Here is a 115,343-nt window from a genome sequence, read left to right as displayed (position 1 = left end):
GAGCAGCGGGATGGAGGTGAGTAGGGCCGCGCAGGTGAGCAGCAGCGCCGGCGCCGGCACGGACCGCTTGGACAGGCCCGCGAAGACGGCCGGCGCCTGCCCCGCCTCGGCGAGCCCGAAGAGCATCCGGGAGGTCGAGTACATGCCGGAGTTGGCGCTCGAGGCCGCCGCGGTAGTGACGACGAAGTTGACCACGGACGCGGCCACGCCGAGCCCCGCGAGGGTGAACATGGCGACGAAGGGCGAGGAGTCGGCGGAGACCTCGCGCCACGGGGTGACGCACATGATGGCAGCGAGCGCCCCCAGGTAGAACAGCAGGATCCGCACGGGGATCGCGTTGATGGCGCGAGGGAGCGTGACCTCGGGGTCCTCGGCCTCGGCGGCGGTGGTCCCGATGAGCTCGGTGCCGACGAAGGCGAACACGGCGATCTGGAAGGCACCCGCGAAGCCGTCAAAGCCGTGGGGGAAGAGCCCGCCGTCGTTCCAGAGGTTGGCGAGGCTGGCGTGCGCGCCGCCCGGTGAGGTGAAGCCGGTGGCGACCATCCAGATCCCGACGACGACGAGCGCCAGGATCGCGACGATCTTGATGATGGAGAACCAGAACTCGATCTCGCCGAAGGCCCTCACGGTCGTGAGGTTGAGGGAGAGGAGCAGCGCGACGGTGACGACGGGCGGGATCCACAGCGGGAGGGTCGGCCACCAGAAGCGCAGGTAGCCGGTGATGACGACGACCTCGGCGACGGCGGTGACGAGCCAGCAGAAGTAGTAGGTCCAGCCGGTCATGTAGCCGGCCCACGGCCCGATGAGGTCGTGCGCGACGTCGGCGAAGGACTTGTAGCGCAGGTCTGACAGGAGGACCTCGCCGAGCGCCCGCATGACGAGGAAGAGCGCCCCGCCGATGATGGCGTAGACCAGCAGGACGCCGGGGCCGGCGAGCGAGATCGTCTTGCCGGAGCCCATGAAGAGGCCGGTGCCGATCGCGCCCCCGATCGCGATGAGCTGGATGTGCCGGTTGGTGAGGTTGCGCTGGAGGTGCTCGTCGCCGGTGGCCACGGCCGTCCTTCCGTCGGGGGGGTGGGACCGGGGCAGCCTACGTCCCTCCCGCGACCCCGCACCGGGACGAGCGGGGCGTCGCCGCCGTCTGCCTGGTCACGGTGGCGGACGACGGCGCTGGGTAGGCTCGCGGTCGATGAGCACCAGCACCGCGCCGTCCGAGCACGACGAGTCCCAGGGCACGACGCCGCCCACCACCTCCCGCGCCGACCTCGTGCCGGCGGCCACCGCCGTCGTCGTGAGCGCGCTCCTACTCATCGCCTACTCGCTGGGCCAGTGGCGCTCGATGTACGTGCCGAGCTGGGACCTCGCGATCTTCTCCGAGCTCGCGAAGGACTACGCGCACCTCAGGGCCCCGATCGTCCCGATCAAGGGCGTCGGCTTCAACCTGCTGGGCGACCACTTCCACCCGATCCTCGTCCTGCTCGGCCCGGTCTGGGCGCTCTTCCCGAGCCCGCTGTCCCTGCTCATCACTCAGGACCTGCTGCTCGCCGTGTCCGCCTGGCCGCTGACCCGAGTAGCGACCCGCGTCGTCGGCCGCGTGCCGGCGCTGGCGCTGGGTCTGTGCTACGCGCTGTCGTGGGGCTTCCAAGGGGCGGTCGCCGCCCAGTTCCACGAGATCGCCTTCGCGGTCCCGATGCTGGCGTGGTCCTGCGCGGCCTTCGCGGAGCGCCGATGGTGGGCCTCGGCCCTCTGGGCGGCGCCACTGGTCCTCGTCAAGGAGGACCTGGGCCTCACGGTCCTCATGATCGGTCTGGCGATCGCCTGGCGCGGCCGCCACGAGGAGGCTCCGGTCCACGAGCCGACCGGCCACCGGCTGCGCGACCGCGCCGCCCGCCTCACCCCGCTGCAGCTGGGGCTGGGTCTAGCGGCCTTCGGCCTCATCCTCTTCCTCCTCACGGTGCTCGTCATCCTCCCGCTCCTGTCCTCCACCGGGACCTGGCAGTACGGGCTGGGCGGCAACGCGGGCGACGGGACGGCGACGACGGCGTCCTCGGGCGGCTTCCTCTCACGGCTCTTCTCCCCTGAGGTCAAGACCGCCACGCTCGCCATGATCGTGTGCACGGCGGGGCTCATCGGCCTGGGCTCGCCGCTCATGGCGGCGGTCCTGCCGACGATCGCGTGGCGCTTCCTGTCCAGCAAGGAGTTCTACTGGGACTGGAAGGCGTGGCACTACAACGCGGTTCTCATGCCGATCGCGCTGGGCGCGCTCCTCGACGTCCTCGCCCGGCTCCGCGCCCGCCGCGCCGACCCGGACGACGAGACCGCGCCGCCCGGCTGGCTGGGCGCGCCAGTGTGGGCCCGGTGGCTGAGCGTCGTCGGCGTCACGGTGCCACTGCTCATGACGGCGGTGACGGCGAAGGACCTGCCGCTGGCGTCGATGAAGGACGACGGCTGGGGCGAGACCTCCTCCCGGGCGGCCGCCGCGCAGCAGGTCATGGACACGATCCCGGAGGGCGCGAGCGTCGAGACGGACCTCGGCCTGCTCGCCTACCTGGTGCCGCGCGCCGAGGTGTCCTGGGTGGGGACGGCCGGGGTGAGCCCGGAGTACGTCGTCATCGACGAGCAGTCCTCGGCGTGGGGCGGGAACGCGCCCATGGACGCGGCGCAGTGGATCTCCAGTCAGGTGACCGACGGCTCCACCTACACGAACATCCTCACGGTGGACGGCTACCAGGTGGCGAAGCGCAATGGCTGAGCCGACAGCACCGGCGGCCACGCCCCGCCCGATGCCCCGCTGGGCGGAGCTCGTGACGGTGGGCGTCGGGGGCGCGCTCGGCACGCTGGTCCGAGCGGCCGCCTCGCACGCCTGGCCGGCCCCCTCCGGTGGTCTCCCGACGACGACGCTCGCCGTCAACCTCGTCGGCGCGCTCCTGCTCGGGCTGCTCCTCGGGCACCTGGCGCTCGCGGGCCCGGACGCAGGCGTCCGGAAGGTGGCGCGCCTGGGTGTCGGGACGGGCTTCATGGGAGGTCTCACCACCTACTCGACCTTCATGGTGGAGTCCGAGCGACTCCTCACCGACGGGCACGCTGCCCTGGGCCTGGCCTACCTCCTCGGCTCGCTCCTCGCGGGCCTGCTCGCCGCGACCGCCGGACTGGCCCTCGCCGCTCGCGCTCACGGGGGTGAGCGCGCGTGAGCCCGCTGACCTGGTTCCTGCTGGCGGTGGCCGGAGGCCTCGGGGCCGTCACGCGCTTCACGGTGGACGCCCGGGTGGGTGCGGCGGTCACGCGCCGTCGTGCCGCCCGCTCGCCTCGGCCCGGCGGTCCCGACGGCCCTGAGGCTCGGTTGGCGGGGATCCCGCTGGGGACCGTCGTCGTCAACGTGACAGCCTGTCTTCTCCTGGGACTCGTCGCGGGCTGGACGGCGGCAGCCTCGGCGCCGACGGCGGTGTCCTCGGCCCTGGGGACCGGCTTCCTCGGCGGCTACTCGACCTTCTCGACGGCGTCCGTGGAGTCCGCGCGGCTGCTCCTGGCGCGGCGCGGGCCGGCGACGGCCCTGCACGCGCTGGGGATGGCGTCGGCGAGCCTCGTCGCCGCCGCCCTCGGGCTGGCGATCGGCAGCGCGCTCGGCTGAGGCGCCCCGGATACCGGGAGCCCCGCGGAGCCGAGATACGCTGACCATGCGGTCGGTTTCGTTCCGGCCACGCCCACCCGCCGGAAGCCGCACCGGCCGGCGCACGCGACAGGGCACACTAGGGCCATCACCGCCGCGGTCGGCAGGGAAGCCGACCGCACCGAGGAGCGAGGAAGACCATGGCACTGAGCATCGGCATCGACGTCGGGGGCACGAAGATCGCGGCGGGCGTCGTCGACGACGAGGGCAGGGTCCTCGAGACGATCCGCAAGGACTCTCCCGCCAAGGAGCGCCAGGCGATCATCGACACGATCGTCTCCGTCACCGAGGAGCTCAAGGACGCGTTCCCGGAGACTGCCACGGTCGGCATCGGGGCCGCCGGCTTCATCGACTCGGACCGCAACACCATCGCCCACGGCACGAACCTCGACTGGACGGGCCTCAAGCTCGCGGACGTCGTCTCCGAGAAGGTGGGGCTGCCCGTCGTCGTCGAGAACGACGCCAACGCCTTCGGCTGGGCCGAGGCCCGCTTCGGCGCCGCCCGCGGCAAGCAGAACGCCCTCATCGTGGCCATCGGCACGGGCCTGGGCGGCGCGATCGTCGTCAACGGCCAGCTGCTGCGGGGCGCCGCCGGCTTCGGCGGGGAGATCGGGCACATCAACGTCGTCCCGGATGGCCGCCCCTGCGGCTGCGGCCAGTACGGCTGCCTCGAGCGCTACTCCGCCGGCACGGCGCTCGGCGTCAACGGCTGGGAGCTCGCCCAGTACAGGCCCGCCTACGCGGCCCGCATCATCGAGCTGTCCGGCGGGGACCCGGACCACATCTCCGGCAAGGCCGTCACCGCCGCCGCCCGCGAGGGCGACCCGGCCGCCCTCCAGTGCTACGCGAGCCTCACGCACTGGCTCGGCGTCGGACTGGCGGACATGTGCGCCATCCTCGACCCGGAGGTCATCGTCATCGCCGGCGGGCTGGCCGAGGCGGGCGGCATCCTCCTCGAGCCCACCAAGAAGGCCTTCGCCGAGGCCCTCACCGCTGGCCCGCACCGCCCGGCGATCCCGATCGTCCTCGCCGAGGGCGGCCAGGAGGCGGGCCTCGTCGGCGCCGCCGACCTCGCCCGCCAGGCCTCCTGAGCGCTCTGGCGCTCTGGCGCGCCACAGCGTGCCAGGCCGCCCGAGCACCCACGACGACGCCCGCCGTCGGTCCCCTTCCGGGGCCGATGGCGGGCGTCGTCGTGCGAGCTCCTCGCCGCGCTCAGGCCTCGAAGACCCAGTCGCGGATCTCGGGCATGTCCTCCAGGTGGGCGACCTTGTAGTCCTCGTGCCGGGCGAGCTGCTTCTCGCACCAGCGCTTGAGATCGGCCGCGCCGCGCACCGTCTTGCGCGCGTTGTTGAGCGCGTCGATGACGAGGTGGTAGCGGTCCACACGGTTGCGGACCACCATGTCGAAGGGCGTCGTCGTCGTACCCTCCTCGATGAAGCCGCGGACGTGGAAGCGGTCGGCGTCCGGGCGGCCGTGGACGAGCTGGTGGATCGAGCCCGGGTAGCCGTGGAAGACGAAGACCACGTCCTTGTCGTCCGTGAAGGTCTCCGCGAAGTCCTCGTCGCTCATGCCGGAGGGGTGGTCCTTCAGGCGGGCGAGGGTCTGGAGCCGCACCACGTTGACGACGCGGACCTTGAGGAGCGGCAGCTGCTGGCGCAGGATCTGCGCGGCGGCGATCGCCTCGGTGGTGACGACGTCGCCGGCGCAGGCGATGACGATGTCCGGCTCCTCACCGGACTCGAGGTCCTCGTTGCCGGCCCAGTCCCAGACGCCGTAGCCGCGCTTGCAGTGGACGTAGGCCTCCTCCTTGGTGAGCCACTGGAACTGCGGCTGCTTGTCCTGGACGATGAGGTTGACCTTGTCGGTCGTGTCGAAGCCGTAGGAGGCGATCTCCAGGAGGCAGTTGGCGTCCGGCGGCAGGTAGGCGCGCACGATCTCAGCCCTCATGTTGAGGATCGAGGAGAGCACGCCCGGCCCCTGGTGGGAGAAGCCGTTGTGGTCGTTGCGCCAGCAGGTCGAGCTCAGCAGGATGTTGAGCGAGGGCACGGGCACGCGCCAGTCGAGGTGGACGCCCTCCTCGAGCCACTTGGCGTGCTGGATCGTCTGCGAGACGGAGACCATGCCGAAGGCCTCATAGGAGGCCCACAGGCCGTGACGGCCCGTGAGGTTGTAGGCCTCGAGCCAGCCGTGGGTGTTGTGCTCGGAGAGCACCTCCATGACGCGGCCGGCGGGAGAGATGTTGACGTCGAGGTCCGTGAGCCGCTCCATGAAGGCGCGGTCCGTCTGCTCGAAGACGGCGGAGAGGCGGTTCGAGTCGGCCTCGTCGGGGCAGAAGAGCCGGAAGGTCGTGGGGTTGCGACGGTAGAGCTCTGCCATGAGGGCGCCGAGGTAGCGCGTCGACTCCTTCTTGACGCGGCCGCGGTCCCCCGGGGCGAGGTCGAGGGCGAGGTCGCGCCAGTCGGGCACGTCCAGCGGCGTGTAGGAGCCGCCTCCGTTGGCCACGGGGTTGGCGCTCATGCGCAGGTCCCCGCTGGGGTTGGCGCGCCTGGCGAGCTCGGTCAGGGAGCCGTTCTCGTCGAAGAGCTCCTCGGGGCGGTAGCTGCGCAGCCACCTCTCGAGGATGGCGAGGTGCTCGGGGTTCTCCTTGACGCCGGACAGCGGCACCTGGTGGGCGCGCCACGTGCCCTCGACGACGGTGCCGTCGACCTCATGGGGGCCGGTCCAGCCCTTCGGCGTGCGCAGGATGATCATGGGCCAGTGCGGGCGCTCGCCGGCGACGACGCCCTCACCGCCCGGAGTGCGGGCCGCGAGCTGGATCTTCTTGATGCGTCCCCAGGCGTAGGCGAGGGCGGCGTCGAGCTGGGGGCCGACGACGGCCGGGTCGTCGCCGCCGACCTCGATGACCTCGTAGCCGTGCCCCTGGTAGAGGCTGCGCAGCTCCTCGGGGTCCTTGCGGGCCTGGACGGTGGGGCTGGCGATCTTCGCGCCGTTGAGGTGGAGGACGGGCAGGACGGCGCCGTCGCGGGCGGGGTTGAGGAAGGAGATGCCCTTCCAGGAGCCCTCGAGGGGGCCGGTCTCGGCCTCGCCGTCGCCGACGACGGCGAGCGCGATGAGGTCGGGGTTGTCGAAGACGGCGCCGAAGGCGTGGACGAGGGCGTAGCCGAGCTCGCCGCCCTCGTTGATGGAGCCTGGCGTGGTCACGGAGACGTGCGAGGGGATGCCGCCAGGCGCGGAGAACTGGCGGAAGAGGCGGAGGACGCCGTCGGAGTCCTCGGTGACCCGCGGGTAGACCTCGGTGTAGGAGTCCTCGAGGTAGGAGGCCGCGACGAGCGCCGGGCCGCCGTGGCCGGGGCCGGTGATGTAGATCATCGACTGGTCGGTGAGGCGGATGAGGCGCGAGGCGTGCGTGTAGATGAAGGACAGGCCCGGGCTGGTGCCCCAGTGGCCGAGGAGGCGGGGCTTGATGTCGTCGGCGAGGAGCTCGCGGCGCAGGAGCGCGTTGTCCTTGAGGTAGATCTGGCCGACGGTCAGGTAGTTGTTGGCGCGCCACCAGGCGTCCATGGCGGCGGTGTCGTCCTGGGTGGGGTGGGCCAGCGCGTCGACGAGCTCGTCCACCCGGGCCGCGGTGAGGGGCTCGGCGGTGGGGGTCTGAGTCATTCGTCCTCCTGTGCGGGCGCCGTCAGGCGGGACGGCCCACGCCCGCGGAGGGGTCCGTCCGCCTCGAACCTACCTGGGGCGTCGCCCCTGGGGACAGGGGTGTCAGTGAACGGCCGATGGCGGGCAGCCCCTGTGAGTGGTGAGGCGTGGGCACGACGAAGCCCTCGGTCCGGATCGGTGATCCGGCCGAGGGCCTTCGTCATCGAGGTGCCGCTCCCGGGTTCCCATTCCCGGGGGGCTTCCTCCTTCGCCGGAGCGACCCGTTCAGGCTCCCTAGGACCTTCGCGGCTCTCGGTGCGGGCCGGTCACCGGGCTCCCCAACCCTCGTGACCCGCTCCGTCCGGCGGCAGGAACTAGATAACCCTCCTGACCTGGACGGACGCCCCCCAGCAACCTGGGAAGACCATGGGAACAGGTCTCTGTCCGGTGGCGCGGGCCGCGGTCGGCAGGAGGCTCCTCTCAGTCGTGCCGGTCGTCGGCGACCGCCGCACCGGGCTCGACGGGGTCGACGTCCTCCTCGGGGTCGTCCTCGCCGACGCCGTCGCCGTCGACGTCCGCCTCGTCGAGGGTCTCCTCATCGAGCTCGTCGGGCTTGCGCACGGGCGAGTCGCCGGCGGCGAGGAAGATCGCCACCCATCGCGACCGCGGGTCGGCGTCGATGAGGAGCGACTTGACGAAGAGGGTGAGCGGGACGGCCAGGATCGTGCCGAGACCGCCGACGACCTGCGCCCAGAAGAGCAGGGAGAGGAAGGTCGTCGTCGTGTTGAGCCCGACGGCGTCACCGGTGAACTTCGGCTGGATGAGGCTCTGGATGGCGAAGTTGAGGACGCAGTAGGCCACGACCACCCACAGGGCGGTGAACGGCCCGGAGTCGACGAGGGCGAGGAGGGCGGGCGGGACGAGGCCCACGAAGAAGCCGATGTTGGGGATGTAGTTCGTGATGAAGGAGAGCACGCCCCAGGTGACGGCCATGGGCACGCCGAGGATCCCCAGCGCGACGACGTCGAGGACGGCCACGATGAGGCCGAAGACGGTCGAGACCAGCCAGTAGGAGCGGACCGAGCCGGCGAAGTCCCCCATGGCGGTGGCGATCCCCGGCTTGAGGCGCGTCAGGGCCTCGGCGCGCACCTCGATCTTCGACATGTCGAACATGAGGAAGATGACCGTCAGGGCCAGGATCGACAGGATCGAGCCGAGGTTCGTCACCTGGCTGAGGAGGGTCTGGGCGACGGAGACGATCTTGTCCGTGCTGACCGCGTCCTGGACCTGGCTCTGCAGCGAGCCCGCGTCGACGCCGAAGCGGGCGAGCAGCGTGATGGCCTGGTCCCACAAGGACTCGAACTTCGAGGCGTACTGGGGCAGCGTCTCGATGAGCTGCGCCACCGCGACGCCGAGCGCGACGAACATGCCGACGACGAAGGCGTAGATGATGAGGATCGCGAGCACGGCTCCGACGACCCGGTTGACGTGGTGGCGGGCGAGCCAGGTGACGAGCGGCCTCACGGTGATCACGAGGGTGAGGGCGAAGAAGGCGGGCGCGAACAGGCCCCTCACGAAGTAGAGGCCGACGCACCCCACGACGAGCGCGGCGATGACGAGAGCCGTCGTCTCACCCTGGGTGCGGCCGACCTCGACCGGGAGGCGCTGCTCCTCGCGGATTGGGTCGTGCTCGGGCTCGAGGTCGGCGGCGGTGGTCCTGCCTGGGGGCGCCGAGGCGATGCTGGGAGTGGGGTCCATGTCCGGATCCTCGCACGGCCCCGCTTCAGTCGCCCTCCGACGGCGTGGCGCGGGGCGGCTCCACCGGGAGGAGCGGGAGCGTCGTCGAGGCCGAGGCGGCCCGCACGACGACGAGGGCCGTGATCGTCTGGGTGAGCATGATCCCGAGGAGCACGACGAGCTGGAACTTCGCGGCCTCGACCGGGCTGGCCCCGCCGAACAGGGCGCCAACGAAGGCGCCGGGCAGGGTGACGAGACCCGTCGCGCCCGTCTGGTCGATCCCCGGCAGGAGCGTCTCGCGGACCGCCTCGCGGGCCACCTCGGCGTGGGCGACCACCGGCGTGGCGCCGAGCGCGAGCCAGCCCTCGACCTCGTCAGCGCGGTCGCGCACGGTCCGCAGGAACATGCGGCCCGCGAGCGTCGCCCCGCTCATCGAGTTGCCGATGATGATCCCGGCGACGGACACGAGGTAGCGGGTGTCGAAGGCGATGAGCCTCAGGGAGAAGATGAGGGCGACGGTGACGGCCGAGCCCACGACGATTCCCGTGGCGGCGGCGCGGCGACCGTCGTGGAGCTCGTGGACGCGTCCTCCCGAGGTCACCGACGCCGTCGTCAGCATGAGGATGAAGAACAGGGCGACGGTCCAGGGCAGCGCGAGGACGCCGTGCAGGAGCACGGCGATGACGGAGAGCTGGACGACGGCGCGCAGCGCGGCGACCAGCGGGCCCCAGCCGAGCCTCAGGCCCGCCCACCGCTGCACGCCGAGCGTGATGGTCATGAGGACGGCGAGACCGAGTCCGAACTGCAGGTAGGGCACTCCCCGATCCTGCCACTCGGCGGGCGGGAGGGCGTCGGTCGAGCCGCGGTCCTCCTCCACCGCCGCGAGGCAGCCCGTGAGGCGCTGTCACATCGTGGCGGTCCGCGTCGGGTACTCGGCCAGGAGCCGCGTGGTGACCTCGCTGACGAGCGCCGGCGGGGCGCCGGTGGCGACGACCGAGGGGCTGAAGACTCCCGGGAGGGAGCCCGTCGCCTCGGCCTCCGCCTCGGTGACCTCGCGCTCGACGACCCGGGAGGCAACGGTGCTCAGGCCGCGAGCACCTCGACGACGTCGTCGAGGCCCGGAGCCGGGACGGCTGACGTCCGCGTCACCGGGAGGTCTCCTGCTCGTCGCTCGCCCCCGGGGCGAGGAGGCCGGAGAGGCGCGCCTCGCGCACCGCCTCCTGCCGGGAGTGGACGCCGAGCTTCTTGTAGACGGCCTTCGAGGTGGAGCGAACCGTCTCGACGCCGAGGAAGAGCTCGTCGGCGATGTCCGCCAGGGTGCGGTCGGAGGCGAGACGCTCGAGGACGTCGGTCTGCCGCGGGGTGAGCACGACGTCGGCGGTGGCGGGACCGTCCGACAGGCTCAGCCCCGGCTTCCCGGCGACCGGCGGCTCGAGGACGGGCAGGACGCGGGCGCGTGCGACCTCGGGGAGGATGGCGACGAGGGCGGGGTTGGCGGCCCACGCCGTCGCGTGGGCGGCGACCTCTCCGGCGACGTCCGGGTCGCCGAGGGCCGCCATGGCGCCGACCCGGTAGCCGTACCCGATGAGCATGGCGCGCGGGGAGACGGCGGGCGCGGCGACGAGCGCGCGGACCGTCTTGAGGCAGCTCTCGGCGTCGCCCCGCACGAGCGAGGCGCCGGCGTCGATGAGGAGTCGCGCCTCCTCGGGCAGGTAGGCGCCCTCGACGCGGGCGAGAGCGTCGTCGGCGCGCCCCTCGCGCAGGTCGAGCAGGGCCAGCATGGCGACCTCCGGCCACCACATGCACGTGAGGAGGTCCGTCCACTGGGAGCGCGCGAGGAAGGTGAGGAGCCACTCGGCCGCGGCCTGCGGGCCCCGCTGGGCGAGGATCAGCTCTGCCTCGGCCTGCACCTCGAGCGGGGAGAACTGGGTGTTGGCAGGCAGGTCCACGCTGGCCCGCACCGGGTGGGGCGCCGTGCCCGCGGAGAAGCGGCGGGTGATCTCGACGAGGTGCTCTGGCTCCGGCTCGCGCACGCTCCCGCGGACCGCCGTCTCCTCGTACTCGACGAGGAAGATCTCGGAGCGCTCATACATGCCCGCGTAAGCGGCCAGGAGCGCGTCCCGCGCGGGCAGGCCGACGAGGAGGGCCGGGACCTCGCCGACGTCGGTGGTCAGGGACTCGACGAGCATGCGCGCCCTGTTGAGGCACGCCTGGGCGTCAAACAGCCGGGCGAGGGCGAGGCAGGCGTCGGCGGCCCCCATCATCGCCAGGCACAGCAGATGGGCCTCGTCCTTGAAGGCGCGCGGTAGACGGAAGGACCGGGCGGACTCGGCGTTGAGGTACTGGAAGCACTCGTCGAGCCAGGACAGCGCCTCCTCCAGAGCAGCGCTGACGTCCTCCATGGACGGCGACTGCACGCGCGACGTGGCGAGCATGAGGCGGTTCCGGAGCTCGACCACACGTGGCGGGAAGAGGGCGTCGTTCCCCGTCGTGGTCGTGCGCAGCAGCCGCAGCCAGGGCTCCGGGAGGAGGTGGGGGGCGCTGTCGGGGTCTCCGGCGAAGCCCTGGATCTCGTGGAGGCTCTGCCACGCCAACGGCACCTCCTCCGGCAGGAGCGCGCTGAGCGCCTCGAGCTCGGCGGACGACAGGAGCGCCACGTACGGGGCGCAGAAGTCGAGGGCGCGGTCGAGGGCGGACCACGCCGCGAGGCCGGCGAGCGCCGAGAGCCGGTCGCGCGCCGTGATGTCCAGGGACTGGTCGGTGAGCACCGAGGACAGGTCACGACGCAGGGTCACCGTCCGCGACGGGTCCCGGGTCAGGGAGACCTGGATGATCTGGGCCGCCAAGGCGGGAGGAAAGATCGCCGACCCGGTGGCGGTCCCGCGGATCGCCGGAACCCTGGTGGGGAGCTCGAGGACCTCCTCGAAGGGGACGTCGCGCCCGAGGGCCGCCGTCGCGACGGTGGCGATGTCCGGGCCGTTCATGGGAGGGAGGAACACGGCGAGGAAGGCGAGGTCGTCGGCGGCGACGGCGTCGTGGATTCGCTCCGCCCAGTCGCGGCACACGCGGGTGAGGGAGTCGGTGGCCTCGCGCTCAAACTGGCGGCTCCAGGCGCTGCGCGCGACGCCGACGAGGGGGTTGTCAGCGACGTCGGACATGCCGTCGAGGGCCGCTGCGACGAGCGCAGGAACCCCGCCGGTCGCACGCAGCAGCTGGGCGCGGGCGACGACGTCGTTCCAGCTCTCGTCGAGGGCGAGCACGTCCTCCGCGCTCACGACCAGCGAGGGCTCGTCGAGAACCACCTGGAACAGGTCGAGGACGGCGGCGGGAGCCGGAAGATCGGATTCGCAGACCACGACGACGATGGGGGCGGCGCCGGGGCGACGCGAGGCGGCCAGCACGGCCATGAGGGGGTCGGTCGGGTCGGACTCGTGGTCCCACTCGAGCAGGAGGGAGGTGTCGGCGTCGAGGTCCTCGGCCCAGGAGGTGTCGGAGGCCGCCTCGAGCAGGGGCATGTCGAGGTAGCGAGCGTCGAGGCGCTCCATGAGCGCGCGAGCGAGCTCCTGGGGTCGGTACTCGTGGCAGGCGCGGATGAGCACGGTCGCCGTGCCCGTCATGGATTGGGCGAGCCTGCGAGCCAGGCGGTCGGTGAGCGCGTCAGAGACGATCACTGATCGTCCTCCTTACTTCCTTGGCTCCGTCCGGGAGCGCGGGGTCGGGCGGGAGGAGTTCGGTCAGACGGGCGACGCGCACCGCGGCCTCGCGGCTGTGGACGCCGAGCCGTCGGTAGAGCGCCTTCGAGGTAGAGCGAACCGTCTCGACACCGAGGAACAGGCGGTCAGCGATCTCCTGGAGCGTCAGGTCCGTGGCCAGCCCGGCGAGGACGTCGAGCTGGCGCGGGGTGAGGACCACGGAGCTCGCTGCGGGCGTCTCCTCGTCGACGCGCAGGCCGCGAAGGCGCGCCATCTGCGGGTCCAGGCCCGCGAGCGCGACGCGGCGCCCCTCCTCCGGGAAGAGGGCGACGATGGCGGGCGCCTCCGCCCAGTCGACGAGGTGGGCGTCGGCCTCGGTGGCCAGCTCGGGGGACCTGCGGCGCGCGAGGATCGTGACGCGGAACCCGAAGGCGAGCCGGCGCCAGCGGTCCGGGGCCTCGGGGTCGCGCACGACCTGACGGATGAGGGCCTCCGCACCGTCGAGGTCCTCCTCGGCGAGGGCCGCGCCGGCGCGGATGAGCTGGGCCGCGGTCTCAGGGACGTACACGGTCTCCAGGACCCGGAGAGCGTCCTCGGGACGGTTCTCGCGCAGGGCGAGGAAGGCGGCGACGGTGTGCAGGGGCCACCACTCGGCGGCGCCGAGGTCCGTGAACGGCGCCCGCGAGAGGAAGGTCTGGACCCAGTCCGAGGCGACCTCGGGGCCGCGCTGCAGGAGGATGAGGAAGGCCTCGGCCTGGACCTCGAGCGGGGTGAAGGTCGTGTTGGGGGCGATGTCGCCGGAGACACGGACGTCGCTGGCCGTGGTCTGCGCGAGGAAGCGGCGGGCGACGAGGACGATGTGCTCGGGCTCCGGCTCGCGGACCCCGGCCTCCTCGACGAGGTCCTCGTAGTCCGCCAGAAGCGTCTCGGTGCGACCGCGCACACCGGTGAAGGAGGACAGGAGCGCCTGGCGGGAGGCGAGGCCGAGGCGCAGGGCGGCTGCGCGCTCGACGTCGGCGCCGATGACCTCCAGCAGCTGGGAGGCCTCGTTGAGGCAGCGCTGGGCCAGGATGATCCGGCCCATGGCGAGCGCGCCGTCGGACTCGCCCAGGAGCGCGAGGACGACGAGCGGGGCGTCATCGATGATGCATGGCGGCAGAGAGTAGGAGGCGGCGGCGCGCTCGTGGATGAGGGCGGCGCGCCTGCTGAGGAACTCGATGCCGTCGTCGACCCCCTCCTGGAGGGCGTCGATCGACGGCGAGTGGGCGGTGGAGACCGCCATGACGAGCCGGTCCCGCATCTCCGTGGTGAGGTCGTTCAGCTCACGGCCGTCCGCGACGGACAGGAGCCAGAGCAGGTCCAGCCACGGGGACGGCAGGGCGTGGGGCGTCACCTCGTCCTGCGTGAGGAACTCGCGGCACCAGTGCAGGTAGGGCCAGGCCGAGAGGACCTCGCTCGGCAGGATCTCCGCGAGGGCACCGCGCTGGCCGGTGGTGAGGAGCGCGATCGACGGCAGGGTGCGGGCGAGGAACTTGTCGAGGGAGGCCCAGGAGGCGGTTCCGACCAGCGCGGAGACCCGCTCGAGGGCGTCCAGCGGGAGAGCCCTGTCCAGCGCGGCCTCGGCGACGGCGCGGCGGAGCAGGAGGACGGTGCCGGGGTCGCGCTCGCTGACGAGGCGGACGATCTGGGCCGCGACGGCCGGCGCGAAGGTGTCGCGACGGGACTGCTGGCGGTGGATGGCGGGGAACAGGCGCGCGTCCATGACGTCGTCGACGGTGACCTCGCGGTGGAGCACGCTCGTGGCGACGGCGGCCATCTGCTGGGCGGACATGCCCGGGAGCATGGCGTGGAGGAGGACGAGGTGGTCGTCGGCGGGGAGGAGGTCGACCAGGCGCGTCGCCCAGGCGCGGGCGCCGACGGACAGGGGCGTGTCGAGGCTCCCCCGGGCACGGCCCGCCTGGCGGGCCACCTCGACGGAGAGCGGCAGGGCAGCGTCCCCGCGGGACTCGACCTCCTCGACGGCCGCGAGGACGAGCCCGGTCGAGCCGGCGGTGAGCCGAAGGACCTCGTGGCGCAGAGAGACGTCCTCCCAGGCCTCGCCGAGGCGGGCGAGGTCGGCGGACCGCACCGCCATGGACATGGGGCCCAGGACGACCTGGAAGTGCTGGAAGACCTCGACGGGCGGGACGACGTCCGACTCGGAGACGACGATGACGAGGGGCAGGCGGTCGTGCGCGGCCGCGTCGACGAAGGCGGTCCAGGCCGGGACGAGCTCCTCGCTGGGGCCGTCCCAGTCGAGGAGGAGGACGCTGAGCGGCGTGAGGGCCTCGCGCCAGGAGCCGGAGTCGGTGGCTTCGCGCAGGGACCGGCGCACAGGGGTGAGGCCGAGGCGGGCGACGGTGGCCTCGGCGACGTCACGGACGTGGAACTCGGGCGGACCGTAGAGGACGGCCGAGGCGGCGCTCTCGAGAGTGACCGCGAGGCGGTCAGCGTGCCTGCCCAGCAGGGTCGTCAGGTGGGACGTCACATCGCCTCGCTCTCTCCGGATGACGCGGGGAACGGCCCGCGCCGCACCCGGGCCCGCCGCTCCCGCGGACGGGCGTCGGAGACGCTAGTCCGTAAGGCCCCGCGCCGGATCGCCGCAGGGTCTCGATCCGGTCAGGATTGCGTCACTCTCGCGGTCGGGGTGCCAACCTGATCAGTGCTCCGGGTCACCCGCAATGATCACGATACGGTCACGGCTGCGGTCCAGGATACGCCGCAGCCAGGGGTCAACCGCCGTGTAGAAGCCCACGGGGCGCGTGCGGCGCACGTCGTGCCCGGCGCCCGGGACGAGCACAGCCTCCACGCAGGGGTTCGCGACGCGCTCGAGGACGGAGAGCCCCTCAGGCCCCACCCGGGCCGAGCCGCGGCGGTCGCCGGTGACGAGGAGGGTGGGGACGCGCAGGGCGCCCATGCCCTCCTCCCAAGGGACCTCGGGGGCGACGACACCGGTGACGAGGAGCGTGGGATCGGTGCGCTGGGAGGCCCAGGCGCCCGGGAGCGCCTCGACGTCGGGGACGTCGGGGTCCGCGAGCGCGCGGGCGGCGGCGGCGGGCAGGTCGGCGACCTCGGTGGCGCGGGCACGAGCGCGGGCGGCGCCCCGGGCGCGCAGCTCGTCGGGGGTCCGGCTCCCGAAGCGGGCCGGGTCGCCCAGGACGGCTCCGGAGACCAGCTCAGGGTGCCGGCCGGCGACGACCATGGCGGTCGCGGCGCCCATGGAGTGTCCGACGAGGACGGGCGGCGGCGCGGCGGGCAGGCCGAGTGCGGCGCGCCCTCGGGCCTCGTCCGCAAGGTCGGTGAGCACGGTGACGACGTCGTCGACGAGCTGCTCGCCCGCGCGGTCGAGCTCTGCCGGAGTCCACCGCGGGGACAGGCCGTGGCCTCGGGCGTCGAGGGCGATGACCCGGTAGCCCGCGGCGGCCCAGTGCCCGATGGCGTCGGCCTGGGAGAGGGCGGAGGCGGTGATGCCGTGGAGGAGGACGAGGGTGGGGGCGTCCGGTGCACCGAGGACGATCCGGGCTGGTGGCGCCGCGTGGCGCGGTGCGGGCTGCGGGGGCGCTCCAGCGGCGGGCGAACCGGGCTGGCGAAGGGTGCCGTCGTCGTTCACGGGGTCATTCATGGGGCCATTCTCGTCCGACGGGGCCGCTGGCGGGCGGGCCTATGGTGGAGTCATGAGCGAGCCAACCGGTCACAACGAGTCCTACACCGACACCCCCGAGGGTGCCGCGCGCATGAACGTCGAGTCCTTCAACCTCGACCACACCAAGGTGCGGGCGCCCTTCGTGCGGATCGCCGACCGCAAGACGCTGCCCGGCGGGGACGTGCTCGTCAAGTACGACGTGCGCTTCTGCCAGCCGAACGTCGAGCACCTCGACATGAAGGCCGTGCACTCGATCGAGCACCTCACCGCCGAGCTCATGCGCAACCACACGGACCGCCTCATCGACTGGGGCCCGATGGGCTGCCAGACCGGCTTCTACGCCCTCACGCTGGGGCTCGAGCCCGAGGAGTTCGAGCCGCTGCTGCAGGCCGCCTTCGAGGACATCCTGTCCGCCACGGAGGTGCCGGCCGCGAACGAGGTCCAGTGCGGCTGGGGCGCCAACCACTCGCTGGAGGCGGCGCAGGAGGCCGTGCGCGCCTTCCTCGCCAAGCGCGACGAGTGGGACGTCGTCATCCCCGACTGACCGCCGAGCCTCCGCGGGCACCGCGTGTAGTCCGCGAGAGCGGAAACCTGGTCAGTTCTCGTGACTTCTCCTGAGTGAGCCACCACCGCGTCGATCAGAAGCGCAGAATCCCGCGGTCTCGCCGAACGAGCACCGCAGTCTGACGCCAGAAGTCACGAGAACTGACCAGGCAGTGCCGTCGCGGGCGGGCACAGCGGACGCCCCGGCGGAGATACACCGCAGCCGCACGTTCGCGTGCGTGCACCCCGCACCCGGCCGAAGATCCCCGCCAGCACCGGCACACGTCACTCACCGTCCGCGAGTCCGGAGTCCCGGTCTCCACAGGCGCCGCCGTGCCGCCCGCCCCCGCAGCCGTGCGGCGCCCACGTGCGGGAACCTCTGCGCCTCCAGCACCCTCGGGCCGTGAGAACGACTCGACGAAGCGACGAGATGATGGCTCGGCTCGCCGGTGCCCACGGTGCTGCACGGGCCGCCGCGCTGTGCCGGGACCGCAACGAGCGCCACGCTCTTCGTCGGATGGTCGCCGAGGGCCTCATTCATGCCTACCCACCCAGGGTCGTGGCACTCCCGACCGCGGACCGGCGCGTCATCATCGCGCGGCGTCTCGGCGGTCTCATCGGGTGCGACCACGGACTCGTCGCCGCCGGCCTCCCGGTCCGGGAGCGTCCCGGCCGCAGATTGCACCTGCTGGTCCCGGGCGACCCCGGAACGGCGGTGCACGGACTCGGACGAGTCACCGTCCATCAGGTTCGAGGTCTCACCGTGGATCCCCTCGGATCACCATTCGCCACCATCGAGGACCTCCTCCTGACCCACCTGCGCTGCGCCGAGGAGGTGGACGCCCTCATCGCCCTGGACGCCGCGCTCCGCGGCGGACTCGTCCGTCGGGATGACCTCCTCGCACGCCTGCCGGGGAAGCGCAACGCTCCGGCGAGATCCGTGGTCCGGCGAGCGGATCCTCGCGCCCGCTCCATCCTCGAGACGATCGCGCGACACGACCTCCAGGAGGCCGGCATCGCCCCGGAGGTCGCGGTAGTGACCCAGCCCGGTGAGCTCGACCTCCTCGTCGGCGGTTGGCTCAACGTGGAGACCGACGGTCATGAGTACCACTCGGCCTGGGCCGACTGGACGCACGACCGCTTCCGCGACCAGTGGCTGGTGGCCCACGGGTACACGGTGCTGAGGTTGACCTCGCAGCAGGTGATGGCGCGGCAGACCGCGTGGGTCGTTGAGCAGGTGGCGCGCGGTCTGGGCCGCTGGCCCGCCTGCTGACACGACGAGCCGGCGCCGCCTCGGCCTGGGCCCCGTCACCTCACAGGATGGTCAGTTCTCGTGACTTCCGAGCCATGACGCGCACCCTGTCACCCAGATCGTTGGAATTCTGCGGATGACCCGGAGGAGACTCGGTGCGCGCTCTCAGAACGTACGAGAACTGACCACCTTTCTGTCCGCTCCTCAGCGCGCGAGCTCACCCCCGCCCCAGCGGGGGCGGTCGAGGTGCACGTTGAGAAGATCGAGGCAGCGCCCCACCGTCTGATTGAGGATCTCGTCGACCGTCTCCGGCCGCGTGTAGAGGCTGGGTACAGGCGGCACGACGATCGCGCCCGCCTCGGTCACCGTCGTCATGTTGCGCAGGTGGATGAGCGACAGCGGCGTCTCCCTCGTGACCAGCACGAGCCGCCGCCGCTCCTTGAGATGGACGCCGGCCGCTCTGCTGATGAGGGAGCTCGTCACGCCGGAGGCGATCTCCCCCAGCGTCCTCATGGAGCACGGCGCGATGACCATGCCGTCGGTGAGGAAGGAGCCCGAGGCGATGGCGGCGGCCATGTCGGTCGGCTTCCAGACGCGGTCCGCGAGCGCCTCCACGTCCTCCCGCGAGTAGTCGGTCTCCAGGAATCGGGTCAGCTGGCCGGAGGCGAAGACGACGAGGTGCGTCTCGACGCCCGCCTCCCGCAGGGCGCGCAGGACCCTCACGCCGTACTCCGGGCGGGCGCCCCGGTGATGCCGACGACCACGCGGCGGCGCGCAGCCCCGGCGCCGGCACCACCGTCCACGACCGTGCGCGCCCCGTCGGCGCTCACTCGCCGCTCCCGGTGTAGGGCGTCGCGCCGTCCACCCAGGGGGCGGGGTCGACGTCGAGGAACTGGGCGCGCTCGAAGGCGTCCCGCATGCGCCACGGGTAGGTGGCGTCGTCGATCGTCTTCGTCGTGACGCCCTTGGTGGGGATGCCGGCGAGGCTCGTGTGCTCCTCCCCCGGGCCGACGAGCGCGTGGAGGATCGGGTTCCGCATCGTGGTGACGCGGGCGTCGCGCACCGACGGCGGGGTGCCGAGCGCCCAGTTGTGAGTGATCAGTCACCGGTGCGGTCATGACGCTCTTCCTGGCGGTCGCGGTGATGGGGCCATCCTGAACCGCCTTCCTGGGTGGGTGCCTGTCCCCCATCACCACCGGCGATAACGGGGAGTTTGCGCAGCAAGCACGCCAATAGGTGCTGCAGGCACTCGCCATCGTGCAAGACCACTGACCCACCCTCGGGTGACAAGACATCACCCCACTCACCCGTCGACTTCGTGACCGGCGCCACTTCCAAGCCCCATCTTCCCCGGAATCATGCGGACATCGAGGTCAGATACGGTTCGCGACTGATGGGATGATTCACCCATGCGAGCCGTCCCTGACTCCGTCGCCGCATACAACTCGGCACTGCCCTTCGTCCGTGAGCTCGTCGCCCCCGGCACCACGGTCCTCCTCACCACCGTCGACTCCGACGGCCTTCACACCCGCCCCGTCCTCACCCAGCCGGACCCTGCCGGCCGGGTCGACCACGTCGGCGTCCTCACCACGCGCACCGCCCACAAGATCGAGCAGATCCACGGGGACGCCCGCGTCACCCTCGCCGGCCCGACCCCGGCGCCGCACACGGGCTGGTTCTCCTGCACGGCCTCCGCCGTCGTCGAGGAGGTCCCTGAGGCGATGGGCGGGCCGCAGGTCGTGCGCATCGACCTCACCCTGACCTCCGGGCGCGTGTGGACCGTCTTCTCCTCGGCGCCGCGCGACCACGAGGTCCACGAGATCCCCGTCAGCTGACGCCGCTCACGCCTCCAGGACCCGACCCGTCCACGACGGCGCGGCCCGGCTGCCGTGCTCGCGGCCCGGGCCGGGCTCGCGTCGGCGCTCCCGGTGACCGGCGTCGGACGCGCTTACGCTCGCACCCGTGACCTCCCCCGAGGCTGTTGAGCCGCTCCCCGCACCCGGCGACGCCGTCCCGTCCCTCGCGGACGACGACGCCCGGGAGCATGCCGCCGTCCCCCACGACCGGCCCACCCCGGCCGCCGAGCCGATCGCGCGGCACCTGCACGGCCCCCTCGACGACGCCGACGCGCCCGTCCTCGTGCTCTCGCACGGCATCACGGACTCCGCCGCCTGCTGGGCCGGCGCCGTCGAGCACTGGACCTCCGCGGGCCACCGCGTCGTCGCCCTCGACGCCCGTGGGCACGGGAACTCGCCGCGGTGGGAGGACGCCGACCTCACCGACCAGGCCACCGCCGGCGCCCGCCTCGCCGAGGACCTCGAGTCGACCCTGGAGGACCTGCGCGCCCACGGCCTGCGCCCCTCCCCCGACGCCCCGGACGCCGGGCCGCTCACCGCGCCGCTCGTCGTCGTCGGGCACTCCATGGGCGGGGTGACGAGCCTCGACGTCGCCGCCCGGCGCCCCGACCTCGTCGACGCCGCGATCGGTGAGGACCCCGCCTTCACGACGCCTGCGTGGAACCGGCTGCTGCGCCTCAACGCCTACCGCCAGGTGCGCGAGATGCGCGGGATCGCGGCGGACCCCGCGGCGCGCTACGCCCTGGAGACGCGCGACAACCCGACGTGGTCGCACGAGGAGGTCCGGGCGAGCGTCGAGGCCTCCAGCGGCGTCGACCTGCGCTTCATCGCCCTGGGGTGCGTCGCCCCGCCGACGCCGTGGGAGCGGATCGTCGACGGGCTCGCCGTCCCGACGCTCATCGTCACGGGCACGCGCCGCGTCGTCCTGCGCGGCAGCTACTTCCCGGCCGTGACGGGACGCGGGAACCCGAACGTGGCAGGGGCGGTGGTCGTCGGCGCCCCGCACTGCGTGCGCCGCACCTTCCCGGAGCGCTTCTACTCCCTCACCGACCCGTGGCTTGAGGAGCACCTTCCCCGACCACGCCACTGACCCTTGAGGAACGAGAAGGGGCGCCCCCTGCCGTAGCAGGGGGCGCCCCTTCTCAGGCGACCGCAGGTCAGGCGGACGCGAGCTCGTGGCGCAGGCCGGCCAGGCTCGTCGCCCGCCGACGGCGGACCGCCAGCGTCATGGCGAGGGCGGAGGCCGCACCCCAGATCACCAGGGTGACGACGGCGCTGGCTGGGGTGACGACGCCGGAGGCGCCGAGCATGACGCCGCGCAGGGCCGAGGCCAGGACCGTGACCGGCATGAAGCCGTTCGCCGTCGAGTACAGGCCCGTGAGGGACTGCGGGACCGCCGTCGCGAAGAGGCACACGGCCTGGAGAACGAGGGCGAGCAGCGAGACCGCCGTGCCGCCGCGCGAGCCGAGGGCCGCGACGAGGGCCGCGTGGAGCACCGTCATCGACAGTGCCGCGACGACCGACAGCAGGAGGACCTTCCAGACGCCGTTCACGTGGGCGCCGGCGAAGGCGACGATCCCGACGAGCGCGAGGGCCTGGACGGCGGCGAGGATGAGGGCCGGCTTGAGCGAGGCGGCCGCGAGGCGGGCCGGGCTCATGGGGGCCTCGACGCGGCGGCGGCTCATGAGGCCGAGGCCGGAGACGATGACGAGGGCGCCGATCCACAGCGCGATGGCGATCGCGTTGGGGGCGATCGACGTCGCCGAGGAGGCGTTGCCGGACTCGTCGGTGCTCACGTCGACGGGCTGGGCGAGCGCCGTCGCGAGGGAGGAGGCCTCCTCGTCGGTGTAGGAGGGCACCTTGTCCTTGGCGGAGGAGAGTCCGTCCGCGAGGGTGGAGGTGCCGTCCTTGAGCTGGGAGGAGCCGTCGGCGAGCTTGCCGGTGCCGTCCGCGAGGTCGGAGGCGCCGTCGGAGAGCGTCGTGGCGCCGTCAGCGGCGGTGCCGGTGCTGGTCGCCAGCGTGGAGGCTCCGGTGGCCAGGCGGTCGAGGCCGTCGGCGAGGTCGGAGGACCCGGCCGAGAGGCTGGTCGCGCCGGTGGACAGGGCGGAGGCGCCGGTGGCGAGCTTCGTCGTGCCCTGGTGGAGGGAGGACGCGCCGGAGGAGAGCTTGGTGGCTCCGTCCGAGAGCTGAGTCGCTCCGGAGGAGAGCCGGTTCGCACCCGAGGAGAGGGTGCCGAGGCCCCGGTGGAGCGAGTCGGCGCCCCTGGAGAGCTGCGAGGCACCGTCGCTCAGCGAGGACGCGCCGGAGGACACCTGGGAGGCGCCGTCGGTGAGGGTGGAGCCGGAGGCGACGAGGTAGTTGAGGACCCCGGTCTCCGTCTTGCCCGCGCCGGTCTTCGGGTTGTACATGTCCGAGGACGTGCCGAGGCCGGCGGAGACGCTGGAGGCTCCGGAGGAGACCTGCGAGGCGCCGGAGGCGACGGCAGGCATGCTGCTCTTCAACTTCGACAGGCCGTCGTTCACCTGAGCCGCTCCGCTAGCGGCGCTCGCAGCGCCAGTGGTGAGCTCGTTGTTCTTCGAGACGAGTCCGTTGAGGGCACCCATGACAGTTGACTTGGACGGGTCCGCAGTGTTCGGCGTATCGGTGGTGTTACCCATGGCAGCCGTGACAGTGGCGAGTGCCTGCTGGCACACCGTGAGAGAGCCCTGCTGACAGACGGCGTTGGCCTGCTGCAGCGTGGAGACCTGGGACTGCACGCTCTGCTGGAGCGCCGCAACGCTGGAGGTGTAGTCGGAGACGCCCGTGCTGAGCTTGGCAGTACCCGCAGCGAGCGCTGGCGCCGCGGTGGAGGCAGTGAGGTCGTTGACCGCGCCGTAGACGGTCTGCGCCTGATCAGCGGCCTTCTGCTCGGTAGCGGAGTCGCTGCTCGTGCCGATCCCGGCGGCGAGCTTCGCGGCGCCCGTGGCGAGCGCGGCTGCGCCGTCGTCGAGCGACTGCGACTGACCGGACTGGACGGTGGTAAGACCGTCGCGGGCCTGGGTGACGCCACCGACGTAGCTGGTGACGCCTTCGGAGAGTGTGCTCGCACCGTCGGACAGGTCGCTCGCGCCGCTGCTCAGCGTGCTGGCACCGGAGGAGAGGTCCGAGGCGCCGGACTCGGCGCTGGCAGCGCCGGTGGCGAGCGCGCTGGCACCGGCCTTGCCCTGGGCCGCGCCCGTCGCGAGCGCGCTGGCGCCGGAGTCGAGCTGGGCGGCGCCGTCGTTCGCGGAGGAGGCGCCGTCGGACAGGGTGCTCGCCCCCGAGGCGAGGCTGCTCGCGCCGTCGGCGAGGGTGTTCGCGCCGGAGTCGGCGGTGGAGGTGCCGCTGCTCAGGGTCGAGGCGCCGGACTCGAGCTGGCTGAGGCCGTCGGCCAGGGAGCCAGCACCGGTAGAGAGCTGCTTCGCGCCGTCGTCGGCCTGGTCGACGCCGTCGTTGAGGTCGCTGGCGCCGCTGGCGAGCGCGGTCGCGCCGTCGGAGGCCTCGCCGAGCTTGTCGTGCAGCGTCGTCATCGCGTTGAGCGAGCCGTTGAGGTACGCCACAGAGACCGTCGTGCCGAGGGAGTCGGCGGCGGCGGAGACGATGTCGGAGCTGACCGAGCCGATGGCGGAGGAGCCGGCGTCGTTCGTCTGGACCTGGACGCTCGCCTGCGTGGGCGTGCCGTCGATGGTCTTGACGATGGCGTCGGAGAAGCCCTTGGGGATGGTGACGACGACGTCGTAGGTGCCGTCCTCGAGCCCCTTCATGGCGGCGTCCTCGTCCACCACCGAGTAGTCGAGGGTGGAGGTCGTGGCCCCGGTGGAGGACTTCTCCGTGAGGGCCTCGTCGGGGTTGATGAGGCGCCCGACGAGGAGGCGCCCGGCGGGCAGGGCGGTGCCGTCGGAGGTGGTGGCGCCGGTCCCGTCGAGGTTGACGACGGCGGCGGGCACGCTGGCGGCCTGGGCGGTGCCGGAGGTCGCCGCGGTGACGACCATGACGCCCGCGAGCGCGGGCACGAGGATGACGAGGATCGCGAGGATCCAGCTGCGGCGGTTCATGCGTGTGCCTCGGTTCCGGAGGTGGGGGTGGCGTGAAGGATGGAGTGGCGCCCGCGGTGGCCGGGCCCGGCGTCCTGCTGCTCAGGGGCGGCGGACTCCTGCTCGGGGGCGGCGGCGCGGCGCTGCGGGGCGCGGCGGACGTGCGCGGTGCCGTCGGAGGCGACGTCGATGAGCGTGGCGATCTCGACGTCGGCGCTCGGTGGGGCCATGGAGGGCTTCTCGGCGTCGGTGGTGACGATGACGGCGAGGCCCTCGCGGGCGAGCTCGGCGACCCGCTGCCAGCGGCGCTCGCCGGGGTCGTCGACGACGGCGACGCGGACGCGCTCGTCGATCTCGTCGTCGTAGGCGTGGACGGCGGTGGTCATCGCCTGGATGGAGGCGGTCCCGTCGGGCAGGACGTGCCCGCCGATGACGAGGATGCCGCTGGTGGGCTGGAGGCGTCCGCCGATGAGCGCCTGGAGGGCCCGTCGGGCGATCGGCTCGGCGGTGCGGACGAGCGCGACCTCACCGGCCGCGACCGTGAGGTCGAGGTGGTCCAGGGCGGCGCCGTCGGAGTCCGAGACCCGGACGTCGTCGGCACGGACCTCGACCTCGCCGTGCTCGGCCACCCAGTCGTTGTGCTCGAGGGTGCGCTGGAGGCCCTCGCCCTCGACGTCGATGATCGGCAGGTTCCGGTCGAGCCAGGCGGGCATCCACCAGGCCTTCTCGCCCAGGGCCATCATGATCGCCGGGATGAAGGTCTGGCGGACCAGGAAGGCGTCAAAGAAGATGCCGAAGGCGAGCGAGACCGCGATGGGCTTGATGATGGTGAGCTTGGCCGGGATGAAGCCGGCGAACACGGCGGTCATGATGACGGCGGCCGCGGAGACGACACGGGCGGATCCCGCGTAGCCGGAGAGGACGGCCTGACGGGCGTCGTGGTGGTGCGTCCACTCCTCGCGCATGCGGGAGACGAGGAAGACCTCGTAGTCCATGGCCAGGCCGAAGAGGATGCCCATGGTGATGACGGGGAGGAAGCAGATGACGGCGCCGACCTTCGGGACCTCGAAGAAGTCGGCCATCCAGCCCCACCCGAAGATGGCGCCCGTGACGCCCATCCCGGCGCCGAGGGACAGGATGTAGCCCAGGGTGGCCGTCACCGGGACCGCGACGGAGCGGAACACGATGAGGAGCAGGACGAGGGACAGACCGACGACGACGATGCCGAAGGGCAGCATGGCGTCGGACAGCGACTGGCCGATGTCGATGGCGACGGCGGTCTGACCGGTCACCATGACGTCGGTGATGCCGTACTTCGACTCGTAGTGGGAGGCGTTGTTGCGGATGGTCTTGACGACGTTCTCCGTGCGGGAGTCGGCCTGGCCGTTGGTCGGGCGGATCTCGATGACGCCGAGGGTGCCGTCGGAGTTCGGGGTGGCCATGGCGACGTCGTCGACGCCGTCGATCTTGCCGATCTCGTCGGCGAGCTCGTTGACGGTGTCGATCGGCTTGGTGGTGTTGGTGATGTCCGCGATGACGATGATCGGCGAGTTGTAGCCGGGGCCGTAGGCGTCGGAGATGGCGTCGTAAGTCTGGCGCGCGACGGTGTCCTTGGCCTCGAAGCCGTCGTCGGTGAGGGCGAGGTGGAGGGCCTTGGCGGGGACGGCGAGCGTGCCGAGGATCGCGATGACGGCGATGACGGTGAGCCAGGGCTTGGCGGTGACGAAGGCGACCCAGCGCTGCGGGAAGGTCTTCTTTCCGGCGGCGGCCTTGGCGGCCTCGCGGCGGGCGCGCACCGGGTTGGGGCGCATGCGCTTGCCGATGAGGCCGATGAGGGCCGGGGTGAAGGTGAGGGCGACGAGGACCGCCATGGCGACGACGAAGGCGGAGGAGACGCCCATGAGGGTGAGGAAGGGGATGCCGCAGACGGCGAGGCCGAGGAGGGCGACGACGACGGTGGTCCCCGCGAAGACGACGGCGCTTCCCGCGGTGGCGACGGCGCGGCCGGCGGCCTCGGCGGGGGTGGCGAGCTCGCGCTCGGGGTGGGTGGGGTCCTCGGTGACGTACTCGCGGGCGCGGGAGATGATGAACAGCGCGTAGTCGATGCCGACGGCGAGGCCGAGCATCGTCGCGAGCGTCGGTGCGAGCGGGACGATCGGGGACCACTTGGACACGGCCAGGACGCCGAGCATGCCGGAGGCGACGCCGATGAGGGAGGCGACCAGGGGCGCCCCCGCGGCGAGGAAGGAACCGAAGGTGATGAGCAGGACGACACCCGCGACGAGGAAGCCGATGACCTCGGCGGCGCTGGCGCCCATCTGCACCTCCTTGCCGATGTCCTCGGACTGGTGGATGGTGAGGCCGGTCGACTTCTCCGTGCTGGAGACCAGGCTGCTCAGGTCCTTGGCGAGGACCTTGGAGGCGTCGGTCTGGCCCGTGTTGACGCTGCCGTAGCTGGCGTCGGCGATGACCTGGACGATGACGGACTTGCCGTCCTTCGAGACGGTCGACTCCTGGGCCGGGGTGTTCGTGGAGGTGTCCTGCTCGGCGCCGAAGGGCGCGGAGACGGAGGCGACGCCGTCGAGGTCCTCGACCTCGTCGACGAACTCCTCGATCTCGGCCTTGTGAGACTCGATGTTCCCGTCCTCGGAGGTGAACAGGACCTCGTCGGAGGTGCCGGCGATCTCGGGCAGGCGGTTCTCGAGGACGGTGAGGCCCTCCATGGACTCGGTGCCGGACAGCGTGTAGGGGCCGTTCATGTCGAAGCCGTGGAGGACGACGACGGCCGCGAACAGCGCGATGACGGCGAGCCACGCGGCGACGACGCGCTTGGCGTGGGACGCGCACCAGCGTCCGAGGCGGTACAGGAGTGCGGACAACGCACGTTCCTTTCGGGAAGCCCACCGGAAGGGTGAGCAGGGGCTCTTTCCGTACGAAAATGTACTCGGTATACTCGTGTACGGAAATCAGGCGGTCGTGTGAGGCCGCCGACAGAACCTACCCGGGCCACCCACCCGCTCCTGGAGAAGACATGCCCCCTCGTCCCAAGCTCCTCAACGCCGAGGCGCTCAAGGAAGCACGCAGCGACGTGCGCCAGTCACGCGACGAGAAGCGGCTCCGCAAGCGAGAGAACACCCGCGTCTCCCTCGTGCGGGCCGCCGCCGACGTCGTCGCCGCCAAGGGGATCGAGGGCGCCCGCATCGACGACGTCGTCAAGGCCGCCGGCTTCACGCGCGGCGCCTTCTACTCGAACTACTCCTCCCTCGACGAGGTCCTCTCCGAGGCCATCGTCGAGCGCTCCCAGGCCCTCATCGCCCGGATCGAGGAGGCTATCGACGGGCTCGAGGGTGACGTCACCGTCGACGTCCTCATGGACCTGCTCGACTCCATCCGGCCCGACGCCCGCAGCATGTACCTCATCACCACCGAGTACACGCTGCGCCGGATGCGCCACCCCGAGACGCCCGAGATCCCCGTGGCCACCCGCGAGGAGTTTACGGCCGCCCTGTCCGGCATCGTCGAGGACCTCCTCGCCCGCATGGGGCGGCGGCCGCTCGTGCCCGCCTCCGCCGTCGCCGACGTCGTCGTCCTCTTCTTCCTCGACTCCATCTCCCAGGAGGCCGCGTCGACGCCGAGCGCCTCCAGCCTGGGGATGCAGCCGCAGGACGCCCTGCGCCTCGTCATCAGCGCGATCATCCGCGGGCTGTCAGCCCCGCTCGACGCGGACGACCAAGCGGCACCCGACCTGGCCAGCATGGACCCCGCGATCCTCGCGCGGATCGCCTCCACCTGCTGATCACCTCCCCTCCTCCGCCGAGATCGGGCGTTGTCGACCTCGAGATCCGTCGACTCTCCACAGGCGACAGCTGACGCCGGCCGCCCCGCCGCCGCCCCCTGAATCGGGGACCGGCCTCGACGCGGAGATCAGCCGACCTCGGTGAGTGCACTGCGGGAGAAGAGGATCGCGGCGAGCGGGCGCGTCAGTAGGGTCGGGGCATGAGCCTGAGCCCCCGCCCCGTCGCCGCCGTCGTCCTCGCCGCCATGCCGGAGGAGACGCAACCCTTCCTCGACGCCCTGCCCCGGCTGGAGGGCGCACCCGCCGTCGACCTCCTGGGCGACGCCGCGCAGGCCGTCAGCCTCGACCTCGACGGGCGCGAGCTCGTCCTCGTGCGCACCGGCATCGGCCTCGTGGCCGCCGCGAGCGCGCTGGCAGCCGCGCTCCTCCAGGTCCGCCCCGAGGTCATCGTCTCCGCGGGCACCACGGGCGGGCTCGGCCGCGACGTCGAGGTCGGGGACGTGTGCGCCTCCACCACGCTCGCCTACAACGACGTCGACGCCACCGCCTTCGGCTACGACCTCGGCCAGACCCCGGGCCAGCCCGCCGTCTTCCTCGGGGACGAGGGACTGCTGGCTCGCGTCCAGGAGCGCGCCGAGGCCGCGCTTCACGGCGCGACCCCCGGCTCCGGCTCATCCCGCGTCCACACGGGGCAGATGCTCGCCGGCGGCTCCTTCGTCACGGCCGCCAACGTCGCGGACACCCGCCAGCTCTTCCCTGCAGCGGTGAGCACGGACATGGAGTCGACGGCCCTCGCCCAGGTGGCGACCACGGCCGGGGTCCCCTTCGCCTCGGTGCGCGGGGTCTCCGACCTGTGCGGCCCGGAGGCCGGTCAGGACTTCCACATCGGCGCCGACGAGGCGGCGGCACGCTCGGCCGCTGTCGTGCTGGCCCTCCTGCGCTGACGGGGTGGGCCGCGATGGTCCGGGCGGGGAGACCCGGCCGGACCGTCCTCAGTCCTGCTTGCCGTCGAGGATCGCGTTGACGCGGTCGACCTTGGCGGTCATCTGACCGTCCCAGCCGGGGCGGATGTCGGCCTTGATGACGAGGGAGACGCGCGGGCTCGCGGCGGCGACGGCCTGGGTGGCGTCCTTGACGACGGCCATGACCTCGTCCCACTCCCCCTCGAGGGTCGTGAACATCGAGGTGGTCTCGTTGGGCAGGCCGGAGTCGCGCACCACCTTGATGGCGGCGGCGACCGCCTCGGAGACGGAGCCGTCGGGGGCGTCGGTAGTGGTGGGGGACACGGAGAAGGCGAGAAGCATGGCTCCATCGTGCCCCAGGCGGGTCCCGGACGCGGCCCCTCCGGCGCTCAGCGCACGAGCAGGAGCACGCCGGCGAGCGACACGACGGCGGAGACGACGCCCGCACAGGCGCCCAGGGCAAGGGACCGGGCCCCGGTGCGCGCGAGGCGCCGCAGGCTGACCCCGGCCCCCATCGCGCACATCGCCATGGTGAGCAGGAAGGTCGCGACGGTGTTGCACCAGCCCCACACGTCGGCACTCACGTGCGTGTCGGCGACGGAGCGGACGATGACGGCGACGAGGAAGCCGACGACGAAGAGCGGGACGAGCGGGGCGCTGCGTCGGGCCGCCGCGCCGTCGGTGGCGCGGCCCCCGGACCGCCGGCGCTCGAGCACGCCGAGGACGGCGACGAGCGGCGCGAGGAGGACGACGCGCCCCAGCTTGGCGACGACGGCGACGTCGAGCACGGCGGAGGAGACGAGCCCGGCGGCGGCGACGACCTGCCCGACCTCGTGGACGGAGGCGCCGACCCACACGCCGGAGGCGGTGACGCCGAGCCCGAGGGCGCGCACGAGGACCGGCAGGAGGAGGATCGCGAGGGTGCCGAAGAGGGTGACGGAGGCGATGGCGGCGGCGGCGCCCTCGTCAACGTCATCGTCCTCGCCGTCGGACTGGACGACGGCGCTCATCCCGGCGACGGCGGCGGCGCCGCAGATCGCGGTGCCGGTCGCGGTGAGGAGCGTCGTGGCGTGGGGGACGCCGAGGACGCGCCCCATCCACAGCGTCGCGGCGAAGACGCAGGTGACGGTGAGGGCGACGACGACGATGGCGCCCCAGCCGAGGGCGGCGACGGCCGGCAGCGAGAGCCGGAGTCCCAGGAGGACGACGCCGGCGCGCAGGACGGTCCTGCCGGTGACCTTGAGGCCGGGCTGGGCGAGGGTGGGGACGGCGCCGAAGTTGCGCAGGGCGAGCCCGACGAGGATCGCCACGAGCATCGAGGACAGCAGCGGCACGGCGTCGTTGACGAGGGTGGCGGCGAGTGCGACGAGGCCGCACAGGATGATGCCGGGCCAGGCGGCGACGAGGGTCGTGCCGATGCCTGAGCCGGAGGTGCTGGGGGAGGCGGGTGGGGTGCTCACCGGCCGATCATGTGCCCGGGGTCGGGGCGCGGCAACGGGCATCGTCTCGCAGGGGGCATAGTGTGAGGCTATGCGTCCGACGACCGCCCAGCTCGAGGCACTCATCGCCGTCGCCGAGGCCGGGTCGATCTCCGCCGCGGCGCAGCGCCTCAGCCTGGCACAGCCGACCGTCTCCGCCACCCTCGCTCGCCTCGAGGCCGTTGCAGGCACTGCCCTGCTCGAACGAGCCCCAGGAGGGACGCGTCTCACACCGGCAGGACAGGAGGTCCTCACCCGCGCCCGGCCCGCCCTCGACGCTCTCGACGAGGTCGGCCGCGTCGTCGACACCCTGCGCGGGGCACCGTCGCCCGTGCGCGTGGCCGCCTCCTACACGATCGCCGAGCAGCTCCTGCCGGTCTGGCTGGGCGGGTGCCCGGTGACCACGCAGGTGGAGGTCTGCAACTCCGAGCGCGTCCAGGCCCGCGTCCTGGCCGGGGAGGCCGAGATCGGCTTCATCGAGGGCGCCAGCGTCGCCGACTCCCTGGAGGAGCAGGTCGTGGCGCACGACGAGCTCGTCCTCGTCGTCGCCCCGGAGCACCCGTGGGCGCGACGCAGCGGAGCGGTCACGCACACCGAGCTCATCAGCCCGACGAGGGCCGGCTCACTCGTCCTGCGCGAGGAGGGGTCGGGCGCGCGCGAGGTCCTCGCCCGGGCGCTCACCGAGCGCGCGACCGCGCTGCCGGGTGACGCCCGCGTCCTGGGGTCGAACGCCGCCGTGCTCACGGCGGTGCGGCACTCCGGCTCGCACGCGGTCCTCGCCCGGGCCGCCGCGCAGTCGGCGCTCGACGCCGGGGAGGTCGTGCAGGTACCGGTCGCCCTGGACCTGCGCCGCCTCCTGCGGCTCGTCACGCCGCGCTCAGGACGGCTGCGCCCGGAGGCTCAGGCGGTCATCGCCGTCGTCGCTCCGGGCGTCGCGGGGTAGCCGCGACTGTCCACCAGGGCGCGTCAGAACCCGCACCCAGATCGTTGCAGTTGTTGTCTGTGCAGGTCACAGCGATTTGTCGCCGCCCCCGCGGCCGACCACGCCGCCCTGGGCCGCCCTGGTGGACGGGCTCAGCTCAGACTCCGGGTCACAGCGCCACGAGCACCTGCACCATGACGATCTTGACGACGATCGCCAGCGCGAAGAGCGTCGCGTAACCGGCCTCGACGCGCTCGTCGTCGCGCTTGGACAGGGCGAAGGCGAGGATCGCGGGCTGCCCCACGAGCCCGGCCAGCCCACCGGCGGCGCGAGGCGCGCTCACACCCGCCCACCGAGCCCCCGCCAGGAGGACGAGCGCGTTGACCGCGACGATGAGGGCGCCGAGCACCCCTACCTTGAGGCCCGTCATCGACCACGCGGCCTGGGCGAAGGCCTGCCCGGACGCCAGCCCGATCGCGGTGAGGAAGAACAGGAGCCCGAGCTGGCGGATGACGGAGTTCGCGGCGTGCGGCAGCACCCAGACGAAGGGGCCCGTGCGCTCGCGCCAGCCCAGCACCATCCCGACCACGAGCGGCCCCGCGGCGACTCCCAGCTTGAGGGTGATGCCGCCGGGCAGGGGCACGGGCACGAGCCCGATGAGGATCCCCAACCCCAGTCCGATGCCGACGCTGAAGGCGTCGATCTGACCGATGGAGCGCTCGGAGTCACCGAAGAAGTCGGCGGCCGGCTCGAGCTGCTCGCTCGGCACGACGGCCATGACGCGGTCGCCGAGCTCGAGCACGAGGTCGTCGCGGGCCAGCAGGTCGAGGTCGCCGCGCTTGACGCGGGTGATGACACCCTGGAAGCGGCCGTGCATGTCGAGCTCGCCGATGGTGAGGCCCGCGACGCGCGTCGAGGAGACGGTGAGGCGGCGGAAGTCGACGTGGGTGCGGTCCTTGGCGAGGCAGCGGTTGAATCCGGTGCCGAGCTCGTGGACGGCGTCGTCGAGGTTGGCGGGCGAGCCGACGATGACGACCTTGTCCCCCGGCAGGAGCTCCTCGCCGGGGCGGGCGACGCGGGTGGCGCCGTCGCGCTCGAGGTAGGAGATTCGGATGCGGTTCTCCTTGAAGGCCGGCATCTCGTCGAGGCGCACACCCTGGAGGAGGTAGACGCTCGCGGCCGTGAGGCCGTCGGCGGAGGCGGGGCGGGGGTCGCGCCGACCCGGCCAGGGCCGGTTGATGACGGCGGCGACGATGATGATGGCGACGGCGACGCCCACGGGGTAGGCGAGGGCGTAGCCGACGCTCGGCTCCTGGCTGCCGGCCGCCTCGATGGCGGCGTCGAGGACCGGGGAGGTGAGCGCCCCGGCGTAGGCGCCGGAGTCCATCGCGGCGCTCACCCCGGTGAGGTGGGAGTAGAGGGCGCCCGCTCCCCCGGCGACCACGAGGGCGGCGACGCACAGCGCCATGATCGGCAGCTGGCGGCGCAGGTCGCGGAAGAAGGTGCCGCCGGCTCCGATGCCGACCGTGTAGCAGAACAGGGCGAGGCCGAGGGAGCGCAGCAGGTCGAGGTCGGCGCCGATGCGAGGGTCGAGGGCGCCGATGGCGAGGCCGACGAAGAGGGCCCCGGCGGCGCCGAAGCGGATGGGCCCAAAGGGTATCTGCCCGACGGCGGTGCCCAGGGCGATGGTGAGGCAGACCGTGAGCAGGGGCGTGGCGACGAGGACGTCGACCACCGGGGTCAGGAAGTCGGGCACGCCGCCAGGCTAGCCGCACCGGGGCACGACGGCGTGAACGGGCGCCGTCGTCGGGACGGAGCCCGCCGTCGCCCCCTCAGCCGCAGCGTCAGCCGATGCGTGGGACGGACAGCGGCCGGCCAGCCCGCACGTCCGCGAGCGCGGCGTCGACGGCCGTGTTGAGCTCGCCGACGTGCTCGGGCTCGGTGGCGAGGTCGAGGTGCTCGGTGTCGACGGTGAGGACCTGCGAGGCGTCGTAGGAGTCGTAGACCCACTCGTCGTAACCCTCCCACAGGCGCCGGTAGTAGTCGACGAGGGAGGAGGCCTGCTCGAAGTCGCGGCCGCGGGTGGCGATGCGTCCCATGAGGACGTCGAAGGGGGCGCGCAGGTAGACGAAGAGGTCGGGCGACTTCTTGGGCATGCCGTCGATCTCCTCGAGCATGTTGTCGAGGAGGCCCTCGTAGAGCGTGAACTCGTCGGGGCTGATCCGGCCCAGATCGGTGTTGACCTTGGCGAAGTACCAGTCCTCGTAGATGGAGCGGTCCAGCACGTTGTCGTCGTTGGCGAGCGCGGCCTTGATGGAGCGGAAGCGACTGGAGAGGAACTCGAGCTGCAGCATGAAGGGGTAGCGACGGGCGGCCTGCTCCTCGGGCGGCGCCGTGTAGAAGAGCGGCAGGATCTTGGAGGAGGTGACGTCCTCGTAGAAGACCTCGGAGTCGAGGTGCTCGCCGAGCAGGCGGGCCGTCGTCGTCTTGCCGGCGCCGATGGCGCCTCCCACCACGATCACCGACACGACCTCATCTTCCTGCGTAGGGCACGGGGAGCGCGGCGCCCGGGCGGCGTCGCGGCCCCGCGAGCGTAGGGGCGCGGGGCGCGCGGAGGAAGAAGCGCCGGCGTGAGATGCGTCCGGCGGGTGCGTCCGACGGGTCCCGGGTTCCGGCGCCCCGCTCGGCACTCCGCGGCGGGGCCGCTACGATCAGGAGGGTGAGCGACGAGCAGAGCACCACCACCCGCAAGCCCTTCGACGACGGCGCCACCTCGGACGCGGCCCCCGACCGCGAGGAGCTCACCTGGGAGCTCTTCGGACAGGCGGAGCGCGAGCTCTCCGCGCAGATCGTCGCCTCCGGGTGGATCCCGGACCTCATCATCGCGATCGCCCGCGGCGGCCTCATCCCCGCCGGCGCCATCGGCTACGCGATCGGCATCAAGGCCATGGGAGCCATGAACGTCGAGTTCTACACGGGCGTCGGCGAGACCCTCGAGGAGCCCGTCGTCCTGCCCCCGCTCATGGACGCCTCCGAGCTGCCCGGCAAGAAGGTCCTCGTCGTCGACGACGTCGCCGACTCCGGCAAGACCCTCAAGATGGTCATGGAGCTCCTCCAGCACCAGGGCCTCGCCCTGGGCGGCGAGTCCGTGCCGGTGGACGCTCGGAGCGCCGTCATCTACCGCAAGCCGCGCAGCGTCTTCGAGCCCGACTACTGCTGGCGCGAGACGGACAAGTGGATCAACTTCCCCTGGTCGGTCCTGCCGGTCATCACGCCGGCCTCCGTCGCGGCGCAGACCGGTGCCCCCGTCACGGAGGCGGACCAGGAGGCGGCCGACCAGGCCGACGCCCGCACCCAGGACTGATATCCCCGGCCACGACGCCCGCCGCCTCCCGACGGAGGCAGCGGGCGTCGTCGTCTCCCCGAGCTGGTCAGAACTCGTCACTTTCAGGCCCAGGAGCCGCACCCAGCGGCGCGGACCCGCGACATCTCGCGTATCCCGGTGCCGTCGGAGCCGTGGCCGACACAGAAGTGACGAGTTCTGGACAGTGCGAGCGCCCGGTGACCCGACCTGCCCGAATCATGGATATCCGCCCTGTGGATCACCTAGGCTCATCCGTGCCCGCGCGACCCCACGCGCACCCCTAGAGCTCCCAAAGGCGGAAGCATCATGGACACCCAGGAACAGCAGGCGCTGCCCGCGTACACGGCGGAGGAAGAGCGCTACATCATCCGGAACAAGGCAGGCGTCCCGGTCGGCGTCCGCCCCCACCACAAGTGGACCGCGCGGTCGATCGCCACGTGGGTCGTCGTCACCGTGCTCGGCGTGCTCGGCTGGTGGATGCTCGCCGTCGTGCGCGGCGAGAACGTCAACACCGTGTGGTTCGTCGTCACCGCCGTGTGCACCTACGCCATCGGCTACCGCTTCTACGCGCTCTACATCCAGCGCACCATCATGCGGCCCGACGACTCCAACGCCACACCGGCCGAGCGCATCAACAACGGTCGCGACTTCGACCCGACCCACCGCGTCGTCCTCTACGGCCACCACTTCGCCGCCATCGCCGGCGCCGGACCGCTCGTCGGCCCCGTCCTCGCCTCCCAGATGGGCTACCTGCCCGGGACGCTCTGGATCATCCTCGGCGTCGTCCTGGCCGGCGCCGTCCAGGACATGCTCGTCCTGTTCCTCTCGATGCGCCGTGGCGGCCGGTCCCTCGGTCAGATGGCCACCGACGAGATCGGGCGGATCGGCGGCGTCGTCGCCACCGTCGTCGTCCTCGTCATGCTCATGATCGTCCTCGCGGTCCTCGCGATGGTCTGCGTCAACGCGCTCGCCGAGTCCCCCTGGGGCGTCTTCAGCGTCGGCATGACGATCCCGATCGCCATCTGCATGGGCCTGTGGCTGCGCTTCGTCCAGCCCGGGCGCATCACGCAGGTGTCACTGGTCGGCTTCGCCATCCTCATCGGCGTCATCATCGGCGGCCGCTGGGTGGCCCAGTCCTCCTTCGGCCAGTACCTCCACCTGTCCCCCACCACCCTCGTGTGGGCCATGATCGTCTACGGCTTCCTCGCCGCGGTCCTGCCCGTGTGGGTCCTGCTCACCCCGCGCGACTACCTGTCCACCTTCATGAAGGTCGGCACCATCATCGTGCTCGCCGCCGGCATCCTCATCGTGCGCCCGGTCGTGGAGATGGCCGCCGTCACCGAGTTCGCCTCCAACACCGCCGGCCCGGTCTTCGCCGGCAAGCTCTTCCCGTTCCTCTTCATCACCATCGCCTGCGGCGCCCTGTCCGGCATGCACGCCACCGTCTCCTCGGGCACGACCCCGAAGATGATCCAGAAGGAGTCCCAGGTCCGCATGATCGGCTACGCCGGCATGCTCATGGAGTCCTTCGTCGCGATCATGGCGCTCGCCGCCGCCGTGTCCCTGTCCCCGGGCATCTACTTCTCCATGAACACCTCGGCGGCCACCATGGACAAGCTCGCCGGGGACCAGGTCGTCGCCACCGCCCAGTCCCGTGAGGACGTCGCGGCCGCCGCCGTCTCCAACATGGGCGTCACCGACGCTCACGGCGACTCCCTCATGCCCGTCTGGGAGTCCTGGGACGCCAACGGCAACCCCAAGACCTACACCGGGGCGGACGCCCTCAAGCAGGTCGCCTCCGACGTCGGCGAGCCCAGCGTCATCTCCCGCACCGGCGGCGCCCCGACACTCTCCGTCGGCATGGCGCACATCCTCCACCAGATCGGTGGAGGCCGGACGATGATGGGCTTCTGGTACCACTTCGCCATCATGTTCGAGGCGCTGTTCATCCTCTCCGCCGTCGACGCCGTCACTCGCGTGGCGCGCTTCCAGCTCGGCGACGCGCTGGGCAACGTCTGGCCCAAGTTCAAGGACCCGTCCTGGCACGTGGGCGCCTGGGCCACCACGGCGGTCGTCGTCGCGGCCTGGGGCTCGCTGCTCCTCATGGGCGTCACCGACCCGCGCGGCGGCATCCAGACGCTGTACCCGCTGTTCGGCATCGCGAACCAGCTCATCGCCGCGGTGGCGCTGCTCCTGTGCCTCGTCATGACGGTGCGCAAGGGCTACCTCAAGCACGCGTGGATCCCGGCGCTGCCGCTCGTCTTCGACACGGTCGTCACCTTCACGGCGTCCTGGCAGAAGATCTTCTCGACCGACCCGCGCGTGGGCTACTTCCAGCAGTGGCGCGACGCGAAGGCCCTCCTGCCGACGCTCACCGACGCGCAGGCCGTCTCCGACACCCAGGCGGTCATCCGCAACACGATGATCCAGGGGACCCTCTCGATCATCTTCCTCGCCATGGTCGCCTTCGTCATGGTGTGCGCCTGCATCACGATGATCCGCTCCGTGCGCACGGGTGACACGACGACATCGGAGGACCCGTACCAGGAGTCGAGGTTCTTCGCTCCCGAGCACCTCGTGGCCAGCAAGCTCGAGAAGAAGCTCGTCGCCGAGTACGAGGTCGTCGGGGACCCCGCCCTCATCCCGGGGCGCAGCCACACGAAGGCGGAGGCCTGAGCGATGGCGTCCGGTACCGTGCGCGAGGCGCGGGGAGAGAGGGCGGCGGCGCCGACGGCGCGCGCCCGGCTCCGCTCGCGCCTCGCGCAGGCCCGGAGCCTGTGGCGGGACTTCACGGGCGAGTCGGCCTACGACCGCTACGTGGAGCGCCACGCTCGTGAGCACCCGGGCCACCCTCCCATGAGCGAGCGCGAGTGGTGGAGGGCGAAGGCCGACTACGACGAGTCGAACGTCCAGGCCCGCTGCTGCTGAGGTCAGCCACGACTGGCAGCGCCTGACCAGTACCCAGCACGGCGCCCGCCGCCTCCCGATGGAGTCGGCGGGCGTCGTCGTGCCCAGGGCCGGCTGACGTGGTCAGTTCTCGTGACTTCTGGCAGGTACCTCAGGTCTGGGCCGCGGAATCTCGCGGGTCCTTCCGCCTCCGTGCGGTGGCGATCCGCAAGAGTCACGAGAACTGACCATCAGCGCAGCGTCGTGGCCGTCCTCGTGCTCAGCCACGGCCGGGGATGACACCGGGCGGCGGTCCGGGGCGCACGGGCGTCTTGAGGAGCTCGGTGACGTCGTCGGCGTAGGGGAAGGTGCCCGGCTGGTAGGAGCAGGACTCGTCGGTGGCGTGCAGGTTCCCCGTCATGTTGTAGGCGCGCGCCCGGGACCCGCCGCAGACCCGCTTGTACTCGCAGGCGCCGCACTTGCCCTCGAGCAGGTCAGGGTTGCGCACCCCGGTGAAGACCTCGCTCGAGCGGTAGATCTCGGTGAGGGAGGACTCCCGGACGTTGCCGGCGCTCTTCTCGAGGAAGCCCGACGGCGTCACGTCACCCACGTGGGAGACGAACATGAAGCCGTTGCCGGACGAGACGGTGATCGGCGGGCGGCGACGACGCTCCCCGTGGTCCAGTCCGAGCGCCACGATCTTCTCGTGGAGCTGCCGGTAGAGCGGCCCGAGGTGCATCGCCTCGATCATCTTCTCGCCCTCGATCCCGCGCTGGGCGAGGACGTGACGCTGGATAGAGACGCGGCGGAAGTGGTGGCCCTCCGTGGTGCGGACCGGGACGGCCTCGCCCATGTCGTAGAAGGCGTTGAGGACGTCCTCGACCTCGTTCGCGTCCAGCGCCCCGAGGTCGACCCCGCGGCCGGTGGGGACCAGGAGGAAGCCGGACCAGGTCATGGCGCCGTGCTCGCGGACGAGGGCGGCGATGTCGGGCAGCTCGAGGACGTTGTGCCGGGCGACGACGGAGTTGATCTGGACGCGCATGCCGAGCTCGCGGGCGGCCTCCCAGCCGGCGATGGTGCGGTCGAAGGTCTTCTCCAGGCCGCGGAAGGCGTCGTGCGTGGCGGCCGTGGCGCCGTCGAGGGACAGGGAGATGACGTTGACGCCGACGTCCTGCAGCTCGGCGAGGTGCTCCTTGGTGAGCTTGTCCGTGCCCGACGGCGAGAGCGCCACGTGCAGGCCCAGGCTGGTGCCGTACTTCGCGAGCTCGGCGAGGTCGGGGCGCTCGAAGCAGTCGCCGCCGGTGATGATGAAGATGACGGCGGGCTGGCCGAAGGAGGCGGCCTCGTCCATGAGAGCCTTGGCCTCGTCGAGCGTGAGCTCGCGCGGGTCGCGGAAGGGGACGGCCTCGGCGCGGCAGTGGCGGCACGCCAGGGCGCAGGCGCGGGTCGCCTCCCAGGTGACGAGCATCGGGCGCATCGAGGGGTCATGACGCTGCGTGCGCACGGGCCGGCTGCCTCTCCCCGCGCGGGGGCGGGCGGCCTGCTTGCTGACGTCGTGTGCGGTCGTCGAAGGTGCCTCAGTCACGCGCCGATACTACGGAGCACGCCGGAACAATGCTGGTGGGCTGAGGGCTCCACCCAGCAGCGCGACGAGCCTCACGTCCGCGGAGCCCCGCCGTACCAGGCGTCACCCAGCCACGCCTTCTAGCCTCGCCCCGTGCCGCACACCTCCGACGCCGTCGCCCCCGTGCTCCCGACCGCCCCCACGGGCGGCCGCACCGGACGAGACACGTCCGCGCACCAGCAGGACGCCGGCCCCCGCAGGCGCCCCCACCTCGGTGAGACGGGACGCCGCCGGGCACGCGCCGTCGCAGCCGTCTACCTCCTCGTCGTCCTCGTGGCCGTCACCTGGCCCTCCGGCTCCGACGTCGCCGACGCGAAGTCCGTCCTCGGCCTCTGGTTCCTCACGCCCGAGCTCAAGGACGTCACCCTCAACCTCGTCATGGTCGCGCCGCTCACGCTGCTGGCGACCCTCGGCTGGCCACGGATCCCGTGGTGGGCGTGGGCGCTGGCGGGCTGCGGCCTGGGCGGCGCCGCCGAGCTCACCCAGTACGTCGTGCCGGCGCTGGGTCGGCGCGCCTCGTGGTGGAACGTCCTCGAGAACGGGACGGGCGCGTGGGTCGGCGCCGTCATCGCGGAGCTCGCGGTGCGCTGGGCCCACCGCGACCGCGCAGCCGCCTGAGCGAGCCGGACCCGCCGGCCGCGCCGCACGGCTCGGGCACGAGAAAGGGCCCGGGCTGATCTCTCAGCACCGGACCCTCGGCTCGTTTTCGTGCGCGGGGGGGGACTCGAACCCCCATGAACGTAAGTTCACACGGACCTGAACCGTGCGCGTCTACCAATTCCGCCACTCGCGCGAAGCGAGGATGACGATAGCGGCACCGGGTCCGCCCCGTCCAATCCTCCCGCGCACCCGTCCTCGTGAGACCGCTCACCAGGACCGCCGTCCCCCACGCCCCGGGGCCTGCCCGCCCTGACAGCCTCAGCCGTTACCATGTCACCGACTGTCGCAGATCGGGTGAGCGCGGGGCTCCCGCGAGCACCCAACCGCGATGCAGCCGTCACCACCTGGAGGAGGGTCCATTGGGATTCCTGGACAAGTTCGAGAAGGGCGTCGAGAACGTCGCCAACCGCGCCATGTCGCGCTTCTCCGACGACGTCGAGCCCATCGAGATCGCCTCGAAGCTCCGCGAGACGATGGACAAGCGCGCCGCCTCCTTCGCCCGCGACCGCTCCGTCGTCCCCAACGTCTTTCGCATCCACCTCGCCCCGAGCGACGTCGAGCGGCTCCGCTCCTGGGGTGAGGAGGAGATGGTGACCCAGATGCAGGACGTCGCCACCACCCACGCCGGCGAGCAGGGCTACTCCTTCGTCGGCCCGGTCGAGGTCTCCTTCGTTGAGGACGACGCCCTCACCGCCCCCACCATCGAGATCGAGTCCTCCACGCGGCGCGGCGCGGCCGCCCCCGCCGCGGCGGCGACCGCCTCGCCGACCCACCCGATCCTCGACATCGACGGCCAGCGCTACCTCCTCACGGGCCCGGTCACCGTCATCGGACGCGGCTCGGAGGCGGACATCATCGTCGACGACTCCGGCGTCTCGCGCCGCCACCTCGAGATCCGGCTCACCCAGGGCCACGCGATCGCGACGGACCTGGGATCGACGAACGGCACCTTCGTCGAGGGCCACCGCGTCGACGCCGCCACCCTCCTGGACGGCAACACGCTCACGATCGGCCGCACCCGGATCATGTTCTGGGACGGCAGCCAGGCAGCCGGGGCGAACGGGTGAGCGAGCTCGCCTTCACCCTCGCGCGGCTGGGCTTTCTCGCCCTGCTGTGGGTCTTCGTCGCCCTCGTCGTGCGCGCCCTGCGCCGCGACGCCGTCGACGCCGGCTCCTCCGCGCCCACCTCCCCCAGGCGCCGTCCCACCCAGGGCGCCTCCCCCGCCGAGGCCCCCGCGAAGGGCCGCCGCAAGGGCGCCTCCCGACTCGTCATCACCGAGGGCCCGCTCGCCGGCTCCACGGTCCCCCTGTCCCCCACCAGCATCGTCATCGGCCGCTCCCCCGCCTGCACGCTCGTCCTCGACGACTCCTACGCCTCCTCACGCCACGCCCGCGTCTTCCCCAAGGACGGCGCCTGGTGGCTCGAGGACCTCGGCTCCACCAACGGCACGACGCTGTCCGGCCGCCCCGTCACCGGCGCGGTCGAGCTGCCCATCGGTGCCCCGGTGCGCATCGGGCAGACCACCCTGGAGCTGCGGCCGTGACCGTCTCCCTGCACTACGCCGCCCGCTCCGACGTCGGCATGGTCCGCGCCTCCAACCAGGACTCCGCCTACGCCGGCCCGCACCTCATCGCCCTGTGTGACGGCATGGGAGGCCCCGCGGGCGGCGACATCGCCTCCGCGGTCGCCGTCGAGCACCTCGCCCCGCTCGACGCCGACTCCCACCAGGCCGGCGAGCTCCTCGGGCTCCTGCGCGACGCGGTCCAGGCCGCCCACGCCGAGCTCATCTCCCTGTCCAACGCGGACACCGAGCTGCAGGGACTGGGCACCACGTGCATCGCGATCATGCGCAGCGGCAACAAGCTAGCCATGGTCCACGTCGGCGACTCGCGCGCCTACCTCCTGCGCGAGGGCGAGCTCACCCAGGTCACCACCGACCACACCTTCGTCGAGTACCTCGTCGAGACCGGCCGCCTCACGCGCGAGCAGGCCCGCCGCCACCCGCAGCGCTCCGTCCTCCTGCGCGTCCTGGGCGACGCCGAGGGCGACGTCCAGCTCGACGAGTCGATCCGCGAGGCGGTCCCCGGGGACCGCTGGCTCCTGTGCTCCGACGGCCTGTGCGGCCCCGTCTCGGCGGAGACGATCGGCGAGGTCCTCGCCACCGTCGACGACCCGGGCGAGGCCGCCGACCAGCTCATCGACCTCGCGCTGCGCGCGGGCGGCCCCGACAACGTCACGGTCGTCGTGGTCGACGTCGTCGACGACGACGCGCAGCCCCAGACCGACTCCCAGGTGGTCGGCTCGGCAGCCGGCCACCGCCAGCGCCGCCGCGGCACCGCGTCGGCCGGCTCCCCCGCGGACCCGGCCCCGGGCTCCACCCCCGCCTCCCGCGCGGCCGCCCTCGTCGCCGGCCTCGACGGCACCGACACCGACACCGACGAGGAGGACGAGGACGACGCCGTGGCCGCGCAGGCGGAGGCCGAGCGGGCCACGCGCCGGCGCCAGCGCCGCCGCGCCGCGCTCGGCACCCTCGTGCTGGCACTCGCGCTCATCGGCGCCTGCGTCCTCGGCTACCGCTGGACGCAGACCCAGTACTACGTGACGAGCGAGTCCGGCCACGTCGTCATCTACAAGGGCATCCCGCAGGAGATCGGCCCGCTGGACCTCAGCCACAAGGTGGAGACCTACACGACGCCACGCGTCTCGGACCTCGACGCCCGCATGCGCGAGCGCCTCGCGGAGACCGTCTCCCAGCCCTCCCTCGAGGCCGCCCGCGAGTACGTCGAGGTGACCGTCAACGGCCACGTCGCCGAGCCGACCGCCTCCCCCAGCCCCTCGCCGTCGGCCAGCGCGACGCCCTCTGCCCGAGCCACCGCGTCCGCGAGCGCGTCCTCCAGCCCGACCCAGGGAAGGTGAGCTCCGTGAGCGCAGCCGCCAACGCCGCCCGGACACCCGACCCGGCCGTCTCCTACCGCCCCTCCTCGCGCCGAACCGGCCGGCTCTCCGAGGCGCTGCTGCTCGTCGTCGGCATCCTCATCGGGCTGTCCGGATTCGTCCTCACCGCCCTGGACCGGACCGGCTCCTCGCCCGCGCAGATCCTCCAGCTCGGCGGCTCCCTCGTCGTCGTCGCGATCGTCGTGCACCTGTGGGTGCGCCGCACCGCCCCCTGGGCGGACCCCGTCCTTCTGCCGGTGGCCGTCGCCCTCAACGGCATCGGGCTGGCGATGATCCAGCGCCTCGACCTCGCCTACAAGGCCAACGGGCAGACGGACTACGTCGTCGGGGCGAAGCAGGCGATCTGGACGGGGATCGGCGTCGTCCTGTTCTGCGCGGTCCTCGTGCTGCGCGACTACCGGCTCCTGCGGCGCTGGGACCGCTGGGCGATGTGGGGTGGCCTCGCCTTCCTCGTCCTGCCCTTCGTGCCCGGGCTGGGCCGCAACATCAACGGCGCCCGGATCTGGATCCGGCTCGGGCCCATGTCCTTCCAGCCGGCCGAGATGACGAAGGTGCTCCTCGCGATCTTCTTCGCCTCCTACCTCGTCGCCAACCGGGACAACCTGGCGCTCGCCGGTCGGCGGGTCCTCGGCCTCAACCTGCCGCGCGCCCGGCACCTCGTCCCCCTGCTCATCGTGTGGGGCGCGTCCATCCTCGTGCTCGTCGCGCAGAAGGACCTGGGCACCTCGGTGCTGCTCTTCGGGCTCTTCGTCGTCACCCTGTACGTGGCCACCGACCGGCCCAGCTGGCTCATCATCGGCGCCGTCATGTTCCTCCCGGCCGCCTGGTTCGCGGCGACCCACCTCCACCACGTCGCGCAGCGCGTCACCGCCTGGCACGACGCCATGAGTCCCGAGGTCTACAACGCCCCGGGCGGCTCCTGGCAGCTCGTGACGGGCCTGTTCGGCATGGCCTCCGGCGGGATCTTCGGGACCGGCTGGGGCAAGGGCTACCCGAGCCTCGTCACCTTCGCGAACTCCGACTTCATCATCGCCTCGGTGGGTGAGGAGCTGGGCCTCACGGGCACGCTCGCCATCCTCATGCTGTACCTCATCCTCGTCCAGCGGGGTCTGCGCACGGCGATGTCGCTGCGCGACGGCTTCGGCAAGCTGCTCGCCACGGGCCTGTCCTTCACGATCGCGCTGCAGGTCTTCGTCGTCGTCGGCGGCGTCTCGCGCCTCATCCCGCTCACGGGCCTCACAGCGCCCTTCCTCGCCTACGGAGGGTCCTCCCTCGTGGCGAACTGGATCATCCTGGCGCTGCTCGTGCGCCTCTCCGACGCCGCGCGGCGCCCCGCCTCGGCGGCCCCGCGGATCATCGACACGGCGGAGCTGCCCACCTCGATCCGCAAGCAGGTCCTCGACGCCTCCACGCCCGACGCGGCCGAGGACGAGGGGAGCCACGCGTGAACCGCCAGATCCACCAGGTGACCGTCCTCGTCGTCGTCATGTTCCTCGCGCTGGCCGCCTCCCTCACGAGCGTCCAGGGCCTGGCCCGTCCGGCCCTGTGGGAGTCGTCCTCCTCGCAGGGCACCCTCGTGACGGACTCGCGCAACGCCCGGACGGTCTACGCGGAGTACGGCACGGACCGCGGCCCGATCCTCGTCGGCTCGACGGCGATCGCCGACTCCAAGAAGTCGAACGACGCCTACACCTACCTGCGCACCTACTCCAACGGGCCGCTGTACGCGCCCGTCACCGGCTACTTCTCGACGACCTTCGCCTCGATGACGGGTCTGGAGCGCGCCTCCAACTCGGTCCTCAACGGCCAGGACCCGTCCTTGTTCTCCTCGCGCCTCCAGGCCCTCGTCACTGGCTCGAGCCAGGAGGGCGGCGGCCTCCAGCTCACCCTGGACGCGGACGTGCAGCAGGCCGCCTACGCGGCGCTCGGGGACCGCGAGGGCGCCGTCGTCGCCCTCGACCCGTCCACCGGGAAGATCCTGGCCCTGGTGACCTCGCCGTCCTACGACCCCAACGAGATCGCCTCCCACGACTCCGCGACCGCGCAGGCCGCCTGGGACAAGCTGACGCAGGACTCGGCCAAGCCGCTCGTCGACCGGGCCATCGCCGGCGACCTCTACCCGCCGGGCTCCACCTTCAAGATCCTCACCATGGCGGCGGCCCTGCGCACCGGCAAGGCGACGGCGGACACGCAGGTCGCCGCCCCGGACACGCTCACGCTGCCGGGCACGAACCACGCGCTGTCGAACTACGCGGGCGAGTCCTGCGGCAACGGCACCGTCACCCTACGCCAGGCCTTCGAGGAGTCCTGCAACACGCCCTTCGCCCAGCTCGCCATGGACGTCGGCGAGGACCAGCTCGAGAAGGAGGCCTCCGACTGGGGCTTCGGCTCGGACCTGTCGATCCCGCTGACGGTGACACCGTCGACCTTCCCGGCCAACGACTCCCAGGCCCAGACGGCCATGGCCGGCATCGGCCAGGCCTCCGTGCGCGTCACCCCGATGCAGATGGCGATGGTCGCTGAGACGGTGGCCAACGGCGGCAAGCAGATGCAGCCCTACCTCATCGACAAGGTCCTCGACCACGACCTCTCCGTCGTCTCGACGACGACCCCGACGGTGGCGCGCACCCCGATCTCGTCGGACGTGGCCTCGCAGCTGTCGAGCCTCATGCAGGGCGTCGTCAGCGACGGCACGGGCACGACCGCCAAGGTGGCCGGCGTCCAGGTGGCCGGCAAGACGGGCACCGCCGAGACCGGCTCGGACACGGGCGGTCCGGTGACCTGGTTCGTCGGCTTCGCCGGCACGGACGTCTCCAAGCCCACCATCGCGCTCGCCGTCGTCCTCGACGGCGGGGACCAGACCTCCTCGACCGGCACCGGCGGCTCCGTGGCCGGCCCGATCGCGGCCTCCGTCATCGACGCGGCGGTGGACCAGTGACGCCCGAGGAGGGCCTCCGGATCGCCGACCGCTACCGGCTGGACGAGCGCCTCGCCCTGGGCGGCATGGGCGAGGTCTGGCGCGCCCGCGACCTGCACTCCGGCAAGGACGTCGCGGCGAAGATCCTGCGCCCCGAGCTCAACGGGGACGAGATCTTCCTGTCGCGCCTGCGCGCGGAGGCGGCGAACTCCCGCGGCCTGCGCCACCCGAACCTCGCCGTCGTCCTCGACTCCGGGGAGGCGGAGGGCTCCGGCTGGATCATCATGGAGCTCGTTCAGGGTCGGGCGCTCTCCGACGTCCTCGCCGAGCGCGGCACGCTGCCGCCCGCGGAGATCCTCCCGATCATCGCCCAGGTGGCCCGCGCCCTGCAGGTGGTCCACACGGCCGGCGTCGTCCACCGCGACGTCAAGCCCTCCAACATCCTCATGACGGCCGACGGCGTCGCCAAGCTGACGGACTTCGGCATCTCCACCGGCGCGAACCAGCGCCCCATGACGGCCACCGGCATGGTCATGGGCACGGCGCAGTACCTGGCGCCCGAGCAGGCGATGGGCAACATGGCCACGCCGTCCGGGGACCTGTACGCGCTCGGGGTCATCGCCTACGAGGCCCTCGTCGGGCACCGGCCCTTCACGGGCGCGACGCAGGTCGACATCGCCTTCGCGCACGTCAACGACCCTGTCCCGGAGCTTCCGGACTCCGTGCCGCCGGAGGTCCGCCGCGTCGTCATGGACCTCCTCGCCAAGAAGCCGGTGGACCGTCCCTCCTCGGCCCGCGAGGTCGCCCGGAGGATCGACCGGATCCTCGTCCACCTCGAGCAGGACTCCTGGGACCCGCGCAGCCCGCGGAGCTGGTCCGCCACGGGCCGCTCCGTCGCCGCTGCCGGCACCGGGGCCGACGGCGTCGCCCCGCCCGCAGCCGGGAGCGGCAGGGAGGCGACGGCCGGTGCCCCAAGTGCCCGGCCCGCCGGTCCCGTTGCGCGCGCCCGCCGCACCGTCCACCGCCCCGCGCGGGCGGGACGGGCGGCCCGGCCCGTCGGGCGCAGCGCCACCGCCGCAGGCACCGGCCGCGCGCCGTCCACGGCAGGAGCCGTCCCTGGTCGGGCACGCTCCACCGCCTGGCCGCCCGCGGCCCGTCCCACCACTCCGTCCTCCCCCGCACCGCAGCAGCGCCGGGCGCCGGAGCCGTCGCCGGCGGGGCCGGCGCAGCCCGTCGCCACGTCCCGTGCCGCGTCGAGCCGCACGGGCTCGCGCATCGCGACAGCGCCCTCGCGGGCCGTCGGCGCGCCGCAGCCTGCTGGCGTGCGCCGCCGCAGGAACCTGCTCATCGCCCTCGCGGTCGTCCTGCTCGTCGTGCTCGTCGCGGTCGTGGGTACCCTTGCGTCAGCGCACCCGGCGAGCAGCGGCGCCGCTCCCGCCCCGTCCGTCATCCGTTCCGAGGAGGCACTGTGACCGGTCACCCCCAGGTCCTCGCTGGTCGTTACGAGATCCGCGAGACCATCGGACGCGGCGGCATGGCGGAGGTGCACCTCGGCTTCGACACCCGCCTGGGCCGCACGATCGCCATCAAGCTCCTCCGCTCAGACATCGCCGACGACCCGACCTTCCAGGCCCGCTTCCGCCGCGAGGCCCAGAGCGCGGCCGCCCTCAACCACCCCGCCATCGTCGCCGTGTACGACTCGGGCGAGGAGGAGCTGACGCAGCCGGACGGCTCGACGCAGACCGTCCCCTACATCGTCATGGAGTACGTCGAGGGTCACACGGTCCGCGAGCTCCTCGGTGAGGGCGAGGCCGTCCCGATCTCGGAGGCCATCGAGATCACGACGGGCGTCCTGGACGCGCTGGAGTACTCCCACCGGGCGGGCATCGTGCACCGCGACATCAAGCCCGGCAACATCATGCTCACCTCCACGGGCGCCGTGAAGGTGATGGACTTCGGCATCGCGCGCGCCATCGAGGACTCCTCGGCCACGGTCACCCAGACGCAGGCCGTCGTCGGCACCGCCCAGTACCTCTCCCCGGAGCAGGCCCGCGGCGAGGTGGTCGACACCCGCAGCGACCTCTACTCCACCGGCTGCCTCCTCTACGAGCTCCTCACCGGGCAGCCGCCCTTCACGGGAGACTCGGCCGTCTCCATCGCCTACCAGCACGTGCGCGAGATCCCGCGCCCGCCCTCGGCCCTGGCACCGGACGTGCCCGAGCCGCTCGACCGCGTCACCCTCAAGTCCCTCGCCAAGAAGCGTGAGGACCGCTACCAGGACGCCGCCCACATGCGCACCGAGCTCCTGGCCGCGGGCCGCGGGGCCGCCGTCGGCGCCCCCGCGACGGACACGTGGAACCAGCCGACCACCGTCATGGCGGCAGCCGCCGTCCCGAGCGGCTCCTCCCCCGCCCCCGCACCGCCGTCCGCGGGCACGGGCGCGAGCGCGGAGACCGAGGAGGAGCCGGAGCGCAAGCGCCGCTGGTGGCTGTGGGTCCTCATCCTGCTGCTGCTCATCGCCGTCGGAACCGGCATCGGGCTCGCCGCCTCCGGGAAGCTCGGCGGAGGCTCGGGCGGGGCGACCGCCTCGCCGAGCGCGACCGCCGCAGCCGTCCCCGACGTCGCCGGCATGAGCGAGTCCGAGGCGCGCTCCGCCATCGAGGGCGCGGAACTGACCTTCGTGCGCGGCGACGACGTCCAGTCGGACACCGTGGACGAGGGCAAGGCCGTCTCCTCAGAGCCGGGCTCCGGCACCGCCGCCCTGCTCGGCACCGACGTCACCGTCCACTTCTCGGCGGGCTCCTCGACCGTGACCGTCCCCGACGTCGCGGGCAGGTCCCAGGACGACGCGAAGAAGGCGCTCGAGGACGCCGGCCTGTCGGTCGGCAACGCCACCTCCGAGGACTCGACGACGGTCGCCAAGGACGAGGTCATCTCCACCGACCCCGCCTCGGGGACCAAGGTGGACCGTGGCACGACGGTCTCCCTCGTCCTGTCCACCGGCCAGACCACTGTCCCGGACGTCACCGGCAAGTCCCAGGAGGACGCCCGCAAGGCCCTCGAGGACGCCGGCCTGTCGGTCGGCAACGTCACCTACGGCGACTCGTCGCAGGACAAGGACACGGTGGCCTCGACCGACCCGACCTCCGGCACGAAGGCGGACCTCGGCACCGAGGTCTCGATCGTCCTGTCGAACGGACCGTCCGTCCCGGACGTCACCGGCATGACGGAGGAGGACGCGAAGAAGCAGCTGTCGAGCTCCGGGTACACGAACGTCGAGGTCAAGACGACCTCGGTCTCCAGCGAGTCCCAGGACGGCGTCGTCGTGTCCATGTCCCCTGACGCCGGGTCCTCGACCTCGACGTCGAAGACCATCACGATCACGATCGGCTCCTACACCGCGACGACGGCCCCGACCGAGGAGGCGACGTCGGCCAGCACCGCCGCGATCAGCAACGGAAACGGAAACGGCGAGGGCAAGGGAAACGACAACGGGAACGGCTGAGGCCGTCGTCCGGTTCGTCCCAGCACGAGAACGGCTCCGACCCCGCGAGGGGGTCGGAGCCGTTCTCCGTGGGGCGGCGCGGGACCCGGCAGGCGGGCAGGGCCGGGCACGCGGCCCGCGCGGCACCGAGCCCGACGAGGCCCGGAAGCCTGTCAGACCGTGGCCTCGCCCGACAGGTTGAAGGCCTCGTTGGCCCAGGGGAAGACCACCTGGAAGAGCAGCAGGACGACCGCCGCGGTGAGCACGAGGGCCTCGATCACCTTGAGCCAGGTGGGGCCCGGAAGGTGACGCCAGATCCATGCGTACACGTCAGTTCACCTCGGGGTCGTTGAGGACGGACTCGGGACGTCCCTCGGAGCGGGGCATCCAGTAGGAGAACTTCGCCCAGGTGACCCAGCGGTGGTCGTTGCCCCACTCACCGGTGGTGAGCGAGTGGCAGGTCGTCAGGGTGAGGTAGCGGTCCGTGGGAGTCTTACCGGGCTCGTTGGGCACGGGGTCGATGACGTCGACGTCCGTGGGCTCGACGATGTCGTGGCCGGTGACCGTGTAGACGTACCAGGTGTCCTTCGTGGCGACGACGATCTCGTCGCCCTTCTCGAGCAGGTCGATGCGTCGGAAGGAGTTGCCGTTGGTACGGCGGTGACCCGCGAGCGCGAAGTTGCCCACCTCGCCGACCTGCTGGGTGTCCTCGTAGTGGCCGGCCGCGGCCTGGTCGAGGACGTCGGAGCTTGTGCCCTCGAGGATCGGCATGTTGTTGTTGGTCTTGCCGTACCACTTGGGGACGATGAGCATGCCGATCGTCTGGCCGTGGCCGACCTGGGCGACCTCCGGCGGGGCGTCGGTGTGCTTGGTGCCGACCTTGTTCGGGGAGTCGGTCTGGGTCTGCTCGAAGGTGGTGGTGGCGGCCTCGGCCTTCGACCCGGCGGCGATACCGGTCCACCACAGCTGCCACACGAGGAAGAGGGCGACGACGAGGCCGGCGGTGATGAGCAGCTCGCCCAGCGCCGACAGGGCGACGTCGAGCGGTTTCCTGCGCCGCGGTCCTCTGCTCTCGCTGCGTCGTGACGCCATGGTTCTCCTCGTCCTGCCCGTGCGCGCCCGTCGGTGCGTCGCGGGTCAGTGTAGGTGGCGGCGGGTCCGCTTCCCAGGGGCAGGAGCACACAGGAGGGTCACGGATCCGTCTCCTCCCATGCCCTAGGCTAGGCGGCAGTCCAGTCCCGCGAGCCGTTGCTCGCCCGCCCATGAGGAGACCCCGTGGCCATCGCCTTCCGCCGCTCGTCCAAGGACGACTCCGCCTCCGGCAAGTCCGGCACGAAGGCCTCCCGCTCCGGCAACCCGGCGAAGGCCGCCGCCGCGGAGCGAGAGAGGATCGAGGAGTCCCGCGCCCAGGCCAACCGCGTCTCCCGCACCCCGCAGAAGGTCAAGGAGACGGGCAGCCCCCGCTGGTACGCGCCGACCATGGTCGCCCTCATGGTCATCGGCCTGCTCTGGGTCGTCGTCACCTACCTCTTCAAGGGCGAGTACCCGATCCCCTACTTCGTCGAGCACCACGCCTCTGACCTGCTGGTCAACGGCAACCTCTACATCGGCTTCATCATCATGATGCTCGGCTTCCTGGGCCTGCTGCGCTGGAAGTGAGCCCCCACCCGCGGTGAGCGCGGGCCCCGACGCGCCACGGCGCCCGTCCCTCGTCAGGGGCGGGCGCCGTCGTCGTGGCGGGTGACGGAGGCGTCCCGCGGGGCGCGTCACCGCGCGGTCGCCTCCGGTCAGACCTGGACTCGGTCCGGGTGGGAGCCGAAGCGCTGGTCGCGCTCGAGGCCGTCGAGCCGGCCGAGCTGCTCGGGGCTGAGGGTCACGTCAACGGAGGCGGCGTTGACGGCGAGCCGATCGCGGTGCGTGGACTTCGGGATGACGACGAGCCCGTGAGCGAGGTGCCAGGCGATGACGACCTGCGCGGCGCTCGCCCCGGCCTCCTCGGCGACGTCGGTGATGACCGGGTCCGTGAGGAGGTGCCCGCGGCCGAGCGGGGACCAGGACTCGGTAACGATCCCGAGCTCCTCGTGGACGGCGCGCACCTCGCGCTGCTGGAGGTAGGGGTGGAGCTCGACCTGGTTGACGGCGGGGACGACGCCGGTCGCGTCCACGATGCGGCGCAGGTGCTCGGCCTGAAAGTTGGAGACGCCGATGGCGCGCACGCGCCCGGTGCCGAGGATCTCGATCATGGTGCGCCAGGTGTCGACGAGGTCGATGCCCTGGGACTCGGCGAGCGGCCAGTGGACGAGGAAGAGGTCGAGCACGTCCAGGCGCAGGTCGGTCATGGTGCGCTCGAAGCTGGCGAGGGCGTCGTCGCGTCGGTGGTTAGGATTGTTGAGCTTGGACGTGACCCACAGGTCGGCGCGCTGGAGCCCGGACTCGGCGAGCGCCTGGCCCACGCCGTCCTCGTTGCCGTACATCTGGGCGGTGTCGACGTGCCGGTACCCGACGTCGAGGCCCTCGGCGACGACGCGCCGCGCCTCGTCCGGGTCGACCTTGTAGGTGCCCAGGCCCAGCTGGGGAACGGCGACGACGCCGGTCCCCTCCCCGGTGCCGTGCGCGAGGGTGATGAGGGGACTGTCGATCGCGGTACTCATGCTCCCAGGCTATCGACGCCGCACGCGGGAGAGCGGAGCAACTGGGCCGTCGGGCCGCCCGGGACGTGGCGGGGCCCCCGCACCGTGCGGTGCGGGGGCCCCGGTCAGCGCGCGGGCTGATCAGATCTCAGGCTCGGACGGGAAGGGGGCCTCCTCGTCGTCCTTCTTCTCGGCGACCTTGGCCTTGGCCTGGTCCGCGACCTCGGCGGCCTTCTCCTTGGCCTGGCCGGCGACCTCGGCCGCCTTGTCCTTGACCTCGGCGGCCTTGACCTGGGCGAGCTCGGCGGCGTCGGTGGCCTTGGCCTTGAGGTTGTCCACCGTGGACGGGGTGGAGGCGGTGTCCGAGGTGGAGTCGGCCCAGTACTCCTCGGCCCACGGGTCCTCGACGGGCTGGCTGCGGCGCCACACGACGTAGGCACCACCGGCGGCGGCGCCGGCGACGGTGAGCCAGCCGAGGCACTTGAGGAAGCGGTGCTGCTTGCGCGGCGAGGGCAGGTCCACGGCGGCCTTCTTGGCGGCGACGGCGGCGCGCTCGGCGCGCTCGGTCACGGTGCCGGGGGTCTTCGCGGCGGCCTGGGCGGCGACTGCGGCGCGCTGGGCGCGGGGGTAGTAGTCCTCCGTGACGCGGGCGCGGTACTCCTCGTAGGCGGGCTCGAGGCGGGACTGCGCGTCCTTGGCGTAGCGGGCGGCCTCGTCGCGGGCGCGGTCGACGCGGGGCGAGAGCCACTCAGCGGCGCGGCCGGCCTGCTCGGCGACGGTCTCGACGAGGCTGGCGCCCTCCTCGCGAATCTGGTCGGTGTCGATCTTCTTGTCGATGGTCTTGCAAAGGCTCATCTGCTCTACTCCCTGGTCAGGACGTGGACGTCTTCCACTGCGGGCTGGGGTTCATGGTCGCACTGTTGCCCAGGCCACGCCCAATGATCCCAGGGCCGTTTTGCCTGGGGTGAACACTCGGTCACACGGACGAGCCTCCCTGCTGCTCAGGGCGCCGCCGTGCGACGATGACGCCCATGGAAGCGACACTGCACACCACCCTCGGCGACATCCGCCTCGAGCTCTTCGCGGAGCAGGCTCCCGAGACCGTCTCCAACTTCGTGGGCCTGGCCACCGGTGACAAGACCTGGACCGACCCCCGTACCGGCGAGCAGAGCAACGAGCCTCTCTACGACAACGTCATCTTCCACCGCGTCATCCCCGGCTTCATGATCCAGGGCGGTGACCCGCTCGGCACCGGCACCGGCGGCCCGGGCTACGTCTTCGACGACGAGATCGACTCCTCCCTCACCTTCACGGCTCCGTACGTGCTGGCCATGGCGAACGCCGGCCGTCGCCTGGGCAAGGGCACGAACGGCTCCCAGTTCTTCATCACCACCGCTCCCACCGAGTGGCTGCAGGGCAAGCACACCATCTTCGGCGCCGTCGCCGACGACGAGTCCCGCAAGGTCGTCGACGCGATCTCTGCCGTCGCCACCGACCCGCGCGACCGTCCGCTCCAGGACGTCGTCATCACCTCGGTCGACGTCTCCGAGTGAGCCACCCCCGCCGGCGCGGCTGAGCGGGCTCCGGGCCCGCGGCCGTGCCGGCCCCCACGCTGACGACGCCGTCGGACCGACTCCGGTCCGGCGGCGTCCTCCGTACCCACGCGAGGAGCCCCGATGAGCCAGTCCCAGCCGGTCGCCGACGACGGACAGCCCCCTGTCTGCCCGAGGCACCCCGATCGCGTCTCCTACGTGCGCTGCCAGCGCTGCGAACGACCGGTGTGCCCGGAGTGCCAGGTCGCCAGCTCGGTCGGCGTCCACTGCGTCGACTGCGCCCGCGAGTCGGCGGGGAGGCGCCGTGGCGCGCGCACGCTCCTGGGAGGGACGGCCGTCGCGGACGCGACGGTGACGAGGGTGCTCATCGTCGCCTGCGTCGCCGTCTACCTCGCCCAGCGGCTCGTGCCGTCCGTGACCGGCGACCTGGCGATGGTGCCGGGCCTCACCGCCTCGCAGCCGTGGCGTCTGCTGACGACCGCCTTCCTGCACGCGTCCCTCATGCACCTGGCCCTCAACATGTGGGCCCTGTGGGTGTGCGGCACCGTCCTCGAGCCCGTGCTCGGACGCTGGCGCTACTGCGTCCTGTACCTGCTGTCGGCCCTGGGAGGCTCGACGGCGATCCTGTGCCTGGCGGACCCGAGCGGGGACTCGTGGTGGACGGCGACGGTGGGTGCCTCGGGCGCGGTCTTCGGCCTCTTCGGGGCCATGTTCGTCATCCAGCACCGCTTCGGTCGCGACACCTCCGCGATCCTCGGGCTCCTGGCGGTCAACCTCCTCATCTCCTTCCTGGGCTCGGGGATCTCCTGGCAGGGGCACTTGGGCGGCCTGGTCACGGGCGCCCTGGTCGCGAGCCTGTACGCGTGGGCCCCACGGGAGCGTCGCACCTCGGCGGGCGTCTGGGGGTCCGTCGGCATCGGTGTCGTCCTGGTGGCCGGCTGCGTCCTGCGCCTGCTCCTGTGACCTGGGGCCGTCGGCTCCCCGGTCCCTCGAGCAGCCCACCACGGACCCCATCGGCACGCCCCGCACCTGCCAGGTGCGGGGCGTTGTCGTGCCGCTGCCGACGATAACCGAACGGTTATCCACAGGGTTACGCCACCATGTGGAGACTGGGGAAGCACACGGGTGTCATTGCTCCACACCTGTGCACACGGCTGTGGAACAACACGGCTGTCATTCTCCACAGCACGGTCCACAGATGGGGAGAAGCACTGGTACCGAGCCCCGCCGTCTCCCCATCGATGACCCACACCCTGGGGAGTCCCGACGTCCACCGCTGTGCGCCGGCAGCCGCCTCTCTTGTGGTTTCAGACAGTGGGACAGCGACGATCGGCTCCGGAATGACACCGCTGTTAGAACACGGCTCACGTGTGCCCCACCCGGTCCTCCCACCGGCCTTTCATCTCCTGCCCGAGGCGCCTTCGGCACTGAGCGGATCGCCCCGCAGCCTCCTGCGCCCGCCCGAGCACGGCGAAGGGGCCCGGCACGTGCGTGCCGGGCCCCTTCGGGCTCTGTGAGAGCTGGTGGAGCCAACGGGACTCGAACCCGTAACCCCCTGCTTGCAAAGCAGGTGCGCTACCAATTGCGCCATGGCCCCTCGTGACCGCCGTGCGGTCGGGGTGTCAGTCGACCGGGTCGCTGACCTCGGACCATCCGGCCCGCTCCACGCGGGTCGCCTCGAGCCTCAGCCACACGGTGTAGCCGATCACGCCCAGGAACGAGAAAACCGCGGCTGCGACGGTGGGACGGTTCCTCATCCGAAACCTCCTCGTGACAACCGCGGGATGGTAGTGGGCCTAGCTGGACTCGAACCAGCGACCTCATCCTTATCAGGGATGCGCTCTAACCAACTGAGCTATAGGCCCGTGCGACGCGGAAGAGAGTAACCCACCGCGTCCTGGCGGACAAAATCAGATCACTCGTCCGCCAGTGTGAGATGAATCCCGCCGACGAGTCGCGCGGTGATGTTGTAGAGGAAGGCCCCGATCGTGGCGAGCGCCGTCGTCAGGATGATGTTGACGACCGCGATGATCGTGGCCATCGAGATGGCACGGGAGAACTTCATGTACTCGAGCAGCGCCGTGAAGGCGTTGGACGAGGTGTCCATGAAGATGCTGACGAGGTCCTCGATCGTGGAGAACACGTGCATGGCGTCGAGCATGAACCACACGAAAGCCGCAGCCACGACCACCATGATGCCCATCGCCACGGACAGCAGGAAGGCCACCTTCATGACGGAGAAGGGGTTGACCCGCGTCAGCGCGAGGCGGACGCGGCGGGGGCCGGAGACCGTCTTCTTCTTGGCGGGCTTCTTCACGGCCTGCTTGCCGCCGGAGGGGGCAGCGACCTCGGTGGAGCCCGTCGCGCTGGCGTCAGCGGACGCAGTGCTCGCGTCGGGGCTCTTCGTGCCCTCGGGCGGGAAGGATGCCGGCTGGCTCATGCCTGTGCCTCACTCTCGTCGTCGTCGCTCAACGCTACCGCGTCAGCGACCTCATCCGCGGAAGGGGCCGCGGTGTCACCCGACGCGCCGGAGCCCGAGGGCACCTCCCCGGTCGCCTCGATGACGGCGGCGGCGGAGGACTCCTCCGCAGGGGCCTCGTCGCCGTCGAGCTCGCGCTCGGCGTTCCGGGCCACGGCAAGGATGCGGTCGCCCTTGTCGGGCTTGGCGAAGGTCACGCCCTGGGTGGTGCGCCCGGTGCGGGAGACCTCGTCCACCGCGGAGCGGACCACCTTGCCGGAGGCCATGATGCACATGACCTCGTCCCCCGGCTCGGTGACCAGCGCGCCGACCAGCTCGCCGCGCTCCTCGACGAGGTTCGCGACCTTGACGCCGAGGCCGCCGCGGCCCTTGACCGGGTAGTCCTGGACGTTGGTGCGCTTGGCGTAGCCGCCCTCGGTGACGACGAAGAGGTCGGCGTTCTCCCAGGACGGATCGACGACGTCCATCGCGAGGAGGGAGTCGTCGCCGCGGAAGCGCATGCCGGTGACGCCGCTCGTGGCGCGGCCGGTGGGGCGCAGCACCTCGTCGGAGGCGCGGAAGCGGACCGACTGGCCACCGCGCGAGACGAGGAGCAGGTCCTGACCCTCGGACAGCAGACGGGCGGAGACGAGCTCGTCGGGCACGCCGTCCTCGTCCTCGCGCAGGTTGATGGCGATGACGCCGCCGGAGCGGTTGGAGTCGTACTCGGACAGGCGGGTCTTCTTCACGAGGCCCCGGCGCGTGGCCAGGACCAGGTAGTCGGCCTGCTCGTAGTCCTTGAGCTCCATGATCTGGGCGATCTTTTCGCCCGGCTGGAAGGCGAGCAGGTTGGCGACGTGCTGGCCCTTGGCGTCGCGGCCGCCCTCGGGCAGCTCATAGGCCTTGGCGCGGTAGACGCGGCCGAGGTTGGTGAAGAACAGCAGCCAGTGGTGCGTCGTCGTCACGAAGAAGTGGTCGACGACGTCGTCCTCGCGCAGCGCGGCGCCGCGCACGCCCTTGCCGCCGCGGTGCTGGGAGCGGTACTGGTCCGTGCGGGTGCGCTTGGCGTAGCCGGAGTGCGTGATGGTGACCGCGACCTCCTCCTCAGGAATGAGGTCCTCCATGCTCATCTCGCCGTCGAAGGGCACGATGCGCGTACGGCGGTCGTCACCGTACTTGTCCACGATCTCGCCGAGCTCGTCGGAGACGATGCCGCGCTGGCGCTCGGGGCTGGCGATGATGTCCTTGAGGTCGGCGACGCGCGCGTGGAGCTCGTCGGCCTCCTGCTGGATCTTGAGGCGCTCGAGGGCGGCCAGGCGACGCAGCTGGAGGGAGAGGATCGCCTCGGCCTGAGCCTCGTCGACGCCCAGCAGGCCCATGAGGCCGGTGCGGGCCTCCTCCGTGGTGGGCGAGCGGCGGATGAGGGCGATGACGGCGTCGAGCGCGTCGATGGCCTTGAGGAGACCCTCGAGGATGTGGAGGCGCTCCTCGGCCTTGCGCAGGCGGAACTGCGAGCGCCGGATGATGACGTCGATCTGGTGGTTGACCCAGTGGCGCACGAAGCCGTCGAGGCTGAGGGTGCGCGGGACGCCGTCGACGAGGGCCAGCATGTTGGCCGGGAAGTTGTCCTGCAGCTGGGTGCGCTTGTACAGGTTGTTGAGGACGACCTTGGCGACGGCGTCGCGCTTGAGGACGATGACGAGCCGCTGGCCGGTGCGGCCGGAGGTCTCGTCGCGGATGTCGGCGATGCCTCCGACCTGGCCGTCGCGGACGAGCTGGGCGATCTTGTCCGCGAGGTTGTCCGGGTTCACCTGGTAGGGCAGCTCGGTGACGACGAGGCACTGGCGACCCTGGATCTCCTCGACGTTGACGACGGCTCGCTGCGTGATGGAGCCGCGCCCGGTGCGGTACGCGTCCTCGATGCCGCGGCGGCCCAGGATGGTGGCACCCGTGGGGAAGTCGGGTCCGGGGATGCGCTGGATGAGGGCCTCGAGGAGCTCCTCGCGGCTGGCCTCGGGGTGCTCGAGGAACCACTGCACGCCGTTGGCGACCTCGCGCAGGTTGTGCGGGGGGACGCGCGTCGCCATGCCGACGGCGATGCCCTCGGAGCCGTTGACGAGGAGGTTCGGGAAGCGGGCCGGGAGGATGACCGGCTCCTGGTTCTTCCCGTCGTAGTTGTCCTGGAAGTCGACGCTCTCCTCGTCGATGTCCCGGACCATCTCCATGGCGAGGGGGGCCATCTTGCACTCCGTGTACCGGGGTGCGGCCGGGCCCAGGTTGCCGGGGGTGCCGAAGTTGCCCTGGCCGGCGACGAGCGGGTAGCGAAGTGACCACCACTGGACGAGGCGGGCGAGCGCGTCGTAGATCGCCGAGTCGCCGTGGGGGTGGTAGTTGCCCATGACCTCGCCGACGACGCGGGAGGACTTGGAGAAGGAGGCGGTCGGGCGGTAACCGCCGTCGTACATGGCGTAGAGGACGCGGCGGTGGACGGGCTTGAGGCCGTCGCGCACGTCGGGCAGGGCTCGACCGACGATGACGCTCATCGCGTAGTCGAGGTAGGAGCGCTGCATCTCCATCTGGAGGTCGACCGGCTGGACGCGGTCGTGCTGGGGCTCCTCGGTGGGGGTCGTGGTGAGGTCGTCGCTCACGGGTGTCCTTTGCGTGTCCGGGGGAGGGATACGGGCTCAGCGACGGTGAGGAGCAAGTTCGTGACACTGTGTCATGTACTCGTCCGTCCCGTGCTTGGCTCGCGTCAGATGTCGAGGAAGCGCACGTCTGCGGCGTTGCGCTGGATGAAGGAACGACGCTGCTCGACGTCGTCCCCCATGAGGATCGCGAAGGTCTCGTCGGCGTCGGCCGCCTCGTCGAGGGTCACCTTCTTGAGGATGCGGGCCGAGGGGTCCATGGTCGTCTCCCACAGCTCGTGGTCGTTCATCTCGCCGAGGCCCTTGTAGCGCTGGATGCCGCCCTCCTTGGGCAGGCGGTGCCCGGCCTCGCGGCCGGCGGCGAGGAGCTGGTCGCGCTCGGCGTCGGAGTAGGCGAACTGGTGCTCGGAGTTGGACCACTTGAGGCGGTACAGCGGAGGCATCGCGATGTAGGTGTGACCCTGCTCGATGAGCGGGCGCATGTAGCGGAACAGGAGCGTCAGCAGCAGCGTCGCGATGTGCTGGCCGTCGACGTCGGCGTCCGCCATGATGACGATCTTGCCGTAGCGGAGCTTGGAGAGGTCGAAGTCCTCGCCGATGCCCGTGCCGAAGGCGGTGATGAGGGAGCGGATCGTGTCGGAGGACAGCGCCCGGTCCAGGCGGGCCTTCTCGACGTTGAGGATCTTGCCTCGGATCGGCATGATCGCCTGGTGCTCGGGGTCGCGGCCGCCGACGGCGGAGCCGCCTGCGGAGTCGCCCTCGACGATGAAGATCTCGCACTCCTCGGCGTTGCGGCTCGAGCAGTCGCGGAGCTTGCCGGGCATCGAGGCGGACTCGAGGACGCCCTTGCGCCGCGTGGCCTCGCGGGCCTTGCGAGCGGCCATGCGAGCCGCCGCGGCCTGGCCGGCCTTCTGGATGATCGACTTGGCGTCAGCCGGGTGGGAGTCGAGCCAGTCGCCGAGGCGCTCGTAGACGACCTGCTGGACGAAGGTGCGGGCCTCGGTGTTGCCGAGCTTGGTCTTGGTCTGCCCCTCGAACTGCGGCTCGGAGAGCTTGACGGAGATGACGGCGGTGAGCCCCTCGCGGATGTCGTCACCCGTGAGGTTGTCGTCCTTGTCCTTGATGAGGCCCTTCTCGCGGCCGTACTTGTTGATGAGGGTGGTCAGGGCCGTGCGGAAGCCCTCCTCGTGGGTGCCGCCCTCGGTCGTGTTGATCGTGTTGGCGTAGGTGTGCACGGACTCGGAGTAGGCGCTCGTCCACTGCATCGCGATCTCGAGGCTGATGCCGCGGGTCTCGTCGAGCATGCGCTCGGCCTCGAAGTCGATGATCTCGGGGTGGACCAGGTCGACCTTCTTGGACTTGTTGAGGAACTCGACGTAGTCGCGCAGACCGTGCTCGTAGCAGTAGGTGACGGTGCGGTGCGTCGGGAGGCCCTCGTCGGTCCCGGGGGCCTCGGCGGCGTCGGTCCCCGTGATCTCGTCGCCCTCCTCGGTGTGGCCCTCGCGCTCGTCGGTGAGCGTGATGCGCAGGCCCTTGTTGAGGAAGGCCATCTGCTGGAAGCGGCGGCGCAGGGTCTCGTAGTCGAAGACGACGGTCTCGAAGATTGCCGGGTCCGGGTAGAAGGTCTGGGTCGTGCCGGTCTCGTCCGTCTCCTCTCCCATGACCAGAGCGGTCCTGGGGTGTCCGCCGTCGCCGAAGCTCATGCGCCAGACGTGGCCCTGACGGCGGATCTCGGTGTCAACGCGCGTGGACAGGGCGTTGACGACGGAGATGCCGACGCCGTGCAGGCCGCCGGAGACGGCGTATCCGCCGCCGCCGAACTTGCCGCCGGCGTGGAGGATCGTCATGACGACCTCGACGGTCGGCTTGTGCTCGGTGGGGTGCTCGTCGACCGGGATGCCGCGGCCGTTGTCGACGACCTTGATGCCGCCGTCGGCCTGGATGGTGACCTCGATGTGGTCGCAGAAGCCGGCGAGGGCCTCGTCCACGGCGTTGTCGACGACCTCGTAGACGAGGTGGTGCAGGCCGCGCTCACCGGTGGAGCCGATGTACATGCCGGGTCGCTTGCGGACGGCCTCGAGTCCCTCGAGGACGGTGATGTCGCTGGCGCCGTAGTCGCTGGAGCCCTGGCCGACGTGCGACTCGCTCTCGGGCTGCTCGGGCACCGCCGGCGCCGGGGTCTCGGTGGGGGCGGGGGCCGTGGTGGTCGAGTCGTCGTTCACCGTGGCGTCCTGGTCAGACACGTGTCAGCTGCTCCTCGTTGTGTGCGCGCCGAGGAGCGGGGCTCCCTGGCGGACGGCGTCGGGTGCGTCTCCTGCACCGCGTCATCCGGTCACGAGCGATCGCGGACCCATGACGGCTGCTCCGGGGCGGGACCAGCTCGGCAGTAGGTGGGTACCTGCGAAAGGCCCGAGGCGCACCATGGGCGGTTTCACGGCATTCTATCGTGTCCGACCCCCTCATCGGACGTTCGGCCCGCCCCGCGGTGAGTGTCGGACGTCACCGTCGGAGGACCTCTCCGGCTCTCGCGCGCGAGGACCCGAGAACGCGCCTCGCCCGATCCCGACGAGAACCGGGGGCCGGCCCGGAACGATGGCTCAGCCGTAGGTGTCGCGCGGCCCGCGCCCGCCCCTCGCGGCGCCGAAGCGGCCGTGCCTCCACGTGGGCCCCGCCGGCCCGAGGACGCGGATCTCGACGGCGGAGCCGCCCAGCTCCTCGGTGACGGCCCGCTCGATGGTGGGCATGAGGAGGCGCAGCTGCTGGGCCCAGGAGCTCGAGCTGGCCCGGATCGTCAGGCGCCCCACCTCGAAGGACTCAATGAGGGCGTGCTCGGCGATCTGCGGTCCGACGATCTCGCTCCAGCGCACCGAGACGGAGGCGATCGCCAGCTTGCCGGCCCACCCGTGCTCGTCCGCGTAGCGGCGCAGGTCCGTGCCCCCCGGCCGTGGGTCGAAGGGGCTCGGTCCCGGGCGCCCACGCCCTGGCGGGAGTCCCGGCCCGCGGTCCTCCTCCGGGCCGAGCAGCTCATCCTCGCTCCGGCGACGGTGCTTCGCGTCCCAGGCGGCGACGCCGTCCTCGCCCGTGGCGGCGCGGCGCAGCGCGCTCATGGTCTTGCCGGAGTCCCAGGCGTGGCCCCGCTCGCGCGCGAGGGCCCGCGACGCGAGGACGTCCGACGAGGAGGCCGACAGGTCGTCGCCGGGACGCTCAGCCACGGGTGACCACCGAGCTCGCCACGTGGAACCGGGCGCCGTCGAGGGCCGCGGGCACGTCCTCGTCGACGGCGGCCGTGAGGAGGACCTGCTGGGCGTCGGCGACGACTCCGGCGAGGGCGTTGCGCCGCTTGGAGTCGAGCGAGGCGAAGACGTCGTCGAGGATGAGGACGGGCTCGCCGTCGCCTCCGTAGGCGTCGACGTCGTGGCGCAGCATCTCGTAGGAGGCCAGCCGGAGCGCCAGGGCGAGGGACCACTGCTCTCCGTGCGAGGCGAAGCCCTTGGCGGGGAGCCCTCCCAGGAAGAGCGAGAGGTCGTCTCGGTGCGCACCGACGAGGTTGGCGCCGCGGTCGATCTCGCGGGCGTGCAGGTCGGCCATGGCGGCCTCGAGGCGGGAGGCGGTGGCGGCCGTGTTGGTCAGCTCCGCCTCCTGCTCGGCGTGGGCCGCCCAGGCACCGGCGTCGCGCGGGTCCGGGTCGGGCGAGCCCTCGTGGGCGAGGAGGCTCGAGCGGTAGGCCAGGGCGGCGTGCGACTGTCCCTCGGAGACCGCCGCGTAGGAGGACTCGATCCAGGGGCGCAGGCGCTCGACGACGTCGACGCGGGCCGCGATGAGACGGGCCGCGGCGGCGGCCAGCTGAGCGTCCCAGACCTCGAGGGTGGAGAGCATCGAGGAGGTCGAGGACCGGTGGGCTCGGGCGGACTTCAGGAGGCTGGCCCGCTGGGCGAGGATCTTGTCGTGCTCGGTGCGCACGCCCGCGAGGCTCGGGCGCAGGGTGACGGCCAGCTCGTCGAGGAAGCGGCGGCGCACGCCCGGCTCCTCGCGAACGAGGGACAGGTCCTCGGGGGCGAAGACGACGGTGCGCAGCACGCCGAGGAGGTCGCGGGGCCTGGTCGCTCCCCGGTTGAGGCGCGCGCGGTTCGCCTTGCCGGCGATGATCTCGATCTCGAGGACGCTGGGGCGCTCGCCGTGGACGACCTTGGCCCGGACGACGGCGCCCGCGGGCTGCTCCTCCCCCGGCACGGCGCGGCGCACGAGGGCGGTGTCGGCCCCGACTCGGTGGCTCGAGAGGGTCGAGAGGTAGCCGATGGCCTCGACGAGGTTCGTCTTGCCCTGGCCGTTGGCGCCGACGAGGGCCGTCGGCCCGGGCTCGAGGGCGAGGACGAGCTCGTGGTAGGAGCGGAAGTCGTTGAGCGAGAGGTCCGAGACGTACATGCGGTGCTCGCACCCGGTCCGTCCGGGTCAGCGCCGGACGGCCGGGGACGGGGGCTGGGTGCTCAGGCCCCGAAGCGGATCGGCATGATGAGGTAGCGGAAGGACGAGTCCTCCTCGCCACCGATCGAGTCCATGCCGGTGAGGACCGCGGGCTTCGAGGGGTGCGTGAAGTCGAGGCGCACGTAGGGCTGGTTGATGGCGTTGAGGCCGTCGACGAGGTAGCCCGGGTTGAAGGCCGTCTGGATGTCCTCGCCCTCGAGGTGGGCGACGAGCTGCTCGGAGGCCTGCGCGTCGTCGGAGGACTGCCCGGCGTCGAGAGAGAGGTTGCCCTCGGTGAAGGACATGTGGATCGGGGTGGAGCGGTCCGCAACCAGCGAGACGCGGCGGACGGCGGCGATGAGCTCCTCGCGGCCGACGGTCGCGTGGATCGTCGTCTGCTCGGGGAAGAGCCGCAGGACCGGCGGGTAGTCGCCGTCGGTGAGGAGGCTGGTGGTGCGGCGGCCGCCAGCCTCAAAGCCGATGAGGCCGGAGGTGGTGGAGCCGGCCTCGGTGAGGGCGACGGTGACGTCGCCGGAGCTGGTGAGGGACTTCGCGACGTCGGAGAGGGTGCGGGCCTTGAGCAGCGCGTGGGTCGACAGGCTCGCGTCCTGCGGGGCCCAGGTCATCTCGCGCACGGCGAGGCGGTAGCGGTCCGTCGCCATGAACGTGAGGGAGTCGCCGTCGACCTCCATCTGGACGCTGGTGAGGAGGGGCAGGGTCTCGTCGCGCGAGGCGGCGATGGAGACCTGGCCGACGGCCTGGGCGAGGTCGTGGGCGTCGACGGTGCCGGCGACGCCGGGCATGACGGGCAGGGCCGGGTAGTCGTCGGCCGCCATGGCGGCCAGGGAGAAGCGCGAGGAGCCGCAGGAGACGGTGACCTTCGTGCCCTCGACCTCGAGCTCGACGGGCTTGGAGGGGAGCGCCTTGGCGATGTCGGCGAGGAGGCGGCCGGAGACGAGGACCACGCCGTCCTCCTCGACGTCCGCGGGAACCTCGCAGTGGGCGGAGACCTCGTAGTCGAAGGAGGCCAGGACGAGGGAGGCGTCCTTGGCCTCGAGGCGCACGCCGGCGAGGACGGGCACCGGCGGGCGGGCGGGCACCGAGCGGGCGGTCCAGGTGACGGCCTCGGCGAGGACGTCTCGATCAACCCTGAGCTTCACGGTGGGGTGCCTCCTGTGTCGGCGGGCGGCGCGCGCGTGCGCGACGACTGGCTTGTCTGCGGTCCTGCGCGCCGCACTCGTCACGCGAGGTGCGACGGGTCAGGACGATCCACGTGGAGTCTAGACGCAAGGCCGGACGCGCATCCACGCCCGGGGCGGCCGGTGCTCGCCGCCGTCGCGGCAGTCGCTCGTCCTGCGCCGGTCCCTCCCTCGGTGGCAGGTTCGTGGTCGCCCGAATGTTCTTGTCGTTAGTAGGTGTAGTAGGAGGTGTGGGAACTGGGGATAACCCGGCTCGACGGCGTCCCCGGGCCGAGGGCGGCTGTGGAAGCACACATGAGTGATTCGGTGCGTGAATCACACGATCGGTGGAGACGCGCAGTGCGGCCCGGAGGCGGTCCCCAGGAGGGGCTCCTCGGTGCACAGGGGAATGACACCTTCTCCACGCGCTCTCCTCCGGACGACCCACAGGGACGACGACGTCGCGCGGCTCGTGCCGTGGGGGCCCGACCACGGCCGTCAACGGGCCGCCGTGCCCGGACGCGACGCTCCCCCGGCACCGCGCGGTGGCGCGGTGCCGGGGGACCTCTCGAGGCGGACCGGTCAGGACTGCGGCGACTGGGCCGCCTGCTTGATGCGGCTCGTCAGCTCGGTGACCTGGTTGAAGGTGGAGCGGCGCTCGGCCATCTGGGTGCGGATCTTCTTGTCGGCGCTCATGACGGTGGTGTGGTCGCGGCCGCCGAACTCGCGCCCGATCTTGGGTAGGGAGAGGTCGGTGAGCTCGCGGCACAGGTACATGGCGATGTGGCGGGCGTTGACGATGGTGCGCGAGCGGTTCGCCGAGCACAGGTCGTCGATCGTGATGCCGAAGTAGTCGGCGGTCTGCCCCATGATGAGGGAGGTGGTGATCTCCTCGCCGGCGGGGTCGGAGATGATGTCCTTGAGGACCATCTCGGCCAGGGTCTGGTCGATCGGCTGCTTGTTGAGCGAGGCGAAGGCCGTGACGCGGATGAGGGCGCCCTCGAGCTCGCGGATGTTCGTCGTCACCCGGCTGGCGATGTACTCGAGCACGTCCATGGGCAGGTCGAGCCCGTCGGCGCGGGCCTTTCGGGACAGGATCGCGATGCGGGTCTCGAGGTCCGGCGGCTGGACGTCGGCGAGCAGCCCCCACTCGAAGCGGGAGCGCAGGCGCTCGTCGAGGCCGTTGAGGGCCTTGGGAGGCTGGTCGGAGGTGATGACGACCTGCTTGCCGGAGGAGTGCAGGGAGTTGAAGGTGTGGAAGAACTCCTCGAGCGTCGACTCCTTGCCGGAGAGGAACTGGATGTCGTCGACGAGGAGGATGTCGACCTCGCGGTAGCGGCGCTTGAAGGCCTCGAGGCGGCCGTCGTCACGGGCCCCGTCGCGCAGGCAGGCGATGAACTCGGCCGTGAACTCCTCGGAGTTGACGTACTTGACGCGTGTCGAGGGGTTGAGGGTGCGCGCGTAGTGGCCGATGGCGTGCAGCAGGTGCGTCTTGCCCAGCCCGGAGCCGCCGTAGATGAACAGCGGGTTGTAGGCGCGGGCCGGGGCCTCGGCGACGGCGATCGCGGTCGCGTGCGCGAAGCGGTTGGAGGAGCCGGTGACGTAGGTGTCGAAGGTGTAGCGCGGGTTTAGGGCCGACCCGTCATTGGGCCGTGGCGCCCCGACGCCGTCGCGCGGGCCCGGGGCCTGCGCCGGGTGAGGACTCGTCATGTACTGGGCGCGGTTCTCCGGGCGGGAGGGCTCCTCGGGGTAGCGCGAGGTGGTGCGGGTGGCCCCGTAGCCCTGCTCGTAGTCCTGCTGGTAGCCCGTCTCGTAGGTCTCCTGGTCACGGGGAGCCTGCGCGCCGCGCGGGTAGCCGGGGGCCTCGACGCCGCGCTGGTCGTAGGAGCGGTGCTCCTCGTAGCGCTCGGCGGCCCGCTCATAGCCGGGTTCCTGGGGCGCGGGCGCCTCGTAGGACGGACGAGCGGGATGCTCGACGGCGTGGGCCTCCGGGTGTGCCTCCCCGGGACGCTCTCCCGGGTACTCGGTGGCGTACTCAGTCGTGGACGGGGCACCGGAGGGCTGGCCGAAGGCACCGGCCGAGGCGTCCACGGAGGTGTCCATCGTGACCTCGAAGGGGACGTCGCGGCCCCAGATCTGTGACAGCGCGCGGCTGATGGGTCCCCGGGACCTCTCGACGACGTCCTTGACGAATCCGGAGCCCACGACGAGGACGAGCGTGCCGTCGACGTCGATGACGCGGGTCATTCGCAGCATCGTGACCTTGCCCTGCCCGAGCTCGCCGGAGGAGGCGAGCAGCTCGAGGGTCTGGTGCCACTTGGTGGTCGCTTCGTCGGGCACGCTGTCTCCTGGCTGAGGGCTGTCGGGCGGGTGCCGGTCAGGGCCGGCGGGTCACGGGCGGGCGGTCCGCGAGGGGACCCATCATGGTGTCCTGTCCACAGAGTTGTCCACACGTGGGGACTGAGGTCCTGCATGGGCCCGGAGCTCCCCAGAGTGAGGGAAAACCTGTGGTTTCGCGGGATCCTGCGCATCCTGGGTCCACAGGCCGTGGGCCGCGGCCGTGCACATTCCCACAGGCTGGACGACGCGCCCTGTGAATAACATGGATGGCATTCCTTCGCGGGCCGCCGTGACGGGCCCGCGTCCCTCCTTCGCCGGCGCCCCGGGAGGGCGTCCGACGGGCCCGGCGACGTGTTCGGACTCTCACCGTCCAGGACCCCGGGAGGTTTGACCCCCCTGAAACCCGAACCGTATTGTGGTGTGGACGTTCGCGTGGACTCACGCCCCGAACCATGGGGCAACCAGAGCGAGCGACAGTGCCGCGATTCCCGCGACGCACTGTTCCGATCATCCGAGCAGGAGTACACCCGTGAGCAAGCGGACCTTTCAGCCGAACAACCGCCGTCGCGCCAAGGTGCACGGCTTCCGCAAGCGCATGAGCAGCCGCGCCGGCCGCTCCGTCCTCGCCTCGCGCCGCCGCAAGGGCCGCGCGCGTCTCGCCGCCTGAGGTGCTTCCTGCGGCGCACCGGATGCGGCGCTCCGAGGACTTCTCGGAGGCGCTGAGAACCGGTGCGCGCAGCGGCAGCCGCAGGCTGGTCGTCCACTACCGCGCCGGCGAGACCGGGGACGTGTCCCCGGCGCTCGTCGGCGTCGTCGTGCCCAAGAAGCAGGTTGCACGTGCCACGCACCGCAACCGGATCAAGCGCCGGGTGAGCGCCCTCATGAGCGAGCGCGTCACCGGACTCGAGCCCGGTGCCCGCGTCGTCGTGCGCGGTCTGGCCGGGGCGGACGGGGCGACGAGCGAGGAGCTCGCCGCCGACGTCGACCGCCTCCTGGCCCGTGACCGGCGCCTGGTCTCCCAGGGACGACGGCGGTGACGGAGGACCGGGACGCCCTGCGCGACGGACCGCTCGAGCGGCTGGTCCTCGCTCCGGTGCGCCTCTACCAGCACTGGGTCTCCCCCGCGCTGCCGCGGAGCTGCCGCTACTACCCCACCTGCTCGGCCTACGCGGTCGAGGCGGTCCGGGTGCACGGCGCGGGCAAGGGGATCCTCCTCGCTGCCTGGCGCCTCCTGCGCTGCAACCCACTCACCCCCGGGGGCGTCGACCACGTCCCCGATCCCGGTCAGTGGCGCTACCACCACCCCCACGACGTCCCCCGTTTCGAGGTCGAGGACGAGGCCGGCTCACCGGCCCGCTGACCTCGTCCGCGGGGCCCTGGCCGGAGGCACCGGCCCGAGGCAACCGCTGCGGCGGTCCCGCCCCACCCCACAGCAAGGAGTGCAATGGACACGATCCTGTGGCCCATCAAGGTCGCCGTCGCCTGGGTCATGGTCTGGATCCACAAGTTCCTGGTCCTCATCGGGATGCCCGACGGACCGGGTGTGGCGTGGGTGCTCTCGATCGTCGGTCTGACGATCGTCGTGCGCCTCCTCATCATGCCGCTCTTCGTCAAGCAGATCCGGGCCAGCCGCGGCATGCAGCTCATGCAGCCCGAGCTCCAGGCCCTGCAGGCGAAGTACAAGGGCAAGAAGGACCCGGAGTCGCAGCGCCGTCAGCAGGAGGAGATGATGGCGCTCTACCGCAAGCACGGGACGAACCCCATGTCCTCGTGCCTGCCGATCCTGATCCAGATGCCGATCTTCTTCGCGCTGTTCCGCGTGCTGGCGAACCTGGAGAAGCTCGCCGAGGGCACCTACCCCGGGCACGCCTCGATCGGCCCCCTCACGGCCCAGCTGGCCGAGCAGGTCCAGCAGTCCACCGTCTTCGGCGCCCCGCTGTCGGCGTCCTTCATGAACAGCAACGACACGACGACGAAGATCGTCACCATCGTCATGATCGTCGTCATGGGTATCACCCAGTGGTACACCATGGCGCAGCTGAGCATGAAGAACATGCCGGAGTCCTCGAAGAACTCCGACAACCCGATGATGCGCTCGCAGAAGATGATGACGACGATCATGCCGATCTTCTTCGCCTTCACGGGTGTCCAGTTCCAGATCGGCGTCCTCGTCTACTGGGTGACCACGAACCTGTGGACCATGGGCCAGCAGTTCTTCACGATCCGCAACATGCCGGCCCCCGGCTCCGACGCCGAGAAGAAGTACCGCGCCCGCGTCAACGCCAAGCGCGCCCGCCAGGGCAAGCCCTCGCTCGAGGAGGAGGAGGCCGCGCAGCGCCAGGCGGAGCTCGAGGCCGCCGGCAGGACGGGGGGCCAGCGCGTCCAGCCCGTCCGCAAGGACCGTCAGCGCAAGCGCACCACCAACCCGCGCACCACGCCGCGTGAGCGCGAGCAGATCGCCGCCTCCTTCGAGGAGGAGGAGAGCGAGGAGAAGGCCGTCGAGGAGATCGAGACGACCGCCGGCCTCACTCCCGAGGAGATCGCTCGCCGCCGCTACGAGAAGCGCGCCCGCCAGCGCGCCCAGCGCAAGAACGGCGGCAAGAAGCGCAAGCCGCGCTGACCCGCACCCTCCTGACCCGCGGGCGCGCCAGCGCGGCCGCACGACCCCCAGAGAACGGATCCACCATGAGTGAGAACACCGCCCCGTCCAGCACCGTCAAGCGCCTCGAGGAGGAGGGCGAGGTCGGCGCCGACTACCTCGAGGAGCTCCTCGACATCGCCGACCTCGGCGGGGACATCGACATCGACGTCGACCACGGCCGCGCCTCCATCGCCGTCGTCGCCTCGGAGGAGGGGGATGAGCGCGAGCTCGCCGACCTCGTGGGCCGCGACGGCGAGGTCCTCGAGGCCGTCCAGGAGCTCACCCGCCTCGCCGTCCAGGCGAAGACGGGCAACCGCTCGCGCCTCATGCTCGACATCAACGGCTACCGCGCCGCCCGCCGGGCCGAGCTCGCCACGGTCGCCGAGGAGGCCGTCAAGCGCGTCCAGGAGACGGGTGAGACCGTCGCCCTCGAGGCCATGAACCCCTTCGAGCGCAAGGTCTGCCACGACGTCGTGGCCGCCGCGGGCCTCGTCTCCGAGTCCGAGGGCGCCGAGCCGCACCGCCATGTCGTCGTCCTCCCCGCCGAGGACGAGGTCGAGGAGGCCGACGAGGCGGGCGCCGGCGCCGCCGAGCAGGACTGAGCGCCGTGAGCGAGGCGCCCCTGGAGGGCATGACCGACGACGGGGGCCTCGTCGTGGAGGAGCCCAGCGAGGAGGTCCGCGAGCTGTTCGGCGTGGCCTTCTCCGCGGCGGAGCACTTCGCCGACATGCTCGTTGACGAGGGGGAGCTGCGAGGCCTCGTCGGGCCGCGCGAGCTGCCGCGCCTGTGGAGCCGTCACCTCGTCAACTCCGCGGCCGTCGTGCCCTTCCTGCCGTCGCGCGGCGCCGTGGCCGACGTCGGCTCGGGGGCCGGGTTCCCGGGGATCGTCGTCGCTCTCCTGCGGCCCGACCTCGAGATCACGCTCATCGAGACGATGGAGCGCCGCGTCGATTGGCTGGACGACGTCGTCACAGAGCTCGACCTCGACAACGTCACGATCCGGCGGGCGCGCGCCGAGGAGGTCAAGGACCGCTACGACGCCGTCACCGCGCGTGCCGTCGCGAACCTCTCCAAGCTCGTTCGGCTCACCGCTCCCCTGCTGCGTCAGGGAGGCAGCCTCCTCGCCCTCAAGGGGCAGAAGGCCGAGGCGGAGGTCGAGGACGCCAAGTACGTCATCAAGAAGGCGAAGCTCCTCCCGGCCGTCGTCCACGAGGTGGTGACGCCGGGCGACGAGGTCACCCGCGTCGTCGAGGTGCGCCGGCCCGCGGCTCACTGAGCGCGCACCGCACGGCGTTCCACGCGCCACCGACCGTTCAGGGCTCGGACGAGCGTCCGGGTCGGCCCTGTCCGTCGAGTCCGTCACGCGCCCGCTCCGCCGCTGGAGCGGGCGCGTGGCGCGCCCGTGACCTCACGTAGACTGAGGAGCCCGCAGGTGCGAGCCGCGGGTCGTCGTCGGAGGAGAACAGGTTGTCAGGATCGTCCATCTTCGATCAGCTCCGGGCCGACCAGTCCGCTCTCCACGAGGTAGCCGAGGGCGGCTTCCCCGCACCGGAGCGGACCCGCGTCATCGCCGTCGCTAACCAGAAGGGCGGCGTCGGGAAGACGTCGACGACGGTCAACGTGGCCGCGGCCCTCGCTGAGGGGGGCCTCAACGTCCTCGTCATCGACGCCGACTCCCAGGGCAACGCCTCGACGGCGCTGGGAGCGCCCCACGGCGAGGACGACGACTCCGTGTACGAGGTCATCGTCGAGGGCCGTCCGATGACGGACGTGGCCGTCCAGACGGCCTTCGCGCCCTCGCTGTGGTGCGTGCCGGCGACCGTCAACCTCGCTGCCGTGGAGATCGACCTCATCAGTGAGCAGCGGCGCGAGCTGAGGCTGCGTGACGCGCTCGAGCGGTACGTGGCGGACCGGGAGGCGGCTGGGCTCCCCCGGCTGGACTACGTGCTCATCGACTGCCCGCCGTCGCTCGGCATCATGACGATCAACGCCTTCGTGGCCGCTCGGGAGGTGCTCATCCCGATGCAGGCCGAGTACTACGCGCTCGAGGGGCTCGCCCTGCTCACGCGCTCGGTCGAGCGGATCGCGGAGGCGCACAATCCCGAGCTCCACGTCTCGATGATCGCCCTCACCATGTTCGATAAGCGGACAACGCTGGCTCGCGATGTGGATGCGGAGGTTCGCACGTACTTCCCGCAGGCGACGCTCGAGACCCGGATTCCCCGCTCGGTCCGGATCGCGGAGGCGCCGTCCTTCGGGGCTCCCGTGGTCTTCTGGGACCCGCGCTCGACCGGGTCGATCGCTTACAAGCAGCTTGCACAGGAGATCGCGCAGCGCGGCGTCTCCTCCCCCGACGACGCGCAGGAGGCGTGACCATGGCGCAGAAGAAGCGCGGGCTCGGAAGGGGTCTGCAGGCCCTCATTCCCGAGTCCCAGAAGGAGACCCCGGTACACCGCCCGACGGACGTGTTCTTCGCGGACGACTCTGGTGGCGCTGATGGGGAGAGCGTCTCGGTGGAGGGCGCCTCGGCACGCCGTGACGGCGAGCGCTCCGCGACGGACATAGCCGCGACCCTGCTGGCTCCGTCGAAGCGTGCCAAGCGCGGCAAGAAGGGCAAGCCGGCGGCCAAGAACGACGACGCGCCCACCGTGGCCGGCAATGAGGAGACTGGTGAGCCGAGCGGCGTCAGCGCGCCGAGCACCTCCGGCGAGGAGGTTTCGCCGGGAGAACCGTCGACCGTGGTATGGGCGGCTGAGGCGCCTGGAACGAACCGACCTGTTTCACGTGAAACGAGCCGCACACCCGCCCCGAGCTCCTCCCCCGAGATTGAGGCGGCAGGGACTCAGCAGCCTGCTGCGGAGAACTCCGAGGAAGCACCATCCAACGCCGGGACCGCCGACGAGCCTGGCCAGAACGCTGTTTCACGTGAAACTGGAAACGACGGCGACGATCTGGTCCCGGTCCCCGGTGCGACCTTCGCGGAGCTGCCGACGGCCATCATTCACGCGAATCCGCGCCAGCCGCGTCAGGTCTTCGATGAGGAGGACATCACCGAGCTCGCCGCGTCCATCAAGGAGGTCGGTCTCCTCCAGCCCATCGTAGTTCGCCGCGTCGACGACCCGGAGACCGATGAGGCGACCTATGAGCTCATCATGGGCGAGCGGCGCCTCAGGGCCTCACGCGAAGCCGGCCTTGAGACCATTCCGGCCGTTGTTCGATACACCGAGGATCAGGACCTCCTCAGGGATGCCCTCCTCGAAAACCTCCACCGCGTTCAGCTGAATCCTCTCGAGGAAGCGGCGGCATACCAGCAGCTGCTCGACGACTTCAGCTGCACGCATCAGGAGCTCTCCAAGCGCATTGCTCGGTCGCGCTCCCAGATCTCCAACACCCTGCGCCTCATGAAGCTGCCGCCGCTCGTTCAGCGACGGCTGGCAGCCGGCGTGCTCTCGGCCGGCCATGCCCGGGCGCTGCTCGGCCTTCCGGACGCCGCGGCCATGGAGCGCCTCGCGCAGCGGATCGTCGCTGAGGGCCTGTCTGTGCGCGCGACTGAGGAGCTGGTGGCTCTCCATGATGAACCGACGGATGTGCGGACCGCGAAAGTTCCCCGTCCTCGGAGCGCACCGCTTCCGGCGCTGTCTACGCGCCTGTCCGACGCATTCGACACCAGGGTGAAGGTCACTCGGGGTGCCAAGAAGGGCCGGATCACGATCGAGTTCGCCGGTGACGAGGACCTGGCACGCATCGTTGAGGCACTGGCTCCTGGCACGTCGCTGTCGGAGGATTAGACGCAAGCGCTTCGAGAGCGGGCGGCGACCCACCACGAGGGTGGGGCGCCGCCCGCTCTTGTACTCACGGTGTTTCACGTGAAACACGAGTCGTTCGCGATATGTGTGCCCAAGTGCTGGCGGCGGAGGTCAAGCGGCCCTTCCGAGGACAGTTGCCGGCGCTTAGGGTGACAAGCGGTTGGCCGCAGTCCGCGTGTGCTCGGCCGCTTCGGAACTGGCTCGGCATGATACGCCACTCGAGTGTGCCGGTCGGGGGTCCAGCGCACGTGGACTGTCGTGGGCTGCCTCGGCAGGCGGCAGCCAGGAGTACTCAGCCACACGATTGTGCTTCCGACGTCGCCCGGCCCGTGTTTCACGTGAAACGTGATGCAGGGAGAGCGAGGCGCCACGAGCTCGGGACAGTCTCGGGTGGGTCGCATGATGTCGGAGCGGGTACTGTGGCTGCGTCGGACATACCGGTGCACGGGGCTGAAATCACCGCTTGCGCGCGTCTGGTCGCCACCGTCATCGGAGTCGCGCCGTTGGGACCTCGGCCGCTTCGCAGGACCACTCCGCAGACGTCCGAACGCTGCTGGTCCATGGGCGCTCGTGGCCATGCACGTGGCGGGTGCGCGCTCTCGTTCTTCTCCTATGTCGACCCCCGAGCGCGCTCGAAGGCTCCGACGTTGAAGGGCTGAAGGGATCCTGCCGAAGCGATGGTCGTGGGCCGAACACGGAACCCCACTCCAATGCAGGGTCAAGCGAGAGCGGTGGTTTCACGTGAAACGGGAAACCTTGAGCGCGTCGTTCATAGTTGACCAGGGCATGCGCGCTGAACGACTGTCGGTCGGGCCGATGATCAGCGCGGCCTCGCGGACGCGCTCGGGGCCTCAATCAAGACGGGCTAACCGGGTCTGCTTTTTGCCTGACGCTCACAGAGGCTGCTTTGCCCGTTTCACGTGAAACATGGGGTGCGCGGGTCATTGCCAATGACCTGCACACCCCATGTGTCTCGTGGGCTTGGACGTACGCGTCAGGGGCGCACGAAAGGATTCCTCGCCAGAGCCTCGTAGAGCTCGCTGATATGACACTCCGACTCGGCCGCCAGGGGCAGGAGCGACGTTGAGGTCATCCCGGGAACGACGTTGACGTCGATGAACCATGGCGTCCCGTCGTCGGCAAGGATCAGGTCAGTGCGGGAGATGTTGCCCAGGCCCAGAGTTCGGTGCACCGTGAGCGCGACGTCAGTGATTGCGGCCGTCTGTGCCTCATCGAGACGGGCAGGGATGAAGTACTCGGAGCGGCCGGGGTTGTACCGGGCGTCGAAGTCGTACTCGCCGTCGGTGACGATCTCGACCGGGGACAGTGCGCGGGGGCCGTCACCGGTGTCGACGACCGAGATGGCGAGCTCGGTTCCGGCGACGTAGCGCTCGATAAGGGCGCGGTCGTCGTAGGCGAAGCAGGCGACCATGGCGTTCCGCAGGGAGTCTGCGGAGTCCGCGTAGGAGACGCCGAGTCCTGACCCGCCCTGGTTGGGCTTGACCACGACGGGGTAGCCCAGATGGTCGGCGACCAGTCCGAGAACCTCCTGGGCTCCGAGCTGGGAGAAGTAGGACTTGGGAAGCGTCACCGAGTCCGGCGTCAGTACGCCGCCCGTCCTGACCGCCGCCTTGGCGGTGGGCTTGAAGGAAGCGCGCTGGCAGCCGTCGGAGTGGGTGCCCACGTAGGGGAGGCCCAGCGCAATGAGGATGTTCTGGAGGCCGCCGTCCTCGCCGGCGCCTCCGTGGACGAGCGGCCAGACGACGTCGGGGCCGAAGGCCCGGAGCTTGGGGATGAGGCTCGCGTCGACGTCGAGGATGATGACCGTGTGCCCGGAGTGGCGCAGTGCCGAGGCGACGCGGTGACCGGAGCGGAGTGAGACGTCGCGCTCGTGGCTGAGGCCGCCTGCGATGATGGCGACCCGGAACTCCTTCTCAGTAATTGACTGAGCGGTGGATTCCGTCATCATGACTCCTCAGATCTGGTCGGGTGCCGGGGCGGAGACGCCCTCGGGGGAGCTCGTCGTGGTCGGACCGAAGAGATCGTGCAGCTCGAGGTCGCGGCTGACCACCTCGGACAGGCGGCGCACGCCCTCACGAATCTCAACGGGCTCGGGGTAGCAGAAGGACAGGCGCATGTGGTCCCGCCCGGCACGGCCTCCCGCGAAGAAGGCGGTACCCGAGACGTAGGCGACGAGGTTCGTGATGGCGCGCGGCAGCATGTCCTTGGCGTCCAGGCCCTCGGGAAGGCCCACCCACACGTAGAAGCCGCCGTCGGGGACGTTCCAGCCGCACATGGGCATGAACTCGTCCAGAGCGGCCACCATGGCGTCCCTGCGGCCCTTGTACATGCCTCGGAACTCCTCGATCTGACCCTTCCAGTCGAAGTTGTCCAGGTACATCGAGATCGAGAACTGGCCCACCGACGAGGGGCACAGTATCGCGGCCTCGGAGGCGAGCTTCATCTTCTCCCGGATGGGCGGTGGAGCGACCGCCCAGCCGACGCGGTACCCGGGGGCGAAGATCTTGGAGAAGGAGCCCAGGTAGACGACGTCGTTCGGTGCGAGGGTCTTGAGCGCCGTGTACGTCTGGCCCTCGAAGCCCAGGAGGCCGTAGGGGTTGTCCTCGATGATGAGGATGTGGTGCCGCCGGCAGATCTCGATGATCCGCGGTCGGCGCTCCTCGGAGAGCGTGACGCCGGCCGGGTTGTGGAAGTTCGGCAGGCAGTAGAACAGCTTGATGGTCCGGCCCTCGCGCTCGAGGCGCTGGATCATCGTCTCAAGGGCCTCGGGGACGACGCCGTCGGCGTCGATCTCCACCTGCTGAACGTCCGCCTGGTAGGTGGCGAAGATCGACAGGGACCCGACGTAGGTGGGGGCCTCGGCGAGGATGACGTCGCCCGGGTCGATGAAGAGCTCGGTGATGATGTCGACGGCCTGCTGGGAGCCCGTCGTCACGATGACGTCCTCCGGGTCCGCGGTGATGCCCTCGAGCGCCATGATCTCGGGGATCTGCTCCCGCAGCCGGGGCAGGCCCTGCCCGTTGCCGTACTGGAGGGCGGTCCCGCCGTCCTTGCGGATCATCTGGGCGGTGGCGTCGGCCAGCTGGTCCAGGGGAAGGTCCTTGAGGTTCGGCATGCCGCCAGCCAGGGACACGACCTCGGGGCGCGAGGCGACGGCGAACAGGGAACGGGTCTCCGAGGCCCGCAGGCCGTGAGCTCGTGCCGCGTAGGCGTCCAGCCACGGGTCGAGTCGGTTCCCCTTCACCTGTTGGTCGTCGCTCACTGCACGGTCCTTTCCGGGTGGTCCGTCCCACCGCGTGCCCACAGTGTGCCATGGACGACACCTCGCCCCGGCGGCCGCGCCCGCGGGGCGGGGCAGTCAGCGCCGCAACGCGTGCTCCTCGATGAGGGTGCGCAGCGCGTCGACGTCGTCATCCAGCTCCGCGACGTGCTGAGGCGCCTTGAGGAGCTCGCTCACGGCCTCGTCGACGGGCTGCTCGCCACCGATCGCCTCGGCGACCGTGGCACCGAACTTCGCGGCCTTGGCCGTCTCCAGGACGAGGGTGGGGAAGCCCGGCTCCATGCGGGCGAGGGCCACCGTGACGGCGTCGGCGGTGTGCGGGTCGATGAGGCGCCCGGACAGGGTGATGACGAGGCGGATGGCGGCGAGCCGGTCCTCGTGGGTTGAGGTGCCCGAGGTGAAGCCGAACTCGGACTCGAGCCGGGGCTGCTGGTCGGACAGGTCGAGGGATCCCGTCTCCTCCAGCTCGGGCCACCTGCGGGAGAACTCGTCAGCGCCCAGGAGCTCGAAGACGAAGCGCTCGAGGTTGGAGGCCCGAGAGATGTCCATGGACGGGCTGGACGTGGCCAGCGTGTCCTCGCGGGAGCGCGGGGTGTAGACACCGGTGCGGAAGAACTCGTCGAGGACGTTGTTCTCGTTCGTCGCCAGCATGAGCCTGCGGATCGGGACGCCCATCTCCCGCGCCAGGTGGCCGGCGTAGATGTTGCCGAAGTTGCCTGACGGCACGGCGACGTCGACCTGCCCGTGAGCCCGCTCGGTGGCGTCGAGCTCGTCCGTGGCCCGCAGCCACGCCCACACGTAGTAGACGCACTGCGCGGCGATGCGGCCGACGTTGATGGAGTTGACGGCGCCGATGGAGTTGCGGGCCTTGAACTCCGGGTTCGCGTTGACGGCCTTGACGAGGTTCTGGCAGTCGTCGAAGACGCCGTGGACCGCGACGTTGAGGATGTTGGGCTCGTCCAGGGAGTACATCTGCGCCCGCTGCACGTCGCTCATGCGCCCGTGCGGGGACAGCATGATGACGGAGACTCCCTCCTGCCCGCGGAAGGCGTGCTCCGCCGCGGAGCCGGTGTCACCACTGGTCGCGCCGAGGACGTTCAGGACGCGCCCGTCCCTGGCGAGGACGTAGGGGATCGCCTGGCCGAGGAACTGCATCGCGAGGTCCTTGAAGGCCATGGTGGGGCCCTCGGAGAGCCCGACGAGGTCGAGGCCCTCCGCCACCCGCGTCAAGGGCGTCAGGGGCACCACGGGGGACGGGAAGCGGTCGGGGGCGTAGGCGGCCGCGGTGAGGCGGGCCAGGTCCTCGCGAGGCACGTCCGTGGCGAAGAGCCCGATGACCTCGGTCGCGAGCTCCGCGTAGGGCAGACCGCGCCAGGACTCGAGGGTGGCGGCCGTGAGGGCGGGGAGGGAGTCCGGGACGGTGAGGCCGCCGTCGGGGGCCAGCCCGGACAGGAGGACCTCGGTGAAGCCCGCGGGGGCCATGCCGCCGCGGGTGGAGATGAACTGCATACGCTGCCTTCCCTCGTGGCCGGGGAGCACCCGGATCCGGTCGCGGCCATCCTATGCGGGGCCGCGGGAGCGTGGCCCGGTGGCCCGGAGGGCGGAAGGACCGGGAAGGCGTGCGACAAACGGTTGCTTCCGGGCACCCGGGTGGGCGACGATCGCTCCGGCACGAGCCCGGCACCGACGTCGACGAGGAGGACGCGTGAGCGACCAGGAGCGCACCGAGCTGGAGAAGCTGGAGGCCGGGGAGCCGTACATGTTCCTCGACGAGGAGGTCGCCGCGCGCAAGGAGAGCGCCGTCGTCCTCGCACGGGCCTTCAACGACGCCGACCCCACCGACCACGAGACGCAGGACCGGATCATCCGCCGGCTGCTCGGCTCGACCGGCGGCTTCATCTCGGTGCAGCAGCCCTTCCACTGCGACTACGGGCCCAACATCCACGTGGGGGACGGCTTCCTCGCCAACTACAACGTCACCATCCTCGACATCGCCCCGGTCCGGATCGGCGAGCACGTCATGATCGGCCCGAACACCCTCATCTCGACCGTGGGTCACCCGTTGTCGCGCCGCGGGCGACGTGAGTGGGGTGCCTTTGCACGGCCGGTCACCATCGGCGAGGACGTCTGGATCGGTGGCAACGTCACCATCCTCCCCGGGGTCACGATCGGGTCGAACGTCGTCGTCGCCGCGGGCGCCGTCGTGTCGAAGGACGTTCCTGACGGTGTCGTCGTCGGGGGCGTCCCGGCTCGGCTCCTACGCGAGCTGGACGACGAGGAGGAACCTGTCGGCTGACCCCGGAGCCGGGATCTTCCTCGAAAGACGCGGATCGCGCAGGATGTGACAGTGTGTCATGAAGTCGTGTCGGGTGTACCGGGAAAGCCTGCGCGCACGCAGAAGGGCGGCACCCACGTGGGTGCCGCCCTTCGACGTGAGTGCCCCGGCCCGGCCGGATCGACCGACCTCGAGATCAGGATGTCCCGATCTCAGCGTCAGGATGTGCCGATCTCGGCGGAGGGGCGGGACTGGGCCGGAAGCGGGGGCTCAGCGCGGTGTCAGCTGAGGACCTTCTCGACCTCGGACTTGAACGAGGCCTTCGGGCGGGAGCCGGCGAACTGGTGGAAGACCTCGCCGTCGCGGATGACGGCGAAGGTCGGGATGGAGCGGATGCCGTAGGAGCGGGCGGTGGCCGGGTTGGCGTCGACGTCGACCTTGACGAACTTGACGCGGTCGCCGAGCTCGGAGGCCACCTCGTCGACGACGGGAGCCATCTGGCGGCACGGGCCGCACCACTCGGCCCAGAAGTCGACGACGACGGGCGTGTCCGACTTGAGGACCTCGGACTCGAAGGTGGCGTCGGTGACGGCCTTGGCGTTGGACATGGGGTTCTCCTTCGTTGGGATGTTGCGGAGTGGGGCGCCGCTCAGGCGTCCAGGTTGGCGAGGTAGTGCTCGGCGTCGAGGGCCGCGCGGCAGCCGGAGCCTGCGGCGGTGATGGCCTGCTGGTACTCGGGGTCGGCGACGTCGCCGCAGGCGAAGACTCCGGGGATCCGCGTGCGCTGGCTGGGGGCCTCCACCTTGATGTAGCCCTTGGGGTCGAGCTCGAGGACGTCCTTGACGAGCTCGGAGCGCGGCACCTGGCCGATGGCGACGAAGAGGCCCGAGGCGGGCAGGTCGCGGCGCTCGCCCGTGACCGTGTCCTCGAGGGTCACGGACTCGACGGCGTCGGTCCCGTTGATGGCGACGACCTTCGAGTTCCACGCGAAGTTGATCTTCGGGTCGTCCTGGGCGCGCTTGGCCATGACGGCGCTGGCGCGCAGCTCGTCGCGGCGGTGCACGATCGTCACGGAGGAGCCGAAGCGGGACAGGAAGGTGGCCTCCTCCATGGCGGAGTCGCCGCCGCCGACGACGACGATCGGCTGGTCCTTGAAGAAGAAGCCGTCGCAGGTGGCGCAGTAGGAGACGCCGTGGCCGGAGAGGCGGTCCTCGCCGTCCAGGCCGAGATGGCGGTACTCGGAGCCCGTCGAGATGATGACGGTGCGGGCCTCGTAGACCTCGTCGTCGGTGGTGACGCGCTTGACGTCGCCCTCGAGCTCCAGGGAGGTGACGTCCTCGAAGCGGACGTCGGCGCCGAAGCGCTCGGCCTGCTCCTGCATCTGGGTCATGAGCTCGGGGCCCATGATGCCCTCGACGAAGCCGGGGTAGTTCTCGACCTCGGTGGTGTTCATGAGGGCGCCGCCGGCGGTGACGGAGCCGGCGAGCACGACGGGATTGAGCTGCGCGCGGGCGGCGTAGGTCGCGGCGGTATATCCGGCAGGGCCGGAGCCGACGATGACGACGTCGTGGATCATGACTCTCCTGGTTCATCGGGTCGCCGCGAGCGGAGCACGCGGGTCTGCTGGCAGCAGTATCGCCCCATGGAACCTCTGATGGGAGATCTTTAATCCCCCAGGAGAGTCCTATCGAAGAGTGATCTCCGAGATAGTCGCCTTGTTGAGGCCGTCGGACGAGGTCGGCAGGTCCGTGATCCAGACGACGACGCTCGTCGCGTTGGTCGCGGGGAAGGTGAAGGCCGTCGTGCCCTCGGTGAAGGCGCCCTCGGCGAGCAGCGTGCCGCCCTGGGGGTCGTCGGGGCTCGTGGCGCGGATCTGGACGTTGCCGCCGGTCCCGGTGCCCTGCATCTCGATCGAGGAGACGTCCGAGGCCTGCTGCAGTGTCACGGCCACGCCGATGCCCTGCTTGAAGGCCAGCGACGGCGAGGCGTAGTACCGCGAGTACCAGCCCTGGTCCGTGCTGTTGTCGATGAGGGTGCCGGCGAGCTCGGGGTGCTCGGAGTCGTCCCCGTAGGGGTCGAGGGCCTGAGCGGTCGTGAGGGCGATGGGTGCGGCCTGGGTGGGCTCGGCGCCGGCCTGCTCGGTGGGTGCCGCGGTCGCGGGCTCCGTCGCCTGGGCGGAGACGGTCGGGACGGTCTTGGCCGCGGGGACCTCGTCGTCGGTGACACGGACGCCGAAGAGCTGGAGCAGGTTCGTCACGGCGAAGAAGACGCCGATGAGGACAGCCAGGAGCATGACGATGAGGACGACGAAGGTCGTCCGGCTCACCGAGCGGGAGACCTCGTCCTCCTCCTCGTCGGGCTCGTCCTCGTCGTCCTCGATGAAGCCGTCGTCCTCGGCGCTGTCGGACGAGGGGACGGGCACGTCGCCGCGCGGCGCCGGCGCCGAGGCGGTCGACGCATCCTCGGTCGGGTCGACCTCAGGCTCCACCACGACGAAGGCCGGACGCTGCTCGGCGCCGTCGACTGATTCCGTGGCGGTGGGGGAGGCGCCCGTGGAGGCGACCTCCTCGGGGACCGAGGAGCGGGACCCGCGGGGTGCGGCGTGGGCTGAGGAGCGGCCACGCAGCCGTCCGAGGACGCCCAGCGCCCCTGCGGTGAGGCCGGCCGAGCGGGCCGCGGCGGCCTCACCCGACTCCTCGGTGGCGGGCAGGACGGCGGCGTCCCAGGGGGACAGGGCCCGGGCCACCTCGGCGGCGGAGATCGGTGGCCTACCGCCCCAGGTGCGCTCGACGAGGGTGTCGACGCGCTCGAGGTCCGGCATCTCGGAGCCCTCGGGCAGGAGGGTCGAGGGCGCGGCGGGGAGGTCGCCGTGGAACGGCGCCGAGGGGATGCCGGAGCGCTTGCCGGGCCAGCGGCGGGTGAGGCCGTAGTAGAGGAGCTCGACGAGCGAGCGGGCGTCCGTGCGGTCGAGAGCGAGAGGGTCGTCCTCGTCCTCGACGTCCAGACCGAGGACGGCGGCCTCGACGCCGATGCCGGTGACCTGGACGGAGCCGTCCGGGCGCAGGCGGACCGAGTCGGGGGACAGGTGGAGGTGGTTGAGACCGCGACGTGAGGCGATGTCGAGGGCCTGGGCGGTCTCGCCGACGACGGCGCGCACCTGCTCGGGGCTCAGCCCCTTCTCGGCGAGGGAGGTCAGGGTGCGGGACGCAGCGGGCTCCATGACGATGAAGGAGCCGTCTCCCTGCTCGACGTCGTAGACGCGCTGCACGCGGGGGTCCTCGATGAGGACGGCTCGGGAGGCTGCTCGCAGGACGTCCTCGCGGTGCTCGGTGGTGTCGCCGAGGGTGAGGACGGTGACCTCGCGGTCCAGGATCGTGTCGCGGCCCAGGTGCCGCACGACCCGGGGGAGGGTCGTCGGGAGGGTGGAGACCAGCTCGTAGCGGCCGGTGCCGATGGGCGTGCTCTCGCTCATCGCGCTCACTCCTCCTCGGGGCGTCTGGGGCTTCGGGTGCGTGCTGAGTGTACGGTTCGCGGCGCCCTCGCGCCGATCCAGCGCGCCGCCCGAGCGCGGTCCGGCCCAGTGGTGAGGGGCGTCTGGGGCGGGTGCGTCTGCTGCGTCGGATGGGGACGAGGGCCGGGACGGGCCTCGGGAGGGACCCGCGGGCCCGCCCGACCACCCGTCATCCGGGTCGGCGTCGTCCGGGTCGTCGTCGGACCGCTCCTGGTCGGAACCGGTGGTCTGCTCGGCGAGCGCGGCCACCGCCTCCGCGGTCGACGCCGTGGCGCCGTCGACGGCGGGGGTCTCCTGCGCGTCACCGGCCCGTGCGACGACGACCGACGGCTCAGGGGCCAGTCGCTCGGCGAGGCGGCCCGTCGCGCGCCCGGCGCCTCCGGGCAGGATCCGCCCGATCCTCGCGACGATCCGCGACAGGCGGGAGAAGAGGATGGAGAGCTCGGAGATCCGCAGCAGGCGGGCCACGACGAGGTACACGAGCGTCATGACGAGAGCGCCGAGGACGACGATCACAACGGCGTCCGTGGCCCGCGTGCCCGTCATCGAGCCGTCCGCGGGGCCGAGGACGCGACGCAGCCCGTAACCGGCGGCGGCAGCCGGCAGGACCGCGAGGACCAGTCGGGCGTAGGTCGTCGTGATGCGGCGCCCGTCCAGGTGCGGCACGTGGCGGCGAAGGAGCGGGACGGTGATCGCCGTGCCGATCGTGTGGCCCGCGACGATGCCCGCGCAGGCCCAGGCCATCCACTGCGTCGCCGGGGCCAGCAGGTAGGCGCCCAGGCAGAAGACGACCATCGTGAGGCCGACCGCGGCGTCGGCTCGCAGGAGGCGCTTCGTGTCCGCGTAGGCGAGCATGACGCGCTGGACCGTGAACCACAGGCCCTGCGTGATGACGCCGATGCCGAGGATCGTCATCATCGGGCCGGCGGCGCGGGCGGCCTCGAGGGACAGCGACGGCACGAAGGCCTGGAGGGCGGGCTCACCCAGGACCGAGATGCCGAAGCCGCACAGGACCGTGAAGACACCGACGCTGCGCAGCCCGAGCGAGAAGTCGTCCCGCACCCCGTCGGAGTCGCCCGCCGCCGCCTTCTCGCTCATGCGGGTGAACAGCGCCGTGATGATCGAGGTCGTGATGAGGGACTGCGGCAGCATGAAGATGAGCTGCGTGTTCGCGTAGAGGGTCGTCGACGGGACCACGACGTTCGCGTAGGCCGCCGACTCTCCGGCCGTGAGGGCCCGGGAGGACAGGTTCGTCGTCGCCCAGTCGCCGATGCTCGCCAGGAGCACGCCGAGCAGGGCCCACAGGGCGACCTTGGAGGTCTCTCCCAGGCCCGTGCCCCGGACGCCGAAGATGAGTCGCGGTCTGAAGCCGATCCTGACGAGGGGGATGTAGAGGACGACCGCCTGCACGACGATGCCGAGCGTCGTCGTCGCCCCGATGAGGGCGATGCGGTTGAAGGTCCAGACGGAGGGGTCCTGGCCGCCCGCGTAGGCGCCGTAGATCTTGAGGTAGGCGATGAGGGAGGCGATCGAGATGAGGTTGTTGAGGACCGGCGACCACATGTACGGACCGAAGCTGGACCGGGCGTTGAGCACCTGTCCCCACAGCGCGTACAGGCCGTAGAAGAACACCTGCGGCATGCACCAGAAGGCGAAGGCGAAGGCCAGCGGCTGCCAGCGCCCCAGGCCGGAGGCGTAGATCATGATGACGAGCGGCGAGGCGGCCGTGAGGAGCCCGGCCACGACGAGCAGCAGCATGGAGGCTGCCGTGAGGAGCCGGTTGACGAGCTCGTCGCCGTTGGGCCTGCGCAGCGCCCGGACGATCTGAGGGACCAGGATCGCGTTGAGGATGCCGCCGATGAGCAGGTTGTAGAGCTGCGTCGACAGGGAGTTGGAGATGTTGAAGGCGTCGGCGGCGCCCGAGCCCGTGGCGCCGAGCGCCGCGACGAGGAGGGCGTTGCGGACGAAGCCGAGCAGGCGCGAGGCGAGCGTGCCCGCCGCCATGATGGCGCTCGAGCGCGCGACGGAGGCGCCACCCTCGGCGGACGTGCTCGCGCTGGATCCCTTGAGGGACGTGCTCATGCGTTCTCCTGGGGTGTGACGGTGCGCCGGCCTCGGCGCACCGTACGCGTGATGCCGACCGCGAGCATGATGACGAGGCCGAGACCGATGACGCGTGTGCCGAGGTTCTCCCAGTCGGCGCGCACGCGCATGTGGACGGTGGTGGGTGTGCCGACGGGCGTGCCGTCGGCGGCGAGCACCTCGATCGTGAGGTCGACGTCGCCCGAGCCGACGGCGGTCACGGGAACCTTGGAGGTGACCTCGCCACTGGCCGGGACGGTCACGGTGGTGTCGGCGTCGGCCTGGAGGCGCTGGGCGCTCGGGACGAGGTGGATCCGCACGGTGACGTCCTGGTCGAGGGAGGACGTGATCCGCACCGGCAGGTCGGCCTTGGAGCTGATGAGGTTGATGGTCGAGGAGGGCACGGCCGTGAGGCCGGCGGCGACGGCGTCCCCGGCCTCACGCGCGGACGAGATGTTGGAGACCCGGCCGGCGGTGTCCGTGCGCCACGAGGCCGAGGCGGTCGTCGCGACGACGTCGCCCTCGCGGCCGAGGACGGCCGAGGGGTCCTCGAGGACGCTCGCGACCGAGCTGAGGTACGACGCCGCCCGCGTGGCACGGGTGAGGTCCGCCGCGGACACCTCGCTCGCGGCCCTCTGCTCCGCGGGGAGCGCCTGGCGGGTGACGTCGCCGCCCTCGCGCGAGGACTCGTCGGCGCCGGCGAGGAGGGCGTCGAGGTCCTGCGCGGTCGTCCACCCGGAGCCGGTGAGCGCGGCGATCCTCTGGCGCAGGACCTCGGGGTCCGTGCGGGCCGCCTGCGCGCGGGAGAGGGTGACGACGACGTCGCGGGAGAGCGAGGGCGCCTGGCGGGTGAGGATCGCGGTGTCGCCCCGCAGGACCTGGCGGGCGTCGAGGTCCGACAGGTTGGTCTCGCCCGCGTCCTTGGTGAGGCGTCCGCCGAGCGCCGAGGACAGGTCGGTGTCGGGCACGAGCACGGTGCGTCCGTTGACGACGGTCGTGCCCGAGGGCGTGTAGGTGAGGCTCTCGGCCACAGGGAGGTCGCCGGGGGAGGCGATGACGGTGGTCGTCGTGTCGCTCAGCGCTCTCAGCGTGCTCGTGTCGAGGGCGCCCGCGACCCAGGCGAGGCCCGTGGACGCTCCCTCCTCGACGGTGCCGGAGCCGCCGGAGCGCGAGGTCGCGGAGCTGATGAGGTCGCTCCGGCCCAGGTGGGCGAGGGCGGAGACGTCGGCGTCCGACCAGGGCAGCGCGACGACGTCGCCTTTCGCTGCGGCGACCTTGAGGGCCTCGACGAGCTCGGTGTCGGTCGGGGCCGCGGAGCCGGCGGTGGCGCCGGCGCTGCCGGTGCCCGTCGCAGGTGCGGTGGTGGCCCCCGTGGTCGGTGTGCTCGCGGTGGTGCTCGGTCTGGCGCTCAGGGAGCCCGTCGGCGTCGCGGCGGTCGTGGCGCCGTCGGTCGCCTGCGCTGTGTCGGTCGGGGAGGCGGTCGGGGTAGCGGTCGCACTCTGCGACGGCGTGGTGCCGGAGGGGAGGCCCAGGGCCTCCATGAGGGCAGGGTCGACCGCGAGGACGACGCCGTCGCCGGCGAGGGAGAGCAGCCCGAGGACGCGCTCGCGGACCGCCGCGACCTGCTCGGTGGTCGAGCTGGTCGTCGAGTCCGCCGTCGAGTCCGCCGTCGAGTCCTTCGGCGTCTGCGCGGAGGCGGTCGCCTGGTCGGTGGGGTCGGCGCTCGCGCTCACGGCGTCGGACACGGCCTCCTCCCGCTCGGGGGAGGTGAGCAGCGCGAGCTCCGCGGGGGAGGCCGTCACGGGGACGACCGCGGTGACCCGGGTCGGTGAGACCGGGACGCCGTCGTCCCAGACGACGACCGTGCGGTCGCTCGCGAGCTCGCTGCCCGAGGAGAGGACCGTGACCTGGACGCCGCGCGGACCCCACTGGTCGGAGGAGGACAGCGGCAGGCTGTCGTGCGGGACGGTGACCGAGAAGGACCGCGTCGTCCCCGGCTGGACGTCGTTGTCGAGGTCCTGGGTGAGGACGGTGGCGAGGCTCCCTGTGCGCTCCTCGTCGAGCCACGACGCGAGCTCGGCGCTGCTGAGCGCCGTCCGGGACTGGACGTCCACCCGGAGCGAGATGGAGGAGACGGCGTCGTCGGTGCCGTTCGCGATGGTCCCGGTGACGGTGAGGTCGTGGTCGCTGGTGAGGACCTCGGGGTCAAGCGCGTCGACGGTGACGGTGACCTTGCCGTCGACGACCTGGTCGCCCGTCCGGGCGGTCCCGGGACGGACGGTGCCGAGGGCGGCAGTGCTCGCCGTCGTCACGTCCGAGGAGGCGGGCAGCGACGCGGCAGCGCTCGCCGGTGCAGCGAGGGAGCCGCCGAGGAGGAGGAGCAGGGTGGACAGCGCCGTGCCCATGACGGTCAGGACCGTCGCGAGGCGGTCCCGAAGCGGGCGCACGGCGCCGCTGTCCGAGCCGGGCCGGGTGACCGAGGGGGTGGTGCGGCGGCCGAGGGGGCGCTGACCGGTCGACCTCACCCATCCCCCACGAGGATCTCGCGGGCGGCGGCGACGATGCGCCGCTCGTTGGGGTAGGCGAGGCGGCGGGCGACGTCGTCGAGGGCGACCCACTCGACGTCCTCGGCCTCGTGGTCCGGGTCGTTCTCCGTGGTGAGGTCCCCGCCGAGGGCCTCGAGGAGGAAGTGGTGAACGACCTTGTGGACGCGGTGGTCGTCACCGGCGAACCAGTAGTCGATGGAGGCGAGATGGCGCAGGACGCGGCCGTTGATGCCGGTCTCCTCCGCGATCTCGCGGACGGCGGCCTCCTCGGCCGTCTCCTCGCCCTCGAGGTGGCCCTTCGGCAGGCACCACTCGAGGCGCCCGCCCCGGTTCCGCCGCGCGATGACGGCCGTGTACGCCTGGCCGTGCTGGACGTCGACGACGAGGCCGCCGGCGCTCGTCTCGTCCACGACGGGCAGAGAGCGCGCACTCGCCCGAAGCGGCTGCGAGCCGGCGCGGGGTCGTCGAGTGCGGTGGGTGGGCATGGGGACACTCTAGGCGGTTCCACGGGGAGCCCGTGCCCACCGGACGGTGGCGCGTACCCCATGAGCGACGGGGCGGTGCGCCGCCCGGGCGGGGCACCACTCCGCTTCGTGGCAGGCTTGGCCGCGATGACGAACGCCCCCACGACCACCGAGAACACCGCCGACGCGGTCGGATCCGAGCGCACCGCGAGCCCCACGGGCGCCGTGCCCGCCCCGGACCCCGCCGCGCTCGCGGACGAGCCCGTCGACGACGCCGGTCTCACCCCCACGGCGCGGCGCGCCCTCGAGGTGCTGCCGCCGTCGCTGGCGGCGCTCGGCCACCTCTTCGCGCGGGCCGGCCACGAGCTCGCCCTCGTCGGCGGGCCGGTGCGCGACGCCTTCCTGGGCGTCACCCCCCACGACCTGGACTGCACCACGTCGGCACGGCCGGAGGAGACCGAGCGGATCCTCAGGGCCTGGGGCGACGCCTGCTGGGACGTCGGCAAGGACTTCGGCACCATCGGGGCGCGCAAGGGCGACGCCGTCGTCGAGGTGACGACCTACCGCACCGAGGAGTACGAGGTCGGCTCCCGCAAGCCTCACGTCGCCTACGGGGACAGCCTCGAGGGGGACCTCACGCGCCGCGACTTCACCGTCAACGCGATGGCGCTGCGCCTTCCGGACCTCGAGCTCGTCGACCCCCACCACGGCCTCGACGACCTGCGCGCCGGAGTGCTGCGCACGCCTGTGAGCGCGGTCCAGTCCTTCGACGACGACCCGCTGCGCATCATGCGGGCCGCCCGCTTCGCCGCCCAGCTCGGCTTCGACGTCGAGCCCGACGTCATGGCCGCCATGGAGGAGATGGCGGGCAGGCTCGAGATCGTCTCCGCGGAGCGCGTGCGCGCCGAGCTCGAGCGGCTGCTCGTCAGCAGGTGGCCGCGCCGCGGACTCGAGCTCATGGTGCACACGGGGGTCGCCGACGTCGTCCTGCCCGAGCTGAGCGCGCTCGTCGAGACCGTCGACGAGCACAAGCGCCACAAGGACGTCTACCAGCACACGCTCACCGTGCTCGACCAGGCGATGGCGCTCGAGACCGGGCCCGACGGGCCGGTGCCCGCCCCCGACCTGGAGCTCCGGCTCGCAGCGATCATGCACGACGTCGGAAAGCCGGCCACGCGCCGCTTCCTGCCCGACGGCACCGTCACCTTCCACGGTCACGACCACGTCGGCGCCCGGATGACCAAGAAGCGCCTCACGGCCCTGAAGTTCGACAAGCAGACCACCAAGGACGTCTCGCGCCTCGTGGAGCTGCACCTGCGCTTCCACGGCTACGCCGACGCCGGCTGGTCCGACTCCGCGGTCCGCCGCTACGTCACCGATGCCGGGCCGCTGCTCGAGCGGCTCCACCGGCTGACGCGCGCGGACGTGACCACGCGGAACAAGCGCAAGGCGCGGATGCTCGACGCCGCCTACGACGACCTCGAGAAGAGGATCGCCGAGCTCGCCGAGCAGGAGGAGCTCGCCGCGATCCGCCCGGACCTGGACGGTCAGCAGATCATGACCGAGCTCGGGATCGAGCCCGGGCCCGTGGTGGGGGAGGCCTACCGCTTCCTCATGGACCTGCGCATGGAGAAGGGGCCGGTCGGCGAGGAGATGGCGCGCGAGGCGCTGCACGCCTGGTGGGCCGCACGCGGGCAGAAGTAGCGGGCGCTCGAGCGGCGGAAGGTGCCCGGACCACCCCGAGGAGCGCGGCGGCAAGCTGTGGGCTCCGCGGCAGACTGAGGGGCCAAGGGCCCCGCGTTCTGCCACGGAGCCCACGGTCTGCGTGAGTGGGCTGAGTCCCGCGTACTCACCCGGGAGACGGCCCCGACGTCGTCCTGAATCCCCTGTGAGGTGCCGATCACCTCAATAGGCAAGACGCCATTGCCTGGCACACGAGATCCACGGGACGATGAGGCATGCGCGTGCATAACTTCTCCGCCGGTCCTGCCCAGCTTCCCCTGCCCGTTCTCGAGCAGGCCGCGTCCGAGCTCACTGACTGGCGATCTTCCGGCATGAGCGTCCTCGAGGTCTCCCACCGAGGGAAGGACTTCGTCGAGTGTGCCGCGGACGCCGAGGCCACTCTCCGTCGCCTCGCCGGCGTCCCGGACTCCTACAAGGTCCTGTTCCTCCAGGGCGGTGCCACGGGCCAGTTCGCCGCCATCCCCCAGAACCTCACGCAGCGCGGCGACTCCTTCGCCGCCATCCTCACCGGCCAGTGGTCCAAGAAGGCCGTCAAGGAGTCCGAGCGCCAGGGCGTCACCGGCACGATCGTGTCGGACCAGGCCGAGTCGGGCTACACCACCACCCCCGCCGAGGGCTCCTTCGAGGTCCCCGCGGACGCCAAGTACCTCTACTACTGTGCCAACGAGACCATCGGCGGCGTCACGATGCCCTTCGTGCCCACGGCTGAGGCCGGCGACGTCCCGATCGTCGCGGACGTGTCCTCCATGTACCTCTCCCGCCCGATCGACGTCGAGAAGTTCGGCGTCGTGTACGGCGGCGCCCAGAAGAACCTTGGCCCCGCCGGCCTCGACATCACCATCGTGCGCGAGGACCTCATCGGCTCCGCCCGCCCCGACACCCCGTCCATCTGGGACTGGAAGGTCATGGCGGACAAGGACTCGATGCTCAACACCCCGCCGACCTTCTCCATCTACCTCTTCGGCCTGATCCTCCACTGGATCGAGGACCAGGGCGGTCTCGAGGCCATGGCGAAGCGCAACGACGTCAAGGCTGCGCGCCTCTACGACGCGATCGACGCCTCCAGCCTCTACACGAACCCCGTCGAGAAGCGCTCGCGCTCCGCGATGAACGTCCCCTTCACCCTCGCGAACCCCGAGCTGGACAAGGACTTCCTTGCCGGCGCCGAGGCCGTGGGCCTCAAGAACCTCAAGGGCCACCGCTCCGTGGGCGGCATGCGCGCCTCGATCTACAACGCCATGACCGACGAGGGCGTCACCGCCCTCATCGACTACATGGCCGAGTTCGAGCGCACGCGCGCCTGACCCCACCGAGCCACGCTCAGCCCTCAGCACCAGGAGACTTCCATGACTGACAAGACCTTCCACGTCCAGACGCTCAACGCCATCGACGGTGCGGGCCTGTCCCGCTTCCCCGACGACCTCTACGAGGTCGGCTCCAGCGTCGAGAACCCCTCCGCGCTCCTCGTCCGCTCCGCCAAGCTCCACGACATGGAGGTCCCGGACAGCCTCCTCGCCATCGGTCGCGCCGGCGCCGGCACCAACAACATCCCGGTCGCGAAGATGACTGAGCTCGGCATCCCGGTGTTCAACACCCCGGGCGCCAACGCGAACGCCGTCAAGGAGCTCGTCCTCGCCGGCGTCTTCATCGCCTCGCGCAACCTCATCCCGGCGGCCCGCTACGCCCACGAGCTCGACGACTCCGACGCCGACGCCATGGCCAAGGCCGTCGAGGCCGGCAAGAAGCAGTTCAAGGGCTTCGAGCTCCCCGGTCGCACGCTCGGCGTCATCGGCCTGGGGGCCATCGGCGTCAAGGTCGCCAACGCCGCCCTCGGGCTCGGCCTCGACGTCATCGGCTTCGACCCGGCGATGACGGTCGAGAACGCCTGGCAGCTCTCCGCCGACGTCGAGCGGGCGGCCAACATGGACGAGGTCTTCAAGAAGGCCGACATCCTCACCGTCCACGTGCCGCTCATCGACCCGACGCGCGGCATGGTCTCGACGCAGAAGCTCGCCCTCATGAAGCCGAGCGCCGTCCTGCTCAACTTCGCCCGCGCCGAGATCGTCGACGAGGCCGCCGTCATCCAGGCCCTCGACGAGGACCGCCTGCGCGGCTACGTCTGCGACTTCCCGAGCGCCGCTGTGCACAAGCACTCCAAGTGCATCTCGCTGCCGCACCTCGGTGCCTCGACCACCGAGGCCGAGCGCAACTGCGCCATCATGGCGGTCGATGAGCTGCGCGCCTTCCTCGAGGAGGGGCAGGTCCACAACTCGGTCAACTTCCCCGAGGCCGTCATGCCTCGCGAGGAGGGCACGCACCGCCTCGTCATCGTCAACCGCAACGTCCCGAACATGGTCGGTCAGGTCTCGACCATCGTGGCGGAGACCGGCCGGAACATCGCCAACCTGCTCAACCGCTCCCGCGGCGAGCTCGCGGTGACGCTGGTGGACGTGGAGGGCGACGTCAACGAGGAGGGGCTGGCCCAGCTCCGCGCCATCGACGGCGTCCTGTCCGCCCGCGTCATCCTCTGACGCATCTTCTGACTCCAGACGCACGACGTCGTCGGCCGGGCCCCGTACGTCTGGCCAAGCCTCGTGCCCACCTCCGTGGGGGACACCTCGCCCGGCGCGGCGCGGCCCTCAGCCCCTGTGGTGCCCGGGCGGGCACGATGAGCGCATGCGCCTGACCGACGACCTCCGAGACCTCGCGACCGTGCGGGCCTTCCGCACCCTCCTCGGGGTCCGCCTCGTCTCGCAGACGGGGGACGGCATGGTCCAGGCCGGGCTCGCCACCCTCTTCTTCTTCCAGCCTCAGAACATGACCACGGCCGCCGGCGTCGCCACCGCGCTCGTCGTCATGCTCCTGCCCTTCAGCGTCGTCGGCCCCTTCTGCGGTCCCTTCATCGACCGCTGGCGGCGACGTCAGACCCTGTGGTGGGGCAACCTCGTGCGCGCCGCTCTCATCGCGCTGACGGCCGTCGTCCTCAGCGCCGCCGGAATCGGGCTTCCCGTCTACGTGCTCGTGCTCGTCGCCCTCGGGATCAACCGGTTCCTCCTGTCGGTCCTCTCCGCCGGACTGCCGCAGATCATCGACCACGAGCGCCTGCTGGTCGCCAACTCCATCGTCCCGACCCTGGGCGGGGCGGCGACGGCGTGCGGAGCCGTCATCGGATTCGTCCTCAGGCTCGCTCTGCCGACCGGGCACGCGCAGGACGTCGCCAGCCTCCTGTGCGCCGCGATCCTCTACGTCCTCGCCGCGCTCGTGGTGACGTGCCTGCGCCCGGACGAGCTCGGCCCTGAGCACCCGGACCTGACGACGGGACTCGGCTCCGCCCTCGCGCGCACGGCGGGCGACCTCGTGGACGCGGTGCGCTACCTGAGGCGCCGTGGCACCCCGGGCCTCGCCCTGTCCACGATGGCGCTGCACCGCTTCGTGTACGGCATGGAGCTCATCACCATGATCCTCACGGCTCGGAACCTCCTCACCGAGCCGGCGGACGCGACGAGGGGCCTGGCGATCTTCGGCAGCCTCATGGGGGCGATGGTCGCGGGCCACGGGATCGCCGTCGTCCTCACGCCGCTCGCGCATGAGCGGGTCGCGCCGTCCACGTGGGTCGTCACCTGCCTCGTCGGTGGAACGCTCGGGCAGCTCGTCGTCGTCGCCACGCACGACCAGGCGGCCCTGACGGTCGGGTTCCTCATCTTCGGCATCGGTGTCCAGGGGGCGAAGATCGCCGTCGACACGATCGTCCAGGCGGACACGGCGGACGCCTACCGGGGGCGCGCCTTCTCCGTCTACGACGTCCTGTTCAACACCGCCGAGTGCGTCGCCGCCGGCGTCGCCGTCCTGGTCCTGCCCGACGTCGGGTGGTCCCGGGCCGTCCAGGCAGCGCTCGTCCTCTTCGTGTGGGTCGTGGCCGGGTGGTACGCGGTCGGGGTCCGTCGGCTCGGGGACAGTCCTCGCGACGTGGCGCTCGACGTCGGTCGTGTCGCCGGCTGACCACGCCGGCCCTCATGGTGACAGCATGTCCGAACCATGTCGGACGTGACTCCCACGCCACGGTCGCATCCGCTGGCGACCTCGCCCCTGTGCTCGGGTTCGCACCCTCAGCACGCGTCTGCACCCTCTGCTCGCCCTCGGGCCGGAGACAAGGCGGGCAGAGGGTGCAAGGAGGCGCGAATGGTGCGAACCGGCGCGCCCGTGCGCCAGGCTCACGCCGCGCAGCACTCACTCGTCCCGAGCACTCACTCCCACGTGGCAGCCTCCGGGTCAACGCCCTGGGACGCGGCGTTGGCGTCGATCACCGCCTTGAGCCAGACGGTCAGGCCCGGCTCGAGCGCGTCGTAGTGGGCGGTCCACCGCTGGTCGGCGACGTAGCCGCGGGCGATGAGCACCTGCTTGGGCACCGTCACCTCGAACCAGCGCGACAGGTCCGCTCGGTGGGCCTCGGCCAGGGCGTTCGCGCGCTCCGAGCCCGGTTCCACCCCCTCACGCAGTGCTGCGGCGAGGGACTCTTCAAGGCTGCGTGAGTCCTCCTTCGCGCGGACGATGTCCTCGCGCGTCATAGCGGCCTTACGGCGTTCGGACTCGGCCCAGTCGTCAGTGCCTCCCCAGCGCTGCTCGGCCTCGTCCTGGTACTCCGCGTTCCAACCGGTTCCCCAGACCTCGGCCTGCTCGGCGGGGGTGAGCTGCTTCCTGCTCATGGTGCTCTCCATCATCGTGTCGACTGCGCGGACCATCCGCTGCAGGTGAGCGATGCGTTCCTCGAGGCGCTCGCGCTGGCGGGCGAGGTGCGAGGCGGCACCCGTCCCTGGCTCGTCGATGACGCGGGCCACCTCGGCCAGCGGCATCCCGGTCTCCCGGTAGACGAGCACTCGGTGGATGCGTTCGACGTCGTCGGCGTCGTAGAGGCGGTAGCCGGCCCGGGACCGCGCCGAGGGCGTCACGAGCCCGATCTCGTCCCAGTGGTGCAGCGTGCGCACGGAGACCCCCACGAGCTCGGCGGTCGCTCCGACGGTGAGCTCGTCGTCCTCCGGTCCAGTACTCCCCACGGGGTCAGCATCTCTCACGTGACCAGGCTGAGCCCTCACGCTGCGTCAGGGTCAAGGAGACGACGGCGCCCGTCGCCTCCGCAGGGGAGTTGACGGGCGCCGTCGTCGTGCCGGGGCCCGGCGGGGCCGGGCGTCAGCGGCAGAGGTGACTCACTTGCCGTCGACCGGGTCGCCCTCGGCGAGGACCGGCTGGAGGCCCAGGGTGCCGACGAGCTTTTCGCGGTACGCCGGCGTGGACACCTCCTCGAGGCGGGCGCGAGCGGCCTCGAGACGGCCCTCGATGTCGAGACGGGTGCTGACCCGCTCGTTGCCCTCGGTCTCGACGAAGCGGGTGAGCGCCCTGATGGCGGCCTCGGCCTGCTTGCGGTCGTGCTCGACCTTGGCGTCGACGCGCGCGGCGTACCAGTCCGAGGCGAGGATGTTCTCGCGCTCGAACAGGGCGCGGAACTCGGGGCTCTGCAGGGTCCAGCCCTCGGCCGACTTCCCGGAGTACATGATCTCCAGCAGGGCCTTGATCGGCGGGACGGCCCACTCGATCGAGCCGTCGTCGACGTAGTGCTTCGCCACGACCTGGTGGGTCTTGACGATGACGTCGACCGAGTCGGCGAAGATCGCCGGGTCCTGGAGCTCCGGCTTAAGCATCTCCTCGGTGAAGACGACGTCCGGGTGGAGGAAGATCCGAGCGAAGTACGCGTTGGCGAAGGCCCCGTTCATGCGGTAGCCCAGGCGCGAGGCCTCGACCGTGCGGCCCTCGTACTCGAAGTCCTCGATCTTCTCGAGGTAGCCGGCCTCGATGAGGTTGTGCGCGTCGCGCTCCTCCTCGCTCATCCGGGAGAAGATCTCCGGGATGAGCAGGGAGATGTCGTGGGCGACCTTGACCTTCGGGCCGATGTAGCCGGCCGAGGACAGCCAGCCGTCGTAGCCGCCCAGCGCGTAGGAGAGCAGCGAGGCGTTGAGGTCGTAGACCGGGGGCAGCGCGTTGAAGGGGGACTTCGTGAGCGCCCCCTCGCTGCCGGCGCCCGTCGTCGACGGCGACTTGCCCGTCATCGAGGAGATGAACTCCATGAAGAGCTCCGGGAGCTCCATGAAGTGCAACGGGTTGTAGGCGCACAGGGCCGGGACGCCCGGCTCCGGCGGGTTGTTGCGGCGCCCGGCGGCGACGACGTCGACGCTGTGACGGACGGGCTCCGTGAGCGGCACGTCGCGGAAGAGGTGGCTCGTGAGGTCCGCGAGGGCGGCGGGCCGCTTGTCGGCGATGTCCGGTCGCAGCTGGAGGTAGCGCGGGTTCTTCGTCGGGACGCCGCCCACGAGGCGCGGGTTCGCGGTGGAGACCCAGTAGTACTCCTGCGACGGGTCCTCAGTGTCCTCGACGGCCGCCGCGCGACGCACGAGCTCCTGCATGGGCTTGCTGAAGCTCGACAGGCCGGGGGCGTCGGCGACCATGGCGCGGGCGTCCGCCGGGGTGAGCGGCTGGAAGTTCGAGATGAACAGGCCGTCCTTGGACATGTCGGACTCGGTCTGCTTGTCGTAGCCGCGCACGATCGCGTCGTCGGGGCGCTGGAAGAGCAGGGACTCGCAGTTCGTGACGAACTTGCGAGAGACGCTCGAGCCCTTCGTCGACTCGAAGCCCGCCGGGACGACGATCGAGGCCGAGATGTCGTCCTCGGTCTGGACCTTCGCAGCGGGGGAGAAGTCAGGGCGCAGGGAGAGCAGGCGCCACGCGCCGTCGTCCTCGAAGCCCACGCGGAGCATGTTGACCTTGACGATCTCACCGTCCAGGCGCAGGGAGTTGCCCTGGCGGCCGTTGATGCCGGCGACGGAGAAGTGGCTGCGCCAGTCCTCGCCCCACGAGGGCTCGGAGTAGCGCTTGACCGTGTAGAGGAGCTCCTTGACGTGCGCCGGGATCGACTCGATGAGGGCGTTGTGCTCGTCGGTGTACCTCTCGGAGCGGGTGAACAGCTTGATGACGGAGCCGAGCGAGCGGTCGGCGTCGAGGATGCCGCGGTGGTCCTTGCCGTTGCGGGCCGGGTCCTTGTAACGGTCCGAGTAGTCGCGCTCGAGGAGCGCCTCGACGGCGTCGAGGTCGGCCTCGACGTCGTTGACGTAGGCCTCGCCGTAGACGAAGGCGTCGAGGAGAGACTTCGAGATCTCGGACTTGCCGCCGCCGGAGACGGTGGCGGGCTTGTGCGCCTGGGTGGCCCACGGGGCGGTGCCCACGAGGTGCCACTGGCTGCCGTCCTCCTCGCGGTGCTTGGCGTGGACGCGGTAGCCGTTGGGCAGGACGTAGACCTTGTCCGACAGGAGCGGGACGCTCGACTCGGCGGTGCCGTCGGTGCGCGGCCAGGTCACGGTCTGGGTGCGCATCGAGAAGCGGGCGCCGCCGGGGACGAGGACGATCGAGGGGTCGTCGAGCTTGAGGGCCGAGCCGTCGGCCTGGAGCTCGAAGACGCCGGGGTTGCGGCGCAGGACGTGCTCGATGGTGAGGCCCTCGGGGGTGCGCTCGTCCGTGTACTCCTGGCCGAGGTTGTAGCGGGGGTAGGCGAGCGCGCCGCCGGCGTGCTCCTCCTCGACGCAGCCGAAGAGGTTGGCCGAGTACCCGATCTGGGTCTTGACCTCCTTCTTGCCGTAGCCGAAGTAGTTGTCCGCGATGATCGTGACGATGACGCCGCGCTCGTCACGGGCGACCAGCTTGAAGGCCTTGCCCTCGTTGTAGAGCTCGCCCTCGTCCTTCCAGCACATGCCGTCGCGGCGCTGACGCTCGGTCGCGTCCTCCCAGCGGGGCAGGCCCAGCGAGGCCTTCGTGACGTGGTCGAGGTGCGGGGCGAGGATGACGCAGCCGGTGGTGCCGGTCCAGGTCTCCGGGTTGAGGGAGGCGTCGTTCTCGGGGAGGTACGGGTCGCCGCCGTTGCCGAAGATGCCCTCGACGAAGTCCAGGTTGGAGACGAGGCCACCGGGGGTGATGAAGCGCAGCTCCATGCGGCGCTCCGGGGTGTAGCCGGGCACGGCGGGGACGACGATCGGGCGGAGCTGCAGGGAGACGAAGCAGCGGGCTGGCTCCTCCTGGTTCGCGGACCAGGGGAGGGTCATGAGGTCGTCGGGCGCCTGGAAGGCCAGCTCGAGGAGCTTGGCGAAGACGGAGCGGGGGACGGCCTTCTTGTCGTCCGGGATCGGCAGGCCGCCCTCGGCGACGTGGAAGACGCCGGCGGTGGTGCGGCGGTCGTTGCGCGGGTTGTGGAGGACGCCCTGGGCGATCTTGTAGCTCTCCACGTAGGGCGACTTGAAGCTCGTGGCGTCCATGGGGATGGACAGCGCACGGGACAGGCCCGGCTGGTCCAGGACGAAGGTCTCGCCGGGCAGGCGCGGGTGGACCTCCTCCTCGGCGAGGTAGGAGTCGAGGAAGGCCTGGATGCGGCGGTCGGCCGCGCAGGGGCGGTTAGCCAGACGACGGCCCATCTCGCGCTGGCGGGCGATGATGGGGGAGACGAGCTTCTCGGTGACGGGGTCGCCCGCGTCGGCCGGCGAGTCGACGCCGAGGAGCTGGAGGCGGAGGGCGATCGCGGAGTTGAGCGCGTCGGTCTCGGGGGTCGTGGCAGCAACGTCAGTTGAGTCCATGGCACGAGGGTAGCGGTTGTGTGTGACGCGCAACCGACCGGTTCGTCCTACGTCGTGGATCACACCCGAGGCGGCCCGTCGGTGCAGCTTCCGCCGCCCGGCGCGACGTCGTCGGAGTCACCCCGCGGCCTCACAGGAAACGTGCGGGCCGTGCTCCGGATGCTCCGTGTCCTCAGTCGGCGAGGTAGCGGCGCCCGTCCGGCCGGCTCCCTCCTCACCTACCCGGAACGCACCCGTACGGCGAGACCATGCCCTCAGTTCCGCGGCACGGTGCGCCTCCTAGTGGTCCAGTCGAGCCCGGCCCGCCATACTTGGCCGCAGTCAGGGATGGTGGGACCATCCGCCCCGTGGCCGGTACCGGCCCACTGAGGAGAATCGAGGATCGCGTGGCAGACTCCGCGAACCAGGACGGCGCCCGCAAGGGCAGGAAGCTGTCCGACGCCGCCAAGGCCGGGCGCTCGTCGTCGCACCCCAAGCGGGGCTCCGGCTCCGCTGGGTCCGAGGACCTTCCGGCCTCGATCCCGCCCGGGGGCCGCTCGCGCGACCCGCAGGGCTCCGGCTCGTCCACGAAGAAGCCCGCTAGGGCTACGAGCGCGTCGAAGGGCTCCTCGAAGGGCTCAGCCAAGGACGGCGCGAAGGCCGCCGCAACGGGCTCAGCCGCCGTCGCCACCAAGCCGAAGAGCTGGCGGCGCCACGTCAACTACCCGCGCCGCGGCCTCGGCCCGGTGCACCGCTGGGTGCCCTCGTGGCGCTTCGTCCTCGGCTGCTTCCTCGGGCTCATCGCCCTCATGGTCCTCGCCTTCGCGGTGTCCTACGCCGTCATCAGGGTCCCTCAGCCCAGCCAGTTCGCCCAGGCCCAGACCACGACCGTCTACTACGCCGACGGCAAGACGGAGATGGGCACCTTCGCGGAGGTCGACCGCACCATCATCGACACCTCGAAGCTCCCGGACTACGTCGGCAAGGCCGTCGTCGCCTCCGAGGACCGCACGTTCTACTCCAACAACGGCGTCGACCCCAAGGGCATCATCCGTGCCTTCGTCAACAACATGCGCGGCGGCGCCACCCAGGGCGCCTCGACGCTGACGCAGCAGTACATCAAGAACTACTACGTCGACACGACCTCCTCGTACTCCGGCAAGTTCAAGCAGGCCATCATGGCCATCAAGATCGACCGCGAGATGAGCAAGGACGAGATCCTCGACTCCTACCTCAACACGGTGTACTTCGGCCGCGGGGCCTACGGCATCCAGGCCGCCTCCAAGGCCTTCTTCAACAAGGACGCCCAGGACCTCACCGTCTCCGAGTCGGCGCTCCTGGCCGGCATCCTGCCCGCCCCGAGCGCCTGGGACCCGGCCGTCGACGCCACCGCCGCGAAGCAGCGATGGGAGCGCGTCATGAAGTACGAGCTCGAGGACGGCTACATCACCCAGGACGAGTACGACCAGGCCGCCTTCCCGGAGACCACCACCGAGGCGCAGCAGGAGACCTACTCCGGCACGAACGGCTACCTGCTCCAGATGGTCCGCGACGAGCTCAAGGACGACGCCGACATCTCCTACGAGCAGACCGACACCGGCGGCTACAAGATCACGACGACGATCAACAAGACCGACCAGGACGCCGCCGTCGCCGCCGTGAACGACCTGCCCGAGGGCGCGTCCGCGGACCTGCGCAAGGCGCTCGTCTCCGTCGACGTGTCCACCGGAGGGATCCTCGCGCTCTACGGCGGCGAGGACTACCTCAAGAACCAGGTCAACACCGCCACCGACGCCGTCGCCCAGGCCGGCTCGACCTTCAAGCCCTTCGCGCTCGTGGCCGCCCTCGAGAACGGCGACACCCTCGCCAACGGCTACTCCGGCGCCTCGCCCATGACGATCGAGGGGACCTCCTTCCACAACTACGCGAACGTCTCCTACGGCTGGTGCAACCTCATCAAGGCGACCACCTACTCCATCAACACGGTCTACCTGCAGCTCAACAAGGACCTCGGTCCGAAGGTGACCAACGAGGTCGCCGTGCGCGCCGGGTACCCGGAGAAGACCTCCGGCCTCGACGAGTACACGCAGAACGTCCTCGGCTCCGCCTCGCCGCACACCATCGACATCGCCACCGCCTACTCGACCTTCGCCAGCCAGGGCACGCGGCGCGACACCCACGTCGTCGCCCAGGTGACGACCGCCGACGGCACCGTCGCCTACACCCCGGACACGACCGGCAAGAAGGTCTTCGACGACGGCGTCATGGCCGACGCGACCTACGCGATGCAGCAGGTCATCAACTCCGGGTCGGGCACCACGGCTCTCAAGCTGGGCCGCCCCGTCGCCGGCAAGACCGGCTCCTCCTCGGACAACAAGTCCGCGCAGTTCGTCGGCTACACGCCCCAGATCGCCACGGCCGTCACCCTCTACCAGACGGGCCCCAACGGTGAGGAGGAGTCGATCACCCCGTGGGGCTACTACGGAGAGATCACCGGCTCGACCTACCCCGCCGACATCTTCACCGAGTACATGAAGACGGCCCTGGAGGACCTGCCCGTCGAGTACTTCCCGGAGCGGACCGACGGCTCCTGGACACCCGGCGGCCTCTACGGCAAGACCCAGGCGGTCCAGCAGGAGACGACCCTGCCGACCCAGGCGCCCGTCCAGACGGAGCAGGCGGAGGAGCCCACGCAGGAGCCGACGCAGGAGGCGACCCAGGAGCCCACGCAGGACGCCGTAGACCCGCAGGCCACCGCCGACGGCGGCGACACCGGCAACGGGGGCGGTGGCGGTGACGGCGGCACGATCGAGGACCCGAGGTCCGGACAGGCGACGGCCGGAACCGACCAGCAACCCGCTGCGCCCGCGTCGCAGGGCGCGGGAGGCTGACCGGCCTCGCGCCGAGCGGGCGGGCCCGGGACCACACAGGTCCCGGGCCCGCCCGTCGTCTTGGGGAGGGGCGGGCCCTCACGTGTCGCACCGCACGTGGTGCCGGTACCCCCGGCCTTCCGGGCCGACGCCGCTCTCCGGTAGGGTCGTGACCTGGCTGCGCCGTCGGGCACCCGCCCGCTCCGACGCACCGAACGCATCGCCCTCCTGTCACGGAGAGACCGTGACCGCCATAGTCCAGAGGAGGTGGGTACCAAGCATGCGTCACTACGAGATCATGATCATCCTCGAGCCCGAGACCGACGAGCGCACCGTCGCTGCGTCCCTCGAGAAGCTGCTGCAGGTCGTCCCCAGCAACGGGGGCACCGTCGACAAGGTCGACGTCTGGGGCAAGCGCCGTCTTGCGTACGACATCAAGAAGAAGTCCGAGGGCTTCTACATCGTCGTCGACATGACCACCACGCCTGAGATCGCCCAGGAGCTCGACCGCCAGCTCGGCCTCAACGAGACCGTCCTGCGCACCAAGCTGCTGCGCCCCGAGGCCTGAGCCTCACTCACCAGGGAACGGAGAGAAGCATGGCCGGAGACACCGTCATCACGATCATCGGGAACCTGACCGCTGACCCGGAGATGCGCTTCACGCCCTCCGGTGCGGCCGTCGCCTCCTTCACGATCGCCTCGACCCCCCGCACGTTCAACCGCCAGACGAACGAGTGGCAGGACGGGGAGACCCTGTTCATGCGCTGCTCCATCTGGCGCGACGCGGCGGAGAACGTGGCCGAGTCCCTCACCAAGGGCATGCGCGTCATCGCCCAGGGACGTCTCCAGCAGCGGTCCTTCCAGACCCGCGAGGGCGAGAACCGCACGGTCGTCGAGATGCAGGTCGATGAGATCGGCCCGTCCCTCCGTCGCGCCAAGGCCCAGGTCACCCGCACCTCGGGTGGCGGCCAGGGCGGCTTCGGTGGAGGCAACGGCGGCTACTCCGGCGGCAACGGCGGTGGCTTCTCCGGCAACGGAGGCGGCTACAACGGTGGCAACGGAGGCGGCTACTCCGGAGGCAACGGCGGAGGCCAGCAGGGCAGCTACAACGCCCCGCAGGGCGGCGCCTCCGACGACCCGTGGGCCACTGGCGGCTCGACGTCCTTCGGCGACGAGCCCCCGTTCTGATCCTCCGGTCCGACGCCGTCGGCCGGCAGGCAGGCGGCAGGACCCGTTCCCACAGCGCAGCACCCGGCGACGCCGGTGCGCGGCGCACCCACACCAATCTCGTATGAGCGCCCAGGGCGCTCGAAGCAAGGAGTACCACCATGGCGAAGCCTCAGCTTCGTAAGCCGAAGAAGAAGGTCGGCCCGGTCAAGGCCATCAAGGTCGGCACCATCGACTACAAGGACACCGCCACGCTGCGGAAGTTCATCTCCGACCGCGGCAAGATCCGCGCCCGCCGCGTCACCGGCGTCTCCGTCCAGGAGCAGCGCAAGATCGCCAAGGCCGTGAAGAACGCCCGCGAGATGGCTCTGCTGCCCTACTCGAGCTCTGCTCGCTGATCGGAGGCCTGAGACATGACCACCAAGCTCATCCTCACGCACGACGTCTCCAACCTCGGCACCACCGGCGAGGTCATCGAGGTCAAGGACGGCTACGCCCGCAACTACCTCGTGCCCCGCGGCCTGGCCACCCCGTGGACCAAGGGCGCCCAGAAGCAGATCGACCAGATGGCCGAGGCCCGCCGCAAGCGCTCCATCGACTCCCTCGAGCAGGCCCAGACGGGCCGCGCCTGGCTGCAGGAGAACGTCGTCACGGTCACCGCGACCGCCGGCGCCAACGGCCGCCTCTTCGGTGCCGTCACCACCGCCGACCTGGCGGACGCCGTCAAGGCCGCGGGCGGCCCCGCCCTCGACCGCCGCAAGATCGAGGTCGTCCCCCCGATCAAGTCGACCGGCCGCCACAGCGCCTCCGTGCGTCTGCACGCCGACGTCGTCGCGCCCCTCGAGGTCAACGTCGTCGCCGCTCGCTGAGCCCTCAGCGCTCGCTGACTGAAGGAGCCCCGGTCACCCCTCGCGGGTGGCCGGGGCTCCGTCGTGCGTGCTGCCCGGCCCCGGCTGTGGGGGCGGACCGCACTCCTGAGGGCGGTCCCCCGCGCCGAGATCGAAGGGTACGGACCCACATCGCACCGTCAGCTGTCGATCTGGATCCGTACCCTTCGAACTGGGTGAGCAGAAGCCACGGCCCTCGTCCTCAGCGCTCCACAGGAGGCCGCCGTGCGGGGGGCCGACGGCGTGCCTGGGGACGAGACCGGTCACGGACTGGCGATGCGGCGAGCCTGGTGCCATGGAGCACTACCCGGAGCCCCCGACCATTCCCCTCATCCTGCCCGCGCCCGACGTTCCGGGTGACGCCGACGATCGCGTCCGCGTCTCGCGAGGGTGGTACGCGTCGCTCGCCGTCGACGGTCCGGCCTGGGAGCGCCGACGCCGGGCGAGCCTTGCACGCTGCGCCGCCGTTCTCGCGATGACGTCCGCCCAGTGCCTCAGCCACGAGTCAGCGGCGCTCGTCCACGGCCTGTGGATGCGTGCTCAGGAGCCGGACGTGAGCGTCATCGTCCGATCGAATCCGCCTCGCACGACGATGCCGTTGCCTCCAGTGGCCGGTGGGCGCAGCGGTGTTAGCCTGCGTCGTCGACGGGTGTGGGTGACTGCGGAGGACGTGGTCACCGTCAGTGGGCTGCGGGTCACCAGCCTGCGCCGGACCGCGCTCGACTGCGCTTTCGATCTTCCGGCTCGCGAGGCCGTGTGCGTCGTCGACTCGGCCCTGCGGGCGCTGTGCCGTCCCTCGCGCACTGGGCGCCGTGACTCGGAGCGGCGACTGAGCCTTGAGCTGGATCGGCTTCGTCGCGCGATCGGGGCCCAGGGGCCGCGCCGCGGACGTCGTCGGGCTCTCGACGTCGTCGCGATCGCATCCGGTTGGGCGGAGTCTCCGGGGGAGTCGGTCCTGAGGTGGTTCGTACGGGCGATCGGGCTTCCCGAACCGGGCCTTCAGTACGGCATCGAGGTGCCGCGGACAGGTGAGCGCTTCTTCCCGGACCTCATGTGGCCGAGCCTGCGGATCTACCTGGAGTTCGACGGCGACCTCAAGTACCAAGCGCCGGCGGACCTGCTGCGTGAGAAGCGGAGGCGTGACGAGCTCGCGCGTCTTGGCTGGCGGTGCGTGCACGTCACGTGGCGCGACCTGAATGACCTGGAGCGGCTCCGCGGGACGATCCTGGCGCTGTTCCCCGATGACGTCGTGCGAGCCCTGGTGCCCGTGCGTGACCTGTGGTGCTGAGCGGCGCCGAGATCGAAGGTTGCCGGCCCAGTTCGAGGGCTGGTGGTGCGATCTCGCGACCGACCCTTCGATCTCGGCGCGTGGAGGGTGGGGACAGGGACGTGGGCGGGGCGCGGGCGGCGGGTGGTGCTCAGTGGCGCCAGGCGTCGGTGCGGGCGCGCAGGCCCGTCGTCAGGCAGCGCGCGCCCATGAAGACCCACGCGAAGGCTCCCCAGAGCCACAGGAGCCCGTGCGGGCCCGCGACCGGCCAGCCGTGGCCGACGGCGATGGCGAGCGGCACGTAGGGCACGAGGTTCGCCATCCCCGCCCACGCGAGGTACCGGCCGTCGCCGGCGCCCATGAGGACCCCGTCGAAGAGGTAGACCGCACCGGCCAGCGGCATCGCGGTCGCGACGACCACGAGGGCCGGCGTCGCGAGCGAGGTGACGGCCAGGTCGGAGGAGAAGGCGCGCGGGAGCCACGGGCTGAGGACGGCGAGCACGACGCCGATCGCGGCGCCCGTGACGACGCCCCACGTAAGGCAGCGGCGCAGGACGACGTCGACCGGCAGCGCGGGCTCCGGTGTCGCTCTGACGGCAGCCTCGGTGGCGGCGCCCGGTCGACCGGTGGGTGGCCGTGCGTCGTCGGTGGAGGTGCGGACGAGGTCCGCCTCTACCGTGCCGTCCTGCTCGGCCGATCCGGCCAGGTCCGCGGCGTCGGCCTGGCCCAGGGCTGTCCCGATGAGCGCCTGCGCCGCGATGGCGAGGGCGTCCAGGGCGAAGGCCGCGAAGCTCCACAGCGAGTTGACGACCTGGTGCGCCGCGAGCGGCACGGCTCCGAGCGCCGTCGCCGCCCACACGGTCGTGAGGATGGCGACGCGCAGCGAGAGCGTGCGGACGAGCAGCGGGGTCCCGGCGCCCAGCGACGCGGAGAGGCCGTTCCTGTGCGGTGCGAGGCCGACGCCCTCGGCCCGTGCCGCCCGGACCACCGGCGCGGCCAGGGCCACTGCCATGGAGGTCTGCGCAATGGCCGTTCCCAGGCCGGATCCGGCGACCCCCATCCCGACGCCGTAGAGCAGGATCGCGTTGATGACGACGTTGAGGACGGCGCCGGCCGTCGCCACGACGAAGGGGGTGCGGGTGTCGAGGAGCCCGCGGAGCGTCCCGGTCGTCGCGTAGACGATGAGCATGCCTGGTAGCCCGACTGACGAGGCTCGGAGGTAGGAGGTGGCCGCGTCGGCGACGTCGCCTCGTGCCCCGAGGACGTGGACGAGCCAGGGGGCCAGCGCGAGGAGGAGGGCGCCGGCGACGAGTCCGATGAGCGCGGCGAGCCAGGCGCCGTCGACGCCGGCCCGCAGGCCCCCGCGGCGGTCCCCCGCGCCGAAGCGGCGGGCGGTGGTCGCCGTCGTCGCGTAGGCGAGGAAGACGAAGAGGCCGACGGCGGTCGTGAGGACCGTCGAGGCCAGGGAGAGCCCGGCGAGGCTGACCGAGCCGAGGTGCCCGACCATGGCGGAGTCGATGAGGACGAAGAGAGGTTCGGCGACGAGCGCGCCCAGGGCGGGCAGCGCGAGGGAGAGGACGCGTCGGTCCAGGTCGGCTGGTGCCTCCGGATGACGGGACCGGGACGCTGTCGCTCCGGGTCTGGTCGGGCATCGACGCGGGTGGTGGCGGGCTGGGGTGTCGGGCACGTCTTCCTCATGGGATCGGGGGCCTGCAGTGTCTCACGCGTCCCCTGGGGATAACTCGCCCCACGAGCACCGCAAGTCCCCGCAGCCACCGCCGCAAACGCCGAGTCACACGGACGTCATCCACAGAGAATCCCACTTATCCACAGATTCGCCGCGAATCTCGACAACGCCGGACTGTGGGCGGGAGAGCCATGAGAAAACGTTGGAACTACGGTAAGTAGTGTGTCGGTTCCGCGTGCGGTGGACGGCCGTGCACACCGCGGTCCACACCGGGGACGGCGCGTCGCCCCCAGGATCGACCCCGCAATCCACACCTGATCCCCACTTGTCCACAGGTGTGCCGTCGGAGCTGTTTGCCAGGCCCCTGGCGCAGCGTTATCGTCACGCGCGCGGACCGCCCGGGAGCCGCGCTGAGGAGGCAGGCATGACGGACATCGGTCAGGCGAGCGGACCCCGCTTCGAGCCCCGGCGCGGTGAGAACGACGGCGGTCCCGCCGAGTCCGGCGGCGCCCGCTTCGACGGCGTCTTCGACCGCGTCCCGCCCCAGGACCTCGACGCCGAGATGGCCACCCTCGGCGGCATGCTGCTGAGCAAGGAGGCTGTCACCGACGTCATCGAGGTGCTGCGCGGCCCCGAGTTCTACAAGCCCGCGCACGAGGAGATCTTCGACGCCATCGTCCAGGTCTACAACCGCTCCGAGCCCGCGGACGCCCTCATCGTCGGCGACGAGCTCGCCAAGCGCGGCCAGCTCGAGCGCGTGGGCGGCGCCCCCTATCTCGCCAGCCTCATGGCGGCCGTCCCCACCGCCGCCAACGCCGCCTACTACGCGCGCATCGTCCGCGAGAAGGCCCTCATGCGCGGCCTCGTTCAGGCGGGCACGCGCATCACCCAGCTCGGCTACTCCACCGACGCCGGCGACATCGCCGAGCTCGTCACCCTCGCCGAGGCGGAGGTCTACTCCGTCGCGCACACGGAGGGCGAGAAGGAGGACTACATCGCCGTCGGGGAGCTCCTCAACGAGGCCAACCTCGAGATCGAGGCCGGCCAGTCCCGCGAGAACGGCGCCATGACAGGCGTCCCTACCGGCTTCGTCGAGCTCGACGAGCTGACCGGCGGACTCCACCCCGGGCAGATGATCATCGTCGCCGCACGCCCCGCCATGGGCAAGTCGACGCTGGCGGTCGACTTCTGCCGCTCCGCGTCGATCCACTCGCGCGACGAGAACGGCGACCTCATCCCGTCCTGCTACTTCTCGCTCGAGATGGGCCGCATGGAGCTCATGATGCGCATCCTCGCCGCGGAGTCCGGCGTCTCGATGAACAAGCTGCGCGGTGGCTCCCCGATGGACGAGCGCGACTGGGAGGACGTCGCCCGCGCGTACAACCCGGTGAGCGAGGCGCCGCTCTACATCGACGACTCCCCGAACCTCACGATGCCGGAGATCCGCTCCAAGGCCCTGCGCCTCAAGCAGCAGAACAAGCTCGGCCTCATGGTCATCGACTACCTGCAGCTCATGAGCTCGGGCAAGCGCGTCGAGTCGCGTCAGCAGGAGGTCTCCGAGTTCTCCCGGTCCCTCAAGCTGCTCGCCAAGGAGCTCGAGATCCCCGTCATCGCGGTCGCCCAGCTGAACCGAGGCCCGGAGCAGCGCACCGGCAACAAGCCGCAGATGTCCGACCTGCGCGAGTCCGGGTCGCTGGAGCAGGACGCCGACATCATCATGCTGCTGCACCGCCCGGAGTACTACCAGGAGGAGGAGCGCCCGGGCGAGGCGGACATCATCGTGGCCAAGCACCGCAACGGCCAGACGCGCACCATCCCCGTCGCCTTCCAGGGCCACCTCTCGCGCTTCGCCAACATGGCGCGCGACGTCACCCCCGAGCCCGACTACGAGTGAGCGCCCCTCCGGCGCCCCCACCCCTCACGCAGAGCTCGGCCGGTCCGCGTACGGATCGGCCGAGCTCGCTGCCGTGGAGGCCGTCACTCGGTGGGTGAGCCGGGTGCGGGCTCACTCGCCCTGGTACCAGCCCTGCCAGACGTAGGTGAAGGGGATGTTGCCGCGCATGCCGATGGAGGCGTTGACGACGTTCTTGGCGGTCACGGCCGCCTCGAGCGGGGTGGCTCCCTTGGCGAGCTCCGCGGTGACGGCGGCGGCGAGGGTGCAGCCGGCTCCGTGGACGCGGACGTCGCCGACGGCCTCGGTCTCGAGGACCTCGAGCGTGGTGCCGTCGTAGAAGACGTCGAGGGCGGTGCCGGTGCCGAGGCTCGGGCCGGCCTTGGCCAGCACGTTCGGGACGCCCTGGTCGTGGATGCGCTTGGCCGCGTCCTTGAGCTGCTCGACGGTCGTGATCTCGTCCATGCCGGCCAGCGTCGCGGACTCGAAGAGGTTCGGGGTCGTCATCGTGGCGCGGGGGAGGATCTTGGCGCGCAGGGCGTCGTCGACGGCCTTGGCCTCCGCGAACTCCTGGCCCTTGCACACGAGCACCGGGTCGAGGACGACGTTCTTGAAGTCGTAGGTCTCCAGCGCCTCGTCGACCGCGTTGATGGTGGGCTGGGAGCCGAGCATGCCGATCTTGACGGCGTCGATGCGCGGGTTGACGCCGACGCAGGCCTCGATCTGGTCGAGGATGACCTGCGGCTCGATGCCGACGACGCGGTGGTCGAAGTCCTTCTTCGGGTCCATCGAGACGATGCAGGTCAGGGCCACGCAGCCGTAGACGCCGAGCTGCTGGAAGGTCTTGAGGTCGGTCTGCGCGCCGGCGCCTCCGGAGGCCTCGGAGCCGGCGATGGCGAGGGCGATGGGCGGGATGGTCTTGACAGGGTCGCTCCCGGCGCCTCCGGAGGCCTCGGAGCCGGCGATGGCGAGGGCGATGGGCGGGATGGTCTTGACAGGGTCGCTCATGGGGGGGAAGCGTGCCCCCGCGCGGGCCCGGGGACAAGCCCGGTTCCGGTCGCCTCGTCCGGTGACCGTGCGCGACCGGCTGAGTGCCGCACGCCGGCACGGCCGGTACGACGACGGCGGGGCCGGACCCGGCAGGCTGCTGCTGTCCAGGATCCGGCCCCGCCGTCGGCGGTGCGCGGTGCGTCAGGCGCTGGCGACGGTGAAGCGCTCCGTGCGGTGGGCGTCGTTCTCGGCCTCGTCGACGAGGGCGAGGGCCATGTCCTCCGCGGCGAGGCGCTCACCGGCGGGGGAGTCCTTGCCGACGACGTAGGCGCCCGAGGCGCGGCCCTCGGGGTACAGCGGGGCGGGGGAGATGAAGCTCCAGCGGACGGCGGTGCCGGCGGCGCGGAGGTCCTCGAGGACCTCCGCGTAGGCGAGGGCCTCCGGCTTCCAGTCGTCCGGGAAGTCGCCGTCGACGAGGCGCTTGCCCTCGGCGTCGAGCAGCGAGCCGGCGCCGCCCACGACGATGAAGCGGCCCGTGGGGGCGGCGGCGATGAGGTTGCGGTAGATCTCCGGGGCCTTCTCGGCGAGGCCGCCGATGGCGAGGATCGTGGCGTCGTTGCCGTTGATGAGGTCGACGAGGTCGGAGGTCTTGGCGACGTCGACCTGGACGTTCTTGTCCGCGGCCTCGTGCTCGCTGCCGGAGCGGGTCGCGTTGGTGACGGTGTGGCCGCGGCGCTTGGCCTCGGCGATGACAGCCTTGCCGGTGCGTCCGGTGCCACCGATGACGGCGATGTTCATGGGTTTCTCCTTCGCGGGAACGGGCCCCGGTACGGCGCGGTGGCGTCGACGTCGGCCCGATCGGGTGCGCCATTGAAGACGCAACGACTCCCTCGGGACGTTACCCGCGGGCCGTGCTCCACGCACCCCCGGTGCGCCGCCGGTGAACGACGGCGCGCCGAGGCGCGCACGGGCCGCCGGCCCGGGCTCCCGGGCGCAGGACCCGCCCGCACGCCCCGCAGGAGGCGCCGCCCGGCCGCAGGTCGGGCAAGCACTCCCCGAACCACCCCGAATCGTGGACGATGGGCCCATGAGCGCGAAGAAGCAGCCCGCCCCCTCCCCGGCCCCCGTCCCGTCCTCACTCCAGGCGTCCACCGAGGCCTTCGCCGCCGGCTCGCACGTCCCCGCCGTCGTGCGTGACGCCGTCGACGCCGTCCTCGACGCCGCCGGCGTCACGGGCTCGGACCGCGCCATCCTCACCACCCGCATCGAGCAGTGGTACCCCGACGTCGCCGACGGCCTCACCACCCTCTACGGGGAACCCGCCGCCACGGACAGCGCGGTCGCCCTCCTCGCCGCCGCGGCGAGGGCCTACACCGAGCGCTCCGCCGCGCTGCGCCGCCTCGACCTCGCCCGCACGCTCAACCCCACCTGGGCTCAGGACCCGAGCCGCATCGGCTACGCCGGCTACACCGAGCGCTTCGCCGGCGACCTGCGCGGCGTCGAGAAGCGCATCCCCTACCTGCGCGAGCTCGGCGTCTCCTACCTCCACCTTATGCCGCTGCTCACCCCGCGCCCCGGCGACTCCGACGGTGGCTACGCCGTCGCCGACTACCGCCAGGTCCGCCCCGACCTCGGCTCCATGGACGACCTCGAGCACCTCACCGGCGAGCTGCGCAAGGAGGGGATGAGCCTCGTCGTCGACCTCGTCCTCAACCACGTCGCCAAGGAGCACGAGTGGGCCGAGCGCGCCCGCAAGGGCGAGCAGCGCTACCGGGACTACTTCTTCATCTACCCCGACCGCACCGAGCCCGACGAGTACGAGAAGACCCTCCCGGAGATCTTCCCCGACTTCGCCCCCGGCAACTTCACGTGGGACGACGCCGCGGGCGGCTGGGTGTGGACCACCTTCAACTCCTTCCAGTGGGACCTCAACTGGCGCAACCCCGCCGTCATGGGCGAGTTCGTCGACATCATCCTGGGCCTCGCCAACCGCGGCGTGGAGGTCCTGCGCCTCGACGCCATCGCCTTCACCATCAAGCGCAAGGGCACCGACTGCCAGGGTCAGCCCGAGGTCCACGCCATCACCGAGGTCCTGCGTGCGATCACCCGCATCGCCTGCCCCGCCATCGACCTCAAGGCCGAGGCCATCGTCGCGCCGAGCGAGCTCCTCCAGTACCTCGGGCAGGGCAAGTACACGGGCAAGGTCTCCGACCTCGCCTACCACAACTCCCTCATGGTCCAGGTCTGGTCCATGCTCGCCGCCCGCAACGTCACCCTCGGAGCCCACGCCCTGCGCTCCCTGCCGGTCGAGCCGAGCACCGCCACCTGGATCACCTACATCCGCTGCCACGACGACATCGGCTGGGCCATCTCCGACGACGACGCCGCCGGCGTCGGCCTCGAGGGCTACTGGCACCGGGTCTTCCTCTCCGACTGGTACGCGGGCCTCTACCCGGGCTCGGACGCCCGCGGCCTCGTCTTCCAGTACAACCCGGTCACCAACGACCGCCGCATCGCGGGCACCGCCGCCTCCCTCATCGGGATCGAGGCCGCCGCCGAGGCCGTCGAGGGCATCGACGACGACACTCCCGCCTGGCAGGAGGAGGAGACTCGCACCTGGCTCGAGGAGCGCCTCAACGCCCTGCGCATGGCCAACGCCATCATCTACGGCTGGGGCGGGATCCCCGTCATCTGGTCCGGTGACGAGCTCGCCCAGCTCAACGACCCCAACTGGGACACCGAGGAGGGCCACGAGGCCGACTCCCGCTGGGCCGGCCGCCCGCGCCTGGACGAGTCGCGCGTCGCCAACCGCCACGACCGCTCCACCATCGAGGGCCGCGTGTTCTCCTACCTCGCCCACATGGGCAAGGTGCGGGCGAGCCTGCCGCAGCTGAGCGCCGACGTGCGCACGCAGGTCGCCCCGGTCGACGACGAGGGCGTCCTCGTCACCTTCCGGGACCACCCGCGCGGCAGCTTCGTCGGCGTCTACAACGTGACGCCCGACTGGCGGCACGTCCCCGCCTGGCGCCTCGCCGAGTACGGCGTGCTGGGCGCTGAGGACGCGCTCACCGGCACCGTGCCCAGCGGCTCGACGACGCTCGAGGGTGCCGGCGACGGCCTGGTGCCCGTGCCGCCCTACGCCGCCTGGTGGCTCGTCCGCCCGACGGACTGAGGCCTAGCGCTCCACGAGCCAGGCATTCCTGAACGAGCCTGACGCCGACGTCGTCGCGCTCGTCCAGGAGTGTCTGGCTCGTCGTCGCTGGCGGGTGGATCGGCGGGGGAACCCGCGTACCGCCCCTCCTGGAGGGCCGCGCCGACCGTGCATGATGGGGCGCATGACCACCCGTCACGACCTCGGCCCCGGGTCCGCCACCAGCGACACGCCCGCCGCCCCGCCCGCCCCGTCCGCCCTCCCGGTCTCCGCTGTCAGCGCCGACGCCGCCCGGGACAGCGTCCTCCACACCGCTGAGCTCGACGCCTCCACGCCCGCCGCCCTCATGGCCGGGGAGATCACCGCCGAGCAGGCGGCACGGCCCCTGTCCGTCTTCGACCTCCTGCGCATCGGCATCGGTCCGTCCTCCTCGCACACCGTCGGCCCCATGCGCGCCGGGCGCGCCTTCGCCGCTGAGCTCGCCGGGATCGTCGTCGCCGACTCCGCGGCCCGGGTGGCCGTCGACGGCGGTGCGCCCGGATCCGCCCCCTCCTCCACCCAGTGCATCGAGCCGGTCACGCGCGTCACCGTCGAGCTCTACGGCTCGCTCGGCGCCACCGGCCGCGGGCACGCCACCGACTCCGCCGTCGTCATGGGCCTGGCCGGCTACGAGCCCGAGACGGTTCCCTCCGAGGTCTGCGAGACGCTCATGGGGGAGGTGACCGCCCGAAGCGTGCTCGACGTCGCCGGGGTCGGCGAGCTCCCCTTCGCCCCCGCGACCGACATCCACTTCCTGCCCGGCCGCGTGCTGCCCTACCACGTCAACGGCATGACCATCACCGCCTACTGCGCCGCCGGCGGTGAGGTCCTGCGCCGCACCTTCTACTCCGTGGGCGGCGGCTTCGTCATGGAGGACGTCGGCGAGCCCGGCGCCCCCTCCATCCGCGCCCTCGCCACCGCCGCCGCTGCTGAGGCCCACGCCACCCCCGCGCCGTACCCCTTCTCCTCCTCCGCCGAGCTCCTCGAGATCTGCGAGCGCGAGGGCCTGCGGGTCTCCGAGGTCGTCATGGCCAACGAGGCCTCGGCCCGTGGCGAGGAGGCCGTCCTGGCCTACCTCGACCGCCTCCACGAGACGATGAGCGCTTGCGTCGAGGCCGGGATGAGCGCCGACGGGATCCTGCCCGGCGGGCTGGGCGTCCAGCGCCGGGCCAAGGCCCTCCACGAGCGGCTCAAGGCGCAGTCCACCGGCCCGGCCGCCCGGTTCACGCTGGCGGACCCGCTGCGCGGCATGGACTGGGTGGACCTCTACGCGCTCGCGGTCAACGAGGAGAACGCGGCCGGTCGCCGCGTCGTCACGGCGCCGACGAACGGCGCCGCCGGCGTCGTCCCGGCCGTGATGCGCTACTACGAGGACTTCATCCCGGGCGCTGACGCCGAGGGGCTGCGCCGCTACTTCCTCGCCGCGACCGCCGTCGGCAGCCTCATCAAGACGAACGCCTCGATCGCCGGCGCGGAGGTCGGTTGCCAGGGCGAGGTCGGGTCGGCATCCTCAATGGCGGCCGCCGGGCTCGCCGAGGCGCTCGGGGGAACGCCCGCGCAGGTGGAGAACGCCGCCGAGATCGCCATGGAGCACAACCTCGGCCTCACCTGCGACCCGGTGGGCGGGCTCGTCCAGATCCCCTGCATCGAGCGCAACGCCGTCGCCGCGGTCAAGGCGATCAACGCCGCCCGCATGGCGCTGTGGGGGGAGGGGCGCCACCAGGTCAGCCTTGACACCGTCATCGAGACCATGCGCCAGACCGGTGAGGACATGCTCTCCAAGTACAAGGAGACCTCGACGGGCGGCCTTGCCGTCAACGTCGTGGAGTGCTGAGGACTGGCGGCCCGGGAGAGCGGTGCGGGCGGAGCGCACGCACGGCTCTCCCGCGTCGTCCACGTGCGTGACCCCCGCCACGTTCCACGTGAAACCGTCCGTCCGTTCCGGGCGTCGGGGTTCGCGTCCGGAACCGACCGCGTGACAGGATCCGCGGCGTGACTGAGCAGACCCACCTCGAGACAGCCCACCCTGACACGGCGCAGGACCAGACGCCGCAGGCGACGCCCGAGCAGGCTCCAGCGTCCACCCGCGCGGACCGGGCCTGGTGGAAGGACGCCGTCGTCTACCAGGTCTACCCGCGCTCCTTCGCGGACCTCGACGGCAACGGCATCGGCGACCTCAAGGGCGTCACCTCCCGCGTCCCCTACCTCAAGGCCCTCGGCGTCGACGCCGTCTGGCTCTCGCCCTTCTACCCGTCCGCGCTCGCGGACGGCGGCTATGACGTCGACGACTACCGCGACGTCGCCCCCGAGATCGGCACCCTCGCCGACTTCGACGAGCTCTCCGACGCGCTCCACGCCGCCGGGATCCGCCTCATGGTCGACCTCGTCCCCAACCACTCCTCCAACCGGCACCGCTGGTTCCGCGCGGCGCTGGCCGGCGGCCCCGACGCCCCCGAGCGCGCGCTCTACCACGTGCGCGAGGGACGCGGCGAGCACGGCGAGGAGCCCCCCAACGACTGGCGCTCCATGTTCGGCGGCTCCATCTGGGAGCGCATCGACGACGTCGACGACGCCGGTCGGCCCCTCACCGGCCCCGGCACCGACCGCCCCTACCAGTGGTACCTCCACATGTTCGCCCTCGAGCAGCCCGACCTGAACTGGGACAACCCCGCCGTCCGCGAGGACTTCAAGGAGACCCTGCGCTTCTGGTGCGACCGCGGCGTGGACGGCTTCCGCGTCGACGTCGCCCCCGGCATGGCCAAGGACCTCACCGACCTCGACCGCCCCTGGTCCGAGATCCCCTGGTGGCCGCTGCCCGAGGACGGCTCCCACCCCATGTTCGACCGCCCCGAGGTCCACGACATCTACCGCGAGTGGCGCGAGGTCCTCGACTCCTACGACCCGCCCCGCTTCGCCGTCGCCGAGGCCGGCGTCCCCGCCTCCCGCCGCCATCTCTACGCGGCCAGCGCCGGCCAGGCCTTCAACTTCCAGATGCAGGACGCCGACTTCACCGCCGCCTCCTACGCCTGGGCTATCGACGCCGGGCTCGCCGACGAGGCCGCCTCCGGCTCCACCACCTGGGTCCTGGGCTGCCACGACGTCTTCCGCGTCGCCTCCCGCTACGCCTTCGACATGGACACGGCCCTCGCAGAGGCCGCCGCGGAGCAGGAGCGTGAGCGCCGTGCCCGTGACGGGGGCGAGGAGGTCGACCCCGCCCACGACGCCGTCTCCGACGACAACTCGTACCCCGCCGGCCACCAGCTCCTCACCGCCCGCCGCTGGGTCCTCGCCGACGGCACGGCCCCGGTGGCGGACGCCGCCGCCGGGGAGCGCCGCGCCAGGGCCGGGGCGCTCGTCGTCATGGCCCTGCCCGGCGCCATGTACGTCTACCAGGGCGACGAGCTCGGCCTGCCGGAGGTCCCCGACATCCCCGAGGACCGCCTCCAGGACCCCATCGCCTTCCGCAACCGCGCCGTCGAGAAGGGGCGCGACGGCTGCCGCGTCCCGCTCCCCTGGACCGCTCAGGGCTCCAGCCACGGCTTCGGGCCCGACGGCGCCACCGAGCCGCACCTGCCCCAGCCCACCGGCTGGGGCGAGTACGCCGTTGACGTCGAGGCCGCGGACCCCGACTCCACCTTGTCCCTGTACCGCGAGGGGCTGCGCCTGCGCCGCGAGCTCTGGGGCGCCGAGAATCAGGGTGAGCTCACCTGGCTGCAGCGCGACGAGCACGTCCTCGGCTTCGAGCGGAGTGGCCTTCAGTGCTGGACCGCCTTCGGCGCCAACCTGGAGCTGCCCGCCGGTGAGGTCCTCCTCGCCAGCGCCCCGCTCGACACCCTCGAGGCTGACGACGGGACCACCGTAAGCGTCCTTCCCGCCGACGCGACCGCCTGGCTCCGACCCGCGCGCTGAGAGCCGGGACGCCGGTGGCCCCGACCCAGCAGCTGGGTCGGGGC

89 protein-coding genes and 3 tRNA genes (1 of these 92 running past the window's edge) are annotated in these 115,343 nt (G+C 71.5%); 48 read left to right on the top strand and 44 right to left on the bottom strand.

All coding sequences use genetic code 11. The features are described from left to right. A protein-coding gene (locus IXW69_RS03725) for an amino acid permease (protein ID WP_194785060.1) crosses the window boundary here: on the bottom strand, positions 1-1,089 show its 5' portion. 321 nt of this gene lie to the left of the window's left edge; only the first 1,089 of its 1,410 coding nucleotides appear in the window; the start codon lies at positions 1,087-1,089; the stop codon falls past the left edge of the window. A gap of 100 nt (positions 1,090-1,189) precedes the next feature. On the opposite strand from IXW69_RS03725, the gene IXW69_RS03720 reads away from it, so the two are divergent. From IXW69_RS03720 to IXW69_RS03705, 4 genes are all read left to right on the top strand, one after another. Next, complete coding sequence (locus tag IXW69_RS03720; RefSeq protein WP_194785029.1) at positions 1,190-2,752, top strand: DUF2079 domain-containing protein; 1,563 nt, start codon at positions 1,190-1,192, stop codon at positions 2,750-2,752. Further along, positions 2,745-3,191 carry a FluC/FEX family fluoride channel gene (locus tag IXW69_RS03715; RefSeq protein ID WP_228524673.1) on the top strand — a complete coding sequence of 149 codons (447 nt, stop codon included), beginning with the start codon at positions 2,745-2,747 and terminating at the stop codon, positions 3,189-3,191. The genes IXW69_RS03720 and IXW69_RS03715 overlap by 8 nt, the downstream gene beginning before the upstream one ends. Next, entirely contained in the window at positions 3,188-3,628 is a 441-nt protein-coding gene (locus IXW69_RS03710) for a fluoride efflux transporter FluC (protein ID WP_194785028.1), read from the top strand. Before IXW69_RS03715 ends, IXW69_RS03710 begins: the two co-directional genes overlap by 4 nt. Before the next feature lie 179 nt (positions 3,629-3,807). Next, complete coding sequence (locus IXW69_RS03705) at positions 3,808-4,758, top strand: ROK family glucokinase (RefSeq protein ID WP_194785027.1); 951 nt, start codon at positions 3,808-3,810, stop codon at positions 4,756-4,758. A 121-nt stretch (positions 4,759-4,879) separates the two neighbouring features. Here the strand turns inward: IXW69_RS03705 and IXW69_RS03700 are convergent, their stop codons facing one another. The 6 genes from IXW69_RS03700 to IXW69_RS03675 all read right to left on the bottom strand — a co-directional run bounded on the left by IXW69_RS03700 (position 4,880) and on the right by IXW69_RS03675 (position 16,393). Then, positions 4,880-7,324 (bottom strand): phosphoketolase family protein, encoded by a 2,445-nt coding sequence (locus IXW69_RS03700; protein ID WP_194785026.1) that lies wholly within the window; start codon positions 7,322-7,324, stop codon positions 4,880-4,882. A 459-nt stretch (positions 7,325-7,783) separates the two neighbouring features. Beyond that, on the bottom strand, positions 7,784-9,061 hold the full coding sequence (locus IXW69_RS03695) for an AI-2E family transporter (protein WP_194785025.1): 1,278 nt from the start codon (positions 9,059-9,061) through the stop codon (positions 7,784-7,786). 25 nt (positions 9,062-9,086) lie between these two features. Further along, positions 9,087-9,857 (bottom strand): ABC transporter permease, encoded by a 771-nt coding sequence (locus IXW69_RS03690; RefSeq protein ID WP_194785024.1) that lies wholly within the window; start codon positions 9,855-9,857, stop codon positions 9,087-9,089. A 328-nt stretch (positions 9,858-10,185) separates the two neighbouring features. Further along, the gene (locus IXW69_RS11995; protein WP_194785023.1) at positions 10,186-12,711 is read right to left on the bottom strand and encodes a helix-turn-helix transcriptional regulator; all 2,526 of its coding nucleotides are present in this window, start codon (positions 12,709-12,711) and stop codon (positions 10,186-10,188) included. Further along, on the bottom strand, positions 12,698-15,259 hold the full coding sequence (locus tag IXW69_RS11990) for a response regulator transcription factor (RefSeq protein WP_194785022.1): 2,562 nt from the start codon (positions 15,257-15,259) through the stop codon (positions 12,698-12,700). The genes IXW69_RS11995 and IXW69_RS11990 overlap by 14 nt, the downstream gene beginning before the upstream one ends. Positions 15,260-15,430: 171 nt before the next feature. After that, complete coding sequence (locus tag IXW69_RS03675) at positions 15,431-16,393, bottom strand: alpha/beta fold hydrolase (protein WP_194785021.1); 963 nt, start codon at positions 16,391-16,393, stop codon at positions 15,431-15,433. Positions 16,394-16,445: 52 nt separating this feature from the next. On the opposite strand from IXW69_RS03675, the gene IXW69_RS03670 reads away from it, so the two are divergent. Together IXW69_RS03670 and IXW69_RS03665 are read left to right on the top strand one after the other, a co-directional pair. After that, positions 16,446-16,958 carry an S-ribosylhomocysteine lyase gene (locus IXW69_RS03670; RefSeq protein ID WP_228524672.1) on the top strand — a complete coding sequence of 171 codons (513 nt, stop codon included), beginning with the start codon at positions 16,446-16,448 and terminating at the stop codon, positions 16,956-16,958. A gap of 402 nt (positions 16,959-17,360) precedes the next feature. Continuing rightward, complete coding sequence (locus IXW69_RS03665) at positions 17,361-18,230, top strand: DUF559 domain-containing protein (RefSeq protein WP_194785020.1); 870 nt, start codon at positions 17,361-17,363, stop codon at positions 18,228-18,230. 183 nt (positions 18,231-18,413) lie between these two features. On the opposite strand, the gene IXW69_RS03660 is transcribed toward IXW69_RS03665, so the two are convergent. Next, entirely contained in the window at positions 18,414-18,932 is a 519-nt protein-coding gene (locus IXW69_RS03660; RefSeq protein WP_323745156.1) for a UbiX family flavin prenyltransferase, read from the bottom strand. 103 nt (positions 18,933-19,035) lie between these two features. Next, a complete protein-coding gene (locus tag IXW69_RS03655) occupies positions 19,036-19,272 on the bottom strand; it encodes a hypothetical protein (protein ID WP_194785019.1) in 237 nt (78 codons plus the stop codon). A 346-nt stretch (positions 19,273-19,618) separates the two neighbouring features. Between IXW69_RS03655 and IXW69_RS03650 the strand changes: the two genes are divergently transcribed. Further along, positions 19,619-20,044 (top strand): pyridoxamine 5'-phosphate oxidase family protein, encoded by a 426-nt coding sequence (locus tag IXW69_RS03650; RefSeq protein WP_194785018.1) that lies wholly within the window; start codon positions 19,619-19,621, stop codon positions 20,042-20,044. 127 nt (positions 20,045-20,171) lie between these two features. Next, positions 20,172-21,155, top strand: a complete 984-nt coding sequence (locus tag IXW69_RS03645; RefSeq protein ID WP_194785017.1) for an alpha/beta hydrolase — start codon at positions 20,172-20,174, stop codon at positions 21,153-21,155. Positions 21,156-21,222: 67 nt separating this feature from the next. Here the strand turns inward: IXW69_RS03645 and IXW69_RS03640 are convergent, their stop codons facing one another. Both IXW69_RS03640 and IXW69_RS03635 read right to left on the bottom strand, forming a co-directional pair. Continuing rightward, a complete protein-coding gene (locus IXW69_RS03640) occupies positions 21,223-24,138 on the bottom strand; it encodes an ABC transporter permease (RefSeq protein WP_194785016.1) in 2,916 nt (971 codons plus the stop codon). Beyond that, positions 24,135-26,996, bottom strand: coding sequence for an MMPL family transporter (locus IXW69_RS03635; RefSeq protein WP_194785015.1), 2,862 nt, complete (start codon positions 26,994-26,996; stop codon positions 24,135-24,137). Before IXW69_RS03635 ends, IXW69_RS03640 begins: the two co-directional genes overlap by 4 nt. A gap of 152 nt (positions 26,997-27,148) precedes the next feature. Here IXW69_RS03635 and IXW69_RS03630 point away from each other — a divergent pair, with 152 nt between their 5' ends. Continuing rightward, positions 27,149-27,913, top strand: a complete 765-nt coding sequence (locus IXW69_RS03630) for a TetR/AcrR family transcriptional regulator (protein ID WP_194785014.1) — start codon at positions 27,149-27,151, stop codon at positions 27,911-27,913. A 200-nt stretch (positions 27,914-28,113) separates the two neighbouring features. Continuing rightward, complete coding sequence (gene mtnN, locus IXW69_RS03625) at positions 28,114-28,857, top strand: 5'-methylthioadenosine/S-adenosylhomocysteine nucleosidase (protein ID WP_194785013.1); 744 nt, start codon at positions 28,114-28,116, stop codon at positions 28,855-28,857. 48 nt (positions 28,858-28,905) lie between these two features. Here the strand turns inward: mtnN and IXW69_RS03620 are convergent, their stop codons facing one another. Then, complete coding sequence (locus IXW69_RS03620; RefSeq protein WP_194785012.1) at positions 28,906-29,217, bottom strand: MTH1187 family thiamine-binding protein; 312 nt, start codon at positions 29,215-29,217, stop codon at positions 28,906-28,908. A gap of 47 nt (positions 29,218-29,264) precedes the next feature. Then, entirely contained in the window at positions 29,265-30,335 is a 1,071-nt protein-coding gene (locus IXW69_RS03615) for a YeiH family protein (protein WP_323745155.1), read from the bottom strand. Positions 30,336-30,405: 70 nt separating this feature from the next. Between IXW69_RS03615 and IXW69_RS03610 the strand changes: the two genes are divergently transcribed. Beyond that, a complete protein-coding gene (locus tag IXW69_RS03610; RefSeq protein ID WP_194785010.1) occupies positions 30,406-31,296 on the top strand; it encodes a LysR family transcriptional regulator in 891 nt (296 codons plus the stop codon). Between the two features lie 148 nt (positions 31,297-31,444). Here IXW69_RS03610 and IXW69_RS03605 read toward each other — a convergent pair whose 3' ends face one another. Together IXW69_RS03605 and IXW69_RS03600 are read right to left on the bottom strand one after the other, a co-directional pair. After that, positions 31,445-33,031: an aspartate:alanine exchanger family transporter gene (locus IXW69_RS03605; protein ID WP_194785009.1), complete on the bottom strand. Its 1,587-nt coding sequence runs from the start codon at positions 33,029-33,031 to the stop codon at positions 31,445-31,447. Between the two features lie 88 nt (positions 33,032-33,119). Beyond that, a complete protein-coding gene (locus IXW69_RS03600; protein WP_194785008.1) occupies positions 33,120-33,803 on the bottom strand; it encodes a deoxynucleoside kinase in 684 nt (227 codons plus the stop codon). Positions 33,804-33,994: 191 nt separating this feature from the next. Between IXW69_RS03600 and IXW69_RS03595 the strand changes: the two genes are divergently transcribed. The 3 genes from IXW69_RS03595 (at position 33,995) to IXW69_RS03585 (ending at position 37,567) form a co-directional block, all read left to right on the top strand. Then, positions 33,995-34,639, top strand: coding sequence for a phosphoribosyltransferase (locus IXW69_RS03595; RefSeq protein WP_323745154.1), 645 nt, complete (start codon positions 33,995-33,997; stop codon positions 34,637-34,639). A gap of 306 nt (positions 34,640-34,945) precedes the next feature. Then, positions 34,946-37,315, top strand: a complete 2,370-nt coding sequence (locus IXW69_RS03590; protein ID WP_194785006.1) for a carbon starvation CstA family protein — start codon at positions 34,946-34,948, stop codon at positions 37,313-37,315. Between the two features lie 3 nt (positions 37,316-37,318). Beyond that, complete coding sequence (locus IXW69_RS03585) at positions 37,319-37,567, top strand: YbdD/YjiX family protein (RefSeq protein WP_194785005.1); 249 nt, start codon at positions 37,319-37,321, stop codon at positions 37,565-37,567. A 238-nt stretch (positions 37,568-37,805) separates the two neighbouring features. Here the strand turns inward: IXW69_RS03585 and IXW69_RS03580 are convergent, their stop codons facing one another. Then, positions 37,806-39,110, bottom strand: a complete 1,305-nt coding sequence (locus IXW69_RS03580; RefSeq protein ID WP_323745153.1) for a TIGR04053 family radical SAM/SPASM domain-containing protein — start codon at positions 39,108-39,110, stop codon at positions 37,806-37,808. 132 nt (positions 39,111-39,242) lie between these two features. Between IXW69_RS03580 and IXW69_RS03575 the strand changes: the two genes are divergently transcribed. Continuing rightward, complete coding sequence (locus tag IXW69_RS03575; protein ID WP_323745152.1) at positions 39,243-39,767, top strand: VanZ family protein; 525 nt, start codon at positions 39,243-39,245, stop codon at positions 39,765-39,767. A gap of 91 nt (positions 39,768-39,858) precedes the next feature. On the opposite strand, the gene IXW69_RS03570 is transcribed toward IXW69_RS03575, so the two are convergent. Continuing rightward, positions 39,859-39,942: transfer RNA gene (locus tag IXW69_RS03570), tRNA-Leu, on the bottom strand. Positions 39,943-40,168: 226 nt separating this feature from the next. Here IXW69_RS03570 and IXW69_RS03565 point away from each other — a divergent pair. Genes IXW69_RS03565 through pknB form a run of 7 tightly spaced genes read left to right on the top strand, consistent with a single transcriptional unit; the run spans position 40,169 to position 49,186 of the window. Next, on the top strand, positions 40,169-40,876 hold the full coding sequence (locus IXW69_RS03565) for an FhaA domain-containing protein (protein ID WP_194785004.1): 708 nt from the start codon (positions 40,169-40,171) through the stop codon (positions 40,874-40,876). Beyond that, positions 40,873-41,352, top strand: a complete 480-nt coding sequence (locus tag IXW69_RS03560; protein ID WP_194785003.1) for an FHA domain-containing protein FhaB/FipA — start codon at positions 40,873-40,875, stop codon at positions 41,350-41,352. The genes IXW69_RS03565 and IXW69_RS03560 overlap by 4 nt, the downstream gene beginning before the upstream one ends. Continuing rightward, the gene (locus tag IXW69_RS03555; protein ID WP_194785002.1) at positions 41,349-42,725 is read left to right on the top strand and encodes a PP2C family protein-serine/threonine phosphatase; all 1,377 of its coding nucleotides are present in this window, start codon (positions 41,349-41,351) and stop codon (positions 42,723-42,725) included. The genes IXW69_RS03560 and IXW69_RS03555 overlap by 4 nt, the downstream gene beginning before the upstream one ends. 5 nt (positions 42,726-42,730) lie before the next feature. Next, positions 42,731-44,212 carry an FtsW/RodA/SpoVE family cell cycle protein gene (locus IXW69_RS03550; protein ID WP_194785001.1) on the top strand — a complete coding sequence of 494 codons (1,482 nt, stop codon included), beginning with the start codon at positions 42,731-42,733 and terminating at the stop codon, positions 44,210-44,212. Continuing rightward, a complete protein-coding gene (locus IXW69_RS03545; protein ID WP_194785000.1) occupies positions 44,209-45,702 on the top strand; it encodes a peptidoglycan D,D-transpeptidase FtsI family protein in 1,494 nt (497 codons plus the stop codon). Before IXW69_RS03550 ends, IXW69_RS03545 begins: the two co-directional genes overlap by 4 nt. Then, a complete protein-coding gene (locus IXW69_RS03540) occupies positions 45,699-47,153 on the top strand; it encodes a serine/threonine-protein kinase (protein ID WP_194784999.1) in 1,455 nt (484 codons plus the stop codon). The genes IXW69_RS03545 and IXW69_RS03540 overlap by 4 nt, the downstream gene beginning before the upstream one ends. Continuing rightward, on the top strand, positions 47,150-49,186 hold the full coding sequence (gene pknB / locus IXW69_RS03535) for a Stk1 family PASTA domain-containing Ser/Thr kinase (RefSeq protein WP_194784998.1): 2,037 nt from the start codon (positions 47,150-47,152) through the stop codon (positions 49,184-49,186). The genes IXW69_RS03540 and pknB overlap by 4 nt, the downstream gene beginning before the upstream one ends. A 152-nt stretch (positions 49,187-49,338) precedes the next feature. Here pknB and IXW69_RS03530 read toward each other — a convergent pair whose 3' ends face one another. Together IXW69_RS03530 and IXW69_RS03525 are read right to left on the bottom strand one after the other, a co-directional pair. Beyond that, a complete protein-coding gene (locus IXW69_RS03530) occupies positions 49,339-49,494 on the bottom strand; it encodes a hypothetical protein (protein WP_194784997.1) in 156 nt (51 codons plus the stop codon). A 1-nt stretch (position 49,495) separates the two neighbouring features. Beyond that, entirely contained in the window at positions 49,496-50,257 is a 762-nt protein-coding gene (locus IXW69_RS03525) for a class E sortase (protein WP_194784996.1), read from the bottom strand. 183 nt (positions 50,258-50,440) lie between these two features. On the opposite strand from IXW69_RS03525, the gene IXW69_RS11985 reads away from it, so the two are divergent. Then, positions 50,441-50,824 carry a cell division protein CrgA gene (locus IXW69_RS11985; protein WP_323745151.1) on the top strand — a complete coding sequence of 128 codons (384 nt, stop codon included), beginning with the start codon at positions 50,441-50,443 and terminating at the stop codon, positions 50,822-50,824. Positions 50,825-50,952: 128 nt separating this feature from the next. On the opposite strand, the gene IXW69_RS03515 is transcribed toward IXW69_RS11985, so the two are convergent. Continuing rightward, positions 50,953-51,816, bottom strand: coding sequence for an aldo/keto reductase (locus tag IXW69_RS03515; RefSeq protein ID WP_194784995.1), 864 nt, complete (start codon positions 51,814-51,816; stop codon positions 50,953-50,955). A gap of 120 nt (positions 51,817-51,936) precedes the next feature. Then, complete coding sequence (locus IXW69_RS03510) at positions 51,937-52,650, bottom strand: YtxH domain-containing protein (RefSeq protein ID WP_228524670.1); 714 nt, start codon at positions 52,648-52,650, stop codon at positions 51,937-51,939. 176 nt (positions 52,651-52,826) lie between these two features. Here IXW69_RS03510 and IXW69_RS03505 point away from each other — a divergent pair, with 176 nt between their 5' ends. After that, positions 52,827-53,348, top strand: a complete 522-nt coding sequence (locus tag IXW69_RS03505) for a peptidylprolyl isomerase (RefSeq protein WP_194784994.1) — start codon at positions 52,827-52,829, stop codon at positions 53,346-53,348. Positions 53,349-53,471: 123 nt separating this feature from the next. Beyond that, positions 53,472-54,311 (top strand): rhomboid family intramembrane serine protease, encoded by an 840-nt coding sequence (locus IXW69_RS03500; protein WP_194784993.1) that lies wholly within the window; start codon positions 53,472-53,474, stop codon positions 54,309-54,311. 558 nt (positions 54,312-54,869) lie between these two features. On the opposite strand, the gene IXW69_RS03495 is transcribed toward IXW69_RS03500, so the two are convergent. The 10 genes from IXW69_RS03495 to dnaA all read right to left on the bottom strand — a co-directional run bounded on the left by IXW69_RS03495 (position 54,870) and on the right by dnaA (position 66,430). Then, positions 54,870-54,945 (bottom strand) — tRNA-Ala (locus tag IXW69_RS03495). 25 nt (positions 54,946-54,970) lie between these two features. Then, positions 54,971-55,105, bottom strand: coding sequence for a hypothetical protein (locus IXW69_RS11865; protein WP_267240539.1), 135 nt, complete (start codon positions 55,103-55,105; stop codon positions 54,971-54,973). Between the two features lie 34 nt (positions 55,106-55,139). Beyond that, positions 55,140-55,213: transfer RNA gene (locus IXW69_RS03490), tRNA-Ile, on the bottom strand. Between the two features lie 50 nt (positions 55,214-55,263). Beyond that, positions 55,264-55,788, bottom strand: coding sequence for a DUF3566 domain-containing protein (locus IXW69_RS03485; protein ID WP_194784992.1), 525 nt, complete (start codon positions 55,786-55,788; stop codon positions 55,264-55,266). Next, positions 55,785-58,454, bottom strand: a complete 2,670-nt coding sequence (gene gyrA, locus IXW69_RS03480; protein ID WP_194784991.1) for a DNA gyrase subunit A — start codon at positions 58,452-58,454, stop codon at positions 55,785-55,787. Before gyrA ends, IXW69_RS03485 begins: the two co-directional genes overlap by 4 nt. A 104-nt stretch (positions 58,455-58,558) precedes the next feature. Next, complete coding sequence (gyrB, locus tag IXW69_RS03475) at positions 58,559-60,616, bottom strand: DNA topoisomerase (ATP-hydrolyzing) subunit B (RefSeq protein WP_194785054.1); 2,058 nt, start codon at positions 60,614-60,616, stop codon at positions 58,559-58,561. Between the two features lie 432 nt (positions 60,617-61,048). Continuing rightward, the gene (locus tag IXW69_RS03470; protein WP_323745150.1) at positions 61,049-61,663 is read right to left on the bottom strand and encodes a DUF721 domain-containing protein; all 615 of its coding nucleotides are present in this window, start codon (positions 61,661-61,663) and stop codon (positions 61,049-61,051) included. Next, positions 61,656-62,873 (bottom strand): DNA replication/repair protein RecF, encoded by a 1,218-nt coding sequence (gene recF / locus IXW69_RS03465; protein WP_194784990.1) that lies wholly within the window; start codon positions 62,871-62,873, stop codon positions 61,656-61,658. Before recF ends, IXW69_RS03470 begins: the two co-directional genes overlap by 8 nt. 62 nt (positions 62,874-62,935) lie before the next feature. Then, positions 62,936-64,072 (bottom strand): DNA polymerase III subunit beta, encoded by a 1,137-nt coding sequence (dnaN, locus tag IXW69_RS03460; protein ID WP_194784989.1) that lies wholly within the window; start codon positions 64,070-64,072, stop codon positions 62,936-62,938. A 600-nt stretch (positions 64,073-64,672) separates the two neighbouring features. Beyond that, complete coding sequence (dnaA, locus tag IXW69_RS03455) at positions 64,673-66,430, bottom strand: chromosomal replication initiator protein DnaA (protein ID WP_194784988.1); 1,758 nt, start codon at positions 66,428-66,430, stop codon at positions 64,673-64,675. A gap of 529 nt (positions 66,431-66,959) precedes the next feature. Here dnaA and rpmH point away from each other — a divergent pair. From rpmH to IXW69_RS03415, 8 genes are all read left to right on the top strand, one after another. After that, positions 66,960-67,097 carry a 50S ribosomal protein L34 gene (gene rpmH / locus IXW69_RS03450; protein ID WP_194784987.1) on the top strand — a complete coding sequence of 46 codons (138 nt, stop codon included), beginning with the start codon at positions 66,960-66,962 and terminating at the stop codon, positions 67,095-67,097. Position 67,098: 1 nt separating this feature from the next. Then, entirely contained in the window at positions 67,099-67,467 is a 369-nt protein-coding gene (gene rnpA / locus IXW69_RS03445; RefSeq protein ID WP_194784986.1) for a ribonuclease P protein component, read from the top strand. Further along, positions 67,464-67,790 carry a membrane protein insertion efficiency factor YidD gene (yidD, locus tag IXW69_RS03440; protein ID WP_323745149.1) on the top strand — a complete coding sequence of 109 codons (327 nt, stop codon included), beginning with the start codon at positions 67,464-67,466 and terminating at the stop codon, positions 67,788-67,790. Before rnpA ends, yidD begins: the two co-directional genes overlap by 4 nt. An 84-nt stretch (positions 67,791-67,874) precedes the next feature. Continuing rightward, a complete protein-coding gene (gene yidC / locus IXW69_RS03435) occupies positions 67,875-69,050 on the top strand; it encodes a membrane protein insertase YidC (RefSeq protein ID WP_194784985.1) in 1,176 nt (391 codons plus the stop codon). Between the two features lie 65 nt (positions 69,051-69,115). Then, on the top strand, positions 69,116-69,673 hold the full coding sequence (locus tag IXW69_RS03430) for a Jag family protein (protein WP_194784984.1): 558 nt from the start codon (positions 69,116-69,118) through the stop codon (positions 69,671-69,673). Between the two features lie 29 nt (positions 69,674-69,702). After that, on the top strand, positions 69,703-70,347 hold the full coding sequence (gene rsmG, locus IXW69_RS03425) for a 16S rRNA (guanine(527)-N(7))-methyltransferase RsmG (protein ID WP_194785051.1): 645 nt from the start codon (positions 69,703-69,705) through the stop codon (positions 70,345-70,347). 191 nt (positions 70,348-70,538) lie between these two features. Beyond that, the gene (locus tag IXW69_RS03420) at positions 70,539-71,444 is read left to right on the top strand and encodes a ParA family protein (protein ID WP_194784983.1); all 906 of its coding nucleotides are present in this window, start codon (positions 70,539-70,541) and stop codon (positions 71,442-71,444) included. 2 nt (positions 71,445-71,446) lie between these two features. Then, positions 71,447-72,859 (top strand): ParB/RepB/Spo0J family partition protein, encoded by a 1,413-nt coding sequence (locus IXW69_RS03415; protein WP_194784982.1) that lies wholly within the window; start codon positions 71,447-71,449, stop codon positions 72,857-72,859. Between the two features lie 1,012 nt (positions 72,860-73,871). Here the strand turns inward: IXW69_RS03415 and IXW69_RS03410 are convergent. The 3 genes from IXW69_RS03410 to thrC all read right to left on the bottom strand — a co-directional run bounded on the left by IXW69_RS03410 (position 73,872) and on the right by thrC (position 77,687). Further along, complete coding sequence (locus IXW69_RS03410) at positions 73,872-74,846, bottom strand: D-alanine--D-alanine ligase family protein (RefSeq protein WP_407646522.1); 975 nt, start codon at positions 74,844-74,846, stop codon at positions 73,872-73,874. Between the two features lie 6 nt (positions 74,847-74,852). Further along, on the bottom strand, positions 74,853-76,160 hold the full coding sequence (locus tag IXW69_RS03405; RefSeq protein WP_194784981.1) for an aminotransferase-like domain-containing protein: 1,308 nt from the start codon (positions 76,158-76,160) through the stop codon (positions 74,853-74,855). Positions 76,161-76,256: 96 nt separating this feature from the next. Continuing rightward, entirely contained in the window at positions 76,257-77,687 is a 1,431-nt protein-coding gene (gene thrC / locus IXW69_RS03400; protein ID WP_194784980.1) for a threonine synthase, read from the bottom strand. Between the two features lie 196 nt (positions 77,688-77,883). On the opposite strand from thrC, the gene IXW69_RS03395 reads away from it, so the two are divergent. Beyond that, on the top strand, positions 77,884-78,474 hold the full coding sequence (locus IXW69_RS03395) for a sugar O-acetyltransferase (RefSeq protein ID WP_323745148.1): 591 nt from the start codon (positions 77,884-77,886) through the stop codon (positions 78,472-78,474). A 260-nt stretch (positions 78,475-78,734) separates the two neighbouring features. Here IXW69_RS03395 and trxA read toward each other — a convergent pair whose 3' ends face one another. From trxA to IXW69_RS03370, 5 genes are all read right to left on the bottom strand, one after another. Next, the gene (gene trxA / locus IXW69_RS03390; protein WP_067941275.1) at positions 78,735-79,061 is read right to left on the bottom strand and encodes a thioredoxin; all 327 of its coding nucleotides are present in this window, start codon (positions 79,059-79,061) and stop codon (positions 78,735-78,737) included. 41 nt (positions 79,062-79,102) lie between these two features. Then, a complete protein-coding gene (gene trxB, locus IXW69_RS03385; RefSeq protein WP_194784978.1) occupies positions 79,103-80,029 on the bottom strand; it encodes a thioredoxin-disulfide reductase in 927 nt (308 codons plus the stop codon). A 108-nt stretch (positions 80,030-80,137) separates the two neighbouring features. Next, positions 80,138-84,046, bottom strand: a complete 3,909-nt coding sequence (locus tag IXW69_RS03380; RefSeq protein WP_194784977.1) for a lipid II flippase MurJ — start codon at positions 84,044-84,046, stop codon at positions 80,138-80,140. Then, positions 84,043-86,571, bottom strand: a complete 2,529-nt coding sequence (locus IXW69_RS03375; protein WP_194784976.1) for a DUF6049 family protein — start codon at positions 86,569-86,571, stop codon at positions 84,043-84,045. Before IXW69_RS03375 ends, IXW69_RS03380 begins: the two co-directional genes overlap by 4 nt. Then, positions 86,568-87,077, bottom strand: coding sequence for an NUDIX hydrolase (locus IXW69_RS03370; RefSeq protein WP_194784975.1), 510 nt, complete (start codon positions 87,075-87,077; stop codon positions 86,568-86,570). The genes IXW69_RS03375 and IXW69_RS03370 overlap by 4 nt, the downstream gene beginning before the upstream one ends. A gap of 126 nt (positions 87,078-87,203) precedes the next feature. On the opposite strand from IXW69_RS03370, the gene IXW69_RS03365 reads away from it, so the two are divergent. From IXW69_RS03365 to IXW69_RS03350, 4 genes are all read left to right on the top strand, one after another. Further along, entirely contained in the window at positions 87,204-88,760 is a 1,557-nt protein-coding gene (locus IXW69_RS03365) for a CCA tRNA nucleotidyltransferase (RefSeq protein ID WP_194784974.1), read from the top strand. Positions 88,761-89,014: 254 nt separating this feature from the next. Continuing rightward, a complete protein-coding gene (serC, locus tag IXW69_RS03360; RefSeq protein WP_194784973.1) occupies positions 89,015-90,103 on the top strand; it encodes a 3-phosphoserine/phosphohydroxythreonine transaminase in 1,089 nt (362 codons plus the stop codon). Between the two features lie 42 nt (positions 90,104-90,145). Next, positions 90,146-91,330 (top strand): phosphoglycerate dehydrogenase, encoded by a 1,185-nt coding sequence (locus IXW69_RS03355; RefSeq protein ID WP_194784972.1) that lies wholly within the window; start codon positions 90,146-90,148, stop codon positions 91,328-91,330. A gap of 145 nt (positions 91,331-91,475) precedes the next feature. Further along, entirely contained in the window at positions 91,476-92,798 is a 1,323-nt protein-coding gene (locus tag IXW69_RS03350; RefSeq protein ID WP_194784971.1) for an MFS transporter, read from the top strand. Positions 92,799-93,043: 245 nt separating this feature from the next. On the opposite strand, the gene IXW69_RS03345 is transcribed toward IXW69_RS03350, so the two are convergent. Together IXW69_RS03345 and IXW69_RS03340 are read right to left on the bottom strand one after the other, a co-directional pair. Next, positions 93,044-93,850, bottom strand: a complete 807-nt coding sequence (locus tag IXW69_RS03345; RefSeq protein ID WP_323745147.1) for a MerR family transcriptional regulator — start codon at positions 93,848-93,850, stop codon at positions 93,044-93,046. A gap of 150 nt (positions 93,851-94,000) precedes the next feature. Then, positions 94,001-97,462 carry a hypothetical protein gene (locus IXW69_RS03340; protein ID WP_194784969.1) on the bottom strand — a complete coding sequence of 1,154 codons (3,462 nt, stop codon included), beginning with the start codon at positions 97,460-97,462 and terminating at the stop codon, positions 94,001-94,003. A 386-nt stretch (positions 97,463-97,848) separates the two neighbouring features. On the opposite strand from IXW69_RS03340, the gene IXW69_RS03335 reads away from it, so the two are divergent. The 6 genes from IXW69_RS03335 to IXW69_RS03310 all read left to right on the top strand — a co-directional run bounded on the left by IXW69_RS03335 (position 97,849) and on the right by IXW69_RS03310 (position 103,653). Further along, positions 97,849-100,332 carry a transglycosylase domain-containing protein gene (locus IXW69_RS03335; RefSeq protein WP_323745146.1) on the top strand — a complete coding sequence of 828 codons (2,484 nt, stop codon included), beginning with the start codon at positions 97,849-97,851 and terminating at the stop codon, positions 100,330-100,332. Between the two features lie 259 nt (positions 100,333-100,591). Next, a complete protein-coding gene (gene rpsF / locus IXW69_RS03330) occupies positions 100,592-100,879 on the top strand; it encodes a 30S ribosomal protein S6 (protein ID WP_006547880.1) in 288 nt (95 codons plus the stop codon). A 29-nt stretch (positions 100,880-100,908) separates the two neighbouring features. Further along, positions 100,909-101,499: a single-stranded DNA-binding protein gene (locus IXW69_RS03325; RefSeq protein WP_194784967.1), complete on the top strand. Its 591-nt coding sequence runs from the start codon at positions 100,909-100,911 to the stop codon at positions 101,497-101,499. 140 nt (positions 101,500-101,639) lie between these two features. Further along, positions 101,640-101,876, top strand: a complete 237-nt coding sequence (gene rpsR / locus IXW69_RS03320) for a 30S ribosomal protein S18 (RefSeq protein WP_067779689.1) — start codon at positions 101,640-101,642, stop codon at positions 101,874-101,876. Between the two features lie 15 nt (positions 101,877-101,891). Further along, positions 101,892-102,347, top strand: a complete 456-nt coding sequence (rplI, locus tag IXW69_RS03315; protein WP_194784966.1) for a 50S ribosomal protein L9 — start codon at positions 101,892-101,894, stop codon at positions 102,345-102,347. Between the two features lie 571 nt (positions 102,348-102,918). After that, positions 102,919-103,653 (top strand): hypothetical protein, encoded by a 735-nt coding sequence (locus IXW69_RS03310; protein ID WP_323745145.1) that lies wholly within the window; start codon positions 102,919-102,921, stop codon positions 103,651-103,653. Between the two features lie 130 nt (positions 103,654-103,783). Here IXW69_RS03310 and IXW69_RS03305 read toward each other — a convergent pair whose 3' ends face one another. Beyond that, positions 103,784-105,319, bottom strand: coding sequence for an MATE family efflux transporter (locus IXW69_RS03305; protein ID WP_194784964.1), 1,536 nt, complete (start codon positions 105,317-105,319; stop codon positions 103,784-103,786). Between the two features lie 424 nt (positions 105,320-105,743). Here IXW69_RS03305 and dnaB point away from each other — a divergent pair, with 424 nt between their 5' ends. Continuing rightward, entirely contained in the window at positions 105,744-107,213 is a 1,470-nt protein-coding gene (gene dnaB / locus IXW69_RS03300; RefSeq protein WP_228524666.1) for a replicative DNA helicase, read from the top strand. A gap of 111 nt (positions 107,214-107,324) precedes the next feature. Here the strand turns inward: dnaB and IXW69_RS03295 are convergent, their stop codons facing one another. Together IXW69_RS03295 and IXW69_RS03290 are read right to left on the bottom strand one after the other, a co-directional pair. After that, positions 107,325-108,125, bottom strand: a complete 801-nt coding sequence (locus IXW69_RS03295; protein WP_194785048.1) for a hydroxymethylpyrimidine/phosphomethylpyrimidine kinase — start codon at positions 108,123-108,125, stop codon at positions 107,325-107,327. Between the two features lie 276 nt (positions 108,126-108,401). Next, on the bottom strand, positions 108,402-108,998 hold the full coding sequence (locus IXW69_RS03290) for an NAD(P)-dependent oxidoreductase (RefSeq protein WP_194784963.1): 597 nt from the start codon (positions 108,996-108,998) through the stop codon (positions 108,402-108,404). A 289-nt stretch (positions 108,999-109,287) separates the two neighbouring features. On the opposite strand from IXW69_RS03290, the gene IXW69_RS03285 reads away from it, so the two are divergent. The 3 genes from IXW69_RS03285 to IXW69_RS03275 all read left to right on the top strand — a co-directional run bounded on the left by IXW69_RS03285 (position 109,288) and on the right by IXW69_RS03275 (position 115,299). Continuing rightward, a complete protein-coding gene (locus IXW69_RS03285; RefSeq protein WP_194784962.1) occupies positions 109,288-111,372 on the top strand; it encodes an alpha-amylase family protein in 2,085 nt (694 codons plus the stop codon). A gap of 163 nt (positions 111,373-111,535) precedes the next feature. Continuing rightward, on the top strand, positions 111,536-113,224 hold the full coding sequence (locus tag IXW69_RS03280) for an L-serine ammonia-lyase (protein ID WP_407646521.1): 1,689 nt from the start codon (positions 111,536-111,538) through the stop codon (positions 113,222-113,224). A 158-nt stretch (positions 113,225-113,382) separates the two neighbouring features. After that, positions 113,383-115,299 (top strand): glycoside hydrolase family 13 protein, encoded by a 1,917-nt coding sequence (locus tag IXW69_RS03275; RefSeq protein ID WP_194784961.1) that lies wholly within the window; start codon positions 113,383-113,385, stop codon positions 115,297-115,299. Positions 115,300-115,343 lie beyond the last annotated feature (44 nt).

This window comes from Actinomyces haliotis, assembly GCF_015355765.1.
Taxonomy (GTDB): Bacteria; Actinomycetota; Actinomycetes; order Actinomycetales; family Actinomycetaceae; genus Actinomyces; species Actinomyces haliotis.
The sequence above is the reverse complement of the archived record's forward strand: the minus strand, read 5'-3'. Positions and strand labels throughout refer to the sequence as shown.

Bases quoted from the DNA above. Each gene is read 5' to 3' on its own strand.
- dnaB (WP_228524666.1), top strand. From the start codon at position 105,744: ATGACGGACATCGGTCAGGCGAGCGGACCCCGCTTCGAGCCCCGGCGC.
- IXW69_RS03715 (WP_228524673.1), top strand. From the start codon at position 2,745: ATGGCTGAGCCGACAGCACCGGCGGCCACGCCCCGCCCGATGCCCCGC.
- IXW69_RS03355 (WP_194784972.1), top strand. From the start codon at position 90,146: ATGACTGACAAGACCTTCCACGTCCAGACGCTCAACGCCATCGACGGT.
- IXW69_RS03350 (WP_194784971.1), top strand. From the start codon at position 91,476: ATGCGCCTGACCGACGACCTCCGAGACCTCGCGACCGTGCGGGCCTTC.
- IXW69_RS03505 (WP_194784994.1), top strand. From the start codon at position 52,827: ATGGAAGCGACACTGCACACCACCCTCGGCGACATCCGCCTCGAGCTC.
- rpsR (WP_067779689.1), top strand. From the start codon at position 101,640: ATGGCGAAGCCTCAGCTTCGTAAGCCGAAGAAGAAGGTCGGCCCGGTC.
- IXW69_RS03590 (WP_194785006.1), top strand. From the start codon at position 34,946: ATGGACACCCAGGAACAGCAGGCGCTGCCCGCGTACACGGCGGAGGAA.
- IXW69_RS03290 (WP_194784963.1), bottom strand. From the start codon at position 108,998: ATGAACATCGCCGTCATCGGTGGCACCGGACGCACCGGCAAGGCTGTC.
- IXW69_RS03695 (WP_194785025.1), bottom strand. From the start codon at position 9,061: ATGGACCCCACTCCCAGCATCGCCTCGGCGCCCCCAGGCAGGACCACC.
- IXW69_RS03620 (WP_194785012.1), bottom strand. From the start codon at position 29,217: ATGCTTCTCGCCTTCTCCGTGTCCCCCACCACTACCGACGCCCCCGAC.
- IXW69_RS03415 (WP_194784982.1), top strand. From the start codon at position 71,447: ATGGCGCAGAAGAAGCGCGGGCTCGGAAGGGGTCTGCAGGCCCTCATT.
- IXW69_RS03285 (WP_194784962.1), top strand. From the start codon at position 109,288: ATGAGCGCGAAGAAGCAGCCCGCCCCCTCCCCGGCCCCCGTCCCGTCC.
- IXW69_RS03525 (WP_194784996.1), bottom strand. From the start codon at position 50,257: ATGGCGTCACGACGCAGCGAGAGCAGAGGACCGCGGCGCAGGAAACCG.
- IXW69_RS03380 (WP_194784977.1), bottom strand. From the start codon at position 84,046: ATGAGCACGTCCCTCAAGGGATCCAGCGCGAGCACGTCCGCCGAGGGT.
- IXW69_RS03325 (WP_194784967.1), top strand. From the start codon at position 100,909: ATGGCCGGAGACACCGTCATCACGATCATCGGGAACCTGACCGCTGAC.
- thrC (WP_194784980.1), bottom strand. From the start codon at position 77,687: ATGCAGTTCATCTCCACCCGCGGCGGCATGGCCCCCGCGGGCTTCACC.
- trxA (WP_067941275.1), bottom strand. From the start codon at position 79,061: ATGTCCAACGCCAAGGCCGTCACCGACGCCACCTTCGAGTCCGAGGTC.
- IXW69_RS03585 (WP_194785005.1), top strand. From the start codon at position 37,319: ATGGCGTCCGGTACCGTGCGCGAGGCGCGGGGAGAGAGGGCGGCGGCG.
- IXW69_RS03500 (WP_194784993.1), top strand. From the start codon at position 53,472: ATGAGCCAGTCCCAGCCGGTCGCCGACGACGGACAGCCCCCTGTCTGC.
- IXW69_RS03670 (WP_228524672.1), top strand. From the start codon at position 16,446: ATGAGCGAGCCAACCGGTCACAACGAGTCCTACACCGACACCCCCGAG.
- IXW69_RS03610 (WP_194785010.1), top strand. From the start codon at position 30,406: ATGCGTCCGACGACCGCCCAGCTCGAGGCACTCATCGCCGTCGCCGAG.
- rsmG (WP_194785051.1), top strand. From the start codon at position 69,703: ATGACCGACGACGGGGGCCTCGTCGTGGAGGAGCCCAGCGAGGAGGTC.
- IXW69_RS03705 (WP_194785027.1), top strand. From the start codon at position 3,808: ATGGCACTGAGCATCGGCATCGACGTCGGGGGCACGAAGATCGCGGCG.
- IXW69_RS03340 (WP_194784969.1), bottom strand. From the start codon at position 97,462: ATGGACTCAACTGACGTTGCTGCCACGACCCCCGAGACCGACGCGCTC.
- IXW69_RS03640 (WP_194785016.1), bottom strand. From the start codon at position 24,138: ATGAACCGCCGCAGCTGGATCCTCGCGATCCTCGTCATCCTCGTGCCC.
- trxB (WP_194784978.1), bottom strand. From the start codon at position 80,029: ATGATCCACGACGTCGTCATCGTCGGCTCCGGCCCTGCCGGATATACC.
- IXW69_RS03510 (WP_228524670.1), bottom strand. From the start codon at position 52,650: ATGAGCCTTTGCAAGACCATCGACAAGAAGATCGACACCGACCAGATT.
- IXW69_RS03365 (WP_194784974.1), top strand. From the start codon at position 87,204: ATGACGAACGCCCCCACGACCACCGAGAACACCGCCGACGCGGTCGGA.
- IXW69_RS03720 (WP_194785029.1), top strand. From the start codon at position 1,190: ATGAGCACCAGCACCGCGCCGTCCGAGCACGACGAGTCCCAGGGCACG.
- IXW69_RS03630 (WP_194785014.1), top strand. From the start codon at position 27,149: ATGCCCCCTCGTCCCAAGCTCCTCAACGCCGAGGCGCTCAAGGAAGCA.
- IXW69_RS03650 (WP_194785018.1), top strand. From the start codon at position 19,619: ATGCGAGCCGTCCCTGACTCCGTCGCCGCATACAACTCGGCACTGCCC.
- recF (WP_194784990.1), bottom strand. From the start codon at position 62,873: ATGTACGTCTCGGACCTCTCGCTCAACGACTTCCGCTCCTACCACGAG.
- IXW69_RS03410 (WP_407646522.1), bottom strand. From the start codon at position 74,846: ATGATGACGGAATCCACCGCTCAGTCAATTACTGAGAAGGAGTTCCGG.
- IXW69_RS03675 (WP_194785021.1), bottom strand. From the start codon at position 16,393: ATGAATGACCCCGTGAACGACGACGGCACCCTTCGCCAGCCCGGTTCG.
- IXW69_RS03280 (WP_407646521.1), top strand. From the start codon at position 111,536: ATGACCACCCGTCACGACCTCGGCCCCGGGTCCGCCACCAGCGACACG.
- IXW69_RS03515 (WP_194784995.1), bottom strand. From the start codon at position 51,816: ATGAGTACCGCGATCGACAGTCCCCTCATCACCCTCGCGCACGGCACC.
- IXW69_RS03430 (WP_194784984.1), top strand. From the start codon at position 69,116: ATGAGTGAGAACACCGCCCCGTCCAGCACCGTCAAGCGCCTCGAGGAG.
- yidC (WP_194784985.1), top strand. From the start codon at position 67,875: ATGGACACGATCCTGTGGCCCATCAAGGTCGCCGTCGCCTGGGTCATG.
- rpsF (WP_006547880.1), top strand. From the start codon at position 100,592: ATGCGTCACTACGAGATCATGATCATCCTCGAGCCCGAGACCGACGAG.
- IXW69_RS03485 (WP_194784992.1), bottom strand. From the start codon at position 55,788: ATGAGCCAGCCGGCATCCTTCCCGCCCGAGGGCACGAAGAGCCCCGAC.
- IXW69_RS03700 (WP_194785026.1), bottom strand. From the start codon at position 7,324: ATGACTCAGACCCCCACCGCCGAGCCCCTCACCGCGGCCCGGGTGGAC.
- IXW69_RS03370 (WP_194784975.1), bottom strand. From the start codon at position 87,077: ATGCCCACCCACCGCACTCGACGACCCCGCGCCGGCTCGCAGCCGCTT.
- rplI (WP_194784966.1), top strand. From the start codon at position 101,892: ATGACCACCAAGCTCATCCTCACGCACGACGTCTCCAACCTCGGCACC.
- serC (WP_194784973.1), top strand. From the start codon at position 89,015: ATGCGCGTGCATAACTTCTCCGCCGGTCCTGCCCAGCTTCCCCTGCCC.
- IXW69_RS11865 (WP_267240539.1), bottom strand. From the start codon at position 55,105: ATGAGGAACCGTCCCACCGTCGCAGCCGCGGTTTTCTCGTTCCTGGGC.
- mtnN (WP_194785013.1), top strand. From the start codon at position 28,114: ATGAGCCTGAGCCCCCGCCCCGTCGCCGCCGTCGTCCTCGCCGCCATG.